The organism is Pantoea leporis, assembly GCF_028048155.1.
In the GTDB taxonomy this organism is placed as follows: Bacteria; Pseudomonadota; Gammaproteobacteria; order Enterobacterales; family Enterobacteriaceae; genus Pantoea; species Pantoea leporis.
The window spans coordinates 804422-918283 of sequence record NZ_JALMEU010000001.1 but is presented as its reverse complement, the minus strand read 5'-3'; the positions used below and the strand labels follow the sequence as shown (position 1 = coordinate 918283).

Below are 113862 nucleotides of genomic sequence, written 5' to 3'. Positions count from 1 at the left end.
CTGCTGGCAGGCTGCAGCAGCACCATTGAAAATACCTATTATCAGCTGCCTGCGGGCAGCAATGTGGCGCGCGTTGAAAGTGCCGCGGGCACTGGCCAACCGATGATTTGGGTTGAGCAAGTAACGGTACCGGATTACATGGCGGGCAACGGCCTGGTCTATCAGACCAGCGATGTGAAGTACGTGATTGCAGCCAATAACCTGTGGGCCAGTCCGCTCGATCAACAGCTGCAGCAAACGTTGATCAGTAATCTCAGTAAAGCGCTACCTGGCCGCCTGGTTGCCGGTGCGCCGCTGGGGGATACGCACGATACGCTGTCGGTAAACGTTACCGGTTTCCAGGGACGCTACGATGGACAAGTGGTGGTGAGTGGCGAATGGTTACTGCAGCATCAAGGACGCCTAATCAAACATGGCTTTAATCTGACGCTGCCGCAAACCGAAGATGGCTATGATGCGCTGGTACGTACTCTGGCTCTCGGCTGGCAGCAAACCGCACAACAAATCGCAAATAGTGTCGTTTCGCTAAATTAAGATTTGTTCGATGCTTATGCTAAGTCCTTGATTTACTGTAGTGTGATCGCAGTCAAATCAGGGGCTTTTTTTATTGCCTAATCAGCCAGATAGACGATCAACTGACAATTCTACATGGCACTTTAACGTCAAAAACATGACATTGGCGTGAATTTTGCGCATTGACCTTTCTTCGGCATCGGGTTAGAACATTACTGTGGTTGAACATTATATCGCCACTCTTTCTTTCCACCCAGATTCCACCAGACCTGAAATGAGGGAAACGAGGCATGAAGAGACAGAAGAGAGACCGCCTGGAACGAGCACATTCACGAGGCTACCAAGCCGGTATTACGGGCCGCTCGAAAGAGATATGCCCTTATCAATTGATCGATGCACGGTCTCACTGGTTGGGAGGTTGGCGTCAAGCCATGGAGGACAGGTCAGCGGTGGCCTAGCACTGCTGGATGTCTAACATTATGGAAGAAACCTCCGCTGCGTGCGGAGGTTTTCATTTGGAAGGATTAGAAAGCTGAGGTGTCTTTGAACAGACCCACTTTCAAATCGGTCGCAGAGTAAATCAGGTTCCCGTCAACGAAGACTTCGCCATCTGCCACGCCCATCACCAGTTTACGGTTAATCACACGTTTGAAGTGAATTTTATAGGTCACTTTTTTGGCGGTAGGCAGGACTTGTCCAGTGAACTTCACTTCACCCACGCCCAACGCGCGGCCTTTACCTTCTGCGCCCAGCCAGCCGAGGTAGAAACCCACCAGCTGCCACATCGCATCGAGGCCGAGGCAACCCGGCATTACCGGATCGCCAATGAAGTGGCAGTCAAAGAACCACAGGTCAGGGCGGATATCCAGTTCGGCTTCGACGAAACCTTTATCGAATTTACCGCCGTCTTCGGTCATTTTGACCACGCGGTCCATCATCAACATGTTGTTGGATGGAAGCGGCGGTCCATTTTCGCCAAACAGTTCGCCGCGACCCGAGGCAATCAGGTCTTCTTTACTATAGGATTCGCGTTTATCTACCATGTTCTCAATATGCCTTCTTTTAGTGAAGCCCGAATATTAGCGAACAGTTGTACGCTGAGCAATGTTATCAGCTGTGGTTGAACCAGTTGAGCCAACGTAGTGGCCACGGACGCAGGCGAGCTTCCTGCTGGTTCAGCTGGGTAATACGTTCCTGAATGGTACTAAGCAGAGATTCGCCGCTTTCACTCTGCCAGGCAATGCCGGTCAGCAGCGGCAACGCTTCATCTACGCTCTCAATGGCCCAAAGATGGAATTGTCCGGCCTTAACCGCTTCCACAACATCCTGATTCAGACTGAGATGGCGCGCGTTACTGGCAGGGAAAATGACACCTTGCTTGCCGGTCAATTCACGTGAATGACAGATTTGGAAGAACCCTTCAATTTTTTCGTTCAGGCCGCCGACGGGCTGCACGTTACCAAACTGATCAACTGAGCCGGTCACCGCAATCTGCTGGTTAACCGGCTGATTAGCCAGCGCACTGATTAACGCACAGAGTTCGGCCAGCGAGGCGCTGTCGCCATCCACTTCGGAATAGGATTGTTCAAACACCAGTGAAGCGGAGAAGGGCAGCTGTTGCTCTAGTTCCAGCTCGGCAATCAGGTAGGCTTGCATAATCATCATGCCTTTCGCATGGATGTTGCCACCTAATTCGGCTTTGCGCTCCACATCGGTGAACTCGCCATCGCCCGGATGTACCACACAGGTAATGCGCGAAGGTTCTCCCCATGGACGCGGATGGCCTGGGAACTCAACCACCGAAAGGCCGTTAATTTGCCCAACCACTTCGCCTTCGGTTTCAATCATGATCTGATTAAGCAGGATTTCATCACGCATGCGATCGGCGAGGAAGCCTTCACGCCATTGGCGCGCTTCCAGCGCTTCTTTCAATGCTTCGCCATTGATGCTGTCGCCATGCAGCGCCGCTTCTTGCAGCTGGCGACGCAGCCAGCGCGGGCAAAGCGGCAACGTGTCTTGATCACCGGTCATGCGTGCTGCTTCGGTGATCAACAATGGCCAGAAATCGGCTTCAGGCTGCGCTAATCCGGCTTGTTCGGCTTGCGTTAGCGTCCACTGGCACCATGACGTCATGTCATCTTCGTCGAGAATTTGTAAGCTCTCTTCGAATTCGCTATACAGCGCCATCTCATGAACTTCGACGTCCATTTCCTGGAAGGCCGCCAGTGCATCACGGTCGCCACACAGTACCAGACGCAGTTGCAACGGTAGCGGGGGAATGGCGACGGGCAATGGTTGACGCTCATCCTGTGAATACCAATCGAAGCGACCTTGCTCAATACACTTACGCAAACGCAGCCACAGCAGCGGCTGTGCCAGTAAAGTGTTGACCGCAAGAATCAACGTACCGCCATTGGCGCGATGCAGTAAGCCCGGTTCAGGCTGCACACGGTCTTTATATTGACGTACGCAACCGAACAACTGTTCAGCTTCAATCCAGTCGGCGAAATGCACGCCGCCCTGGCTGGTGAAGGGGCGATTGATATCGGTTGGCGGTAGAAGACTGACGGTATCGCCCATCACATGATAGTCGCCACCGTAAAGAGAAATCTCATCCGGCTGGAAACGTTGCGCCGCCTCGGCGATGCAGGCCAGGTAATCGCTGTTTTCCTGACTGCGTAACAGCAGCAGCGGAAAACCTAGGGTTTGATGATGCAAATGCGCCAGCGCATTCAGCAGACGCGGCTGAACCGCGGCAAGACTATCGCAATCTTCCAGTGAGACGTTCGAGAAAATGGATTGGTAGCGGTCGCTATCCGGCTGCAGGGCTTGCCACGTAATTTGAGTGCTGGTCAAAATATTCGCATTAGTCTGATTTAGGAAAAGCGCGATTATACAGGAATCAACCTGGTTAATCACGGCGGAGTTCCGGCCCGGATTGTGACGGCTGCAACATGTTTTTCCTTGCTGCATCCAGGAAAAAAGCTGTTATTCTTAGTTTGTTACGTGATCACGATGAGATTCCGATGAAATACCAGCAACTCGAAAATCTTGAAAGTGGATGGAAGTGGAAATACCTGGTGAAAAAGCATCGGGAGGGTGAACTGATCACCCGTCATCTTGAGCTTAGTGCGGCGCAAGCTGCGGTCGATACGTTGTTGTCGATGGAAAACAGCCCGGTTGAGGTTAACGAGTGGATCGCCCAGCACATTCATCCAGATTTGGAGAATCGTCTCAAGCAGACAATACGTGCACGTCGTAAACGTCACTTTAATGCTGAGCATCAGCACACGCGTAAGAAATCGATCGATCTGGAATATCTGGTGTGGCAGCGTCTGGCAGGATTAGCGCAGCGTCGCAGTAATACGCTGTCAGAAACCATAGTTCAGTTAATTGAAGATGCTGAACGCAAAGAGAAGTACGCCAGCCAGATGTCTACGCTGAAGCAAGATCTGCAGGCGATCCTCGGAAATGGTGGCTCGGAAAAAGAGTAGAATCCTTTTCGTTCTCATTACATTCAGCCATAAAAAAACCCCGCCTTAGCGGGGTTTTTTACTGCGTGATAACTTAAGCCTGTGGCTGAGTTACAACGTCTTTGATACCTTTCACGTCGATTTCAACGCGACGGTCTGGCGCCAGGCAGTCGATCAGGGCATTGCGGCCTTTCACGCTGTCACAGGTGTTGCCAGTAACTGGGTTGGATTCGCCCATACCGCGTGCAGAGATCTTGTTAGAAGGGATACCTTTAGATACCAGGTAATCAACTACAGATTGCGCGCGCTTCTCAGACAGTTTCTGGTTGTACTGCTCTGAACCGATGCGATCGGTGAAGCCCAGTACTACAACAGAGCCGTCTTTCGGATCCATTGAGCTCAGCTGGCTGTACAGCTGATCAAGAGCCTGCTGACCTTCTGGCTTCAGAGTAGATTTGTTGAAGGTGAACAGAACGTCAGACTTCAGGGTGAAACGCTTGGTTTCAACAACTGGCGCTGGAGCTGGAGCTGGAGCTACAACTGGCGCTGCATCTTCATCCTGACCGAAACGGTAAGAAACGCCTACGCTCAGCATGCTGTTGTCTGGACGTGCACCAACGGTACCTGCGTCACCGATGTTGTTAACCCACTGGTAGTCCAGGCGAGTTGCCCAGTTTTTGGTCAGTGCGTATTCAACACCAACAGCAGCCAGCGGAGAAACGCCGGTGTCGTGGTCGCTGATGCGAACGCCGTTATTGTTCTGAGTTGAATCAGCACGCCATACCATACCACCCAGACGGGTGTAGACATCGAAGTCTTCAGTAATTGGGTAGCTCAGTTTAGCAGCCAGCTGAACGCCTTGTGCTTTGAACGCGCCGTTGATGGTGTCGCCTTTGTTAGGCATACGGCCCAACCAGTCGTAGCCCAGCTCGAAGCCCAGGTACGGGTTAGCCTGATAACCCAGGAAAGCACCAGCACCCAGCTGAGATTCGTGAGTTGGACCGTCGTTGTTCGCGTAACCGTTACCGTAGTAACCAGTATCGTGATACTGAGACCAGCCCAGTTTAGCACCGGTGTACCAGGTGTTATCTTTAGGTGCGGCCTGCGCTACGGTAGCGAAGCCAGCCAGTGCCACTGCAATTGCGATAGCTGTCTTTTTCATTTTTGCGCCTCGTTATCATCCAAATAGGCAATGAGCAAAAAGGTTGCTCTTTGTGTTAATCCTTCGCCGGGTCTAAACGCTCGCTTTTGACTCTACCGAAAAAACGGAGGTTATTGAGCACCCTGGCGAGCTAAAGTCTACAACGAGATTGGAAACTTACAAGTATGATGTGACGCCGGGCAGCAAAAAAACAGCGATTTATACACACATTTTAACAAATCATATGGCTAAATCTTCGGTATTAGAAAACAAAAAAGCGTCTAAGCCATTGTCATAGCTGGCGGGAAAAGAATCAGTAGCTTAGATGCAACTTTTGCAAAAAAAATGCTGAGAAAATTCCTGGATTTACTTAATGAAACAAATCTGAGGGAATTTTTGACGCATTAGGTTGTCTGGAATGAGCATATTGACGTCCCTGTGGACGCAAAATCAGACCGAGTGCTTCACCTTCCGCCGCTGCTTGTTCCAATTCTAAACGCTCTTCATCACTCAATTCGTACGGAATCCAGGCAAGCACGACGCTGTAGTTACCTGTACGTAATGCCTTCACCATACTTTCAACGGTGTTAAAACGCTCAGATTCGGTGATATGCATACTCTTTTCTAACGGCAATCCCGACTGCTGCATCCAGCTACGATTTAGCTTATGAGCCGGAGTGAGCCACAGCTGCCAGCGCGATTGCTCGCTCAACTGTTTTAGTACCGGAAGCAGCATAAGTTGCATCATTTCAGGTTGTTCGCTGGAGCGCAGTTCAGTGATTCCACCCAGCGAAGGTTGCGCTAAGCCAGGTGAAGCGAAACGATGTGAACGATCAGCAGGGCCAGAGAAATGAGTACGCATAATTTAATCACTCAGTAATGAACTGTATGGATGTACAGTAATGGCTTCCTGAATAAAGATCAACCTCAATTTCTGAAAACGCCTCGCAATTTCTGCACAAGATCCCGCACTCCTGCTTTTATTCATTGAACAGCTAAATCGTTTTTTTTATCTTCTAACCAGATGAATCTGCGAGCTTTTATAGGAAATTTCCCGCGCATGGAATCCATTGGAGGGGGCGTTATGAAGAGATATAACCCGGTAGTTGAGCAATCGAAAGCGCAGTTGGCGGCATTAGGTAAAATTGAATCACGTACGCAATTTGGGGGGTATGCGCTAACTATTGAGAAGGTGATTTTTGCTTATATCAATGAAGATGCGCTTTATCTCCGAGCCAGCGAGGCGCTTCACGTCTATAACGCACAGCGTTCACTCGAACCGCTGATTTACCGCAAGCGTGGCGTGCCGGTGACCTTAAGCTACTTCAAAGTAGATACACAGTTATGGCAAAACCCCGAACAATTATTGCAGTTATCGGCTAGCTCATTGCGCGCCGCACAGGAGGAAGCGGCTACCAGACTTGTCTCGCTGCGATTGAAAGATCTGCCGAATTTAAGCCTGCGACTAGAGCTGATGCTGCATAAGGTGGGGATCAGTTCGGTGCGGTTGCTGTGTGAAACAGGATCGCGACAAAGCTGGCTGAAACTACGCGCGGTGAATAAGCACATTGGGTTAAAAACGCTGCTGGCGCTGGAAGGTGCAATATCAGGACATCATGAGGCGGCGTTACCCAGCGCCATCCGGCAAGAGCTCTATGCCTGGTATTTAAAAATGCTCCGCCAGCATGCGGCGGCGGAGCATCAGCAGCCTTAATCGTTGACGAGGGTGCGGCGTAGACGGGCAATTTCGGGCAGCAGCGCGACCAACAATCCCAATTGCTGAATCACTAATGGTGCGCGTGTATCCGGGCTGTTTTTCATCTCGCTCATGCGCTGCATTAGCGCCTGCTGCATCTCTGTGGCTTGCGTATCCGTAACCTGATCGATCTGCAGCACATCTTCTATGAAGCAGACCGCGTCATCCAGTAAGGTCAGCAAGGTACTATCTGCCAGCTGTTCGCGATGCGCTCCCAGCGCCGAGATATAGCTGAGGAAGGAGTGGTTCAGACACAGCAGTCGAAACGCATTCTCACGTAACGGTTGTTGTAGCTTAAGTTCACCACTGATGTTTGACACCACTGACGCTAGCTCAGCATCGGCGTTATGCGCATCGCGACGTGCCACGCGATAAGCCAGGCGATTGTCCTTGCCTTGATGGTATTGCTCCATAATCGCATCCAGATAGCGGCAGTTGGCATCCAATGTTCGATCGGCAACGGCGGTGATTTTGCGAAAACGCCAGTCAGGCCAGACAAAAGCCACCGCTAGCCATGCCAGGCCACAGCCAAGCAAGGTATCCACCACGCGCGGTAGCGCCACTTCAAAGCCTTCGCCGAGCAAATTGAAGCACAGCAGAACCAGCAAGGTGATAAACAACGTGGCTTGTGCATATTGAATCTGGCGGAATGCGAAGAACAGCACGCCGCTCAGCACAATCAGCACCAGTTGACCTTCAATCGAGGGCACCAGCCACAAGACCGGCAAACCGATGGCGATGCCGGCTAAGGTACCGCCGATACGCAAGGCGAGGCGGCGTCGGGTGGCGTTGTAATTGGGCTGGCAGACGAACAGGCTGGTCAGCAAGATCCAGTAACCGCGATCGACGCCGGTGATTTGAATAAAGGCGTAGCCAACACACAATACCAGCGACATACGCACTGCATGGCGGAACAGGGCAGATTGTGGGCTGAGATGGCGACTCAGGCGTAAGCGGATATCCGCCCAGCCGCTGAGCCCTTCGCGTGACAGATGGTGATCGCTCTGCGGGGACGGTTCGGCCAGCATCTGCTCTGACTCAATCGATGCCAGTTGCGCATCAATGGCACGCAGATTACGCAGCAGCCAGAACAGTGCGTGAATGTGTGGATCCTGCGGCTCGTTCTGCTGAAGGCGTTGCAGCGCGGTTTCCAGCCGTTCAAAGGTGCGTTCAAAATGGCTGTCGTGATGCCACGGCTGACGCAGCAAAATGGTCTCCGCCAGTTGCCGACACGCGCGCGCTTGCATGTTCATCAGGCGCTGGAAACGGAACAGCACTTCGTTGTAACGCCAGTTATCACGCAGCAAATGATATTGCAGATGCGAGGAGCTGGCGCGTTCATGGATATCCTGCGCGACAAAATAGTAGTGCAGGCTGCGACGCGTGCTGCGTGAACCGCGGTCGCCACGCAAACGACTTTGAATAGTGCTTTTAGTGAGATTGAGCTGGGCCACCAACTGGCTGTTGACCATCGCCGTGGCAACCAGCGTAGCGTCATCCTGATCGCCGCCATCGGGATCAAACAGGTTTGCTTTGGCTTCAAGATAGCGCGCCAGCTGGGAAAAACTGCCTGCCAGCTGTTCCTGCACCGGGCGCACCGGAAACATCAAATGACCAACAAAGGTCAGCAAGTTGTACCAAAGGGCACCGATCAACAGCAGCGCTGGCTGCATCCACCACTGCGGGAACAAGCCGATGCCCAGCATGGTATAAACCGCAATCAGCAGCGCACCAAAGGCGATGGTGGCATAACGCTGTCCCAGCGCACCGAGCAAAATAAAGCCCCAGCTGGAAAGCGCCAGACCCAGAGCAAACGCCCACGGATGGGGGAACAGCAGTTCCACCGACACCGAAGCAATACAGAAACACACCAGGGTGATCAAAAGATTGCGTACACGCCCAATCCAGCGATCGTCGAGATCCGCCAGCGCCGCGGCGACCACGCCCAGCGTCAGCGGAATGGTCCACTCGATTTGGTGTAGCCACCACGGCACCGCCGCGCATCCGGTCAAAGCAAAGAAGATGCGCAGCAAATAGCGCAGGCTGCTGTTAAACAGATAACGTCGCCAGCCTGGCAAGGCGTCATGAATCATTGAACGGCCTCAGTAGCGGCGACGCGCATTGGCTTCACGCGCAGCCTGCGCTTCTTCAACGGAGACCACGCGACGGCCAACCGGCCACAGCGCAATTGCGGCAATTTTGAAGTTGGCGATGCCAACAGGAATGCCGATGATGGTCAGACACTGCACGATACCGGCCGAGATATGCGCCAGACACAACCACCAGCCAAACAGTATCAGCCAGAAAATGTTAAGGAAGGTACCGCCGGTATTCATCACATGGCTTTTACTGTCGGGGCGCAGCACATCGACATGCACCGCTTCGTTGCCAAAGGGCAGCAGAGACAGTTTGGTGATTTCCCAGCAGGAACGCGTCAACGGCAGCGTAAAAATCAGCACGATGCTCATCAGGGTGGCAAACAGCCAGCTGAGGGTGGTGAAAAAGCCGCCGAGAATGAAATTAAGAATATTAAGTACGGTACGCATAAACGTGTTTTTCCTTTTGCAATCCGCAATATGTGGCGCCAAGTTTAGCCTGTTTTAAGGCTGGAGCGCCAAGAGTCTGACAGGTAAACTGCGCGATATCGAATTCCACATGACGGTGCGGACATGGAACTGAAAGCAACATCAATGGGTAAACGTCTGGCACAGCATCCCTATAATCGGGTGCGCTTGCTGGCCGCCGGCGTGGAAGTCAGTGGCGATCGCCATGAATATCTGATTCCGTTTAACCAGTTGCTCAACATTGCCTGCAAACGCGGCATGGTATGGGGCGAACTGGAGTTTCTGCTGCCAGATGAGAAAGTGGTGCGCCTTCATGGCACCGAATGGCAGGAAACGCAGCGCTTTTTCCACTATTTGCAGCACGCCTGGCAGCAGTGGAGCCAGGAGATGAGCGAGGTGAGCGCGGAGGTGCTGGTCGCGCTGGAGCAGGAAATTCTCGCCTTCACCCAGCAGGATCGCTGGTTGAAACGCAGTGAGCTGAGCGCGGTAAAAGAGAGCATTACACGCCAGTTTTCTGCCTTGCCGTTGCCTCTCGCGCGTATTGCCGAGTTTGATAACTGTCGTGAGCGCTGGGAATTCTGCCAGCAATGGCTGGAGCAAGGTGAAGCGGCGATCCGCCAACGCAATCGCCAATGGACCAGCAAGATCCTCAGCGACTATCACGAATTCTTCTCCACCGTTGAAACCACGCCGCTCAATCCATCGCAATGCGAAGCTGTAGTGAATGGCGAAGACGCGCTGCTGGTGCTGGCGGGCGCGGGCAGTGGCAAAACCTCGGTGCTGGTGGCGCGCGCCGGTTGGCTACTGAAACGCAAGCTGGCGCAAGCGGATCAAATTCTGTTGCTGGCGTTTGGTCGTCAGGCGGCAGAAGAGATGAATGACCGTATTCAAACGCGCCTTGGTGAAAGCGCGATTCAGGCGCGTACCTTCCATGCATTGGCGCTGCATATCATCCGCGAAGGCAGTAACAAACAACCGGTGATTAGCAAGCTGGAAAGCGACAGCAAGGCGCGGCGTCAGTTGCTGATAGAGACCTGGCGTGAGCAGTGCAACAGCAAGAAAGCGCAGGCCAGCGGCTGGCGTCAGTGGTTGCAGGATGAGCTGGAGTGGGAGATTCCCGAAGGTCCCTTTTGGCAAGATGACAAACTGGCGCAGCGCATCGCATCGCGCATGGAGCGCTGGCTGGGCTTGATGCGCATGCACGGCGGCGCGCAGGCGGCAATGATCGCGGATGTGGCAGAAGCGCAGCGCGATAATTTCAGCAAGCGTGTCAAACTGATGGCGCCACTGTTAAAGGCATGGAAAAGCGCGCTGAAAGAGGAGGGCGCGGTCGATTTCTCCGGGCTGATTCATCAGGCGATTGCCATTCTGGAGAAAGGGCGTTTTATCAGCCCGTGGAAGCATATTCTGGTCGATGAGTTTCAGGACATCTCACCGCAGCGAGCCGCACTGCTGACGGCGCTGCGTCAGCAAAACAAGCGAACCAGCCTGTACGCGGTGGGCGATGACTGGCAGGCAATCTATCGCTTTAGCGGTGCCGAAATGAGTTTGACCACCGCGTTCCATCACTATTTCGGCGATGGCGATCGCTGCGTGCTGGATACCACCTATCGCTTTAACGATCGTATTGGTGAGATAGCCAATCGCTTTGTACAACAGAACCCGCATCAGCTGCGCAAGCCGTTGAACAGCTTGTGCAAAGGTAATAAAAAATCGGTGACTTTGCTGCCGCAGGATCAACTGGAAGCGCTGTTCGATAAACTGAGCGGTTATGCCAAACCCGAAGAGCGCGTACTGCTGCTAGCGCGTTACCACCATTTGCGGCCGGCAATCCTCGATAAAGCTAAAACGCGCTGGCCAAAGTTAAAGCTGGATTTCATGACGATCCATGCCAGCAAAGGACAACAGGCGGATTTTGTTATTGTATTGGGGCTGCATCAGGGACGCGACGGTTTCCCGGCACAAGCGCGGGAATCCATCATGGAAGAGGGTTTGCTGCCGCAGCCGGAAGATTTCCCGGATGCGGAGGAGCGACGGCTGGCGTATGTGGCGATGACGCGTGCGCGCCAGCAGGTGTGGCTGATGTTCGATAAAGATCGGCCTTCGGTATTTGTCGAGCACCTGCGCGAATTAGGTGTGCCACAAAGCCGTAAGGCCTGATGATTAGGGTTTCAGGCGTTCGGCGAGATAACGCTGATAGTCTGGAATCTGAATCTCAATCTGTTGGGCAAACTTCGGTGACTGGATAATAAAATCTGCGGTGGTGCGGTTATTGGCCACCGGGATATTCCACACCGTGGCGAGGCGCAGCAGCGCTTTGACATCTGGATCGTGCGGCACCGCATTCAGCGGATCCCAGAAGAAAATCAGCACATCAATTTTACCTTCCGAAATCAACGCACCCACTTGCTGATCGCCGCCCATCGGGCCGCTCAGCATGGCGTTAACATCCAATCCGGTATGACGATTAATCAGATTGCCGGTGGTGCCGGTAGCGTACAACACATGCTGTTGCAGCGTGCTTTGGTTGGTTTGCACCCACTCCAGCAGCGAGGCTTTACAGTGATCGTGTGCAACGAGGGCGATATGTTTCTGAACCTGAAGGGTACGAACGGTCTGCTCCATAGGACTTCCTGTTTCTTCTCATGCATTATGTGTTAATGCAGGAGTTTACCCCTGGCGTTTCATCACTATCAACTTGTGCGTAAGGTTTTCATCCAGCTAATAAAACGCAGACGTGTGGCGGCATCAAAACGCTTGAACCAGCCATGCAAAGAGGGAAGATCGCTAACGTCCTGCCAGGCGTAATCCAGATTCAACTGCGCCTCGCTGGCGCTCAGCGAATGTAAGGCAAAACGCGGAACCGAAGCGGCGTGGGCATCACGATTATAATTCACCATCGCCTTTTCGAAATCGTTATCACCTGGCTTCGGCAAATGGTCGCGCAGGCTGGTGATTTCTATGCCGCGTTCATCAATCAGTTGAAAGTTGAGGGTTTTGTCGAAGGTGCTACGTTCACGACGATTAGTGAGCGCAGGCAAGCGAATTGCCACCGAATGGGCATTGGCGCTGAAAGTGACAATCATCGGCACGGATTGAAAGTGCGCGGCGTCAGTGCCCGGTTTTTCCACACGAAACAGAAACTGATGCTGCCCACGATCCAGCTCAAGGCTGCCTGCGCCTTTCAGCAGCGAACCAGAAATTTTACGCCCGTCCAGCACCAGCAGTTCGATCTCGGGATCGAGCTTGAGAGTGATGGCCTGGCATGAGGCTGATACGAGCAACAGCAGTAAACCCGTAGCAGTTAAAGACAGCTTCATTTCAACTCCCGGCAGAAGGGGGTAAATCGATTATGTGTAGCAAAGTATTACATTATGGCAGTAAATTTACATTTTTACATATTTATTCGTGCTGCTGCGCAAAGTTCTGGTGACCAACAGTTGCAGCCTGATGCGCAATGCCATCTACACTTAAGCGAATGAACCAGGAGAAAAAAGATGAATGATCAAACGATTCGCGATGTGCTGACTAAAACCAAACGTATCGCGTTAGTGGGCGCCAGCGACCGCCCCGATCGCCCGAGCTATGGCGTGATGAAATATTTACTTGATCAGGGATACGAGGTGATTCCGGTGAGTCCTAAATTGGCGGGACAGCAACTTCTTGGTCAAACCGCCTATGCCACGCTGGCGGATGTACCCGGAAAAGTGGATATGGTAGATGTGTTTCGCAATGCCGAAGCGGCATGGGGCGTAGCGCAGGAAGCGATCGCCATTGGTGCGGATACGTTGTGGTTACAGCTGGGCGTGATTAATGAGCAGGCGGCGGTGCTGGCGCAAGACGCGGGTATGACCGTGATAATGGATCGCTGTCCAAAAATTGAAATTCCTCGGCTGGGGATTAGGCACTAAAACAGAAACGGCGACCTGAGTCGCCGTTTGATTAATGTCTCAGGCTGGGTGCCTGCAGCTGTTGCCGAATTGACGCGGCCAGCTCATCCATTGAAGGTTGTTCGGGATGTTCGAAGGAGGTTTCCCCCGCCAGCTGAACTTCAGCGACATAGGTATGCACCTGATCGCCTTCTTCATCTTCCATCACCACATGATACCAGGGCGCGGCGCGCAGCGTTTCGCTGGCAGCGACATCATCAACTTCTGGCTCATCAAGCGAAAACTCCGGATCGACATCCACGATAACGCCGAGCACCCCGGAGAGACGATGTCGGACCTGCTGTCCAATTCCAAATTTAGTCGTAATCATTGTGACCTCCCAAAAGACTGCCCTGTAACCAATATGGAGGCAGGGACAGCGTTTTCAAGTCACAGCACGCGGCAGGCAAAACCTTTCAGATAAAGCCCTTCAGGATAGCTGGCGATCACTGGATGGTCGGCTGCCTGACGGAACTGCTCTATAAATTGTACATCACGACCGGCATCAACGGCGGCATCAGCGATGATTTTCTGGAACAAATCGGTTGGCATCAGGCCAGAACAGGAGAAGGTCAGCAATACGCCACCGGGATTCAACAGCTGAATGGCCAGCATATTGATATCTTTATAGCCGCGACACGCGCCCATCAACTGGTTCTTGTTCTCTACGAATTTCGGCGGATCCATGACGATCAGGTCGAACTTTTCGCCGCTGTCGCGATAACGACGCAGCAGTTTGAACACATCGTCACGCACAAACTGGGCACGCGACACATCCAGACCATTGAGTTCAACGTTCTGTTTCGCCACGTCGAGTGCGTCTTGCGAAGTATCAACGCTAATCACTTCACGACAGCCGCCCATCAAGGCAGAAACCGCAAAACCACCGGTGTAAGAGAAGCAGTTCAGCACGCGTGCATTATCTGAGTAGCCACGCGTGGCAAAACGGCTGTCACGCTGATCAAGGTAATAGCCGGTTTTATGACCGCCCTGAATATCCACCAGCAGCTTCATACCGTGTTCAGTAATCGGCAGCAGCGGTGGCGGCAGTTCACCCGAAACCGGCCCTTGCGCCAGCTCCAGTCCCTCTTTTTTACGCACTGCCACATCTGAGCGATCGTAAATAGCGCAATCCGGGAAACACTGCTGTAAGGCGGAGACGATGGCCGGACGCTGATACTCGGCACCTGCAGACAACAGCTGCATCACCAGGAAGTTGCCGAAGCGATCGATGGTTACGCCCGGCATGCCATCAGACTCACCGGCAATCAGACGATAGCTGTCCAGCCCATCACGTTTCGCCAGCCAGTCACGCCACAGCTGGGCTTGCTCAAAGCGGCGCACGAAGAAGGTGATGTCGATTGACTCATCCTGTTGCCAACTCCAGACGCGTGCGCGAATTTGTGATTGCGGAGAATACGCGGCGCTAGCCAGCCATTTGCCATTGCAGTCACAGATATCAATGGTTTCACCAGACTGGGCTTTACCTTCCATACGTGCAACGGCACCAGAGAACACCCACGGATGGCGGCGGAGCAGGGATTTTTCACGTCCCTTTGTGAGAATCAATCGAACGGTCATAGTTTGCTATGCTTACCTGAAAAAATGAGGCGCCATTTTCCGGCGGATGGCGGCAAATTGCAACGCAAGACGATGGGAGAACGCAATGGCTACCACATGCTGCAAAATTTGGGTGCACGGCATCGTGCAGGGCGTGGGGTTTCGCTACCACACCCAAGCGCAGGCCAGAGAGTTAAATCTTAACGGTTATGCGCACAATCTGGCGGACGGCAGCGTTGAAGTGCTGGCGTCCGGTGAGGCGCAGCAGGTCGATGCATTGATCAGTTGGCTCAAAGCGGGTGGGCCGCGTAGCGCGCGGGTAGATAAAGTGCTGGTGGAGCCGCATCAGCCCAGGGAGATGCCGACCCGATTCACCACCGGCTGATTACAAGCATTTCGCCGGTTTTGGCAATCCGGCAATTTTGGTCGCCTGCTTCGCCGGGCCTTCCGGGAACAGACGGAACAGATAGCGGCTGTTGCCTTTCTCCTCGCCATACTTTTGCGCCATAGCTTTCACCAGCATGCGCACCGCCGGCGAGGTATTAAATTCCTGGTAAAAGTTGCGCACAAAGTGCACTACTTCCCAATGCGCGTCACTCATCACGATCGCTTCTTGCTCCGCGATGGCAGCAGCCAGCGGTTCGCTCCAGTCCGCGCTATTTTTCAGATAGCCTTCCGCATCGGTGGCAATCTCTTTACCAGCAAAATTCACAGTCATTCCTCATGGCGTTAATCGACACATTGTAAATTCGCCCGGCCATAAAAAGCAAAAACCCCGCCGAAGCGGGGTTTGATAACTCTTGCGGCAGCTTAATCGCGGTTAGCGAAGCCCAGCAGGCTCAACAGGCTAACAAAAATGTTATACAGCGAAACATACAGGCTTACGGTGGCGCGAATATAGTTGGTTTCACCACCGTGAATGATGTTGCTGGTTTCCCACAGGATGGCACCCGCAGAGAACAGGATGAACAGGGCGCTAATCGCCAGATGCAGCGCAGGCAGTTGCAGGAAGATATTAGCAACCACCGCCACCAGCAGCACGACAAAGCCGGCCATCATCATGCCACTCAGGAATGACATATCGCGGCGTGTGGTCAATACGTAGGCCGAGCAACCGAAGAACACCAGCGCGGTGCCGCCCAGCGCCATAGCGATCACATCACCCATGCCTGCAGTGAGGAACGAGCTCAGGATTGGACCAAGGCAGTAACCGAGGAAGCCGGTGAAAGCGAAGGCCGCCAGAATACCTGCCGGGCTGTTAGCCAGTTTATGCGTCAGGAACATCAAGCCATAAAAGCCGACCAGCATCAGAATCAGGCCCGGTGAAGGCAAGGCAAACACGGTGCTGAGTGTGGCGGTGACGGCCGAGAAGGCCAGCGTAAAGCCAAGTAACAGATAAGTATTGCGCAGCACCTTGTGGGTGCTGACTAACGATTGCTGCGACGAGCTAAAAATTCTTTCCATCATGCGCTCCTTAAAGAGAGAAACACCAAATATGGCACGAGGATACGCAGCGCCTGAAAGACAGAAAAGGCGTTTTACCCATCTTTACGCGATAAATTGCTGTTTCGCTGAGCAGAATGGCGAAATTGACGCCGAAAAAATAGAATTTGGCTGTTTTTCAGCCGAACGATTCATTGCAGGCTTTACATCGTTATGGGGGATGTTTATAGTGCGCCTCATTGCGGAGGGGTGGCCGAGTGGCTTAAGGCAACGGTCTTGAAAACCGTCGATGGGAAACCATCCGAGAGTTCGAATCTCTCCTCCTCCGCCATTCACTCTTGCAGAGTGACGCAACAAAAAAATCCCCGGAGGGATGGCCGAGTGGCTTAAGGCAACGGTCTTGAAAACCGTCGATGGGAAACCATCCCAGAGTTCGAATCTCTGTTCCTCCGCCATATTAAAGAAGCCCGCAGAAATGCGGGCTTTTTGCTTTTCTGCGTTCATAAATTCCGAAAAACATCGCGTTGCTTTTCCATCTGCTGCCGTTCCCCGACGCCACGCGCGTTAACTGCTATATTCCATGCACGGTTTTTTGCAAACATCTGGCGATTTTCCGATGCAAGCTGAGTTACACTGTGTGGTAATTCGCTCTTTGGCGGGCTAATCGTTTGAAAGCCAGAGTGTTTCACTGATGAATTATGGAATAGGCACAATGATCAAGAAACTGAGTCTTTGCGCGTTGTCAGTCATCGCTGCGCTCCCGATGGGCATGTCCGCCTATGCTGCGGATGGAGATATGCAACTCCAGCAGGTGCTGATGTTAAGCCGTCATAACCTGCGTGCGCCGCTCGCCAACAACGGCAGCGTACTGGAACAATCCACCAAAAAGAGCTGGCCGCAGTGGGATGTCGCGGGCGGTGAGCTCACCACCAAAGGTGGCGTGCTGGAAGTCTACATGGGGAATTATACCCGTCAGTGGCTGGCACAGCAGGGCTTAGTCCAGAACGGGACTTGCCCGGACAGCAGCAACATCTTTGTCTACGCCAACAGCCTGCAGCGCACCGTGGCGACCGCGCAGTACTTTATCACTGGCGCCTTCCCTGGCTGTGATATCGCGGTCACGCATCAGGATGCGATGGGCACCATGGATCCGATCTTCAATCCGGTCGTCACCGACGGCAGCGATGAATTCAACAAGAAAGCCCTGGCTGCCATGACCGCGGCTAATGAAAAGCTGGCACTGAAGCCTGCCTTCCAGCATCTGGAAAAAATCGTCGACTACAAATCTGCCCCGGCCTGTAACGGCAAAAAGCAGTGTGATTTGAGCAGCGGCGATAACACTTTCAGCGCGGATAACGGTAAAGAGCCGAACGTAAGCGGTCCGCTGAAAATCGGCAACTCGCTGGTGGATGCGTTTACGCTGCAATATTACGAAGGTTTCCCGGCCGATCAGGTTGCCTGGGGCCAGATCAAAACGCCTGAACAGTGGAAAGAGCTGGCGTCGATCAAAAACGGTTATCAGGATGCGCTGTTCGCCTCTCCTGAAGTGGCGCGCGAAGTGGCCGCACCGCTGGTGGATTACATCCGCAGCCAGTTAGTCGATCAGGATAAAGCCAACGCGCCAAAAGTGACGCTGATGGTTGGTCATGATTCCAACATCGCCTCCTTACTCAGCGCACTGCAGGTTAAGCCTTATGAACTGCCGGGCAACGACGAGAAAACACCGATTGGCGGCCAGGTAGTATTCGAACGCTGGCACGATGTGAAGAACAACAAAGATCTGCTGAAAATTGAGTACGTCTATCAAACGGCCGATCAACTGCGCGATGCCGATGTGCTGAGCCTGAAAAATCCACCGAAGCGCGTCACGCTGCAACTGGCGGGCTGCGAAACGGATGCCAACGGCTACTGCAGCTGGGATCAATTCATCGGCGCATTGAATGGCGCTCTGCAAGGTACGCCACTGCAGCCTGCTGCGGCAGAACAGCCAGCACCTGCGGCCGCAGCACCAGCCGCAGATGACGCTAAGCAGAAAGCCGATCAGACTGCTGCGGATAAAGCAGCCGCAGACAAAGCAGCAGCGGATAAAGCCGCAGCACAGAAGGCTGCAGACGCGAAAGCGGCTGAAGAGAAAGTGAAGGCGGATAAAGCGGCCGCGCAGAAAGCGGCAGACGAGAAAGCCAAAGCGGAGAAAGCCACTGCCCAGAAAGCAGCGGATGACAAAGCCAAGGCTGATGCGGCAGCGGCACAGAAAGCGCAAGCCGATGCTACGCCAGCCAAATCAGAAGAACCGGCCAAAGCAGCGACCAGTAACTGAGTTTGCTGCTCAAAGAAAACCCCGCCGCGGCGGGGTTTTTTGTGCCTGTTAACCGGCGACGACCACCAGTTTTTGGTTGGCGAACTCTTTAATCCCCAGATCCGACAACTCACGTCCGTATCCGGAACGTTTCACGCCACCAAACGGCAGCTCTGCGGAGGTATCGCTCTGCGAATTGATAAACACCATGCCGGTTTCAATCTGCGATGCCATCTTACGGCCGCGCGCAATGTCTTTGGTCCAGACTGAACCGCCCAGGCCGTAATTTGAATCATTCGCCAGTGCCACAGCGGCACGATCGTCCGCCACCACATACACCTGTGCTACCGGGCCAAAGAACTCCTGATAGTAAGCAGGATTGTCTGGCGTCAGACCGGTGAGCACCGTTGGCTGGTAATAGCAGCCGACGCCATCAATGGCGCGTCCACCAAACTCCACGCGCGCGCCATTTTGCACCGCTTCCTCAACCTGCTTCACTAAACGATCGCGCGCATCTTTTGAAGAGAGCGGGCCAAGCGTGGTTTTCTCATCAAGCGGATCGCCCGGCGTGGCAGATTGCAGAGCCGCGCTGAATTTGGCCATAAACGTATCGGCAATTTTCTCATGCAAAATAAAGCGCTTGGCGGCGGTACAGACCTGGCCGCAGTTACTGAGACGAGCTTGCGCACCCTGACGTACCGCTTCATCGATATCGGCATCGTCCAGCACCACAAACACATCGTTACCGCCCAGCTCCAGCGTCGATTTCTTCAAGTGTTTACCGGCCTGTTCCGCCACGGCGCTACCGGCGCGTTCGGAACCCGTCAGCGCCACGCCTTGCACGCGCGGATCGGCAATCAAATCCGCGACTTGATCGGTGGAGATAAACAGGTTGGTCCATGCGCCTTTTGGCGCACCGGCTTCTTCTACCAGCTTTTCAAACACATCGGCGCAGTGCGGCACGATATTGGCGTGTTTCGCCAGCACCGGATTGCCGAGCGCCAGGTTTGGCGCCAGCACGCGCATCAGCTGATAGTAAGGGAAGTTCCACGGCTCGACCGCGACGATCACGCCAATCGGATGGTACTCAAGCCAGGCATCGCCCACATCGCTGGCGTAGGGTTGCGGCTGTAAAAATGTCGCAGCATGTTCAGCGTAGTAGCGGGCGATCTGCGAACAGATTTTCACTTCACCACGGCTCTGGCCAATCAGTTTGCCCATCTCTTTACTGGCGATGGTCGCCAGCTCTTCGGCCCGTTGGTCAATCAAATCGGCCAAACGGTGCAGCACCTGCAGACGCGGTTGAATATCGCCTTTACTCCACGCGGAATGATAAAGCGCATCTGCGGTTTCCAGCGCCTGTTGTGCATAGGCATCATCGTGCTCGTTCCACGCTTTTAGCAGTTGGTTATTGGCTGGATTGATACTTTGATAGGCTGACATACAAGGCTCCTTGGTGATGTAAAGGTAACAAAGGCGGGACAATGCCCGCCTGCAATTTAAACGTTTTTGCGCTCGACCGTTTTATCGTCCCAGGTCAGAACATCCTGGTCGGTCTTTTTGAAGGCGCGAATCAGCACTTCATCGCTGCCTTGCTGGCTCCAGATCTGCTCGGCTAAACGTTCGTCGTAGTTGGCTACCTCAAAAATGGCTTCAGCGATTTCGCGTGAAGTGTGGCGCAGTGATGCCCATTCGCCTACGTGATGCTCTTTCGACTGTTCTGTTGTCATGAAGGTCTCCTGTTGTGGATTTTATCCCTGTAGCTTTACCGCCAGTCCGGCGACGTGTTGGCCCTGAAAACGGGCAATATCCAGTTCTTCCGCCGAAGGTTGACGTGATCCATCTCCGCCCGCCAGCGTGGTGGCGCCGTAGGGCGTTCCGCCGCGTACGTGGGAGATGTCGAAGAGTTCTTTAGTGCCATAACCGATGGGAACAATCACCATGCCGTGATGGGCGAGGGTGGTCCAGACGGAAGTGATGGTTTGCTCCTGGCCGCCGCCGGTACCGGTGGAAGCAAAGACGCTGGCGATTTTGCCGTACAGCGCGCCCGAAGCCCACAAGCCGCCAGTGCGATCCCAGAAGTTACGCATCTGCCCCGCCATGTTGCCGAAGCGTGTGGGTGTGCCAACGATGATGGCATCATACTGCGGCAAATCTTCCGGTTTCGCTTCAGGCGCGGCCTGATCCACTTTGCCGCCAACCTGGGCGAAACGCTCGGCATCCATGCTTTCCGGCACGCGCAATATTGTAACTTCCGCGCCGCTCACGCTCTTTGCACCGTCGGCCACGGCTTGCGCCATGGTTTCAATATGTCCGTACATCGAATAATAGAGCACCAAAATCTTTGCCATGGTTTTCATCCTGCGAGGGTGGTGAGTAATCAAAAGTATAGAAGAGCCTGCGCAGGCTGCTGTACAGAGGTTAAGCAGGTGCCAATAAGTGTCGGCTAACTGCTTGTAACGCGGCGGTAAATTTGCTTTTTCGCAGTGAAATGAGTGAATTATCTGTTTCAAATTGTGAATATCAGGCCGATCTCACCGCTACGGTGTCTATTATTTAATCAGGTGTGCGGAATATCCGCCGCCAGGCTTTTCACGGCAGCATCGTGATAAGCCCCTAATCTGGATGCTCAATCCGTGGAGGAAATGATGGCCGAACATCGTGGAGGATCAGGTAATTTCGCAGAGGACCGTGAAAGGGCCGCAGAAGCGGGTCGCAAAGGCGGCAAAAACAGCGGGGGTAATTTTAGAAACGACCCACAGCGCGCGTCTGTAGCCGGTGAAAAAGGGGGACGCAGCCGCGGCAAGAAATAGCGCGACTGACCGTTAATCCCCGGCCGCCGGGTTCGCCCGGCGGTGACAGGCATTGCAATTTCCCCGCTCTCTGAGCAAACTGACCGCCAACTGATTATTCTGGTGCGTTATGTCCGCTTCTTCTTCTCGTCTCAGCCTGCGTATTTCGCGTCAGGAGTTGGTGCTCATATTTATTACCATGGTTTGGGGTGGCACTTTTTTGGTGGTACACCGGGCGATGGCCCATTCCGGTCCGTTCTTTTTTGTGGGATTACGTTTTGCTACGGCATCGCTGCTGCTGGCCTTTTTCTTCCGTCGTTATCTCAAGCAAGTTACTTGGCTGGAAATCAAAGCCGGGGCGCTGATTGGCCTGTCGATTGCCGGCGGCTACGGTCTGCAAACCTGGGGCATGCAAACCATTTCCAGCAGTCAGTCGGCGTTTATCACCGCGCTCTACGTGCCGGTGGTGCCGCTGCTGCAATGGTTATTCCTGCGCCGTCCGCCGGGATTGATGGCGTGGCTGGGCATTTTGCTGGCGTTTACCGGTTTAGTGCTGGTGGCGGGTCCGCAGGATGGCAGTTTGACGCTGAATGCCGGTGAAATCGCCACCTTACTGAGCACGCTGGCAATCGCGGCGGAGATCATCCTGATCAGCCGTTATGCCGGACAGGTCGATGTGCGCCGCGTCACGCTGATTCAGCTGATGGTGGCATCGGCCTGCGCCTTTGTTCTGATGATCCCGAATGGCGAATCGGTTCCTGCCATGTCAACGCCGTTGCTGCTGAGCGCGTTGGGTCTGGGCGCGGCCAGCGCCTTGATTCAGGTGACGATGAACTGGGCGCAACGCAGCGTTTCACCGACGCGTGCCACGGTGATTTACGCCGGTGAACCGGTGTGGGCGGGCGTGGTAGGACGTTTGGCGGGCGAGCGTCTACCTGCTGCTGCGCTGCTGGGCGCGGCCTTGATTGTTTGTGGGGTAATCGTCAGCGAACTGCGTATACGCCGCAAGAAAGCGGTGCCCGATCAGGCACCGCTCGAGCCTTAAGGGTGTTGCCGTGCCGCCTCGTTCGCCAGCGCGGCGCCGCGACGTTGTAAAATCGCGTTCAGGATGATGGCACCAAAGGTGGCGGTGCCGATGCCGCCAAGGGTGAAGCTGCCAATCTTCAGGGCAAAATCACCGGCGCCCAGCACCAGCGTGGTCGCCACCATGATCAAATTGCCATTCTGATTGAAATCCACATGGTTCTGCACCCAAATGCGTGCGCCTGCCACCGCAATCAAACCAAATACTACAATCGATGCGCCACCAATCACCGGACCGGGAATGGTGTGGATTAGCGCGCCAAATTTCGGTGAGAAGCCAAGCACCAAAGCGATCGCCGCGGCGGCCACAAAGGCCAGCGTTGAGTAGACTTTGGTGACCGCCATCACACCGATATTTTCCGCGTAGGTGGTGACACCGCTGCCGCCGATTGAGCCCGACAGCATGGTTGCCAGACCGTCACCGACAAAGGCGCGGCCCATCCAGGGATCGAGATTGCGCCCGGTCATGCCCGCCACGGCTTTAATGTGCCCGAGGTTTTCCGCTACCAGAATGATCGCCACAGGCGCGATCATCACGATGGCCTGCATATCAAAGATCGGTGCGGTGGTGTGCGGCAGGCCAAACCACGGTGCGTTGGCAAGGCCGCTGAAATCCACCGGTTTGCCGAAGCCCATCACGTTGGTTAGCAGTGCATAGATGGCCCACGCGACAATCAGGCCGACCAGAATCAGCAGGCGCTGGATCATCCCGCGCGTGAATACCGCCACCAGACCAATGCACAGCACCGTCATCACCGCCATCCAGCTGTCAAACATCGAGCCGGATACACCGTGCACCGCAATTGGCGCCAGGTTCAGACCAATCGCCATCACCACCGCGCCCGTGACCACCGGCGGCATCAGACGCTCGATCCAGCCGGTGCCGACCTTCATCACGATCAGGCCAATCAGCGTATAGAGCGCGCCGCAGGCAATCACGCCGCCCAGCGCCAGCGCCAGGTTGGGGTTGAGTCCCTGACCGTTAAAGCCGGTTATCGCGATGATTACGCCGACAAACGCCGCGCTGGATCCGAGATAACTGGGTACGCGCCCGCCGGTGACCAGGAAGAACAGCAGCGTACCGATGCCCGAAACCAGAATCGCCAGATTGGGGTCCAGTCCCATCAGCAACGGCATCAGCACCGTTGCGCCAAACATTGCCACAGCATGCTGCAGGCCTAGCACGACCGTCTGCGCAAACGGCAGCGTTTCGTCCGGCGCAATCAGCCCATCATCGGTCATGGCTGACTTTTTCTGCCAGCGGGGGAACCAGGAACTCGCCATCGTCATCTCCAGGGTGTCAGTGAAAGCGGGCCGCACAAGGCGGCGTTAGCGGGCGTCCTGCCGTAAAAGGTGATGATAGCCACGGTCAAACCATGCCAGACCGTGCGTTTCATCATTGCGTACCAGCGCCTGCACTTCGCAAAACAGAATGTCGTGCGTGCCCACGCTGACTACTTGTGCCACTTTGCAATCAAACGACACCAGCGCGCCGTCTAACAGCGGTGAACCGCTGGCCAGCGTGTGCCAGTCAGCGGCGGCAAAGCGTTCCGCCATCGGCGTTTTGCCGCCAAATAGCGTCGAGAGATCTTCATGCCCGGCGGCCAGGGTGTTAACGCACAGATAACCGTTGTCGCGAAAAATCGGCCACACCGACGCTGAGCGATTAAGACAAACCAGCAGCGTGGGCGGCGTATCAGTAACGCTGCACACCGCCGAGGCGGTAAATCCGGCGCGTCCAGCGGGACCGTCGGTGGTGATGATATTCACCGCCGCGCCTAAGCACGCCATCGCGTTACGAAACGCATCGCGTTCTACACCGGGTAAAATTGGCAGTTCATGCACGCTCATTGGCGGCTCCTGTGATTAGCTGGCCGCTCGCTGGGCAGGCGCAGCCGTATCGGCCAGCCAGCGCAGCAGCAGCGCATTAAAGTTGTCGGCATCGGTGACGCTCATCGCGTGTCCGCCCCGGGCCATCTCAATCAGGCTGCCGTTGGGCAGCGCCTGCGCCAGCTGCGGTGAGCAGCTCCACGGCACCAGCAGATCGTCCTGGCTGCAGATCGCTAACACTGGCTGGGAGATGCGCGCCACATGAGCGCGGAAATCCGCGCTTTTCAGCGCATGCAAGCGACGCAGCAGGTTTTCCATGCCCTGGAAATGGGCGACATGGTGCGCATCTTCAGCGTTAATGCGCTCCTGATTGCGCGCCAGCCATTCCGCGGGATAGAGGAACAGCGGCTGCGCACGCACAAAGGCTTCGACGCCGACGTTCATCAGCAGATCCTGACGCACCTGGAAGCAGCGCTGCGTGTGCGCATCCAGCGAAAGCCAGCCGTTGATCACCACCACGCGGCCCACGCGCTGCGGGAAGTCCAGCGCCAGTTGCAGGCCGATTAAGCCGCCCAGCGCATGGCCGATAATGTCGTAATGTTGAATGCCGTGCTGTTCCAGCGTTTCTGCCAGTTCCGCCGCCATCATCGTCATGCTGTAGCCGTCCGGCAGCGTATCGGCGCTGCGGCCAGTACCGCGCTGATCGTACGTCACCACGCGATAATGCGGCGTCAGCGCCGCCAGCTGCGGTTGCCAGAAACCGGCGACGCCGCCTAAACCGGAAGCGAGCACCAGCGTCGGCGCATCTTCAGCGGTTGAACCCTGGATCTCCAGATGCATCACGCCTCCTGTTTGCCGATATGCGCAACGCTGGCGATTTCGATCAGCGCATCCGGTTTCACTAAGCCGCACTGAATGCAGAAGCGCGCCGGTTTATCACCGGGGAAGTATTCGGCGTAGATCTGGTTAATCGCTGCGTAGTTGCTCCAGTCGGTGAGAAAAATCGAGTTGAAGGTCACGTCTTCCATGGTGCCGCCGGCGGTTTCGATCACCTTTTTAATGGTCTCCAGCACGTGACGCGTTTGCGCGGCGGCATCACCGACGTGCACCACGTTGTTGTTGGCATCGAACGGCAAGGTGCCGGAGACGTAGACGACGCCGTCAGCTAAGGTGCCGGGCACGAATGGCGCTATGGGCGTACCGGTGCCGGGCGGAATAATCACACTTTTAGGCATGGCGAAATCCTCTTCTTATCGGTTTGCAGGTGAATCGAGGCGTTAGCTTTTCAGCGTTTCGCAGAAGGTGTCGGTATCGCTGACCCAGCCAAAAAACGTTTCGATATTGAAAATGGCCGCCTGCTGGGCAAACGCCGGGCCCGCCTGATAGGTCGCGTCTTCCAGCACCACGCCGAAATATTCCAGGAAGAAGCCGTCACGCAGCGTCGATTCCACGCAGACGTTGGTGGCGATGCCGGTAAACACCAGATGGCGGATGCCACGGCTGCGCAGCATGCTGTCGAGCGAGGTGTTGAAGAAGCCGCTGTAGCGCGGTTTCGGCAGTACAATATCGCCGGCCTGCGGCACCAGTTCATCGACCAGCGCATAATCCCAACCGCCTTTCGACAGCAGCGTGCCCTGTAACTCCGGGCGCTTGCGCATGGTTTTCAGCGCATTAGATTTGTGGAAGTTGGGGGATCCCGCATCACCGGCTTCAACGTATTGGTCGTCCCAACCGTTCTGAAACCAGATGATCTGCATCCCGGCGGCCCGCGCTGTGGTGACCACCTGATGGATTTTGGCAATCACCGGTTTGGTAGCGGAGACATCAAATCCCGCCAGATCAAGATAGCCGCCTTGCGTGGCGTAGGCGTTCTGCATATCCACCACAATCAGCGCACTTTGCGCGGGCGGCAGCGCGATGGCTTCCGGGCGCGCCGGCAAGGTGACGTTCGGTAAACTTGAGGTGTGGGCGCAAACAACGGTACTCATCAGGCAACCTCCTGCTGGGATGCGATTAAATCGTGGCGACACTGCATTAAGGGTTGGATACGTTCACCGAAATCTTCGATGCCTTGCAGGAAATCATCGAAGGTGAGCAACACGCCTTGCGTGCCATCGACTAAAGCAACCTCATCCAACATTCGTGCCACATTGGCGTAAGAACCCACCAGCGTGCCCATGTTGATGTTAACGGCGGAGGTCGGATCGGCCATCTGGCGCACGTTGGTGTCGCTGCCAGATTTGGTGTCCTGCTGACTTTGCGTGGTGAGCCAGGCGAGCGCCTCTTCATCGGCGCCGGCTTTGTAGTGTTCCCATTTGGCGCGTGCGGCTTCGTCGCTCTCGGCGGCGATGATCATAAACAGCACATAGCTACCGACGTCGCGCCCCGCTTTATCGGCAGCTTGCTTCATACGCGCGGCAGTTGGCGCGAAGGCAGTTGGCGTGTTGACGCCTTTGCCAAAGCAGAAGTTGTAATCGGCGTGCTGCGCCGAGAACGCCATGCCCGCATCGCTCTGACCGGCGCAAATCACTTTCATCGGTTTCTGCGGCTGCGGGCTGACGCGGCAATCGTTCATGGTAAAGAACTCGCCCTTGAAGTCGCTTTGGCCGGTGCCCCACAAATCGCGCAGCACGGTGACGTATTCGGTCAGATATTGGTAGCGGCTGGAGAAGTAAGCATCGCCCGGCCACAAGCCCATCTGCTCGTACTCGGGTTTCTGCCAGCCGGTAACGAGGTTGACGCCGAAGCGGCCATTCGAGATGGAATCAATGGTGGAGGCCATACGCGCCACAATCGCGGGCGGCAAGGTCAGCGTGGCGGCGGTGGCGTAGATTTCGATGCGTGAGGTCACCGCCGCGAGTCCCGCCATCAGCGTGAAGGATTCGAGGTTGTGATCCCAAAACTCGGTTTTGCCGCCAAAGCCGCGCAGTTTGATCATCGAAAGGGCAAAGTCGAAATGATAATGCTCTGCTTTCAGCACGATCTCTTTGTTCAGTTCAAAAGTCGGTTTGTACTGCGGTGCATGGGTGGAGATCAGCCAGCCGTTATTACCAATCGGGATAAAGACGCCAATTTTCATGTGAAACCTCTCTGCATTAGACGGGGACTGCTTCACGCGCTGCGCTGCTTCCTGCACGCATCCTGCGGGCGGCGCTCCATCACAAAATTGCAAAGGCTGTGCCACATTTTTAAAAGAGATAAATAACAATGTGTTAAAAGTAACGCCTGTTCTAAACTGGAGTAATTGGTCCATTTCAGACCGTTTGGTCAAAACGTTCTGCACGTTTTTCATGCGCCGCGTGGTCAAAAAAGGTGCAGGCGGGCGATTAGGCAGGAAAGAAGGCCTTTGTTATGATGCGTTGACGCAGGACGGAAGAGGTAACAGTGTGAAAAGCGATGAAAAAAAACCGGGACGCCGTTCGCGAGCGGTCGCCGCAAAGCGGGCAGCCATTCTGGAAGCGGCGTTAACCTTCTTCTCGCAATACGGTATTCACGGTACCAGCCTGGATAAAGTGGCGGAGCGCGCCGACGTCTCCAAAACCAATTTGCTGTATTACTATCCGTCGAAAGAAGTGCTTTATGTGGCGGTTTTAAAAGAGATTCTTGATGTGTGGCTGGCGCCGCTGCGCGCGCTGCAGCACGATCACGATCCGCTGACCGCGATACGTCAATACATTCGCCTTAAGCTGGAAGTCTCGCGTGATCATCCGCAAGCGTCACGGTTGTTCTGCCTTGAGATGTTGCAGGGCGCGCCGCTGCTGAAAGGTGAACTGGCCGGTGATTTAAAAGCGCTGGTGGATGAGAAAGCGGCGATTATCGAACAGTGGATCGCCGAAGGTCGGTTGGCGGGTGTGCAGCCGCAGCACCTGTTTTTCCTGCTATGGGCGACTACGCAGCACTATGCGGATTTCGCCTCACAGGTGGAAGCGATTACCGGCCAGACGTTGAACGATGCGGCGTTTTTTGAACAGACGCTGGAAAACGTGCAGCGCATGATAATTGAAGGGATCCGCGTGCGCTGATCCCGCGTTTTCAAGGAGAGTGCATGGATTCGTTATCACAACTGACGTTAGGCGCGGCGGTCACCGTTGCGGTGATGGGCAAGCGCGTCCCGCTGTGGCAAGCGGCGCTGGTGGGCGCGGTGGCGGGCACCTTGCCGGATCTCGACGTGTTTATCGATCACGGCGATGCCATCCGCAATATGACGCTGCATCGTACCGAAAGTCATGCGCTGATAATCCTCACCTTAATTGCACCGCTGCTCGGCTGGCTGGTGGCCGGTGCGACACGCAGTCGCGCGCACTGGCGCGGCTGGACGCTGGCGATGTGGCTGGCGCTGGTGACGCATCCGCTGCTGGATCTCACCACCGTTTACGGTACGCAGCTGGGCCTGCCGCTCACCGATTTCCCTTATGCCATTGGCAGCATGTATATCATCGATCCGCTGTATACCTTGCCATTGCTAATTGCGCTGCTCGTCGCCCTGTGGCGACGCGATGCTGTGGGCTTGCGCTGGAATCAGGCGGGATTATTGGTGAGTACGCTTTATCTCGGCTGGAGCATGGTGGCACAGAGCATGGCGACGCAACACATTGAGCAAGCGCTGGCGCAGCAATCAGTGCAACCGGAGCAACTACTGGTGACGCCAACCGCGTTTAATACGCTGGTGTGGCGCACGGTGATCATGACGCCAGAGCGTTATGGCGAAGCCTATTGGTCGCTGTTGTCACCGGGGCGTTCGCTGCAGATAAGCTGGCACGATCGTCAACCCGCGCTGTTTACGCCGTTCAAAGGGCAATGGCACGCCGAGCGTGTAGCGTGGTTTAGTCATGGGTTTTACGCAATGAAGCAGGAGGGCGATCGCACGTTGATCAGCGATTTGCGGATGGGGGAAGAGCCGGATTACACCTTTACCTTCAATCTGGGATCGCCGCAGTCGCCGGAGCTAGCACCGCAGCGTGAACCTTCGGTGCGTCCTGCATTGGGTGAGGCGTGGCATAAGCTGCGGGAGAGATTGTGACTTCGTGGTGAAGCGTGTTTGCTGATGAGGTGCGCTTTCTGTCAAAAAAGAAAAAGGCTGCACTTTCTTTCAAAAGGCAGCCTTAACGTAGCCGTGATAAATCAGGCTTTACGACGACGTAACAACCAGCCCATGGTCAGCATCACAAACCACAGCGGCGTGACCATTAGCGCCTGACGGGTGTCTTCCTGCAGCGTCAGCAGCACCAGCACAAAGGCGAAGAACGCCATGCATACCCAGCACATAAACTTGCCCAGCGGCATTTTGAACTTCGATTCAGCATGACGCTGTGGATGCTGCTTACGATACGCCAGATAGCTGCACAGGATGATGGTCCAGACGAACATAAATAGAATCGCCGACACCGTAGTGACCATGGTGAACACCGTCATCACATCCGGAATCAGGTAGATCAGCGCCACGCCCGCCAGCAGACACAGACAAGAGAAGAACAGGCCGGTGGTTGGCACCGCACGCGCCGAGAGGCGACCAAAGGCTTTATGCGCTACGCCTTGTTCCGCCAGGCCGAACAACATGCGGCTGGTGGAGAAGATACCGCTATTGGCGGACGAGGCGGCGGAGGTCAGCACCACGAAGTTGACGATGCTGGCGGCGGCAGGCAAGCCGATCAGCACAAACATCTCAACGAACGGGCTGCGATTCGCCAGCACCTGATTCCACGGCGTCACCGCCATGATGACCATCAGCGCCAGCACGTAAAACATAATAATGCGCAGCGGAATGGCGTTAATTGCACGCGGCAGAACTTTGTGCGGATCCTTGGTTTCTGCCGCCGCGGTGCCGACCAGCTCAATGCCGACAAAGGCGAAAACCGCAATCTGGAAGCCAGCAAAGAAGCCGCTCAAGCCTTTCGGGAACATGCCGCCGTGATCCCAGATGTTGCTCAGGGACGCGGTGCCACCGTTCGGCGACGGATAATGCATGCTCACCAGCACAATGCCGGTGATGATCAGCGCCACAATGGCGACGATTTTGATAATCGCGAACCAAAACTCCATCTCACCAAACAGCTTCACCGTAGCGATGTTCAAAGCCAGGAAGACAAAGACGCACAGCAGGGCGCTCATCCAGATGGAGAAGTCCGGGAACCACAGCTGGAAATAGGCGCTGATGGCCACCACGTCGGCAATGCCGGTCACCACCCAACAGAACCAGTACGTCCAGCCGGTAAAATAGCCCGCCCACGGACCGAGTAAATCGGCAGCGAAATCGCTAAAGGATTTGTATTCGAGGTTGGACAACAGCAGTTCGCCCATGGCGCGCATGACGAAGAACAGCATAAAGCCAATGATCATGTAGACGAAAATGATCGACGGGCCCGCGAGGCTGATGGTTTTACCCGAGCCCATAAACAACCCCGTGCCGATGGCGCCACCGATAGCAATTAACTGAATGTGACGATTATGCAGGTTACGCTGGAGTTTATCCGGCTGTTCGGCCGTAGCGAGCGCCTCTTTTGATTGATCAACCATAAATTTTTCTTTCCTGTCGAGATGTTGTGTCAGCTCTATTGGCTGTTTTGCCCGTCATACTTCAAGCCGCAGATGCGTTGGCTACGCGTGTTCACCCCAGGAACTGACTAAATTAAGCTCCTAATGATTCACACACTTGCCGCCTTTCTGCGGCTCACATTATTTAGGGCATTCGTTATGAGCCTTTGTCCAGGCAAGTGGCATAAGATAGTGGAAAGCCAACCCGTTTCGGTAATGGTTTTTCCCCCTTTGTGACCTTTTACGTGCTTTGCTCTGTCAGTAATTATTTACAGAGTTTAAAGCGCAGTCATTTTGCGTAAATCTTCAACAATTAAGCGATTTACGTCACTTTCCGCGCACATGACTTCTACACTTGTTAGTTCATTTCATCAGGAAAAGTGAGGCATTGTGCGCGCTCTGTTCGCCGTCGCGTTGTTGGCTGTATGCGGCTGGTTTAGTTTGCCGTGGTTGAAAACGCATCTGCCGCCTCAGTGGAACCCCTTTACACCGCTCAACGTTACCGATCCGCCCGGTTGGATGACGCGTTACAAGCTAAAAAAGCTGAGTGGCGATCCGGCTGCCTGCCTGGCGGTGATGCGGCAAGCCAGTGAACAGCGGCTGGTGCAGTTTCGTGCCGTGCCGCCAATGCAAGGGAATTGCCCGATTGAGCAGCCGCTACGCATCAGCGGCTACGGTGACGTCACGCTGAGCAGCAGTTTTCTCGCCAGCTGTCCGATGGCGGTGGCCAGCACCATGTTTGTGATTAACAGCGACAGCGCATTACGTCAGGCCGGTTTCAACAGTCCGCTGAAACGCATTGCCCATGTTGGCAGCTACGCCTGTCGCAATATTTATCATCGTCAGGAAGGGCGTTTGAGTGAGCACGCCAGCGCCGATGCCTGGGATATTACCGGATTTCAGCTGGCAAATGGGCGTTGGTTGCAGGTAGGAAAAAACTGGCAACAGCCAGAGGATGCGGCGGCTGGACTGCATGCGCTGTGGCGTAACGGCTGTGCGACGTTCGGTAATGCGCTGGGGCCCGATTATAACGCCGCGCATGCCAGCCATTTTCATCTTGGCATGCGCGGTTCGGGTTACTGCCGTTAGCTATACCGCAGGATTAAGCCCACGTTTTATCAGGAAATGATTAGCCGGCCAGGAGAAAATAAAGCCAGTCATTATGGCCAGTTGCAGCATAAACCAGAATACCGCCACCAGCGGGTTGACCTGCTCGTTCAGCACAAACTTTAGGGCCAACGCCATAAAGATAAAAATACCTAATTGAAAAATCAGAAGGGGGAAAATTTCGGTTTTTAACGCCAATAATAATGCGCTGCCAAATGAATGTTTTTCACGTTGGCGAATCGCCAGAAATTGAAAAAGTAATCCCATCAACAATGAAGCGATAACGCAAATAAGGGCCTGCATGCCTATCGTCGGATTAATGGCAAATTGTTTTAGTAAAGTGACTATCGGGATTGTCATTATATCGCCAAATATACAAGCCGCTGCGGATAATGACGTGGAAATAAATATAGTTTGCCAGCTGGCGTTACTGCGTATTTTTTGTGGAACCAACAGCGCAAGTTTTTGCTGTTGTGATGGTTTACGGCCTAAGTACCACCAGACGATCCAGCCAATAAAAGGCATATACAAACCGGTTAATGGCCAAATGATATTCATCACCGCCACCGGATGTGGTTGGCGAAAAAGATCTTTTAAAATCATCAGGGCAGTGCAGACGCCCAGAACAAGGAAAGGTAATGCAAACTGGTTCAACATAGTCAGTTCCGCTAAGTTTCCCACCTACATGCGACAATGCGCCTGAGCCTTACTGCAGCACTGTCTTCCAATGCATCTTTTCACTCCGCTAGCATTAAGCGTAGCCGTTAATCAGCATGAGAGAAATCACATCATTACTTAATGTATTATCTTAACCGCAGAAATAGGTGGGATTAACATTAAGTCAAAACTCATTCACCGTACAAACCCCTTTCACAGCAAAACAATCTGCTTTTTTTGCATCAATAATTTTAGTTAATGACGATGCTAAAAATTTATCAATCTAACGATCATTTTCAATCAACTGGATGATTGAAACTACTTCAGAAAAATCCTATTCTAATCTGCTGAGGAATTAAAGTTGTGAACCTGTTAACAATTAACGTGAACTTACACATCTCCATTACGTTAACGCATTGACAGTAGAAGAGTTATGCTAGCTGCTGGCAAATTTGCTCCTTTTTCAATCAATATTTTTTGTCTGGCTAATTTATTTTTTGCGTTAACACGAACTAATTTCAGAATGTAAAAGCGTGAAACAGCGCTAAGGCAATAATGACGACCGATAATTATTTCGTCTGGCGAGGCGAAATGGAAAATGAATTTCTGGCGCTAACGCAAGTGACGCAATTGAAATCCCTGTTGCAACAGCAGATTGAAAAGCTGGGTTTCGATTACTTCGCTTTTTTGGTTCAGCATCCGGTGCCCTTTACCCGGCCGCGCTTGTTTTTGTTCAGTACATACCCGGAAGGCTGGGTGAAACGCTACGAAAGCGAGAACTATTATAAGGTCGATCCGGTGTTATTACTCTGTCAGCGGCCGGGACGGGGTGTTGAATGGACGCGCGATTTATTTACCGGTGCGGGTAATTTGTGGGCAGAAGCCAACGCTGCGGGATTAATGAGCGGCTTTTCCTGCTCAGCAATGGCACCAAATCGTACCATTGGTATATTATCTATTGCATCGACACTTCACAGTAAGACCCAACACTTGCGCATAGAGCTTGAGGTGAAACTGCATCTTCTGGCGGAACTGAGTTTGCGCGTGTTGGAGCGTTTGAATGACGATTCTATGGTCGTTTTATCTAACGATTTTAGTCAGCGTGAATTAGAAATCTTAAAATGGACGGCGGAAGGAAAAACGTCGGCGGAAATTTCACTTATTTTAGCCATATCTGAACATACGGTGAATTTTCACCAAAAGAATATGCAAAAGCGTTTTAATGTTTCCAATAAAACGCAGATTGCCTGTTATGCCGCTGCGGTTGGCCTGATATAGCGAAAAAGCAACTACTAATTTTAGTAGTTCCTTCTCCCGTGTCAGTTGTCTACCCTGCGCGCAACGTTGCCAGGCTGGCTCAAAGAAATCATTGCATACATGGGGATGTCAGAGGCGCATGATGAAAGTAATTCAAACACAGCTTAAGGATATGCCGTCCTCACTGTTGGCAGAACTGGGAACGTATCGCTATAGCGTGTTTGCGCGCGGCGAAGGGTGGTCGATTCCACCGCGATTGAGTACGCCAGGGCAAGAGTACGATCGTTTTGATCGTTCGGATGTCACCTGGTTGATTGCCTGGAACGCTCGTCAGGGTATTTGCGGCTGCGCACGTCTGTTGCCGTGGCATGAACCTGAGGTGCCGGAAGGTTTTGTTCTGCCTTTCGATCAGGAAAAGGTATGGGAAATGTCGCGCTTCTCGGCGCGCCTTGAGGTGGACGCGGAGCTACCGCTGAGTATTTTGTGGCACTCGGTGCAATTAGCAGAACTGAGCGGCATGGAGTATTTGATCAGTTCGGCGACGCCAATGCTTGAGAAGATGTTCGAACAGCATCAGGTAGTCTACGAGCCGCTCTCACCGGGCTTGATCCAATCTGAAGACAATCTGTTTGCCATTCGCATTCCGGTTGATCAACCGGCGCTGGCGGAGAAATATCGGGGTACACGACGCTTTAGCCCGGAAGAGGTACTGCCGTCGCTGGGTGTTTCAGTAAACTGGCAATCACACAGCTAGATACCCCGCGCATTTCGCGCGGGGCATATCGCTTATTGACGGTAAGCGGTTTTGATCTGACGAATTGTATTATTAAACACTTCCGCCTGCGGCTTATCGCCTAACGAAGCTTGCACATAACGCTCCATGTTGATGATCACCTTACCGGCATCGGCTTGACCCATTCCTTTCAGAATCAGCGTCACCATCATTTTCAGACAGGCGACTTCGTCGGCCAGCGCCTGCGTGTCTCGTGAAGTTGCGAAATCTTCATCACTCATAATTGACTCCTTGGGGGTGTTACTCAATGTTGACACATTCTTCCTGTGCGTAAGAAAGAGAGTATATCATAGGGTTTTCAGATGAATTTTAATGAAGCGAAGCGGTAAAAGTCAGACCGCTTTTTAATTGCGCATTGCGCTATTTATCAGCAACCAGAATTAGCGTTTAGCTGTTATTTACCAGGCGATCGGAATGCGACAATAAAATCGAGCTATAAATTATAACTTAATGATATTAATGACAATTTAACTTATCTCATTTTGCATGTTATTGCCCTGTGCAGTAAAAGCTGCATCAAAGAAATGTTATTGATTTACATCAGTTCATTTGAGATTTATCTGTGACTGTAGATGTTTTTTCCACCTGAAAACCGGTAAGATGACCGTTCTGAAATATATTTCCCTTTCTTAACCTGCGGAGTACGTCCCGTTGATCAGCCTGCTTCTTGTTGATGACCATGAACTGTTACGCGCCGGTATTCGCCGCATTCTGGAAGATATGAAAGGACTCGTTATTGCGGGTGAAGCGGCGTGCGGTGAAGACGCCGTGAAATGGTGCCGCAGCAATCCGGTTGACGTAGTGCTGATGGACATGAACATGCCCGGTATTGGCGGCCTGGAAGCGACACGCAAAATTGTGCGCTTTAACCCGGATATCCGCATCATCATGCTCACCATTCATACCGAAAATCCACTGCCGGCGAAGGTGATGCAGGCGGGCGCAGCGGGTTATCTCAGTAAAGGCGCCGCGCCGCTGGAAGTGGTGAGTGCGATTCGCTCGGTGCATTCAGGGCAACGCTATATCGCTTCGGATATTGCTCAGCAAATGGCACTTAGCCAGATCGAACCGCAAAAAGCCGAATCCCCCTTCAGCTGTTTGTCGGAAAGGGAATTGCAGATTATGCTGATGATCACACGCGGGCAGAAAGTGACGGAAATTTCCGAACAACTCAGTCTCAGCCCGAAAACCGTTAACAGTTACCGCTATCGCATGTTCAGCAAGTTGAATATCAGTGGCGACGTCGAGTTAACGCATTTGGCCATTCGACATGGCCTGTTCAATGCGGAGCCATTAATCAGTAGTGAGTGACGTTTTCGATTCCAAAGCCTTTCTCAGCACCGTGACCAGCCAACCCGGCGTCTACCGTATGTACGATGCGGCCGGTACGGTGATCTATGTTGGTAAAGCCAAAGACCTTAAAAAGCGCCTGACCAGCTACTTCCGTACGCAGGTGGGCAGTCGCAAAACTGAAGTGCTGGTCAGCAACATCCAGAACATCGACGTCACCGTGACGCACACCGAAACGGAAGCGCTGCTGCTGGAGCATAACTACATCAAGCTCTACCAGCCGCGCTATAACGTGCTGCTGCGCGATGACAAATCCTATCCTTACATTTTCCTCAGTGGCGATAGCCATCCGCGTCTGGCGATGCACCGTGGCGCGAAGCACGCCAAAGGCGAATACTTTGGCCCGTTTCCGAACGGCTATGCGGTACGTGAAACCCTCGCGCTGCTGCAAAAGGTATTCCCGATTCGCCAGTGTGAAAACAGCGTGTATCGCAACCGCTCGCGCCCGTGTTTGCAGTATCAAATTGGCCGCTGCCTTGGACCCTGCGTTTCCGGCTTGGTTAGCGAAGAGGAGTATGCGCAGCAAACCGATTACGTGCGTTTGTTCCTCGCGGGAAAAGATGATCAGGTGATCAATCAGCTGGTCAAGCGCATGGAAAATGCCAGTGAGGAACTGCGTTTTGAAGAGGCCGGGATTTTACGCGACCAGATTCAAGCGGTAAGGCGCGTAACCGAGCGGCAGTTTGTCTCCAATCAGGGTGAAGACTTGGATGTGATGGGCGTGGCCTTTGATGCTGGCATGGCTTGCTTGCATGTGCTGTTTATCCGTCAGGGCAAAGTGCTCGGCAGCCGCAGCTACTTCCCGAAAGTACCTGCCGATACCGAACTGACCGAAGTGGTGCAAACCTTTGTCGGCCAGTTCTATCTGCAAGGCAGTGAAGCGCGTACTTTGCCAGCGGAAATTCTGCTGGACTTTACGCTACCGGAACGTGAGCTGCTGGCGGAATCGCTGAGCGCGCTGGCGGGACGTAAAGTGAACATTCAAAGTAAGCCGCGTGGTGACCGTGCACGCTACCTGAAACTGGCGCGCACCAATGCGGCAACGGCACTGACTACCAAGCTGTCGCAGCATTCGACCATTCAGCAGCGTCTGGCGGCGCTGGCGACGTTCCTTGAGCTCGACACCATTCATCGCATGGAGTGCTTCGACATCAGCCACACCATGGGCGAGCAGACCATTGCGTCGTGCGTGGTGTTCAACCGTGATGGTCCGCTGCGTTCGGATTACCGTCGCTACAACATTGAGGGCATCACGCCGGGCGATGATTACGCGGCGATGAATCAGGTGCTGCGCCGTCGTTACGGCAAAGCGCTGGAAGAGGACAAAATCCCCGACGTGATCATCATCGACGGCGGTAAAGGTCAGTTAGCGCAGGCGAAACAGGTTTTCGCCGAGCTGAATGTACCCTGGGATAAAGATCGTCCGATTTTACTCGGCGTGGCGAAGGGTAGCGATCGTAAAGCCGGGCTGGAAACGCTGTTCTTTGAAGCGGAAGGTGAGGGCGTTTCCTTACCGCCGGACTCGCCTGCGCTGCATGTGATTCAGCATATTCGTGATGACTCTCACAATCATGCGATTTCAGGTCACCGGAAAAAACGCGCCAAAGTGAAGAACACCAGCGCGTTGGAAAGTATTGAAGGCGTGGGGCCCAAACGGCGCCAGCAGCTGCTCAAGTATATGGGTGGCCTGCAACCGCTGATGAATGCCAGCGTCGACGAGATTGCTAAAGTGCCGGGAATTTCCACCGCGCTGGCGGAAAAAATCTACTACTCACTGAAACACTAACGTTGAAAGAGGGGGGGCAATGTAGCAACATACATGAAACCCTACTCACACCAGACAGTTACTGGCATATGCAATTTAACATTCCGACGTGTCTTACCCTGTTTCGAGTCGTACTTATTCCCTTTTTTGTCCTGGCGTTTTATCTGCCATTTCAATGGGCTCCCTTTGCTACTGCACTGATCTTCGTGATTGCTGCGGTTACTGACTGGTTTGATGGTTTTTTAGCGCGTCGCTGGAAGCAGACCACGCGTTTTGGCGCGTTCCTCGATCCGGTTGCGGATAAAGTGCTGGTGGCGATTGCACTGGTGCTGGTGGCGGAGCATTTCCACGCGTGGTGGATTACGCTGCCTGCGGCAACGATGATCGCGCGTGAAATCATTATCTCTGCGCTGCGTGAGTGGATGGCGGAGATCGGCAAACGCAGCAGCGTGGCGGTGTCGTGGATCGGCAAGGTGAAAACCACCGCGCAGATGTTCTCGCTGTTTGCCTTGCTGTGGCGTCCAGAAGCCACGGTGGTTGGCGTGGGTGTGGTCGCACTGTACATCGCAGCCGTGCTGACGTTCTGGTCAATGTTCCAGTATTTAAGCGCAGCGCGCGGCGATTTGCTCGATAGCTGATCGATGCGATTTAAAAAGCAGCAAACGGACGCAGTGTGTGGATAATTCTGTTGACTCACTGCGTCAGATAAGTAGAATGCATCGCATCGAACGGCAGCAAGCCTGCAAGAAGCTGAACAAAATCAGCAAGTTCGATGAAGAAATACAGAATCGAGTATTTCAATTTGTAGCAAGGCAGCAACTGAACGAATCACAGAGAGCTTACTTCAGTAAGTGACCTGTGTGAGTTAAGGAAGCTAACGCAGCAACAAATTGAAAGACGAAGATTATGCGGGAATAGCTCAGTTGGTAGAGCACGACCTTGCCAAGGTCGGGGTCGCGAGTTCGAGTCTCGTTTCCCGCTCCAAATTTAGTGGTTCGTATTCAACGAATTACATATCAGATTAAAGGCGCGTTGGCAGAGTGGCCATGCAACGGATTGCAAATCCGTCTACCTCGGTTCGACTCCGGGACGCGCCTCCAATTTACACCCTGCCCGGGTGGTGAAATCGGTAGACACAAGGGATTTAAAATCCCTCGGCTTATGGCTGTGCGGGTTCAAGTCCCGCCCCGGGCACCATATTTGCAGTCGATAAAACGAATAAAATAAAGCAATAAGCAGCAATGTCGTAACCGCCTAAGGGCGGTTTTTTCGTTTTTGTCGTTACTTCATCGCCAATAAAAAACCCGGCTAAGCCGGGCAAGTCATTACGATTGCGGTTGTCCCACCGGACCTGCACCTTCGCTGGCACCCGGCACCGGTTGGTTACTTGGCGCATGTGGGCGCCCATCGTTGCCGACCGCATCACTCTTGTGCATACAACCCGCCAGCGATACCAAGGTTAACGTCACCAATGCTGCTTTTGCTAAAACGTTCATCTGCTGCTCCTTATAATTAAGCGATTGAGTAACCAATCCCAAAGAGATCAAAGGATTGACCATGAGCTAAGCAAAGTCAGTGACAGCAAATTACGCAAGCGAAGCGCGGCAGTAACCATAAAAAACGCCGGATTTCCGGCGTTTTTCGTCTCAATCCTAATATTTCTATCCCAGATTGCCACTCAGCCGCTCGCGGAAATCGCTGCTGCGGTTATCCAGCCCGATAAAGGTGACGTTCGCTCCATGGCGCTGATAGCGATATTCGATAGCATCAAGGGCCGCCACGCTGGAAGCGTCCCAAATTTGCGCATGCGTCAAATCGATGGTGACAGTTTTTGGATCGTGGCCGTAATTGAAGTGTTCAAACAAATCATTGCTGCTACCAAAGAACAGCGGGCCGCGCACGGTGTAATTGACCTGTTGGCCATCCTCGCTCAGCTGGCGTTCAGCGTGAATGACGTGAGCGATGCGGCGTGCGAACAGCATCATCGCCAGAATCACACCAACCAGCACGCCAATCGCCAGGTTGCCGGTCCACACGGTGACAGCAACCGTCAGCACCATCACAAAGGTTTCCGACCACGGCATGCGTTTCAGCGTTGCCGGTTGCAGACTGTGCCAGTTCACGGTTTTCACCGCTACCACCATCATAATGCCCGCCAGTACTACCATCGGGATCTGCGCCATAATCTGGCTCAGTCCGGTCACTAATAACAGCAGCACGATACCCGCCGCGACCGTAGAAACACGCGTACGTGCTTTGCCCAGCTCGACGTTAACGATGGTTTGGCCAATCATCGCGCAACCGGCGATGCCGCCATAGAAGCCCGCAAGAATATTGCCGACGCCCAGCGCCCAGGATTCGCGGCGTTTAGCGGAAGGCGTATCGGTGATGTCATCCACCAGTTTGGCGGTCAGCAACGATTCCATCAAACCCACAAAGGCGATGCTCAAGGCGGTGGGCCAGATGATTTGCAGCGTGTGCAGATTGATTGGGACCAGCAGCGTAGTGAAGCCTGGCAGACCGGCGGTCATTGGCCCTTCGTCGCCCACGTTCGGTACGCGATAGCCAAGCAGCAACGCCACCGCCGTCACCACCACAATCGCCACCAGCGGTGAAGGGACGCTTTTCAGCACTTTCGGTAGCAGCAGCACGATGGCCAGCGTAACGGCGAATAGCACCCACACCAACGCGGATTGTCCCCAAACGTGCGGGACCTGCGCAAAGAAGATCAGGATGCCGAGGGCGTTAACGAAGCCGATCATCACCGAACGTGGGATATAGCGCATCATGCGCGACAACCCAGCGAGCCCAAAGATAATCTGGATAATGCCGCCCATAATCACCGCCGGCAGGATGTATTCAACGCCGTGCGCATGCACCATTGGGCCGATCACCAGCGCCACCGAACCGGCCGCTGCGGTGACCATCGCCGGACGACCGCCCAGAATCGACAGCGTCAGGCACAGCACCACCGAGGCCACAAGGCTGACTTTAGGATCGACACCGGCAATCACGGAGAAGGAGATAACTTCCGGGATCAGCGCCAGCGCGGTAATAATGCCGGCCAGACACTCGCGGGTTAACAGGGCTGGCGAACGTAAAACGCGCCCCACGGTGATATCGCTCTCCACCGCAGTGGTGCGCTCAGTTGGTTGACTCATAAATTGTGCAGGCTCTTTTATTATTGTGCGCATACCGTCGCGGTACGGCAGTAACCAGTTAGGATTTTCCGAGAAGGGATGTTACCGGGCAATAAGGTGAGACGCTAGCGCGTTGGGTCAGGTGAGGGTGATTCCATCCCTGGAATCCGGCTTTAGACCGCGAGATCGTCAGGTGTTTTATTCACAACCAATTCAAGCAGATGGCGATAAATATCCAGCTGAATCACATCGCTTTCCATCTCAAGACGGTTAATCAGCGAAGCAATAATCGCTTTATTAGAAACCGGCATACCGGCTTGCAGGATTTCGGCGATGATCTGCCCGAAAACTTCCATTTCACTGCTGTCGCTGTTACCGGCCAGTTTGAAATAGTCAGCGATGGCAGCGCTACTGTTTGCGGCGTTTTGCATATGTGAAGCCCTTAAGATCGGCCTGATGGCAATGTGCCTTCAGCTCCATGATGAAAAAATTTGCACGCGGACAGGCGCGCAACACCCAACTCATCAACCAACGCAAAAAGACACCTCTGAAGGTGGAAATCCACAACACCTTCAGAGGCGACGCAAAGTGCATCATTCGTTACGGAGCCATCTCCTGGCTCACGGGACGTAAACTTATACAATCCGGCGCAACTTGTACAACCTGGATTTTAAGCAATTTGTGCTAGTCCTTATTTAACAGTTGCTTATGATTTGTAATGTTTTCTAAAAGCTATACAAGAATAAGCCCAAACCGCCAAATTTTCGGTGAGTTGTACAACTGATAAAGAAAGCTGGAGATTTTTTGTGCTGCCAACTACGTTTGCAGGTGTAAGCAAAATTTTCATTGGCGAGCGGCTTACCTTATAATAACGCTCCCGTTTAGTTAGATACCTAACCATTAGGCCACTACGTTTTGAGCGACTATCCCCAACCCTTTTCTCGTTTGCTGCATCTCACCGCGCACGCGTGGCGTTTGGCTGTTGATCGTCGCCTCAAAGAGAGCGGATTGAGCATGAGCAGCTGGATGGCGATTGCCAGCGTTGCCACCGCCGCCGAGCCGCCAACACAAAAAGCGCTGGCGCAGTTGCTTGGTCTGGAAGAGGCCAGCGTCGTGCCGCTGGTGGATCGTCTGGTGAAGCAGCAGCTATTGGCGCGCGTGCAGCCGCCGGAAGATCGCCGCAAACGCCTGCTGATTCTGACGGAGCAGGGCAGCGTGGCTTTTGCCGAAGTGAAAACGCAGGCCGATGCGCTACGTGCACAGTTGCTAGCGGATATCGATCCTGCATCGCTGGCGATAACGGAACAGGTGCTGCAACAGCTGCTCGCGCGTCTGGGAAGCACTTAAAGGTGGCAAAACGTAATCCTTATGCTCCGCGCGAATGGCTGCCGCATGAGAAGCCGATGCTGCCGGGCTCGCCCTCAACGCCGCTGCATTCGCCTTCGAAGCGCATCGCATTTGGCATCATTGGCTTATTGATCTCGATTACCGGCGCGCTGAGTAACGCGCTGGTCTCTGCCAACCTCACCAATCTGCAAGGCACCTTCGGCGCTTACAGCAATGAGATCGCCTGGTTGCCCGCGGTATATGTGATGGGCAACATCTCCATCAACCTGCTGCTGGTGAAGTTCCGCCAGCAGTTTGGTCTGCGGCTGTTCACCGAAGCGTTTCTGGTGCTATATGTGATCGTGGCATTTTTCCACCTGCTGGCTAACGATCTCAGCTCGGCGATCATTGTCCGCACCGCGCACGGCATGGTCGGCGCGGCGCTCAGTTCGCTCGGCATCTATTACCAGATTCAGGCCTGGCCGGCGAAGCATCGGCTTAAAGCCCTGGTGATTGGCATCACCGCATCGCAGCTGGCGATTCCGCTGGCACGATTGTTCTCCACCGAACTGCTGCAGCTGCAAGAGTGGCGCGGTTTATACCTGTTTGAACTCGGTCTGGCGATGATCTCGCTGGGCTGCGTGCTGGTGGTGAAACTGCCGCCCGGCGACCGCATCAAAGCCTTTGAAAAGATGGATTTCCTCACCTTCATGTTGATGGCGCCGGGCATGGCGCTGCTGTGCGCGGTGCTGTCGCTGGGCCGCATCGAATGGTGGTTCAGCACGCCGTGGCTCGGTGTGGCATTAGCGCTGGCGCTGGTGTTGATCGTGGCGGCGATTGTCGTCGAGCACAACCGTAAGAATCCGTTGCTGAATACCCGCTGGCTCAGCAACGGCACGATTGTGCGGCTGGGCATTGTGATGATCATGATGCGTATTCTGCTGGCCGAGCAAAACACCGGCGCGGTGGGTTTCCTGCAGCAGCTTGGCTTACTCAACGATCAGATGCGCGGTCTGGCGTTAGCGATCATTGCCGGGGTGATTTGCGGCATGATCGCCAGCGCACTAACCATCAAACCCACGCATCTGAGCTGGCCAATTGTCGTGTCGTTAGTGGTGATGATCGTCGCCTCGCTGATGGATGCGCAATCCAACCCGCTGACGCGCGCCCACAATCTCTACTTTAGCCAGTTTCTGCTCGGTTTCGGCAGCGCCTTCTTCCTCGGGCCCGCTATGCTGCTGGGGATTGGCGGCGTGGTGACGCAGCCGAAAAACCTGGTCAGCTTCTCGGTGCTGTTCGGTATGAGCCAGAACTTAGGCGGCCTGATTGGCGCGGCCATTCTCGGCACGTTCCAGACGTGGCGCGAAAAATACCACTCCAGCCTGCTGGGCGATCAGCTGTCGCAGCTGGATCCCAACGTGACCGAACGCCTTAGCCATTACAGCTCGCTGTTCAGCAGCCAGTTGCCGGATAGCGTGCTGCTCAGCGCGCAAAGCAGCAGCCAGCTGCAAACGGTGGCGACGCTGCAAGCCAACGTGCTGGCCTATAACGATACTTATCTTCTTACCGCCGCGCTGGCTTTCATCACCTTAATCTGGGTGCTGTATCGCCTGACGCGCTTACGCTATATCAACTGGCGTCAGACTAAAATGAATGCGGCACAACCAGTAACCCCGACGGAGAATTCATGAGCCAACAGGACGACATTCAGGCGGCGGAGCGCGAGCGCACCAACCGCCGACGCATTCTTTCTATCGCCGCTGGCAGCGGCATTGTCATCGTCGGCGTGCTGGTGATCCTCTATGCCTGGCAGCTGTGGCCGTTCACCAGCACCGTTCAGTCCACGGAAAACGCCTACGTGCGTGGCCAGGTAACCTTTATCAGCCCGCAGGTGAATGGCTATCTGACCGAAGTGAACGTGGTGGATTTGCAGCCAGTGACCAAAGGCCAACTGCTGATGACCATCGACGATCGTATCTATCGTCAGCGCGTGCACCAGGCGCAGGCGCAGCTGGATATGAAAATCGCCGCGCAGAACAACAACCAGCAGCAACGTAAAAGTGCCGAAGCCAATATTCTCAGCAATAAAGCGGCGCTGGAAAATGCCAAAGCGCAGGCGCTGAAAAGCAGCCTCGATCTCAAGCGCGTTGAGAATCTGGCGGCTGATGGCTCGCTGTCGGTACGTGAGCGCGACGCCGCGCGCGCAGCGAATGCCCAGGCGCTGGCACAGTTGCGTCAGGCGGATGCGCAGGTGGCCGTTTCACAACAGAATCTGCAAACTGTGGTGGTGAATCGCGCGTCACTGCAAGGCGATGTTGCCAGTGCGCAGGCGGCGCTGGAGTTGGCAAATATCGACCTGGCGAATACGCGCATCATCGCGCCAGACAGCGGCCAGCTCGGTCAGCTGTCGGTGCGCAAAGGCAGCTATGTGACCGCTGGCACGCGTTTGACCTCGGTGGTGCCAGAAAACAAATGGATCATCGCGAATTTCAAGGAAACTCAACTGGCGCGCGTGCGTCCCGGTTTACCGGTGAATATCCGCGTCGATGCGCTGGACGGTAAGCACTACGATGGCCGCGTTGAGTTTATCTCGCCTGCCGCCGGTTCCGAATTCAGCGCTATCTCGCCGGATAACGCCACCGGCAACTTTGTAAAAATTGCCCAGCGCATTCCGGTGCGCATCAAAATTTTGAATGACGATCTGCAAGCACTGCGTCCGGGCATGTCAGTGGAAGTAAGCATTGATACCGCCGCAGAGCCGCACAAGGATACGCCATGAGGCGCTTATTGCTAGCCACCTGTGTGGCATTGATGGTGAGCGGCTGTGCAACGCAAGTGGAAAAAGCGCCCTCATCGTTGCCGATTCCTGATAGTTGGCGTCAGCAGGTGGGCCCGCATGCGCTGCCGGAGGCGCAATGGTGGCAGAACTTCGGCGATGCCAATCTCAATCGCCTCGTCACGCAGGCGTTGCAGCACAACAGCGATGTCCTCACCGCGCGTTCGCGCGTGGATCAATACCGTGCCGAGTTGCGTGCCGCGCAGGGCGATAATTTCCCAACGCTTTCGGCGGGCGTGGCGGCTACGCATCAGCGTGCGCTGTCGGCGGCCACCGGTCAGCCGTATGAAAACGCGGTGTTTCAGGGATTGCTGCAGGCCAACTACGAGGTGGATTTATGGGGCAGCCGCAGCAACAGCATTCGCGCTGCGGAAGCTTCGCTGGATGCGCAGCGTGCTGCCGCTTCTGCCGCTGAGCTCACCGTCGCCAGTTCGGTGGCATCGGGCTACCTCAGCTTGTGCGCGCTGGATGAACAGCTGCGCGTAACCCAGGCAACGCTGGCGACGCGCAAAAACTCGCTCAACCTGGCGCAGCGCCAGTTTGAAACCGGCTACACCTCGCGCCTTGAATGGATGCAGGCCGCCTCGGAATATCAAACCGCCAAAGCGCAGATCCCGCAGTTGCAGCATCAGATCGAGCAGCAGGAGAACGCGCTTAGCGTGCTGGTGGGCATGAACCCGCGCCAAATCGCGCGCAGCAGCCAGTTCGACCACATCAAGCCGCAAACCCTGCCATCGCTGCTGCCGTCGCAGCTGCTGAATCGCCGTCCCGATATTGTGCAGGCGCAGCGCCAGCTGCTGGCCGCCGACGCGTCACTGGCTTCAACCCAGGCCAAACTGTTGCCGTCGCTCAATCTCACCGCCAGCGGCACCTTGCAAAGCAGCGAACTGCATCAGTTGCTGGATAATCCGTTCCGTCTGTGGAGCATTGGCGGCAGCATTCTGGCTCCGCTGTTAAATCGCGAAGCGCTAACTGCTCAGGTGGATGTGGCGATGGCGACGCGTAATCAGGCGCTGTACGGTTATGAAAAAGTGGTGCGTAACGCCTTCTCCGACGTGGATAACGCGCTGGATGCCATTCGCCGTAGCGAGGAGCAGCTGGCGGAGTTGCAGAAACAGGAGAGTTATGTGGCGGAAGCGTATCGCATTGCCCACAACCGTTACCAAAATGGTTACGCCTCTTATCTGGATGAGCTGGACGCCCAGCGCACGCTGTTCAGCACTCAGCTGAATATCGTGTCAGTAAAAAATACGCTGCTGTTAGCGCAAATCGATCTATATCGTTCGCTCGGCGGCGGCTGGCAGGGTTAAACATCATGTCGCAAGGCCATTTTTCGGTAGAAATTCCGCCGTAAAACGGCCTGCGTCTGGTTTTAAATCGGCAGTAAACGATTCTAAAGTCATTCATGCTTCTTTTTACTTGTCTTTACAAATAATGTTATTATCCGCCCGCTTTACACAGTCTGAACGGAACAGTGTTGGTAAGTTTACCAGCGCGGTCGCTCACTTAAGCGGCATGCAAAGACAGGGGAAGAAAAGGAAATGATGAATAAAAAAATCGGTTTTGCGTTGTTAGTTACTGCGGTCCTGTTAACCGGCTGTGCGCCGCGTACCGCGCCGATCCAGAATGTTAGCCAGACCGTGGGTCAGAGCTACTCGGATGAGCAAATGAAGCAAGCTATCGTCCAGGCGGGCGCCGCTAACCATTGGGTGATGACGCCAGCGGGTCCAGGCGTGATGAATGGTCACCTGGCCGAGCGCGGACATACCGCGGATATTCGCGTGAACTACACCGCGAACAGTTATCAAATCCAGTATGTCAGCAGCCAGAATCTGAAAGCAGGCAGCGGTCAGATTCACCGCAACTATAACCGCTGGATTCAGAACCTGAGCCAGGGCATCCAGACGCGACTGGCGGTTGAAGCCGCTAAATAAGCGCGAAGCGTGATTGCTGACATAATGTTGTAAAGTTAGCCGTAACGCTGCCGAAATAGAAACAGGCGGGCCACGTGCCCGCCTTGTTAATCGGCGACATCCGCATGGGATGACGGGTATAGAGAGCAAGGAAGGGATGCCGCGCAGCGAAAACCGGACCATCCCTGAGGCTGAAGAAAGAATACAGGTATGAAACTCGCTTACTCCCTTGTTGACTGGCACGCCATCGCGCCGGGCAACAGCACCGCAGAAGAGTGGCAACGTTGGGCGCAACAGGCACCGGCGTTAGATGCCACGCAACCTATCGCGAAACCCCAATTTTTGCCGATGATGACCGCGCGTCGTCTCAGCGCCGGCAGCCGTGCTGCGGTTGAATGCGGGCTGGCGTTATTGGCGCGGCATAGCGTGGACGCCATCGTCTTCACCAGTCGCCACGGCGAACTGGAGCGTAATCTGCGCATTCTCACCGCGCTGGCGGAACAGCAAGCGCTGTCGCCCACCGATTTCGCCATGTCGGTTCACAACTCAGCGGTGGGCAGTTTGACCATCGCCGCGCGTCAGCCGTTGGTTTCATCCTCGGTTTCGGCCGGTATTGATAGCTTCCAGCAAGGATTGATAGAAGTGGCGGCGCTGCATCAGGCGGGTTACGCGCAGGTGCTGCTGGTGGATTTTGACGGCGTGGTGCCGGATTACTACCGTCCATGGCTACCGGAAATCGATCGCTTTAATGCGCCGTACGCGGTAGCGCTGCTGCTACGCGCAGGCGAGGCGTGGCGTTGCGAAGCGCAGGCCGGCAAACCCGCTGAGCTGCACAACCCTCTGCCGCAAAGTCTGCAATTTCTGGCGGCGATGCTGCACAACACGCCACGTTTTAGCGTGGCCGGCGAGCGCCATCAGTGGCACTGGGAGCGTCTGCATGGTGGATAATTCGCTGACCGAGGCGCGTCCGGGTTTCAACTATTACTGGCGGCTGGTGATGACCGCCGTCAGCTTTACACTGTTCAGCGTGGGCGGCCTGCTACTGTCGCTGATTTGGTTCAATCTGCTGTTACTGGTGCAGCGTGATGGCCTGCGCCGTCGCCATATCGCCCGCAGCAGCATCGCCTGGAGCTTCCGCTGCTTCCTGCGTTTCTGCCGCTTTGTCAGGGTTTACGATTACCAAATCATCGGCGCAGAACAGCTGCGTCAGGATCGCGGCTGCCTGATCGTCGCCAACCATCCGTCACTGATCGATTACGTGATGATCGCGTCGGTGCTGCCGGAGATGGATTGCCTGGTGAAAGCCGAGCTGCAGCACAACATTTTCTTCCGTGGCGTGATTCGCGCCGCCGATTACCTGATTAACAGCGAAGCCGATACGCTGCTGCCAGACAGCCAGCAGCGACTGGCGCGCGGCGATACCATTCTGATTTTCCCGGAAGGCACGCGCACACGTTATGGCGAGCCGCTGAAGCTGCAGCGCGGTGCCGCCAACATTGCGGTGCGCGCGGGCTGCGATTTGCGTGTGGTGCACATCAGCTGCACCGAGCGCATGCTCGATAAGCAAAGCCGCTGGTATCAGATTCCGCTGGTTAAACCGATTTTTACTGTACGCGTACAATCGCGTATTGCCAGCCACGCCTTTAGTGAGGCCGAAGAGGATTCGCAGCCGCTGGCCGCACGTCGTCTGACGCGTCATCTGCAACAGGCGCTGGTGCCTGAAGAGACCAACTAAGTTATGCAAGTACTGATTAACGACATCAAACAGATGATTATCGACACGCTGAATCTGGAAGATATCAGCCCTGACGACATCGAAACCGACGCACCGCTGTTTGGCGAGGGGCTGGGCCTCGATTCAATCGATGCGCTGGAGCTGGGACTGGCGGTGAAAAATCGCTTCGGCGTACAGCTCTCCGCCGAGAGTGAAACGCTGCGCGCGCACTTTTTTTCCGTGGCTACACTGGCCGCGTTTGTTGAACAACAGCAAGCCTGAGAGCAGTCAACATGATGAACAAAAACGAAATTTACCAGGAAGTGGCTTCGCTGCTCACCTCGCTGTTTGAAATTGAGCCGGATGATATTCGTCCGGACGCCCGCCTGTATGAAGACCTCGAGCTGGATAGCATCGATGCGGTCGATATGGTGGTGCATCTGCAAAAGCGTACTGGCCGTAAGATCAAACCGGAAACCTTCCGCGCGGTGCGTACCGTGCAGGATGTGGTGGATGCCGTCGATCAACTGATGCGCGACGAAGCCTAATCGCATGCTGCTGCGGCTGCTAAACGGAGCGGCGCTGCTGGCGTGGCCGTTTCTGGTGTGGTTAACCCTCACCCAGCCACAGTGGCGCGGCGTGACGGGCCTGCTGGCGCTGCTGTTTGTGCTGCGCGTCTGGACGCTGCGCCGCGCCGCCGGGCCGATGGCGCGTGTGATGCTACTGCTGGCGCTGGTGGGCAGCGCGTTATGCCTCGCCAGCCTGCTGCTGCGATCGCAACATCTGCTGCTGTGGTATCCGCTGGTGGTCAATGCATCGATGCTGCTGCTGTTTGGCGCGTCGCTGTGGAGCCCCATGCCGCTGGTAGAGCGGCTGGCACGGCTGCGCGAACCGGATCTGCCACCGCGCGCGGTGCATTATACCCGCCGCGTGACGCAAGTGTGGTGCGGCTTTTTCATCTTCAACGGCAGCGTGGCGTTGCTCACCTGCCTGCTCAATGATGTCACGCTCTGGACACTCTGGAATGGGTGCATCAGCTATCTGCTGATGGGCACGCTGATGGGCGGCGAATGGCTGCTGCGTCAGCGCATAAGGAAACAGGCATGAACTTACATAGCCTTCGCGACTGGTTCAGCGCGCCGGATCGCATGGTGGCCTGGCACGGCCAACAGCAACATACGCTGCACACCTTGCGTCAGCAGGTACGGGCGCTGGCCGATCGGCTGCAAAACCAGCCCGGCCAATATTGGGCGCTGTGCTTTGATAACAGCTATGCGTTTACCGCCGCGCTGCTGGCGCTGTGGCACGCCGGTAAAACGCCGGTGATCCCCGGACACTGTCGCGCGGCCCAGCTGGAAGAGATGGCCGACAGCCTGGATGGCGTGATCAGTGATATGCCGCTGGCAGTCGCGCTGCCGCAGCTGCGCTGGGACGACGCACTGGCGAGCGGTGCGTTACCGCCAATCGCCGCCGACGCCACGCTGGTGTTGTTCACCTCTGGTTCGACCGGCACGCCGCGTCGCGTAGTGAAATCGCTGCGCGCGCTGGATCTTGAAGCCCGCTGGCTCTCCAGCTTGTGGGGCGCACGCTTACGTGATTGCCATGTGATTGCCTCCGTCAGCCATCAACATCTGTATGGCCTGAGTTTTCGCATCGTGCTGCCGATGGCGTTGGGTTTACCCTTCGCCGCGCAGCAAATTTTCTACAGTGAACAGCTGGCCGATCATTCACCCGATCGTCGCTACGCGTTTATCAGCAGCCCAGCGTTTCTGCGGCGTCTCGATCCGGCATTGGCCGGGCCGCGCTGCGAACTGATCGTGTCCGCCGGTGGCGCGTTGCCGTGGACGGCGGCGCAGCATGCGCAACAGGCGCTGAGCTGTACGGTTGATGAAATCTATGGCAGCACCGAAACCGGCGTGATTGGCTGGCGCTCTGCACGTGAGGAGAACGCGCTGTGGCACTGTTTCCCGCAGATTACCCTGCGTGAGCAGGACGCCGGACGCTGGCGGGTGTTTTCCGCCTTGCTGGAAACCGATGACGGTTGCGCGCTCGACGATCGTATCGTGCAGCAACCGTCCGGCCAGTTTCAGCTGGCGGGACGTCAGGATCGCGTGGTGAAGATCGAAGATAAACGCGTATCGCTGAGTGAAATTGAACGCCGCCTGCTGGCGTTGCCCGGCGTGGAAGATGCCGCCGCGCTGGCGATTCAGCGTCACGGTCGTCACGCGATTGGCGTGGTGCTGGCGCTGCCTGAGATGCTGGATGCGGCGACGCTGCATCAGCTAAAAATTGAGTGGAAACGCGCCCTGCAACCCTGGCTGGAGCCGGTGGCGATTCCGCGCTATTGGCGCGTGGTGACGTCGATTCCTGTCACCGCACAAAGTAAACGCGCCTGGCCACAAATTGAGGAGTTATTTGATGCTGCCGGTTGAACTGCATGCCGAACAGCAGGGCGATACACTGACATTGCGCCTGCACGTTGTTGCCGATCTCTTTTGGTTTCGCGGCCATTTCCCGACGCTGCCAATTCTGCCCGGCGTGGCGCAGCTCGACTGGGCGCTGCATTACGGCCTGACGCGTTTAGCCATCGGTAAATCTTTCGCTGCGATTGACAATATCAAGTTCCAGCAGCCGGTGCCGCCGGATGCCGAGCTGGCGTTACAGCTGCAGTGGCAGGCAGAAAAATCGCTGCTCAGTTTCAGCTACAGCCTGATCAACGGCGACGTGGCGACGGTGGCCAGCAGCGGGAAGATCCGCCTGTGTTGAGTTCTCACTTCACGCCTTGTGTGCTGATTCCCTGCTATAACCACGGCGCGATGCTGGCGTCGGTGCTGGCGCGGCTGGCACCGTTCAACTTGCCGGTGATTCTGGTGGATGACGGCAGCGATGCCACCACCAAACAGCTGATTGCGGCGCTGGAGGCACCGCAGTTGCGGGTGCTGACGCTACCCCACAATCAGGGCAAAGGCGCGGCGGTGATTGCCGGGATGCGCGCGGCGGCGGCGGCAGGTTACAGCCACGCGCTGCAACTCGATGCCGATGGCCAGCATCAGGTGGAAGACACGCCGCGTATGCTGGCCGAAGCGCAGCGTTATCCGCACTGTCTGATCTCCGGTCAGCCGCTTTACGACGCCTCGATTCCCAAATCGCGCCTCTATGGCCGCTACATCACCCATTTCTGGGTGTGGGTGGAAACGCTGTCGTTCTCGCTGAAAGACAGCATGTGCGGCTTCCGCGTCTATCCGCTCGCGCCATCGCTGGCGTTGTGCGATCGCCGTCCGATTGGTCAGCGCATGGATTTCGACACCGAAATCATGGTGCGCCTCTATTGGCAGGGCACGCCGAGCCGTTTTATCACCACGCGCGTGACCTATCCGGCCAGCGGCGTATCGCACTTTGATGCGCTGCGGGACAACCTGCGCATCTCATGGATGCACACGCGGCTGTTCTTCGGCATGTTGCCACGCATCCCGCAGTTACTGCGTCAGCGTAGTGATGCGCAACACTGGTCTGCAACGCCGGAACGACGCGGGCAGAGCGGTTTGCGCTTTATGCTGTGGCTCTATCGCCGCGCCGGACGCTTACCTTTTATCTTGCTGCTGTGGCCGGTGGTGGCGGTTTACTGGCTAACCGGACGCACCGCGCGCGCCGCCTCGCAGCAGTGGCTGACGCGAGTGCGGGCGATGGCGCAGCGGCAGAACATCGCGCTGCCTGCGCCGCTCAGCAGCTATCGTCACTTTCTGCGTTTCGGCTACAGCATGCTGGATAAAGTCGCTAGCTGGCGCGGCGATCTGCAATGGGGACGCGACATTGATTTCGCGCCAGGTGCGGAAGCCACCATTCGCGCCGCCGAGGGCAAAGGCCATCTGATCCTGGCCTCGCATCTCGGTGATATCGAAGCCTGCCGCGCGATGGCCAAACAGGTCAGCGGATTGGTGATTAATGCGCTGGTGTTTACTGACAATGCGCAACGCTTCCGCGAAGTGCTGGAGAGCATTGCACCGCAGGCGGGCGTCAATCTGCTGCCGGTCACCGATATCGGTCCGGACACCGCCATTCTGCTGCAGCAAAAACTCGATGCCGGTGAATGGGTGGCGATTGTTGGCGATCGTACTGCCGTGCATCGCCAGCGCGGCGGCGAGCGTCGCGTGGTGTGGAGTGAATTTATGGGCCATCCTGCACCGTTTCCCCAGGGACCGTTTGTGCTGGCGGCGGCGTTGCGCTGTCCAGTGCTGCTGATGTTCGCCCTGCGCGAACAGGGGCGATTGCGGGTGCACTGCGAAGCCTTTGCCGATCCGCTCTCGCTGCCGCGCGCCCAGCGCCAGCAGGCGTTACAGGCCACCGTCGATCGCTACGCCGAACGGTTACAACAGCACGCGCTGATGGCGCCGCTGGATTGGTTTAACTTTTACGATTTCTGGACGTTGCCCGAGGAGAAAAGCCGCGATGAGTGAAAGCAACTACCGCGCTGAGGTGGACATTACCGTGTCGTTTCACGACTGCGATCCGATGGGCGTGGTGTGGCACGGCAACTATTTCCGCTTTTTTGAAGTGGCGCGCGAAGCCTTGCTGCGCAGCGTCAATTACAGCTACGGCGAAATGGCCGCCAGCGGCTACGTCTGGCCGGTGGTCGATACCCATGTGAAATACCGCCAGCCGCTGCGCTGCGAAGAGGTGGTCCGCGTCGCCGCCAGTATCAGCGAATACGAAAACCGTTTACGCATTGATTATGTGATCCGCAACGCGGCGGGGCAGGTGACCACCAAAGCACACACGCTGCAGGTGGCGGTTAATGCAGCGACGCAGGAGATGTGTTTTGTCTCGCCCGATATTCTGTTTGAACGCCTGGGAGTGAAACCGTGATCAGAACCCTTTGTCTGCTGCTGCTGGTGATCTGCGCCAACGCCAGCGCGGTCACGCTCGAGCAGTTGCAACAGCGCTTTGCCAGCCAACCGGTGATCCGCGCCAATTTTGTTCAGGTGCGCACCATTGCCGGGATGGCGCAGCCGCTGGTGTCACGCGGTCAGCTGCTGATCGCCCAGCAGCAGGGTTTGTGGTGGCAGCAAGCCACGCCGTTCCCACTGATGCTGATCCTTGATGATAAGCGCATGGTGCAGAGCATGAGCGGCCAGCCGCCGCAGGTGATCACCGCCGACAGCAATCCGCAGATGTTCCAGTTCAACCATTTGTTACGCGCGCTATTCCAGGCAGATGAAAAGGTGCTGCGTGAGAATTTTGCGCTCGATTTCCACGATCTGGGCAACAACCGCTGGCAACTTGGTTTGACGCCGAAAGCCGCGCCGCTGAATAAGATCTTTAACCGTATCGATCTGCAAGGCGAGGCGTTTCTCAATCGCATCACGCTGGATGATAAGCAGGGCGATAAAACCGAGATCACCCTTAGCGCTACCCGCACCGAACCGAAACAGTTAACCGATGAAGAGCGAGCCCGTTTTGCCCCAGCGCAGTGAAAAAACCGTTGCGCTGCTGTGGCTGGCGGTGTGCCTGACGTTAGCGGTGGCGCTGGCGGTTTTGCTGCCGCGCAGCCAGCTGAATAGCAGCGTGCTGGCGTTATTGCCGCAGCAAAACCTCGGCCAGGCGCCAGCGGAGATCCAGCACGGCTTTATGCAGCGCCTCGATCGTCAGCTGGTGTGGCTGGTAAGTGCCAACGATCACGACGGCGATGCGGTTGCGGCCTGGTGGCAAGCGCAGCTGCAAGCCTTGCCGATGCTGAAACAGGTGAGCGGCGAACTGGATGATGATCAGATGCAGCGCTGGGGTGCCTATGCGTTTCAGCATCGCAACGGCTTGATCGATGCGGCCACGCGCGCGCGCCTGCAGAACGGTGGTGACGCGCAGGCCGACTGGATTCTGGCGCAGCTGTTCTCGGCCTTCGCGGGCGTCGGCAGCCAAGAGATCGGCCACGATCCGCTGCTGCTGGTGCGCGGCGCGCAACTTGCGATGCAGCAGAACGCCAACAAAATGCTGCTGCATAACGGCTGGCTGACGGTCAAGGATGCGCAGCAGCGCCGCTGGTATTTCCTGCACGGCGAGCTGTCGAGCAATGCTTTCAGTATCAAAGAGAGCCATCAGCTGGTGACCGCGCTTAATCAGCTGGAGCAACAGCTGAAAACCCGCTGGCCGGATGCGCAACTGCTGACGCGTGGCACGGTGCTGTTTAGCGATGATGCCAGCCAGCGCGCGCAGCAGGATGTCGAAACCCTCGGCAGCGCAACGTTAGCGGGATTGCTGCTGCTGGTGTGGCTGGTGTTCCGTTCATTACGGCCGCTGGCGCTCTGTGCATTGTCGGTGGCGATGGGCGCGATGGCGGGCACGGTGCTGACGCTGCTCTGTTTTGGTGAGCTGCATCTCACCACCTTAGTGATGAGCCTCAGCATTGTGGGTATCTCGGCCGATTATACGCTCTACTATCTGACGGAACGCATGGTGCACGGCGAGCAAGCCACGCCGTGGCAAAGTTTGCATAAGGTGCGCGGCACGTTGCTGCTGGCGCTCGGCACCACGGCGATTGCCTGGCTGTTGATGCTGCTGGCACCGTTCCCCGGCTTGCGCCAGCTGGCGGTATTTGCCGCCAGCGGATTAAGTGCTTCCTGCCTGACGGTGATCTGTTTTTATCCGTGGCTGGTACGCGGTTTACCGGTGCGGCCGATTCCGGCGATGGTATGGCTGGCGCGCTGGCTGGCCGCGTGGCGACGCAATAACGGGCTGAAGCGCGGCTTACCGGCGCTGGTGGCGATCTATGCGCTAAGCGGCATGCTGCAACTCAAGGTCGATGATGATATTGCCCATCTGCAAAGCGCCCCGGCGCAGCTGTTAGCGCAGGATCGTCAGCTGGCGCAGCTGACCGGTCAGCAGGCCGATCAAACCTGGTTTGTGGTGTGGGGCGATGATGAACAGCAAGCACTGCAACGGCTGAGCGCGCTGGCACCCAAGCTGCAACAGGCGCAGCAGCAAGGCTGGTTCAAAAGTTATCGCGTGCTGCCGCTGAGTTCGCTGGCGCAGCAGCAGCAGGATGTAGCGCTGCTACAGCAGGCTGCACCAACCATTCTGGATCGATTGAAGCAGGCGGGCATTACTGTAGCGAATGCTAATCTCAGCGCCATGCCGGTGACCGCCGCCGACTGGCTGGCGAGCCCGCTGAGTGAAGGCTGGCGGCTGCTGTGGCTGTCGCTGCCGGACGGACGCAGCAGCGTGCTGGTGCCGATCGGCGGCGTTAAAAACAGCGCCGCGTTGCAGCAGCTGGCATCCCAGCAGGCGGGCGTCAGTTGGGTTGATCGCAAGGCGAGCTATGATGAACTGTTCCGCTTCTGGCGCACGCTGCTGAGCGGATTGCTGGCGCTGGCATTATTGCTGATTACCGCCAGCTACATGCTACGGTTGGGCGTGAAAGCCGGGATGCGCAGCGCGCTGCCGTCGTGGCTGTCGCTGGCGGCGGCGCTGGCGACGCTGGGCTGGATCGGCGCGAGCCTCAATCTGTTTGCCTTGCTGGCGCTGATTCTGGTGCTGGGCATCGGCATCAACTACACGCTGTTCTTCAGCAATCCGCGCGGCACGCCGTTAACTTCCATGCTGGCGGTGACGCTGGCGATGATGACCACGCTGTTAACGCTCGGCATGCTGGTGTTCAGCAGCACCGCCGCCATCAGCGGTTTTGGCACCGTGCTGTGCAGCGGGATTTTTTGTGCATTCTTGCTGGCGCCGTTGGCGCTGGCTCCGGGGAAAAGGAAGCAACGATGAAAATGGGCATTTTGCTGCTGTTGAGCCTGCTGGTAAGCGGCTGCGCGCAGCATCAGAACGACCTCAACCGGCCAACCGCGTGGCTGAAACCGGGCGTGCGCGTCACGCTGCCGGCGCCGGGCATCTCGCCCGCGTTTCAGCAGCAGCAGTTGCTGACCGGCCACGTCAAAGGCAAAACCCAGTCGCTGCTGGTGCTGCTGAGCGCGGATTCACAGCAGCTGAGCCTCGCCGGTTTGTCATCGCTTGGCATCCGCCTGTTCCGCGTCACCTATGATAAAAACGGCATTCACACGCAGCAGATGATGGCGCTGCCGGAAATGCCGCCCGCCAGTCAGGTATTGGCGGATGTGATGCTGAGCCACTGGCCGATCAGCGCGTGGCAGCCGCAGTTGCCGCGTGGCTGGACGCTGACCGACATCGACGATCGCCGCGAGCTGCGCGATCCCGCTGGCAAGGTGGTAACGCTGATTCGCTATCTGCAGCGTGGCGAGTTGCGTGAGCCGATCAGCATCGATCAACGCGCTTTTGGCTATCAGATTCAAATCCAACATCTGGATGCCTCATCATGATTTACATCTCCGCCTTTGGCATGGTGAATGCGCTGGGCAACAACCTGGCGCGCATCGCCGCGCAGCTGCAAGCGGGCCACGCGCCCGGCATGCAACCGCGCGACGGCTGGCTGCAAGACGGCAAACATTGCTGGCTGGGTGAAGTGCAGGGCGCATTGCCGCTTATTCCTGCTGCGCTGGCGGCGCATAACACCCGCAACAATCAGCTGCTGCTGGCCGCGCTGGCGCAGATACGCCCGGTAGTGGATGCGGCCATCGCGCAATATGGGCGCGATCGCGTGGCGATTGTGCTTGGCACCAGCACCTCCGGCGTGGATGAAGGCGATCGTCAGGTGGATGACGCCTTGTCGGGCTACGATTACCGCATGCAGGAGCTTGGCGATCCATCACGCTTCCTGGCGCATTTTTTAGCGCTGGACGGTCCGGCTTACACCATTTCGACTGCCTGCTCATCCAGTGCGCGCGCCATAATTAGCGGCCAACGTTTGATTGATGCTGGTTTAGCGGACGTGGCGCTGGTGGGCGGCGCGGATTCGCTAAGTCGTATGCCGATTAACGGCTTCGCCAGCCTGGATTCACTCTCTGAACGTCACTGCGCGCCGTTTAGCGCCGATCGCGACGGCATTTCGATTGGTGAAGCTGCCGCGCTGCTGCTGCTGACGCGCGAAAAGCAGCCGCTGGCGCTGCTCGGCTGCGGTGAATCGTCGGACGCGTGGCACATGTCGGCACCGCATCCTGAAGGCGTCGGCGCCGAGCGCGCTATGCTGATGGCGCTGCAACAGGCGGGTTTACAGCCGCAGGATGTTGGTTACATCAACCTGCACGGTACCGCCACGCCGCTGAACGATCAGGTGGAATCTGCGGTGATTCATCGCCTGTTTGGTGAACGCGTGCCGTGCAGTTCAACCAAACACCTGACCGGCCACACGCTGGGCGCGGCGGGCGCGACCGAAGCGGCTTTAGCCGCACTGATTCTGCAGCAGCAGCTGCCGCTGCCGCCGCAGGATTTCTCGCTGGCGGCACACGATACTTCGCTGCCGGCGTGCGGTTTGATCACCACGCCGCAGCCTTTGGCGCGCCCGGTGATTGCCTCAAATTCGTTTGCTTTTGGCGGGAACAATACCTGCCTGATTGTAGGAAAGCCTTATGAGTGATTTTCTGCCGGTTGATGCTTATCTGCCGCATCGCGCGCCGATGCTGCTGCTAGATCGCGTCATCCAGGTCACCGACGACAGCGTGATCTGCGAAGTCAGTATCAACGCGACAGGCGTGCTGGCCCCTTTTCTCACCGCACAGGGCGATTTACCGGCGTGGTACGGCGTGGAGATCATGGCGCAGACCGTTGGCGTCTGGTCGGGCTTTCATGCGCGTCAGCGCGGCGGCGATGAGATTCGTCCCGGCATGCTGCTTGGCGGACGCGGTTATCGTGCCAGCAGCGCCGCTTTCGCCGCCAACAGCACGCTGCGCGTTGAGATGCGCCTGCTGATGCGTGACGATCGATTGGGCAGCTTTGAAGGGGAGATCCGCTGCGGCGAGGCGATCATCGCCAGCGGGCGGCTGAATACCTATCAGCCCAATGAACACGAGTTAATTCAATTGCAACAAGGAGTTCAGCCATGACACGCAGCGTTTTAGTGACCGGCGCAAGTAAAGGTATTGGCCGCGCCATCGCATTGCGTCTGGCGCAGGATGGCTTTGAGATAGTGGTGCATTATCACCGCGACAGCGCCGGTGCCGCGCAGACGCTGGCTGAGATTGAGGCGGCAGGCGGATGTGGGCGCACCTTGCAGTTTGACGTGGCGCAGCGCGATGCCACACGCAGCGCACTGGAACAGGATATCGCCACGCATGGTGCCTACTACGGCGTGGTGAGCAATGCGGGCATCACGCGCGATGCGGCGTTTCCGGCGCTGACCGATGACGAGTGGGACAGCGTGATCCACACCAATCTCGACAGCTTCTACAACGTGATTCATCCGTGCGTGATGCCGATGATTGGCCTGCGCAAGGGCGGACGCATTATTACGCTCTCCTCGGTCTCGGGGATCATGGGCAATCGCGGCCAGGTCAACTACAGCGCGGCCAAAGCCGGCATTATCGGTGCCACCAAAGCGCTGGCGATTGAGCTGGCGAAACGCAAAATTACCGTTAACTGCATCGCACCCGGCTTGATTGATACCGGTATGACCGATCTCGAGCCGCTGGTGATTGACGAGGCGATGAAGCTGATCCCGATGAAGCGCATGGGCGCGGCGGATGAAGTCGCCGGACTGGCCAGCTACTTAATGTCGGACATCGCGGGCTACGTCACGCGTCAGGTGATTTCAATCAATGGAGGTATGCTGTGATTCAGCGCGTAGTGGTAACCGGCATGGGCGGCGTAAGCGCTTTTGGTGAGCGCTGGAGCGCGGTGGCTGAGCGGATCAAACAGGGCAAAAATGCGGTGCGCCATATGCCGGAATGGCAAGTGTACGACGGCTTGCACACGCTGCTCGGCGCGCCGGTGGACGACTTTACGCCGCCAGCGCATTACACGCGCAAACGCATTCGTTCGATGGGGCGCGTCTCACTGATGGCAACGCGCGCCACCGAACTCGCGCTGGAGCAGGCCGGTTTGATCGATCATCCGGTGCTGACCAGCGGTGAAACCGGCATTGCTTACGGCTCCTCAACCGGCAGCACCGGACCGGTGAGTGAATTTGCCACTATGCTGACGGAAAAGCACACCAACAACATTACCGGCACCACTTACGTGCAGATGATGCCGCACACCACCGCCGTTAACGCGGGCCTGTTCTTTGGCCTGCGCGGCCGGGTAATCCCGACGTCCAGCGCCTGTACGTCGGGCAGCCAGGCGATCGGCTATGCGTGGGAAGCGATTCGTCACGGTTATCAAACCGTGATGGTGGCGGGTGGGGCGGAAGAGCTGTGTCCATCCGAAGCGGCGGTGTTTGACACGCTGTTCGCCACCAGCCAGCGTAACGACGCGCCGCACACGTCGCCCGCGCCGTTCGACCAGCAGCGCGACGGATTAGTGATTGGCGAAGGTGCAGGCACCTTGATCCTCGAATCGCTTGAACATGCGCAGGCGCGCGGAGCCACCATTTATGCCGAGCTGGTGGGTTTCCACACCAACTGCGATGCCGCGCATATCACCCAGCCGCAGCGTGAAACCATGCAGATTTGTATCGAGCGCGCGCTGAAAACCGCCGGCGTCACAGCGGAGCAGATTGGCTATATCAATGCCCACGGCACCGCCACCGATCGCGGCGATATCGCCGAGAGTCAGGCCACCGCAGCGATCTATGGCAACAGCACGCCAATCTCTTCGCTGAAAAGCTACTTTGGCCATACGCTGGGCGCGTGCGGGGCGCTGGAAGCCTGGATGAGCATTGAGATGATGCGTGAAGGCTGGTTTGCGCCGACGCTGAACCTGTCGCAACCGGCCGCTGAATGCGGTGAACTTGATTACATCATCGGTGAAGCGCGCCAGATTGAGACAGATTACATCCAATCCAATAACTTCGCCTTTGGCGGGATTAACACTTCGCTGGTGTTTAAACGCTGGCGCGAAGGCTGATAGCAGGTCGCCATGAATGGCGCTTGTTAGTTAAGTCCGCGACGAACGCATGCCGGATGCTTCGGTACATGTTGTTGAAAAGGGCACAGTTGCCAGAGGCGCTGGCGCGTCTGCTGCGGCAAAAGGGCTATTCGCAGCGCTGAGGCTTTTACGTTGGGCCAGGAGCCTCACGTATGGATGCGTGAGGCAGTTCGGGGTCGGCCAGGGAAGGCCGATCCGCGAACGGTCCGTTGGCACGACGTTGAAGCCGAAGGCACCGCGCTAGCGGCGCGAGGACGGCCCGTGACGCAGCAGATGTGTCAGAGCCCGCTACCTAGTCAAAGCAAAACCCTTTCTTCAGTGATAAGCATTGGTCGCCATGAATGAATGGCGACCCTACAAGACCGGGCAGGGTACCTATTGCACCACTCCTCCATGATATGAACGCAAAAAGTGGGATTTTTCTTGCTTTCGCACAACGACTGCGCATAATCGCAAACCGCAATAATAATGATTATCACTTCGTTTGCATTAGGGGATCCCATGCGCACTATGCCTTTCAATCCCGGACTGAAACCGACGCTGTTGGCCGTAATGGTCAGCGCCGGTTGTTTGCCAGTGATGGCTGCTACCACCAACACCACAACCTCAACTGACGCGAAAAACGAGCAGCAGACGCTGACCGTGACCGCGACACCGCAAACCGATTTCAAACCAGGCGGCAACGATCTGGTACCGGCTTTCCTCGATGGCCAGGTTGCACACGGCGGCCGCCTTGGCATGCTGGGTGAGCAAAACGCCATGGACGTGCCGTTTAACGTCATTGGTTTTACCTCGAAAATGATTCAGGATCAGCAGGCGCAAACCATCGGTGACGTGGTGCGCAACGATGCTGGCGTGCAGAATCTGAAAGGCTACGGCAACTTTGCCGAGAGCTATCGCATTCGTGGCTTCAAGCTGGACGGCGATGCCATGACCTACGGCGGCCTGGCGGGTATCGTGCCGCGTCAGGTGATGGATGCCTCGCTGATTGATCGCGTGGAGATCTTTAAAGGGGCTAACGCCTTGCTGAACGGTTCGGCGGAGAGCGGCGTCGGCGGCATGATTAACCTCGAGCCGAAGCACGCTGATGATACGCCGCTGACGCGCATCGGGGTGGATTACACGTCCGGTTCCCAGGTGGGCGGCACCGCCGATATTGGTCGTCGTTTTGGCGACGATAATCAGTTTGGCGTGCGTCTGAATGCGGTTAACCGCGAAGGCGGCACCGAGGTAGATGGCGAGAAAAAACGCACCACCGCTGCGTCACTCGGCCTGGATTATCGTGGCGATCGTCTGCGTACGTCGCTCGACGTTGGCTACCAGAAAAAGACCTTCCACGATGCGCGTAACGGCGTCAACATCAGCGGCATCGATTTCATTCCTGATGTGCCGTCCAACGCGAAAAACTACAGCCAGAAGTGGGTGTTCAGCGATATCGAGTCGGAGTTTGGTCTGGCGAAAGCCGAATACGATCTGACCGATCAGTGGACCGCCTATGCGGGCCTCGGCGCGCAGCACACACATGAAGTGGGCAACTACGGCATTCCGAAGATCCTCGACAGCGCCGGCAACGCCACCATTGGTCGCTTCCGCACCAATCGCGTGCAGGACAACATGAGCGGCATGGTTGGCCTGCGTGGTGATTTCACCACCGGTCCGGTGACGCATAAAGTGAATTTCGGTTATTCGGCGATGACCACGAATGCGAAAAACAGCTATCGCATGTCGTCGGGCAACGATGCCAACGTAAATATTTATCACCCGCAGGATGTGGCTGAACCGGATAGCGTGTTCGCCGGTGGCGCTAAATTCAGCGATCCTCTGACCACTTACCGTTCACGTTCGCAGGGCTACCTGCTGAGCGATACGCTGGGCTTCTTTGATGACACCTTGCTGGCAACCGTCGGCGCGCGTCATCAAAAAGTGGTGGTGCGTAACTACGGTTATGACGGCGTTGAAGATACCGCGACACGTTTCGACAGCAGCCGTTGGTTGCCGGCGTACGGTTTGCTGTATAAAGCCACACAAAATATCTCGCTGTATGCCAACCATACCGAATCGCTGACGCCAGGCACCGCCGCGCCGTTTACCGCCACCAACTACGGTAGCGTGACCGGCATCGTACATGCTAAGCAGAACGAAGTGGGTGTCAAAGCGGACTTTGGTCGCGTCGGCGGATCGCTGGCGCTGTTTGAAATCAAACAGCCGGTTGGCGTGCTGAACAATTCGGTCTACCAGCTGAATGGCGAGCAGCGCAACCGTGGCGTGGAGTTGAACGTATTCGGTGAGCCGGTGCTGGGCCTGCGTCTTAACAGCAGCGCCACCTGGATCGATCCGGATATGACCAAAACCGGTGACAGCGATCAGGATGGCAAAAACGCCATCGGCGTACCGCGCTTCACTGCGGCGCTGGGTGCGGAGTATGACATCAAGCCGGTGGACGGTTTGACCGCCACAGCATTGCTGAACTACACCGGTTCACAATATGCCGACCTGGCAAACAACATGAAGCTGGATGATTACACCACGCTGGATTTGGGTCTGCGTTACCGCATGAAGGTTAACCAGAACGATATGGTGTGGCGCGTGGGCGTGGATAACGTCACGAATGAGAAATATTGGGCCAATGTTGATGACAGCGGCACCTATTTGTCGCAGGGTGAACCACGCACGGTGAAGGTTTCACTCAGCTACGATTTCTAATCTGCTCTCCAATGGGGCGCGCCTGCGCCCCATTATTTCTCCGCCAGAAATTTTCCTGTAACTTAGGGCGCATTGCATTACACTCTGTGCGGCAATCCTGCGCGAAAACTCGCCTTTATTTTTGAGTCATCATGAGTTCACCTGCACCACCAGACGACCACGACGAACCTTATCGGCAGCCGCTCGACGACGCGCTCTTCGCCATTGTGGTGCTTGCAGTCACTTCGGTTACGCTTATAATCTTCGTCCTGATGATTACGCTGTGGATGAGTTAAGGTCAGCACCGGGAAAAGGAAGCCTGCAAGGAGATGTCTATGGAATCCAGCGATGACAAACTGATCGCCATAATTGGCCTGCTCTCCGCCTGTTTAATTGGCGTGGTGTTTCTCTTCACCATGACCTGGCTCACCGACGTGCGCCACCCCGCGGATCCTTCACTCGATGTGCAAACCTGCCCGCAAAAACCCGCCACTACGCAACAGTCTTAGCTTTTTGTCTGCCAGTTCTGCCACTTAATCTGTTGACTGCGCAACTCCAGCGCCAGCGCCTCATGCAGGGTGCGATTGCCATTGGGATCGCCGAGGCCAAACAGCGCACCCGGTGAACGCCGATCGTCGGCCCACGCCGGATACTCCACCACCGGATAGAGCGAAATCCCTTCCAGCGCCACGCCGTGATCCAGCGCCAGACGCGCTTCTTCACTGATCTGCCGCAGCCAGGGCGCTCGCGCATCACCTTCGGCTCCGGTTTCGGCCAGAATCATCGGGCGCTGATAACGTTGCCAGCACTGCGTTAACAAACGGTGCAGCGGTTGGCGCGTCGGATGGTCGATTGGCATGGTTTCGCCTGAGAAAAACCAGTGATTGTCGGGATAGTAATTAAGACCCAGAATATCGAGGAAATCCGCGCGGCCACCCAGTTCCGGCGCATCGCGTCCGCCAATCCAATCCCAGGCTTCAAACTGCGCCTGATGCTGCGCGTCGGCATAAGGTTTGCTGTCAGGGTTATCGGGATCGGTCGCCACCTGCACCAGCGGATCGGTCAGCACAAAGCGGGCATCGGGATAAACCTCGCGAATGGCGTGCATCGCCGCCAGCGAGGCGCGCACTAATTGGCGCTTCAGCTCACGACCGCGATCGCTGGCGTAGGGATCGAGCCAGGAAACATCCGCGCCGGCCCACGACCAGAATGAGATCTGATTGATCGGCGTGAAAAAGGGCTTTTCGATGCCTTCATCGCGCATCAGTTGAGCCATGGCGCGGGCGAAGCGTTCAAAGTGATCGATAAAGCTGGCTTTCCAGATATCCAGGTGATCGGGATAGCCAAAGTGCGCCAGCTCCCAGATAATCTGCATATCGTGACGCGCCGCGGCGTGCACCATCGGCAGAAAGGTGCGCCAGTCATATTCGTTGGGCACGGCTTCAATCAGATGCCAGCGAGCGCCATCGCGCGCGGTGTGCAAACCTTCCTGCGCCAGTGCGGCATAATCTTTCTCCAGCAGCATGTCGTGGCCGCTGCTGATCACCATATCGAGCCGACGTCCGCCTGCGCGTCGGGCGGTTGAACAGGGAAAACTGCCCTGAAAGAAACTGCGGAACAGCTGAGGGTGATGGCGCAGGGATTGCTGAGTCATAATCCTCTCCTCACATTGAGCGCCGGATGCAGAATGCAGAACGCCTGGCTAAGTCTAGACTAAATTGACGGTGCACCATTGGGCAGAAAAGGAAGCCTCCGATTGCTTCTTAGCGCATTGATACCAACAATAATAGGTCCACAGCTTTCAGGGATTCACTATGAGTGAAGCAGCAACCTCTTTGCCGCCTGAGGAACATTCGGGCAACCGGCTGAAACCGAGTGTTAAGGCGCGTTGTGCACGACATCCGGGCATGAGCGGCATCCATCCGCTTAACGATGGATTGGACGCTTTTGCTGCGCGCTATCAGTTGATGAGCATGGCGCAGCACACCATTGATGTGCAGTACTACATTTGGCACAACGACATGTCCGGCCGCTTGCTGTTCAGCGCGCTGCTGGACGCCGCCGAGCGCGGGGTGAAAGTGCGATTGCTGCTGGATGACAATAACACGCCGGGTTTGGATGAGACGCTGGCGGAACTCGATCGCCACGCCAATATCGCGGTGCGCCTGTTTAATCCGTTCTCGTTCCGCACGCTGCGCGCGCTCGGTTATCTCACCGATTTTTCCCGCCTCAATCGACGTATGCACAATAAGAGCCTGACAGTGGATGGCGCAGCGACGCTGGTGGGCGGGCGCAATATCGGCGACGAATATTTTGGCACCGGCGATGAACCGCTGTTTACCGATCTCGATGTCCTGGCGATTGGTCCGGTGGTCGACGAAGTGACGCAGGATTTCGAACGCTACTGGCGCAGTAAAGCGGTATCGCCGCTGCGCAAGGTGGTTGATGTGAGCGGCGATGCGCATCAGGCGGTGCGCTTGCCACAAGAGTGGCAGCAGAGTGAAGCGGTGGAGCGCTATCTGGCACGGTTGGAGCACTCGTCGTTTATCAGCCAGATGGAGCAGGGCGAGTTGGAGATGACGTGGGCGGAATCGCGCCTGCTGAGTGATGATCCGCGTAAAGGGCTCGGCAAAGCAAAACGCCGCAGTTTACTGCCGCAGCGCATGCTAGAGGTCATCGGCACGCCGCAGCAGCAGTTCGATATTATCTCGGCCTATTTTGTCCCGACGCGATCTGGCGTGGCGCAGCTGCTGGCATTGAAGCGGCGCGGGGTGAAGATTGCCATCCTTACCAATTCGCTGGCGGCCAATGACGTCACGGTGGTGCACGCCGGTTATGCGCGCTGGCGCAAAAAACTGCTGCGCCACGGCATCGCGCTGTATGAACTGAAGCCGCAGGACAATCCGCAAACCGCGCCACACGATCGCGGTATCACCGGTAATTCAGGTTCCAGTTTGCATGCCAAAACCTTCACCGTGGACAATCGAAAAGTGTTTATCGGCTCGTTCAATTTCGATCCGCGTTCCGCCATGCTGAACACCGAAATGGGGTTGGTGATTGAGAGTGAAGCCCTGGCGCAGCAAACGCATCAGCGCTTTATTGCCGGGATGCGCGATCGCGCCTGGACGCTACGTCTGGATAAGTGGGGACGCGTCAATTGGGTCGAGTTTGCTAACGAGCAGGGCGAAGTGGTGCACAAACATGAACCGCAATGCACGCTGCTGCAGCGCTTGCTGGTGCGACTGGTGTGGCGCTTGCCGGTTGAGTGGTTGCTTTAGATAAAAAGGGCCAGCTTAGCGGGCCCTTTTTTCATTTGCGTTGCGGCTTACCGGAGAACAGGAAGCGCAGCAGCGGAATGCGCAGATGGATTTCATACAGCGTAAACGCCACGCCAAATACCATCAGTAAGCCGACGAAGAAGCCGAGCGTGTTGTTGCCGATGTGCGGCGTGATGTAGATGCCGTACAAAATGGTCAGCGGATGGTGTACCAGATAGATAAACAGCGAGGCATTCACCAGATACATGATGCGCGGCGAATGGCTGTTCAGCAGCTTATGGCCGAAGCTAAAACAGACGTTTAGCATGCACAATCCCATCAGCGTCGAAATGATCATATCGATTTCATACAGCCAACCTTCACCACTGCTATAGCGCTGATTCAGGCTATAGGCGATGAATACCGCGATAGCGCCAAAGCACATCACCGGATTAAAGCGCACAAACAACGCTTTCAGCGCCTGATGCTTCCAGCTCAACGCACCCAGCATAAAGAACGGCAGGAACATCAACGTTTGCATCACGGCAATGCTGAACAGGCCATCGGCAAACACGGCCGGAACGAAATAAAACAGCACGCGGCGGAACGCACACCAAATTAAGGCATAAGTCAGTAGTGCCAGCGTCAATTTACCCCAGCCAATTTGCTGATAATCGATGCTGCGCTGCTGCTTATTCAGCCAGCGAAACGCCACCATACCGAACGTGGTCAGAATCACCAGTACCAATAAAAACCACAGATGAGATATCAGCTCCCACGCCAGCGTGTTGTACTTGTCGTACAGCGAGAAACTGTTCCAGTCGCCGATTTTATCGGTGAGATTTTTGGTGATGAAAAACTGCGGCAAGGTAATCAGCGGCACGGCAGTCAACATCGGGATGCCGACACGCTCCAGACGCACTTTCAACCAGCGCTGCGGCTGGTAGCGTAAGTAGAGCATGTAGGAAAAATAGCCTGAAATAACAAAGAACACCTGCATGCGGAAGGCGTGAATAAAGTCGTTTAGCACCGTCAACCACATTGAGGCGTCATGGCTGTTCACGGCCCATTTCTGCGTGGAGTAAATCAGAGAGACGTGAAAAGGCACGCCTAATAACATTAAATACGCGCGAATCGAATCGAGGAAATATTCACGTTCGGGTTTAGCTGAACTCATAATCTTCCAATAGTCAGTTTACTTGCCGGTTTCGCCCTGAAACCGGATTATGCCGAAGGAAAATTCTACCGGCTGTAAACAGGGTATACTATCAGGTGAATCTGTATGTGATTTTGCGGGGTTTAATTATCCTAAAAGCACATTTTCAGCTTACAAATCAGCGGAACAATCTATTACATACGCTGTCGGAAAACCGAATAATCCTTTAAGATAATCGGGTTTGATCTAAGCACACGAAAGGGGGGGATGTGCTGAATAATGTGAATAATAAAGTGGGACTGGTAAAGATGCGCTGGGTAGGCGCGGCAGTTCTGCTGGCTATGTATGCCAACAATAGTTGGGCGTTTAACATTGATGATGTTGCAAAACAAGCCAAGGCGTTGGCAGGGAAAAGTTTCGAAGCGCCAAAAAGCAATTTACCCTCTCAGTTTCGTGAAATGAAGTTTGCTGACTATCAGCAGATCCAGTTTAACCACGACAAAGCTTATTGGGGCAAACTGCGCACGCCGTTTAAGCTTGAGTTCTATCATCAGGGCATGTATTTCGATACGCCGGTGAAAATCAATGAAGTGACGGCGTCTTCAGTACGTGAAATTAAATATAACCCTGACTACTTCAATTTCGGCAACGTAAAACACGATGCTGATGCAGTCAAAAACCTCGGCTTTGCTGGGTTTAAGGTGTTGTATCCTCTGAATAAAAAGGGCAAAGACGACGAGATCACCAGCTTCCTCGGCGCCAGCTATTTCCGTGTGATTGGCGAGGGCCAGGTGTACGGTCTTTCGGCACGTGGACTGGCGATTGATACCGCCTTGCCGTCGGGCGAAGAGTTCCCGCGCTTTAAAGAGTTCTGGATTGAGCGTCCAAAACCGCAGGACAAACAGCTGGTGATCTATGCGCTGCTGGATTCGCCACGCGCGTCCGGTGCCTATCGTTTCATCATCAAACCGGGCAAAGAATCGACGGTTGATGTGCAATCCAAAGTTTATCTGCGTGATAACGTCGGCAAACTGGGCGTTGCGCCACTGACCAGTATGTTCCTGTTTGGTGCAAACCAGCCTTCGCCAGTGACCAACTTCCGTTCAGAGCTGCACGATTCGAATGGTCTTTCGATTCATGCCGGTAACGGTGAGTGGATTTGGCGTCCGCTAAATAACCCGAAACATCTGGCGGTCAGCACCTTTACCGTAGAGAACCCGAAAGGTTTTGGTCTGCTGCAGCGCACGCGTGATTTCAGCCGTTTCCAGGATCTCGACGATCGCTATGACCTGCGCCCTAGTGGCTGGGTTGAGCCGCAGGGTGATTGGGGTAAAGGCCGTGTTGAACTGGTCGAGATTCCAACTGCCGATGAAACCAACGACAACATCGTTGCGTTCTGGACGCCGGAAAAACTGCCAGAGCCGGGCAAAGAGATGAACTTCCAGTATCGTCTGCACTTCACCCGTGACGAGAATCAGCTGCACACAGACGATATCGCCTGGGTAAAAGACACGCTGCGCTCTGCCGGTGATGTGAAGCAGTCGAATCTGGTGCGTCAGCCGGATGGTTCAATCGCCTTCACCATTGATTTCGTTGGCAAAGCGATGAGCAAGCTGCCGGAAGATACGCAAGTGGCGCCGCAGGTGAGCGTGGGTAACAACGCTGACGTGGTTGAGCAGAGTGTGCGCTACAACCCGGTGACCAAAGGCTGGCGTCTGGTGTTGCGTCTGCGAGTGAAAGATAACAAGCAGCCGACTGAGATGCGTGCGGCGCTGGTGAGCGGCGACAAGACATTGACGGAAACCTGGAGCTATCAGCTACCTGCCAATGAATAAATCGATATTTCTACCTCAATCTTACGTGGAGGCTCTGCCGCTTGATGCGGCAGGGCGCGCCCGTCTCAGCGATTCGCTGCAGAATGCGCAGGCGTTCCACGCTATTCATACGTCGCTGGGGCAAGATAACGCCGCCAGCGAGCGCCCGGATGATGCACCGCTGAAATCGGTGTCATCCCGTGTGCAAATGGCCTGGCCGGACTCACTGGCGGATGGTCAGCAGCTCAGCAAGGATTATCTCGATCGCACCACACTGAAGGCGATGCCGAAAGTGAAGCGTTCGCTGATGTTCCCGGAGATCTGGCGTACCAACCCGATTGCGCGCGCCTGGGATTCCCTGCGCGGCCAGAAATCCACTCCACGCTATGCCACCGTTGAAGAGCAGAAAAACGAGGACAAGTGGCGCCACGTTGGCTCCATGCGTCGTTACGTACTGCTGATTCTGACGATTCTGCAGACCGTGGTGGCAACCTGGTACATGAAAACCATTCTGCCGTATCAGGGCTGGACGCTGATCGATCCTATCGAGATGTTCAACCAGAACTGGCTGCAGTCGGTTGAGCTGATCCTGCCGTACATCCTGCAGACTGGGATTCTGTTCCTGTTCGCCATCCTGTTCTGCTGGGTTTCTGCCGGTTTCTGGACTGCGCTGATGGGCTTCCTGCAGCTGCTGATCGGTCGCGATAAATACAGTATTTCGTATTCGACAACCGGCGATGAGCCACTGAATCCGGAACACCGTACTGCGCTGATCATGCCGATCTGTAATGAAGATGTAGAACGCGTGTTTGCTGGCCTGCGTGCGACCTGGGAATCGGTCAAACGAACTGGCAATGCCGAACACTTCGACGTCTACATTCTGAGCGACAGCTACGATGCCGATATTGCCATCGCCGAGCAAAAAGCCTGGATGGAGCTGGTGCGTGATGTCGGTGGCGCCGGCAAGATTTTCTATCGTCGTCGTCGTCGTCGTGTGAAGCGTAAAAGCGGCAACATCGATGACTTCTGCCGTCGCTGGGGCAGCAACTACAGCTACATGGTGGTGCTGGACGCCGACAGCGTAATGAGCGGTGAGTGTCTTACCGGTTTAGTGCGCATGATGGATGCTAACCCGAACGCCGGTATTATCCAGTCTTCGCCGAAAGCGTCAGGCATGGATACGCTGTATGCGCGTTGCCAGCAGTTTGCTACCCGTGTGTACGGTCCGCTGTTCACCGCTGGTTTGCACTTCTGGCAGTTGGGTGAATCACACTATTGGGGCCATAACGCCATCATTCGTGTGCAACCGTTTATCGAGCACTGTGCGCTGGCACCGCTGCCGGGTGAAGGTTCCTTCGCGGGTTCGATCCTGTCGCATGACTTCGTTGAAGCCGCGCTGATGCGTCGTGCCGGTTGGGGGGTGTGGATCGCCTACGATCTGCCAGGCTCCTATGAAGAACTGCCGCCGAACCTGCTGGATGAGCTGAAGCGTGACCGTCGCTGGTGCCACGGTAACCTGATGAACTTCCGTCTGTTCCTGGTAAAAGGGATGCATCCGGTTCACCGTGCGGTGTTCCTGACGGGCGTAATGTCCTATCTTTCTGCGCCGTTGTGGTTCATGTTCCTCGCGCTTTCTACTGCCTTGCAGGTGGTGCACACGCTGATGGAACCGACTTACTTCCTGCAACCACGCCAGCTGTTCCCGGTGTGGCCGCAGTGGCGTCCCGACTTGGCGATAGCCTTGTTCTCAACTACGCTGGTGCTGCTGTTCCTGCCGAAACTGTTGAGCGTGGTGCTGATTTGGTTCAAGGGAGCGAAACCTTATGGTGGCGCCATCCGCTTGTTCTTCTCGCTGATTCTGGAGATGCTGTTCTCAGTGCTGCTGGCGCCGGTGCGCATGCTGTTCCACACCGTGTTTGTGGTCAGCGCGTTCCTTGGCTGGGAAGTGGTGTGGAACTCGCCGCAGCGTGATGATGATGCGACGCCGTGGAGCGAAGCTTTCCGTCGTCATGGTTCACAGATGCTGTTGGGTCTGGTGTGGGCGGGCGGTATGGGCTTCCTCGATCTGAACTTCCTGTGGTGGCTGTCGCCGATCGTCGTCTCGCTGATCCTGTCGCCGTTTGTATCGGTGATGTCGAGCCGTGCAACGGTAGGGCAGAAGAGTAAGAACGCCAAACTGTTCCTGATCCCGGAAGAGTATGAGCCACCTAAAGAGCTGGTTGATACCGATCACTATCTGCAGATCAATCGTCAACGCGCGCTGAAAAATGGCTTTATGCATGCACTGTTTAACCCGGCGTTTAACGCGCTGGCGACGGCGATGGCAACATCGCGTCATAAGCAGAGCGATTTACTGGATCATGCGCGTGACCGTCGTGTCGATCAGGCACTGAGCGATGCGCCAGAGAAACTGAATCGCGAGCAGCGTTTGCAGCTGATTAGCGATCCGGTGGTGCTGGCTCGTGTGCACTCACGCCTGTGGGAAAGCGCGGACAAATATCATCAGTGGGTGGAAAGCTATCAGAAGCTGAAGCTCAATCCAGAGGCGCTGCCACAGCGCTGAGGATGAGAAAGTAGAAAGCGGCAGAAATGCCGCTTTTTTTTCGCCAGAAATATGACGCAATCTTTACGTGTTAAGGAGTGGTCATCGTCCCTGCGAGATGGTTAAACTAACGCCAGTTCATTGTGAGTAAATGTTGTGAATTATTTCCTGAAAATAACCGCGCTCAGCGCCGCCATTCTTCTGCTTACCGGTTGTGGCAGTATCATCAGCCGCACCTTTCCCGGACAAGGTCACGGCAACCAATATTATCCCGGCGTGCAGTGGGACGTTCGTGACGGACCGTGGCGCGTGCTAACCATTATCGATTTGCCGCTGTCGCTGGTGATGGACACGCTGTTACTGCCCGTCGATGCCAGTCACGGTCCGTACGAATAAACGTTATTACAGGTTGTCAGAAGGGCTGTTGTCGTCTTCCCACTCTTGTGCCGCCGCTTCGCCCTCTTCAAGGTCACGCGGTGGTTCCAGCTGGAACTCGCCGTCATCCCATTCGTGCAGCGTATTTTCCGCCTGCCACTCCTGACGCAGTTCGACTTCATCAAAATTGCCATCAAAGATGGCTTGTGCGGCGTCTCCACTGGAGATCGGCAGGCATTCACCCTGACCATCCTCTTCAGCGAAAAATTCGGCCTGCCACATAATGTCGCCATCTTGCATCACGTACTTCTGCAGGGCGAACTGGCTTACGCTGGCATCTTCTTCAGCGATCTCTGGTTGGCTGGCGAGGAACTCTTCACGAGCGGCTTCAATGGCTTCTTCAAGGGTGGTAAACAGGCTCATCATCAACTCCATGTCTGTAAAAAAGGGATTTCACAGAAGGATAGACGAAAAATCGTGAAGTGCAGGGCGGAGAGGAAATATCAGTTGGGCGGTTGCGTGAAATTCAACCGCCCAACCGGTCAGGCTATTTTCTGCGGGAAATGCAATACCGGGCGTACTGATTCGTGAATAATTGGAGCAGAGTAACGAATACAACATTTAATACAGGGCTTAACCTTTTTAAAATTAATACGCGCGGTTGATAATGCCTGATTTAAATTATATAGAGTGCCAATAAATACCATGTCCTCCTTTACGGGTAAGCGTTTGCACTCTTTCCGATGCAGAAGATGATAACCTTCCTGATCGGTACTGATCGTCACGTAGTAGTAGATACCTTTATTCATATTATATTGTCCTGAGATATATTTGCTGTGTGTAATCTTTTTATATTTTTTAAAAGTGAACGGGTGAAGCTAAGTGCTGTAATCGAAATTAACTGGATTCGATTTTACGAACCAATTCCATAAAGTTATAAGCGAAGCGATTATTTTAACGAAAAGGAATATGGGGTTTTTTAATCAGACAATACCTTGTTTAGTAAGTTAATTTTACTTCATTGATAAGTGATGCCGAAGGATTTAGCAATATTAAATAGGAATAGCCCTAGAAGTCGTAGAAATCAGGTCCGAAACGCTAAACTTTGGTGAATAAATATTAATGGGTGACAATTCCGCGAATCCTGCATCAACGAAGAATTTGGCTGCTGCGGCGCAAGGAAAGGTTAATTTTACGTCAACATTGCGTGCTGAAGAAAAGTGATGTCTGATTAAATGCGGCGCTAAGCCAACTATCAGCCTAAGTTCAGGCTGGCACGGCTCACTAATAAATTACCGCATGTGATCGCGCCAAAAGGCAAATTAGTGCATATAAACAGCGGAGCACACAGGGTGCCCCGACCAATATTAATAAACCGATGGTTCGCCTTGCGGACGCGTTTTAAAGCGGCGATGCAGCCACATGTATTGCTCTGGAGCCAGTAGCACCGTCTCTTCCACCACTTTATTCATCACCACAGCGGTATCAAGTTCAGATTCCAGCGTAAATTTGTCGCGGATATCTGGCATCATTTTCAGCTCATAGCCGCGCGCGTTCGGCAGACGTCGCGCCAGGAACGGCACCACGCTTGGGTTTGCCAGACGAATCAGCATATGGGTGCCGGTGGTGGTCGCCGCATCCTGAACCGCGAAGAATGGCGCAAACACGCTGCTGCGCGGGCCATAATCATGATCCGGTGCATACCAGATAATGTCGTTGTTCTTCATGGCGCGAATCATGCCTTTCAGATCTTTGCGGTCCAGCATGCTTTTATTAGAGCGCATCCGGCCCCAGGTTTGCAGCCAGTCGATCAACTTGTTGTCGTTGGGACGATACACGCCAATGCCTGGGTTGTGCATACCAAATACCCGCGCTCCCAACTCCAGAGTCAGAAAGTGCATACCAATTAATAATATGCCGCGCTTCTCTGCCAGCGCGTTAGTCACGTGCTCCAGTCCGCTGGTGGTGACCCATTTACGAATACGCCAGTCCGGCCAGAACCACGCCATCCCGGTTTCAATCAGCCCCATGCCTACCGATTCGAAGTTGTGCTTTACCATCGCGTCGCGTTCATTGGTCGGCATAGTGGGGAAGCACACTTCAAGATTACGCTGCGCCACTTCAACGCGCCGCTTCATAAAGCGCATGGCAACGCGACCCAATCCGCAGCCAATTGCATGCAGTACCGGATAGGGCAACAGCACCAGCAGATAAAGAAAGCCAATGCCGAGCCAGGTCAGCCAATAGCGTGGATAGAAGAGTTCACGGGTGAGTTGGGGGAGTTGAGTCATGGAAATGTCAGTATCCTGCGTCTTATGCCAGAGAGTCCGGTTTCTGTAATTTTTTGTCATTATGCCATTTTTTCATTCTGGCTGAAATCAAGCATAGACCGAGGACGGCTTTCCGACAGCAGGTATGCGCACGAAAACGCAATTGTGGCGCACAAATGCGTGTGTAATTTCAGCTGGCAGGCTTATCAAACCAAAATTTTTGTATCAGGCAGAATTCGGGTATCATACGCGCGCTAAATTTCTCTGATTGCTAACAGGACGAACACCATGCCAGTGTTACATAACCTTGTTTCCAATAAAGAGCTGAAGGAACGTATGTTGGCGGAAACCGAACCACGTACCACAGTCTCTTTTTATAAATACTTCCAGATTGCCGATCCTAAAGCCTTCCGTGATGCCCTCTACGTTGAGTTAACCAAACTCAAGGTGTTTGGTCGCGTCTATGTTGCGCATGAAGGCATCAACGCACAAATCAGTGTGCCCGCCAGCCGCTACGAAAAGATGAAGGCCGCTTTGTATGCCTTTGATGCGGCGCTAAATAACTTGCGCATGAACATTGCGCTGGATGATGACGGTAAATCTTTTTGGGTGCTGCGCCTGAAAGTGCGTGAACGCATTGTAGCGGATGGGATTGAAGACAATAGCTTTGATGCCAGCGATGTGGGTGCTTACCTGAAAGCCGCGGACGTTAATGCAATGCTCGACGATCCGGATGCGCTGTTTGTGGATATGCGTAACCACTACGAATATGAAGTGGGGCGCTTCGATAACGCCATGGAAGTGCCGGCCGATACCTTCCGCGATCAACTGCCGATGGCCGTTGATATGCTGCAGGATCAGAAAGACAAAAAGATTGTCATGTACTGTACCGGTGGCATTCGTTGTGAAAAGGCCAGCGCCTGGATGAAGCACAACGGCTTCAAAGATGTTTATCACATCGAAGGCGGGATTATTGAATACACCCGTCGGGCGCGCGAACAGGGCTTACCGGTGCGTTTCAAGGGCAAAAACTTTGTCTTTGACGAGCGCATGGGCGAGCGTATTTCCGACGATATTCTTTCCAGCTGTCATCAGTGCGGCACGCCTTGCGATAGCCACACCAACTGCATCAATGATGGCTGTCATTTGCTGTTTATTCAGTGCCCAAGCTGCGCTGAAAAGTACAACAACTGCTGCAGCCCAATCTGCATGGAAGAGTCAACGTTGTCGCCAGAGGAGCAGCGCGCACGCCGTGCGGGCCGTGAAAATGGCAACAAAGTGTTCAACAAATCACGTGGTTTGCTGAACATGACGATGGCGATTCCGGCGCCAGATAAAAAATAAGCGTCAAACAGCCTTAGGTCAGCGGACTTCAGGCTGTATTTCGTTTACTTACGCACGCCTTCCACTGAAATAATCAGTTCAGCTTTCTGCGATGCCGGGCCAAGATCTTTGCTGATGTTGAACTCTTTGAGCACGATCTCACCGCTGGCTTCAAATCCTGCACGGTAGCCGCCCCACGGATCTTTGCCTTCACCGATCAATTTTGCATCCAGCGTGACGGGCTTGGTCACGCCATTCAGCGTCAGGTCACCGGTGATCTTGTAATCTTTACCCTCTTTCTTCACGGCGGTAGAAGCAAAGGTTGCCTGCGGGAACTTACCGGTGTTGAGGAAATCCGCGCTGCGCAGGTGTTTATCGCGCTCAGCATGGTTGGTATCGAGGCTGTTGGTGTTGATGGTCACGTCGACTTTATCTGCCGCAGGATTGGCTTCATCAAAAGTGAAGCTGCCATCAAAGTCTTTAAAGGTGCCGTACAACCAGCTGTAGCCCAGGTGCTGAATGCGGAACTGCACAAACGCGTGCTGGCCTTCCTTATCAAATTTGTAATCAGCCGCGCTGGCCGTCAGGCTGGCGCTCAATAATCCGGCCGCTGCTACTGCCAATAATGTCTTCTTTAGCATGTTACTTTTCCTTTTCAGAGATTAACGGGATGCGGTAACCCAACATCCTTTTCAGTGTCACATCACGGTCGATAAAATGGTGTTTCAGGGCTGCCAGCGCGTGCAGTGCTGAGATCAGCACCAAACCCCACGCCAGCCAAAGATGAATGTCACCCGCCAGATCCGCTTGTTGCGCGGCACCGCTGAACAGGGCGGGAACCGCGAACCAGCCAAATACGGAGATCGGTTTGCCATCGGCGGTGGAGATGAGATAACCGGTGAACAGCAGCACCAACAGTAAGCCGTATAACAGCCAGTGCGCGGCGGTAGCGCTGCGTCGTACGGCGGGCGAATAACTCGCCAACGGTTTGGGCGGCGGTGAAATAAAACGCCAGCCGAGGCGCAGCAGCAGCGCAGCGAACAGCAGAATGCCGATGCCTTTATGAATTTCGGGCGCATCGTGATACCAGCCATCGTAATAGCCCAATCCGACCATCCACAAACCCAGCGCGAACATGCCGTAAATAACCAGCGCCATAAGCCAATGCAATAAAATCGAGACAGCGCCGAAATGCTGTGTGGAATTACGCCACATTAAAATCACCTGGAATGAAATAAGTGGTAATGAGCATCTACATTTTGCAATGAAAGATCAATTAACCTTACTTTTCTATAAAGTTGAAAATCATCTTCGGAATAAATGAGGATTTAATTAAAACTCAGTCAGAATAATTGAAGGGACAGCTTAAAAGGCGGGTCTTATTGCGAAGTATTGCATATTCACTACACCAAATGCGGCATAGCGCTGCGCTGAATGTTGATATAGGTAATTAACTGTCAGTTTGTGTCAATTTCGCCGGCACAGGATTAGTACCGGCAAGTATGGTTTAGTTAAATCGCGCGAGCGAGAAAGGCGCAATATCGAAAGAGAACGGTTTGTTCTGCGCAAATTCACTGGCAAGTTCACCCAGCACGCTGGCGAATTTGAAACCGTGTCCGCTTAAGCCGGTGATGATCAGACGATTAGGTTCGCCCGGTAGCGTATCGATAATGAAATCTTCGTCCGGCGTATTGTCGTAGCTGCAGGCTTCGCCATGCAAACAGACGCCCACGCCCGGCAGGAATTTACGCAGGAAGCTAAAAGATTCGTTGCCGTCTACCGCGATGCTGCCAAAAGGTTTGCGATCGGCTGGCGTTTGCATCAGCTGCCCGCCATCGTGACGTCCCACTTTCAGCGCGTTGTTATCCGCCGGGAAGCCGTAAAAGTGGCTGCCATCGCTCATCTCCACGGTAAAGCCAGGGAATTTATTGTTCTCGCTGTAGCGACCATCTGCCTGATACCAGGCGAAAACTTTGCGCACGGGCGCAACCGGCAGATCGGCGACCAACTGGCTCACCCAGGTACCGGCGCTGACCAACAGTTTACGCGCGCGGAAAATGCCATCGCTGGTGGTGACTTGCTGCAGATCGCCGTCGCGCCCTATCTCTGTCACCGGACAGTTAAACAGCTGCGCGCAACCGGCCTGTTCCGCCAGCTGCACCCAGCTGCGCACCGCTTGCTCACATTTGAGGAAGCCGGAGTTGGGTTCGTACACGCCGATGTAGCCATCCGGCACCGTGAACTGCGGCCAGCGCGCGCGCACTTCATCGGCTTGCAGGATTTTCACATCCAGCTGCCACGCTCTCGCGCTATCGATAACATTTTGAATAAAGGAGGAGGTGATGGGCGCTAAGTTGAGGATGCCGCTGCGATGCATGATGCGCTCGCCGCTCTGGCGTTCCAGCTCATCCCAGAGTGTCTGTGCGCGTAGCACCAGCGGCACGTAGCGTTCACCTTCACCATACGCATGGCGAATCAGGCGGGTTTCCCCATGATGTGTGCCCTGGCTGTGCGGCGGATGGGCGCTATCAATCATCAGCACCGATAAGCCAGCCTGCGTGGCGTAAAACCCGGCTGCTGCGCCGACCGAACCGCTTCCCACCACAATCAGATCATAAACCATAACGACATCACTCCAGCAAAACGGTTAAATTTTTCAACAGCATATCAAAAGAGAGCGCCCATGAAAAAGGCACCCTGTTGGGTGCCCTTTCACGCGATAGTAGAAATTAATGCTTTTGATTGTCGCGTAGGTACTGCTCGGTAGACTCTATTTTTGCAATGCCAGCTTCGAGTAGAGAGATGAACTGTCTGGCTACGTCGGTAGTCAGCCAGTAGGTCGGACCCACGTCAGCTTCTTCTTCTTTCTGCCCCTGCGAGGAGAGCGAGTGCAGGCGAATCATCATGGCGTCATAACTGTCTACGGTGCTGATGTCCCATCCTACCAACGGATGAGTCTGGATGACGTCTTTATTTCTGTCCATTATAACCTCCGTATTACTCGTTAAACGAAGTGCTTCTTGAGGTTCAATGCGGCTGTATCGTGCACTAGCGAAACAATTATAACATGAAATAGCGGGTACAATAGTTAAAAGGTATGACGAACCTAAACAGAGTAAAAATAAACGCGGTTAATATTGCCGTTTAATCGAATAATAAAATGCCCACAGCATCAGGCATTTTATTGGAATTATTACTGGCAACACTGACGAAGTTATCGGCTTTTATAAGGAAAAACTTTAGGCTGAAAAAGGGGGCACGTTTATGAGTGTGGCTCGACCGGCAGCAGGCCGTGACGTTTCTGAATCTCTTCCGCCAGCCGGGTAAAATGCTGCTGTAACTGCTCGTCATGGTTCTGGTTTTGCGCTTCCAGCGTCAGGTTGTGGACCAGCAACTGATTGGCGCGATCGTCGAGACAGAAGGTCAAGGTGGCAAACGCATTTTCTAATACGGTTAAGCGGCGCTGTTGCTCAGCAATAAATGCCAGCAATTCTCCGAAGGTCATCGCCTCTTCTGGTTTTTCAGTAGTCATGTAAAACACCTCCTGTAAGCATGACGAGGCAAGAATAGGGGATCGTTTAACATGAGTCTAGATGCAGGAAGTTTTTCTGGCGAGAGGGAAATAAAAACAAAAAAGCCGGATAGCGATACCCGGCAAAAACGGCACAGTGGCAGTTAATCGTTATTGAACCAGTCGTCAGCGCTTTCCCAGGTTTCTTGTAACAGTTCGCTAATGCGTTCGCGTGACTCTTTACAGCCACCAAACACGCTGAGTTGGTTGCCGCCGGCATAACGCACTTTGACGTGATGATCGTCGTCGGGGAAATCCTGCGTAATGCGACGAACCAGTTCGACGCTGAGTGCATCCAGTGCACCCGCAGGAAGGGGCGAAGTTTTTGCTACGGTAATTTCAACACGCATAGAAGCCTCCGGGATAATATACTGTTTATTTGTACAGTATAAATTTCCCGAAGGCAAGCAGCAGATCATTATTCTTTGATGCGCCAGTTCAGCGTTTCACCAGCAAGGAAAGGCACCAGCGTGTCATCTGCCAGCGCAATGCTCTCTTCAACCTGCCAGGATTCTCGCACCAGCGTCAGCGTGCCTTCATTCAGCGGCAGACCGTAGAAGTTCGCGCCGTTCTCCGAGCAGAAGGCTTCGAAATGTTCCAGCGCATTCAGCTCCTCAAACACTGTGGCGTACGCCGGCAATGAGGTCGGCGCATTAAACACGCCGGCGCAGCCACAGCTGGCTTCCTTGAGGTGACGCAGATGTGGCGCGGTATCGGTACCGAGGAATACGCGACGATTCCCGCTGGCAACCAGCTTGCGCAGCGCTTCCTGATGGATATTGCGCTTCAGAATCGGCAGGCAGTAAAGATGCGGACGCACGCCGCCCACCAGCATGTGGTTACGGTTGAACATCAGGTGCTGTGGCGTAATGGTGGCGCCCAGCAGATCATTACCGGCTGCCAGATACTCCGCCGCTTCTTTCGTGGTGATGTGCTCCATCACCACTTTCAGCGCCGGGAACTGTTTACGCAGCGGTTCCAACACGGTTTCAATAAAGCGCGCTTCGCGATCAAAAATATCGATGTGAGAATCGGTCACTTCGCCGTGCACCAGCATTGGCATGCCGATCTGCTGCATGCGATCCAGCACCTTAGCGATGGCGGCGATGTTGGTCACGCCGTGGCTGGAGTTGGTGGTGGCGTGCGCAGGATAGAGTTTGGCGGCGGTAAAAGTGCCGTCACGGAAGCCGCGCTCGATCTCATCGGGATCAAGTGAATCGGTGAGATAGCAGGTCATCAGCGGAGTAAAAGCGTGCTCAGCAGGTAACGCAGCCATGATGCGCTCGCGATACGCCACGGCAGCGGCCACGCTGATAACCGGTGGAACCAGGTTTGGCATGACAATCGCACGACCATTTACTGCGCTGGTATAAGGCAGTACGGCGTTGAGCATCGCGCCATCGCGCAGATGGATGTGCCAGTCGTCAGGGCGGCGGATGGTAATGTGCTGAGGTTGGGCTGTCATTCAAAAAGACTCCGGCTGAGAAGAAAACGAGAGGCACGTTTAGGCCGGGGAGTAATCATAAGGATGTGGGCAACCGTTTGCACGGGATTTTATTGTGACAAACAAAAACCGCACCGGAAGGTGCGGTTGCGCGGATTAATCTGTAAACGGAATCACCAATTGGCCCGGTTTCACTTCAATTCCTTTAGCAAGTTTCTTCGCCAGCGCTTCGCCTTTGCTGCGGTCTGCACTCAGCACATAAGCAGGTCTCTCATTAAAGTAGCGCTTCAGCGACTCATTGAGATATGGCGTGAGAGTTTTCATGATCGATGCCATTTTCTCCGGCTGCACCTGCGCATTGACAATCTCCATGTCATGCAGATAAATCGCGCCTTCCTGTGCGTTGTAAACCGGCTGCGCCTTCATCTTCAGCAGCATTTCGGCCTGCTGCGGACCAAACAGCGAGCTGACATTGATATTGGCTTTACCCGAGAGCGTTATTTTGCCGGGTTCTTCACGGCCAATCTGGCTGTTGAGATCGCTCAGCACAATGTGCGCATTCACCAGCCCGGAAACGCCGATATCTTTTTCGAAGTTATTGCGCTTTTGCAGCGCCTGATTCACTTCCTGTTCGCTGATGGTGTATTGCGTCAATTGGTTACAGCCGCTGAGTAGCACGGCAAAAAGCAGAGCGAAAAGCCCGGTAAACGCCTTTTTCATATTGTCCTCATCCTGATCGAAACGGCAAAACAGCGATAGCCTGCCTGAATCAGCGGCATGTGTCACCAGGAGAGAGATGAGAAGCGCCGCAGCGCCTCTCAGGGATGAAGATTATGCGGCGATGGAGGAGAGCAGATTAACCTGGGTTTGTTTCGCCATGTTGTCGCGATAATCGGCAACGCGGCTTGGCCATTCAATGCCGTTGACCAGCGTTAAGGAGCGCAGCAGCGGGAAAAGATGAATATCATCTTCCGACAGTTCGCCATTTACCGCATTGGGTTTGACGATCAGCTTGTCGAGCTGACGCAGATCGTCGCTGATGTTTTTGATTAAGCCCGGCGCGTGTTTACGCAACTCGCTGAAATCGCCCACGCTGGCCTGCTTCTTCTCGCTGAAGTAGCTACGCGCTTCCGGCGTAGCGAATTCGGCGAAGGAGGCATCGGCGATGCGCGGCAGCAGCAGCTTATTGACGTAGCCATTCACGTGGCGCAGCCAGTCGCTGATCGCAGGATTGCTTTTGCCATTGAGCAGCGGTTGGTGATCGTATTTATCTACCAGGCGCACAATATCCATACTTTCCGGTACAGCGCTGCCGTCGGCCTGTTGCAGAATCGGCGCCATTTTCTGGCCGATCAATTTTTTCGGCGTTTGCTCGTCGTCATTTAGCATAACGATGAGTTCTAATGGCAGATTTTTTAAGCCGAAAATCATGCGTGCTTTGACGCAGAAAGGGCAGTGATCGTAGATGTAGAGTTTCATCCCGTTTCTCCTGTGGTTCTAAGGGTGACGGAGGTCACCCTTTTTTCGGACGTGCGGGAAGTATGGAAGAGATCTTTGGCGGGGGCAAATTAGCTGCTGAAAATCGCTGGCGCCACCGAACGCGGCTGGAACTGCCACCAAAGCGCCAAAAGGGTAATCATGCCAACGCTGCTCAGCAGCATCCACGGCAGTTCCGGCAGCGCCCATTGCTGGCCCATATCGAACATCCAGCCGCCGCCGGAGTAGCCGATCAAGCCGCCAATCGCGAGGCCGAGTCGGCTGAAGCCCATATAGCTGCCGCGCGCACGTGAACTGGCCAGCGAAGCGCTGAGCGTTTCTCGCGCCGGTTCCGCGATGATTGAGCCCAGATAAAAGAGGGCGATCAGCATAAACAGCGACGGCAGCGAATCGGTCATGCCAACCGGCAGCAGGCTGAACGTCATCAGGAACAAGCCGGCCATCAAACGCGTTTCGAGGCGGAAGCGTTTTTCGCTCCAGCGCGCCAGCGGATAGAGCAGGCTTAATGACAGCAGCGCTTCAATCGCGTACATCCACTTCACCGCAGCAGGCGCCCCGGCCACCTGATTCACCATCACCGGCAGCATCAACATCACCTGCACGGCGAGAATGTAGTAGCCGGTCAATGTCAGCACGTACAGGCGAAAAGGCTTGTCCTGCCAGACGCGTTGCATCCCTTCACGCATCGCAATGCGTTCGGTTGAGATGCGCCACGCCGGTAACCAAACGGCGTTAAACAGCGCAGCAGTGACAAATACCGCCGCGCCAACCCAGCACACCAGACGGAAATCCCACGCCAGCAGCCAGCTACCAATCAGCGCACCCAGCACCGCACCGGCGCTGTCTTGCATCATCAGCAGGGAGAAGAAGCGGCCGCGATCGCGTGCGCGCACCAGTTTCATCACCAGCGCGCTGCGTGGCGGATCAAACAGCGTGCCGCCAAGACCGGAAAGCAAACAGGCAAACCACAGCAGCCAGGGTTCATGCGCCAGCGCCATGCAGGCAAAACCCGCCGCGCGCATCAGCATGCCGGTGACGATCAGCGGACGCGCGCCAAAACGGTCGGCAATCGCACCGCCGAAGATGCCGAATCCCTGCTGGACGAACTGGCGCAAGCCAAGCGCAATACCGACCATCAACGCGGCCCAGCCCAGCTGTTCGACAAAATGGATGGAAATGAGGGGAAACACCACGAAAAAGCCCATCACAACCAGCATGTTATCCACTAAAAGAAATGTTTTACCGAGGCGTCGTGCCCGCGCAACCCGAGACATGCCAATTCCTGAGCAAATGAGAGGAGATAAGAGACCAATTGGTCTATCTTCCGCCTGCTCAGCGGCGAAAAACAGCTTTCTCAGGATGATATTTTTTCATCGATTCCACAGAAATATTAATCCTAAATCAGGATGAATCCTGAGGAACGCGTTCAAGGGTTTTACCGCAAGCGGGGTGACGGTTATAGTGAGAAGTATCGCCGCTGGCGTACATCTTTCTTAAGTTATGGATTTCAGGAGTCATGATGTTTGGCTATCGTTCTGCTGGCCCACGCGTGCGCCTCACTACCGATCGCTTAGTGGTGCGTTTAGTACACGAACGCGATGCCTGGCGATTAGCGGATTATTACGCTGAAAATCGTGCGTTTCTCAAGCCGTGGGAACCGGTGCGCGACGAGAGCCATTGTTATCCTTCGGGCTGGCAAGCGCGCCTCGGACTGATCGCCGACATGCATAAACAGGGCTCAGCCTACTATTTTGTGCTGATGGACCCGGAAGAGACCGAAGTGCGTGGTGTGGCGAATTACAGCAACGTGCTGCGCGGATCGTTTCACGCCTGCTATCTCGGCTATTCACTGGGCGAGAAGTGGCAAGGTCAGGGACTGATGTTTGAAGCGCTCACTACCACCCTTCGCTATATGCAACGCCAGCAACGTATTCACCGCATAATGGCTAATTATATGCCGCACAATCAGCGCAGTGGCGATCTGCTGGCGCGTCTTGGTTTTGAAAAAGAGGGTTACGCCAAAGATTACTTGCTGATCGATGGGCGCTGGCAGGATCATGTACTCACCGCGTTGACCTGCCGGGAGTGGACCCCGGATCGTCGTGGACAATAATAAGGGATCACCTCAATGAAAATGGCCTTATCCGCGCAGGCATTGCGCGTGATTGGATGCCTGCTGGAGAAGCAGGTCACCACGCCGGATCAATATCCGCTCTCACTTAATGGCGTTGTCACCGCCTGTAATCAGAAATCCAACCGCGAACCGGTGCTCAATCTCAGCGAGATGGAGGTGCAAGCGCAGCTTGATGAGCTGGTGAAAAAGCATCTGGTGACCGCCAATAACGGCTCCGGTCAACGCGTCAGCAAGTATGAACAGCGCTTCTGCAATTCCGCTTTCGGCAATCTGCAGTTGAATAGCGCTGAAGTCGCCGTGCTGACGCTGCTGTCCCTGCGCGGTGCACAGACGCCGGGCGAACTGCGCACCCGCAGCGGTCGTCTGCATGAATTCAGCGATATGAATGAAGTCGAGCAGACGCTTATCGGTTTAAGCACGCGCGAGGATGGCCCAATGGTGGTGCGACTGGCGCGCGAACCGGGCAAACGTGAAAGCCGCTATATGCATCTTTTTGGTGGCGAAGTAGAGGAAGACGCGGCCAGCGCAGAAAGTGTCAGTGACAACGGCGATTTAACCGCGCGTGTCGCGCAACGTGAAGAAACGGTTGCTGAGTTGCAGTCGCAACTGCAACAGCTGCTGCAAAAGGAGCACTAATATGACGCTGCGTATTGGCATTGTAGGATTGGGCGGTATCGCGCAGAAAGCATGGCTGCCGGTTTTATCGCAAGCCAGCGGCTGGCAATTAGCGGGTGCGTTTTCGCCCAATCAGGCAAAGGCGCAACCGATCTGCGATAGCTATCGCATACCTTATTTTGGTCAACTGGATGCGCTGGCCGCCGCCAGTGATGCGGTGTTTGTTCACAGCAGCACCGCCAGCCATTACGAAGTGGTTAAAGCGCTGCTGCAGGCGGGCAAAGATGTGTGCGTCGATAAACCGTTAGCCGAAACGCTGCAACAGGCCGAAGCGCTGGTGGCGCTGGCGGACAAGCAGAAGCGCAAGCTGATGGTGGCATTTAACCGCCGCTTTGCGCCGCGTTATCAGCAGCTGAAAAGTGACATGTCACGCGCCGCCTCGCTGCGCATTGAAAAGCACCGCGCGGATAGCGTGGGTCCACAGGATTTGCGTTTTACCCTGCTGGACGATTATCTGCACGTGGTGGACACCGCGCTGTGGCTGGCGGGCGGCAGCCTGACGCGCGAGCTGGGACATATCGAGACCAATGATGATGGCGCGATGCTGTACGCCGAACACCATTTCTCCGCTGGATCGCTGCAAATCACCACCAGCATGCATCGTCGCGCCGGGACGCAACGCGAAGTCGTCAGCGCCATCTGCGACGGTGATTACATCGAAATTAACGAGATGCGCGACTGGCAGCAGGAAAACCGCGGCGGCATGGTGCGTGATGTGCCGCCCGCGTGGCAAAGCCACCTTACTCAGCGCGGTTTCAGCGGCGCAGCGCACCATTTCATTCAGTGTGTTGAAAATCAGACGATGCCTGAAACCAGTGGCGAACAGGCGCTGGCGGCGCAGCGTCTGGTGGAAAAATTGTGGCGCGATGCCGAACGTGAATAATTCCTTGTAACACTCAATGCTGGTCATTTCCCGCCGTGGCAGTAGACTATCGCCGGACATCACGGGATGTCCGCGCTAAGTCGCTCATTTCTCCGACACTTTTCAGGATGCGCCACTCAATATGAATTTGTTGAAATCGCTGGCTGCGGTCAGTTCGATGACCTTGTTTTCCCGCGTACTGGGCTTTGCCCGCGATGCCATTGTGGCGCGCGTTTTCGGCGCAGGAATGGCAACCGATGCCTTCTTTGTTGCCTTCAAACTGCCGAACCTGCTGCGCCGTATCTTCGCTGAAGGCGCGTTTTCTCAGGCGTTCGTGCCGATCCTCGCGGAATATAAAAGCAAGCAGGGTGAAGATGCCACGCGCGTGTTTGTCGCTTACGTCTCCGGATTACTGACGCTGGTGCTGGCGGTGGTGACCGTGTTAGGGATGATCGCTGCGCCCTGGGTTATTGTGGTGACGGCGCCAGGCTTTGCCGATACCGCCGATAAATTTGCCTTAACCAGCGCGCTGCTGCGCGTCACCTTTCCCTATATTTTGCTGATCTCGCTGGCCTCGCTGGCGGGCGCGATCCTCAATACCTGGAACCGGTTTTCCGTGCCGGCGTTTGCGCCGACGCTGCTGAACATCAGCATGATTGGTTTTGCTGTCTTCGCTGCGCCGCATTTTAATCCGCCGGTGATGGCGCTGGCGTGGGCCGTGGTGGTCGGCGGCGTGTTGCAGCTGTTCTATCAGCTGCCGCACCTGAAGAAGATTGGCATGCTGGTTTTACCGCGTTTGAATCTGCGCGATGCGGGCGTGTGGCGCGTAATGCGTCAAATGGGGCCGGCGATCCTCGGCGTGTCGGTGAGCCAGATTTCACTGATCATCAACACCATTTTCGCCTCCTTTTTGGTTTCCGGTTCGGTTTCGTGGATGTACTACGCCGATCGCCTGATGGAGTTTCCTTCCGGCGTGCTGGGCGTGGCTCTGGGCACCATTTTGCTGCCCTCGCTGGCGAAGAGTTTTGCCAGCGGTAATCAGGAAGAGTATTCACGGTTGATGGATTGGGGCCTGCGTCTATGCTTCCTGCTGGCGTTGCCGAGCGCAGTGGCGTTGGGCATTTTGTCCGGGCCGCTGACGGTCGCGCTGTTCCAGTACGGCAAGTTCACCGCGTTTGATGCCCTGATGACGCAGCGCGCGCTGATTGCCTATTCAGTGGGTTTGATGGGGCTGATCGTGGTGAAAGTGCTGGCACCCGGCTTCTATTCTCGTCAGGACATTAAAACTCCGGTGAAAATTGCCATCGTGACACTGATTGTGACGCAGCTGATGAACCTGGCGTTTATCGGCCCGCTCAAACATGCCGGTTTGTCGCTGTCGATCGGTCTGGCCGCTTGCCTGAATGCGGCGCTGCTGTACTGGCAACTGCGTAAGCAGGATATCTTCCAGCCGCAGCCTGGCTGGTTCAGTTTCCTGACCCGTTTGCTGATTGCCGTAGTGGTAATGGCCGCAGCACTGTTTGGCATTCTGCAGGTGATGCCGGCTTGGGAAGAGGGGCAGATGTGGTGGCGCCTGATTCGTCTGGCGGCGGTTTGCGCCATTGGCGGCGGCGCATACTTTGTGATGCTTGGTCTGCTCGGCTTCCGCCCGCGCGACTTCGCGCGCCGCACGCTGGTTTAAAGTCCGCACTCTCTTAATGGACATGCAGCGTCTGCCGCTGCGTAAGGGCAATCCGCAGCGCTGAAGCGTAAACGGTGGGCCAGGAGAGACCCGCATGGATGCGGGGCTCAGTTCGGGCCGGGCAGGAAGCCCGATCCCGAACGGTCCGTCGGCACAACGTTGAAGCTGAAGGTACCGCGTAAGCGGCGCGAGGACCGCCCGGCAGCGGCAGATGCTGTAGGTCCCGCACACAACAAAAAGGCCGCCATCCCAAAAGATAGCAGCCTCTTCAAACCCACATTTTCTACCCTTTACGACTTAGCGTCGCCTGACCTTTACCCAAACCATCCGGGCCATAAAACGCCTGGGTTTGGTGGGGTCGCAACACCGCCAATGCTTCATTGGTGTAGCCAATTTGATGCTGCAACAAAATCCCGTTATGCGTATTGGCATCGCGCAAGCGGCGCGTGTGCTGCTGAATACGCATCCAGCGGCTTTCGCGATCGCTGTGATCACCATAGGGCGCCTGCGTGCCGAGTGTTTTCTCGGTGGTGCGGCGCATCTCGTCCAGATAATTCAACGTCGTCAGCAGCGCGCTTTTATCTTCAGAAATACGCTGCAGCAGGTTGCCATTGATCTGGCCGGCAGAAAGTTGCTGTTGTTCTTCATCCATTACCACCGCAAGGGATGTCAGCACGTCCTGCATTTTGTCTAAGGTGATCAGCAGATGGTCCATTGGGATTAGTTACCCTCTAAATACGCCTTGGTATCGGCGATCAGCGCGTCGGCGATCTTACCGGTATCCATTTTCAATTCGCCATTACGAATGGCCGTCTTCAGCTGCTCAACGCGCGCTGTATTGATATCTTTGCTGCCAGGCTGCATCAGTTGCGCCTGCGCGGTACTTAACTTCACTTCCGCACCGCTTTCGCTGGTGGTGCTGGCTGCGGGCGTCGCGCTCTGACGCACTTTGCTGCTGTTATCGTTATTGTCGCGTGTTTGAACAGTGCTAACCGGATTCGTAGGCTGCGTTCTGTCGATGCTCATGGTAAGGCTCCTGTAAGGTCAGTTGGGGGTCAGCCAACTGAGTCAGCATAGGGTAATGTCTTTGTTGATATCTCTATCGGCAGAACAACAGGGTTCTTTAACGCTTTATAGCGATATCAGAATATTCCCATCCGCGTCGACGCGACCACTGACAACCTGACCATTTCCCATCCTCACGCGCACCATTTGTGCCGCGCTGGCGTTGTTCAGCGCACGTCCTTCGCTGCTGGCATTAAACCCGTTTCCACTGGCGACTACCATCACATTTTGACCGGCTTTCACGCGCCACGGCTGACGTACCATGGTGGCGGTGACCGGCTGTCCTGGCGGGATATCGCGTAGTGCGATCGCATCGATGACGCCGCTGCTGTCCATCAATGCGCGTGCTGGCAGTTCATCGAGACGTCCGGTTGCCAGACGCACGTCCGTCGGGCTGAGATTGCTGCCGCGCGCCACCTGACGGCTCGCCACTAGATATTGCCCGGTGACCTGCACCTGAACCTGCAGGAAACGACGATTTTGGTCGCAGTTGGCGGCGATGCTGATGTTGCCCCACTGACGGCTATTGCCCGGTAGCTGCAGTTCAGGGGTTTCGCAGTTTGGCCACTGCGCCTGTGGCGTACGCACCACCACCGTCATGCCCGCGGCATGTTGTGGGTCGCGCGCTTTAAAAAATTGGGTCAACTGCGCGGTAAGGTCCGCAGCAGAGCTGGGTAGCGCCAGTGCCAGCAAAAGTGTGGCTAGCAAGGTGGAATATCTGCGCATAACGCCTCCTGACGAGAAGATGGCACTGAGTCTACGCCTCGCGCAAAAAAATCAATGTCAAAAATAGCCGTCATTTTTGCTGCTATTCAGACGATCACCCTTGCATTTGTCCACTTAAGCTGTCAGCTCGAAATTCTCATTCGCGGAGGAAGCATGCTCGACAAACTCGATGCCGCGCTGCGATTTGGTACTGAAGCGTTAAACCTACGTGCTCAGCGTCAGGAAATCCTGGCGTCAAACATTGCCAACGCCGATACCCCGGGCTACCAGGCGCGGGATATCGACTTTGCCAGCCAGCTGAGCAAGGTAATGCAAAACGGTCGCGCCGAAGGCAGCAGTCTGGCGCTGAATGTGACGTCCTCACGCCACATTGAAGCGCAAACCAACTCTCAGCCGTCACTGGATCTGCTGTACCGCATTCCCGATCAACCCGCCGCGGATGGCAACACCGTGGATATGGATCGCGAACGTACGCAGTTTGCTGATAACAGCCTGAAATACCAAACCGATCTCACCCTCATCAGTAGCCAGATCAAAGGCATGATGAGCGTTCTGCAGGGGCAATAAGCATGGCATTGCTGAATATCTTTGATATCGCCGGTTCTGCGATGACAGCGCAATCACAGCGCCTCAACGTCAGCGCCAGTAACCTGGCCAACGCCGACAGCGTGACCGGCCCAGATGGCCAGCCTTACGTGGCGAAGCAGGTGATTTTCCAGACCGACGCCGCACAAGGTGCAGCCACCGGCGGCGTGAAGGTCGCTGGCGTGGTGAACGATCCTACCCCGGCAAAACTGGTGTACGACCCGGGCAATCCGCTGGCGGATCAGAAGGGCTACGTCAAGATGCCAAACGTTGATGTGGTGTCCGAAACCGTTAACACCATGTCCGCGTCGCGCAGCTACCAGGCCAACGTTGAAGTGCTGAACACGGTGAAGTCAATGATGATGAAAACTCTCACTATCGGTCAGTAACGGAGAACGAATATGAGCGTAGCAGTAGGAATTAAAGACAGTCTGGACCCAACGGTACTGACCTCCAGTAGCGCTTCGAGCGGTAACTCTTCCGCCGACCTGCAGAATCAGTTCCTGAACATGCTGGTGGCGCAGCTGAAAAACCAGGATCCCACTAATCCTATGGATAACAGCCAGCTCACCACGCAGTTGGCACAGATCAACACCCTGAGCGGTATTGAAAAGCTGAATACCACGCTGGGATCTATCTCCGGCCAGATCACTACCAGCCAGTCGCTGCAGAGTTCAACGCTGATTGGTCACGGTGTGATGGTCAATGGTTCGCAGGTATTGGTGGGCAGCGGTACGACTACGCCGTTTGGCATTGAGCTGGCGACAGCGTCCACGGCCACCAGTGTCACGATTAAAGACAGTAACGGCGCCACGGTCCGCACCATTGACCTCGGCAAACTGAGCTCTGGCGTCCACACCTTCTCGTGGGACGGCAAGCTGGATGACGGTTCTACCGCCGCGGATGGCAAATATTCTGTTTCGCTGGCCGCCAGCAATGGCAGCACGCAACTGGTGGCGCAGCCGCTGAACTATGCCTACGTCAATGGCGTCAGCACCACTGATGGCACCACAAAACTGGATCTCGGCACCATGGGCTCCGCAACCCTCGATGAAATTCGTCAGATTCTCTGATTAACCTTTTAGCAGGAGAGATTACATGTCTTTTTCACAAGCGGTGAGCGGCCTCAATGCTGCCTCCAGCAATCTGGATGTGATTGGTAACAACATCGCCAACTCCGCCACAGCCGGTTTTAAATCCAGCACCATTGCTTTTGCCGATATGTTTGCCGGCTCTAACGTGGGTTTAGGTACCAAAGTTGCCGCCGTCATTCAGGACTTTGGTGATGGAAGTACAACGTCAACCAGTCGTGGACTGGATGTGGCACTGAGCGGCAACGGTTTCTTCCGCATGACCGACGCCAGCGGCGGCGTGTTCTATTCCCGTAACGGCCAGTTCACGCTGGATGCCAACCGTAACCTGGTTAACACCCAGGGTCTGAATGTCACCGGCTATCCGGCCAGCGGCACACCGCCAACCATTCAGACCGGTGCCAACCCAGTGGCGCTGAGTATTCCAACCACGCAGATGGGGGCACGTGCAACAACAACAGCTACCCAGGTTGCCAACCTGAACTCCACCAGCACCACCCCGACCGTCACCCCGTTTGATAAGTCCAACGTTGATAGCTACAACGCGAAAACCACCATGACGGTGTACGACACGCAGGGTAACGATCACCAGTTAGACATGTACTACATCAAAACGGCGGATAACACCTGGACCGTGCATATGGTTGACTCCACCACCGGTAATGAAGTTGGTAATACTGCGGGCGGTGACAACCTGGGTTATCAGATGCAATTTGATGCTAACGGTAAACTGACGCAGGTGGGGAAAATCACTGCAGCGGGTGTTGCTGACACCAGCGCTTCCCTGGCAAACCTGGTTGTGGACGGCACCAACGGGGCGAATGGCATGAACATCAGCCTGAGCATGTTGGGTAGCCTGCAGCAAAACACCGGTGCGACCACTTTTGGTAACCCAACGCAAGACGGTTATCAGCCTGGCGATCTCACCAGCTACACCATCAATGATGACGGCACCATTACTGGCACCTACTCCAACCAGAAAACCCAACTTCTGGGACAAATTGTCTTGTCGAGTTTCTCTAACCCGGAAGGTCTGAAGTCTGAAGGTGACAACGTCTGGTCTGCCACCAGCTCATCAGGTCAGGCCGCCACTGGTCTGGCAGGCACCGGTACTTACGGCAACCTGACTTCAGGTGCGCTGGAAGCGTCCAACGTCGATATGAGCAAAGAGCTGGTGAACATGATCGTTGCGCAGCGTAACTATCAGGCCAACAGCCAGACCATCAAAACTCAGGACCAGATTCTTAACACCCTGGTTAACTTACGTTAATTCGCTAACGGGATTGCTTTATGGATCACGCAATATATACCGCCATGGGCGCGGCCAGTCAGACGTTGGATCAGCAGTCGGTAACGGCCAGCAACCTCGCCAACGCCTCAACGCCGGGCTTTCGTGCTCAGCTCAACGCGTTGCGCGCGGTGCCGGTCAGCGGCTGGTCGCTGCCGACGCGTACGCTGGTTGCCGCTTCCACGCCGGGCGCCGATATGTCACCGGGCTCGATGGACAACACCGGCCGCACGCTGGATGTGGGGGTCGCGCAGGACGGCTGGTTGGCGGTGCGTGCCGCTGACGGTACTGAAGCTTATACCCGCAACGGCAACATGCAGATCAGCGCGACCGGTATTTTGACTATTCAGGGCAATCCCGTAATGGGCGATGGGGGTCCGATCGCCATCCCGCAAGGCGCTGAATTGACCATCGCGGCAGACGGGACCATCACCTCGCGTAACGCCGGTGATGCACCCAATGCCACGGTGCAGATTGGTCGCCTGAAGCTGGTGCGCGCCACCGGTAAAGAGATGCAACGCGGTGATGACGGCATGTTCCGTCCTAATCAGCAAACCCAGGCGACGCGCGGCGCTGCGCTGGCAAATGATGCCACCATGACGGTGATGCCCGGCGTGCTGGAAGGCAGTAACGTCAAGCCGGTGGAAACCATGGTCGATATGATCGCCAACGCCCGACGTTTTGAGATGCAGATGAAAGTGATCTCCAACGTCGATGAAAACGAACAAAAAGCTAACAGCTTGCTCAACATGAGCAGCTAAGGCGTAAGGAAAACACCATGATTCGTTCTTTATGGATCGCCAAAACCGGTCTTGACGCTCAGCAAACCAACATGGACGTCATCTCCAACAACCTCGCGAACGTAAGCACCAACGGCTTTAAACGTTCGCGCGCGGTATTCGAAGATTTGATGTACCAAACCCTGCGTCAGCCGGGCACGCAGTCGTCAGAGCAAACCACGCTGCCGTCTGGTTTGCAGATCGGTACCGGTGTGCGTCCTGTCACCACCGAACGTCTGCATCAGCAGGGTAACCTGTCGCAGACCAGCAACTCGAAAGACGTGGCGATTAACGGCCAGGGTTATTTCGAAGTGCAGATGCCGGACGGCACCTCGGCGTATACCCGTGATGGTTCATTCCAGGTTGACCAGAACGGTCAGCTGGTGACTAACGCCGGTTATCCGGTACAGCCAGGCATCACTATTCCGGCCAACGCCACCAGCATCACGATCTCGCGCGATGGCGTGGTGAGCGTGACGCAGCAGGGCCAGACCAATCCGGCGCAGGTCGGTCAGCTGACGCTGAGCACCTTCATGAACGATGCGGGCCTGAACAGCCAGGGTGAAAACCTCTATCAGGAGACGCAGGCATCCGGTGCGGCGACGCAGAGTACGCCAGGCCAGAACGGCGCGGGTCTGCTGTATCAGGGTTATGTCGAAACCTCGAACGTCAACGTGGCGGAAGAGCTGGTCACCATGATTCAGACGCAGCGCGCCTACGAGATCAACAGTAAAGCGATCAGCACCTCCGATCAGATGCTGGCGAAGTTAACCCAGCTGTAATGCTGGTGTCGTTGGGCCAGCTCTGCTGGCCTGATTAAGCAACATGAAGAAGGTCAAAAAGTGGCGAAGCAAGTGATTCTCAAGCCTGGTCATTGGTTGGTAGCCACGCTGCTACTCACGCTTAACGGTTGTGCGCTGGTTCCGCGCACTCCACTGGTACAGGGATCGACTACGGCAGAGCCGACGCCATCCGCACCGCCGGTGGTGAACGGTTCCATTTTTCAGGGCGTCGCACCGCTGAACTACGGCTATCAGCCGCTGTTTGAGGATCGTCGTCCACGCAACATTGGCGATACATTGACGATCACCTTGCAGGAAAACGTCAGCGCCAGCAAAAGTTCTTCGGCCAATGCCAGCCGCGATGGCAGCAACAGCTTTGGTGTGACGGGTGTACCAACCGGCCTGAGCGGTCTGGTGGGTGCCGGTGGCGAAAAAGCCACGCTGGATGCCAATGGCAAAAATGACTTCGCCGGTAAAGGTGGCGCGACAGCCAACAACACCTTTACGGGCACCATCACCGTCACCGTCAATCAGGTGTTGTCGAACGGCAACCTGCGCGTGGTGGGTGAGAAACAGATCGAAATTAACCAGGGCACCGAATTTATCCGGTTCTCGGGCGTGGTTAACCCACGCACCATCAGCGCCAGCAACGCGGTGCTGTCAACGCAGGTGGCCGATGCACGTATTGAGTACGTCGGAAATGGTTATATCAATGAAGCGCAGACGATGGGCTGGTTCCAGCGTTTCTTCCTGAACGTCTCGCCGATGTAAGAGGTAGTAACAATGAATATGACGACTCTGCTCCGCCTGAGCCTTGGCATGCTGCTCGGTTTCAGCTTACTGGCGCATGCTGACCGCATCCGCGATTTGACCTCCGTGCAGGGCGTGCGCGACAACCAGCTGATCGGTTACGGTTTGGTGGTGGGCCTTGATGGTACCGGTGACCAGACCACGCAAACGCCGTTCACCACCCAAACCGTGAGCAACATGCTTTCCCAGCTCGGCATTACTGTGCCGGCTGGCACTAATATGCAGCTGAAAAACGTAGCGGCCGTGATGGTGACCGCCAAGCTGCCAACCTTTGCGCGTCAGGGGCAAACCGTTGATGTGGTGGTTTCCTCGCTGGGTAATGCCAAGAGTTTACGCGGCGGTACGCTGCTGATGACGCCGATGAAAGGCGTCGATAACCAGGTTTATGCGCTGGCGCAGGGTAACATTCTGGTCGGCGGTGCTGGCGCTTCAGCCGGTGGCAGCAGCGTGCAGGTTAACCAGCTGAACGGTGGCCGCATTACCGGCGGCGCCACGGTAGAGCGTGAACTGCAGAGCAACTTTGGTAGCCAGAACACCATTAACCTGCAGCTAAATAATGAAGACTTCAGCATGGCACAGCGCATTGCCGACGCCATCAACAGCCGTGGGATTGGTTCGGCGCAGCCGCTGGATGCCCGTACTGTGCAGATTCGCGTATCGCCGAATAACAGTTCTCAGGTGCGTCTGCTGGCCGAAATTCAGAACCTTGATGTTGCGGTGCCGCTCGAAGATGCCAAGGTGATTATTAACTCACGTACCGGTTCGGTGGTGATGAACCGCGAAGTGACGCTCAACACCTGTGCGGTGGCGCAGGGCAATCTGTCGGTTACCGTCAATCAGCAGCAGAACGTCAGTCAGCCGGATACGCCGTTGGCGGGTGGGCAGACTGTGACCACCAACAATACCCAGATCGATCTGCGTCAGAGTGGCGGCGCGCTGCAACGGGTTAACGCCAGCGCCAACCTCAATAACGTGGTGCGTGCGCTGAATGCGCTGGGTGCATCACCGATTGAGCTGATGTCGATTTTGCAATCGATGGAAAGCGCAGGCTGCTTGCGCGCCAAACTGGAAATTATCTGATGAACGATACGCAATCGCTGGTGAATGCGGCGTACGACAGCCGCTCGCTGAACGACCTGAAACGCGAAGCCGCCGCCGACCCGAAAGGGAAGGCGATGCAGGTGGCCAAACAGGTGGAAGGGATGTTCGTGCAGATGATGATGAAAAGCATGCGTGCAGCGCTGCCGCAGGATGGCCTGCTGAGCAACGATCAGACGCGGCTTTTCACCTCGATGTACGATCAGCAGATTGCGCAGGACATCGGCAAACGTGGTCTCGGCATGGCCGATATCATTGTTAAGCAGATGCAGCCCGCTCAGGAGCCGGACGAAACCGCCGGTACGGTGCCGATGAAGCTGGATAACAGCTTCATCTATAGCAACCTGCCGTCGAATCAGCTGGAGCAGATGGTGCGTAAAGCGGTGCCGCGTTTGCCGGTCTCGCCCAGCAGTTTGCCGAGCGACAGCAACGACTTTATCGCGCAGCTGGCGCAGCCGGCGCAGGTCGCCAGCCAGCAGAGCGGTATTCCGCATCACCTGATTCTGGCGCAGGCCGCGCTGGAATCTGGCTGGGGCCAGCGACAGATTCTGACGCGCGACGGCAAGCCGAGTTACAACGTGTTTGGCATCAAGGCGAGCGGCGACTGGAAGGGTGAAACCACCGATATCATGACCACCGAATATGAAGGCGGGGCAGCGAAGAAAGTGCGCGCCAGTTTCCGTGTGTATGGTTCCTATATGGAAGCGCTCAGCGATTACGTCAAACTGCTGTCCAATAATCCTCGTTATGCCGCCGTTGCCAACGCACCGAGTGCCGAGCAGGGCGCGCGTGCCTTGCAGGCCGCCGGTTACGCCACCGATCCAAAGTATGCGCAGAAACTGGTGGGAATGATCCAGCAATTCAAAAACATGGGCGAAAAAGTGGTGAAGGCGTATAGCAACGACATCACCGATTTGTTCTGATTTTTGCTCTCAAGTTTCACTTAAGCACGCCGATAACAATCACATGCCGCGGGCGTTCTCGTCCGCGCAATCGCACTGATGACTGCCAGCCCGGTTAACGGGAAATTAAGGAACCGAGATGTCCAGCATAATTAACTCAGCGATGAGTGGGCTGAGCGCCGCACAGGCTGCATTAAGCACCACCAGTAACAACATCAGTAATTACACGGTAGCGGGCTATTCGCGTCAGACGGCGATTTTGTCGCAGTCGAACAGCACCTTGCAGGGCAACAGCTATTACGGCAACGGTGTAACGCTCTCCGGCGTACAGCGTGAGTATGACGAGTTCATCACCGCCCAACTGCGTGGCTCCAGCGCCAACTACAGCGCGGTGAACACGCAATACAACCAAATTTCCAACATTGACGATCTGCTGTCGACGTCGACCACCAGCTTGTCGACCTCAATCCAAAGCTTCTTCACCAACGTGCAGAACGTGGTGAGTAACGCCAACGACCCGTCGGCGCGTCAGTCAATGCTGAGCTACGCCCAAGGCCTGGTGAACCAATTCCAGACCACCGCGCAATATCTCAACAATATGCAAAATAGCGTTAACACGGATATTGCCTCGAACGTCGATCAGATCAACACCTTCACCAGCCAGATTGCCGACCTGAACAGCCAGATCGCCAAGCTGACCACCGGCGGTGGCGCGGCGCCGAACAATTTGCTGGATCAGCGCGATCAGCTGGTGAATAGCCTGAACAATGTGGTGGGCGTGAACGTATCCCAGCAGGACGGCAGCTATATTGTCTCGATGGGCAGTGTGACGTTGGTGAATGGTAAAAACTCCACCAGCTTAGTGGCGATGCCGTCCAGCAGCGATTCAACACGTACCACTGTCGGTTATGTCGATAAGCAGGCGGGTAACGTTGAGATCCCTGAAAAGACGCTAACCACCGGTTCACTCGGCGGTTTGCTGGCGTTCCGCACCCAGGATCTGGATACCGCGCAAAATCAGCTCGGCCAGTTAGCGGCAGCGTTCACCACCAGCTTCAATACCGTGCACAGCGAAGGTTATGACAGCAACGGCGACCAGGGGGGCAACTTCTTTAATATCGGTTCGCCAACCGTAGTGGGTAACAGCAAAAATACCTCAGCGGCTACCGTTACGGCGGCATGGTCAGACACCAGCGCGATGAAAGCCTCTAACTACACCGTAAGTTATGATGGCAGCAATTGGTCGGTGACCCGCATGTCTGACAACGTGAAGTTTAGCGTTACGCCAGACGCGACCGACGGCACCCTCAACTTTGATGGCCTGAAACTGACGGTGAGCACCTCACCCGCGCCTAACGCGAAAGACAGTTTCCTGGTCAAACCGGTCCAGAACGTCATTGCGGGCATGTCGGTCGCGATCACCGATGAGTCGCAAATTGCTGCGGCATCCAGCGCAACCAGCGGTGAAAGCGATAACCGTAACGTGCAGAAATTGTTGGATCTGCAGGATAGCAAGCTGGTGAATGGTAATGCGACCATCGCCCAGGCTTACGCCAGCATTGTCAGCACCGTCGGTAATAAAACCAGTACATTAAAAACCGCCAGCACCACCCAGGAGAACGTGGTGACACAGCTCAGCGATCGCCAGCAGTCAGTATCCGGGGTCAACCTTGATGAAGAGTATTCGAATCTGACTAAGTATCAGCAGTTCTATATGGCGAACGCGCAAGTGCTGCAAACAGCGAGTACCATTTTTAATGCGCTGATGGGCATCCGCGGCTAAGCATAGAGGATAAATACCATGCGTCTTAGTACCAATATGATTTTCAACCAGCAGGTGCGCGGGATCACCGATTCGCAAGCTTCCTGGTTAAAAGTAGGTGAGCAACTCTCTAGCGGACTGCGCGTCAGCAATCCTTCAGATGATCCTATCGCCGCCTCACGTGCCGTCGTGCTTTCGCAATCGCAGGCGAAAAGTACCCAATATGCCACGGCACGCAGCTTTGCCGATCAGAGCTTGTCGATGGAAGAGAACGCACTCTCCAGCGTGACCAGCAGCATCCAGGATGCGCAAACCATGATTGTGTATGGTTCTACCGGTACGCTGAGCGACGATGACCGTGCTTCTATTGCCACCAAATTAGAAGGCATTCGCTCACAATTACTTAACCAGGCCAATAGCCGTGATGGTAATGGACGATACATTTTTGCGGGCTATCAGACTGATGTCGCACCTTTCAGCGATGCCGGTGCGCCGGCCGGTGTCACTTATGTGGGTGGCGCGGATGCCATTACGCAGAAAGTCGATGATGGTCGCACGATGGCGGTGAGTAGCACAGGATCGTCAGTATTTATGTCGATAACCAGCAACGCGAAAGCCGAGCCGGACGGCAGTGTCAGCGAGACCAATCTGTTTAACATGCTCGATAGTGCAATTGCAGCGTTAAAAACGCCGCAGGATGATGCTGATGATGCAACCAAGCAGGTTTTCCAGGATGCCATGGATAAAACCAACCGTGGCTTGAGCAACTCCTTGAACAACGTGCTGGCAGTGCGTTCAGCCGTGGGCTCACAGCTGGCTGAACTCGATACGCTGGACGCGCAGGGTGATGACCGTGACACCATTATGGCATCGCAAATGACGGATCTGGTGCAGGTTGATTACACCCAAGCCATTTCAAGCTACACCATGCAACAAACCGCCTTGCAAGCTTCGTATAAGACCTTCACCGATATGTCGAAGCTGTCACTGTTCCAGCTTAATTCGTAATTGACCTGAACCTTTGAGCGTACTTTAACCGGGTGCGCTTAGTTTCTCCCACCGCCTTTCGGGGCTGTGGGATTTTTTTTGCCTGTTATTCAGGTCGCCATAAATGCCGCCCGCAGGCAATAAAAAACCCCGGACTGGCCGGGGTTTGATGTTGACTGACTTACCAGAGCTTACGCGCTTTCCGGACGGGTTGCCGGTGCGGTTGCCTGATGCGTCGCGCTGTGACCACCGGCTGAGCCGCGGCCCTCAAAGCCAAAGGCTGGACGGACCCAGTCGCTGTTGCGAACCGGTTCTGGTTCCCACGCCGGTGCTGGTGCTTTAGTCATCGGTGCAGTCGCGTGATGCTTGAAGCGCGTCTCAACCATGGTCACTGCGGTATCACGTGCCGCAACCGGCGCATGAGGTTCAGTGACTGGCGTGACTTCGGCTTCAGCCGCGACTGGCGCAGCCAGCACGTCTTCAACCTGAGCTTCAACGGCTGGCGATACATCCACCGGCGCCTGTTCAGCAACTGCAGCCACTTCGCTTACTTCAGGCTTCGCTTCTTCAGCCACGGCAGCCGGTTCCGCTTCAGCCGCGGTTTCCTGTGCAACCTGTTCGTCAGCAGCAGAGATCACTGATGGCTCTTCGTTAACGGGCGCGGCAATCGGCGTGACGTCATCCGTATTCACCACGGGCACATCGGTGTGCGCCTGCGGTTCAACCTGATGTACGGCTTCTTCAGCGGCAACCTGCTCAACGGCCGGTTCAACAGCGTCAGCGGGTTGAGTCTCGGCATCCGGTGTTTGCTGGTAACCGTAATCCGACACTTCATGCATCGCATCTTGCGTGCTGTACTCTTCCTGCGCTTGCGCAACCGGGTAAGAGATCCACACTTTGCCTGACGCCATTTCTGGTGAAGCAGCAGCAGATTCCAGCGGCATTGCAGACTGCGTTGGGTAACGCTCGTCACGATAGCGACGACGACGCTGACCGCTTACGCGCAGGTGACGCGGTGAACGACGTGAACGGCGCGGCATATTGGCGCTATCACGGTTATCGCTATCATCTTGCTCGTCATTGCTGGCTTCAGGATGCTCTTTGTACTGAGCACGCGGCGCAGTTTCAACGGCAGCATCATGAACCACCGGCGCTTCGACAGTGATGTCAGGCGTTTCGCCAACACGCACGCGCTGTGACAGCTGACGCTGCTTACGACGCGGCATGACCTGAACGCGTTCTTCTTCGTGCTCAACGTTTTCGTCAACCGCAGGCGCCTGAACAACCGGTTCAGCGGCTTTCTGATCCTGCTGCTGAGCACGTTTTTCTTCCTGACGACGACGCTGGCGATCGGCACGCTGTTCGCGGCGCTGTTGCTGCTGCTCATCACGTTGCTCAAGCGCTTCATCGCTCAGCACTGGACGCGCTTCACGCGGCTCGTTCTGACGCTTGTTACGACGGTTGTCCTGATTATCACGCGGTTCGCGGGCTTCACGTGGCTCACGTGCTTCACGCGGCTCGCGCGGTTCACGACCTTCGCGCACCTGACCGTTCTCGCCATTACGCGGCGTACGTTCACGACGGTTGTTGCGACGGTTGTTATTGTTACGACGTTCGCCACGCTGCTGGGTGTTTTCAGATTCAGCAGCAACAACGGCTGGGGTTTCCTGCTTAGTTTCAGCAGGCGCCGCAGCAGGCGCATCACCGGCAAACAGTTTCTTCAAGCCACTCAGCAGGCGAGCTACGAAACCCGTGTTGGTTACTGCAGGCGCAGCAACTGCTGGTTTGGTTTTCACTTCTGCCGCTGGCTGAGTTTCTTTCACCACTTCAACCGGCGCAGGCGGCGCATCAGGCATCGCGAAGGCGGCCAGTGCTGGCTGCTCCGGACGACGACGCTCAGCGTGCTCTTCTTCAGAAGGCAGCGCCATTTCCGCTTCGTGCAGTTTCGGTAAGTGATAGCTCAGCGTTTGCGTCTCTTCGCCAGTACGAACACGCAGTACCGAGTAGTGTGGCGTTTCCATCTGATCGTTTGGCACGATGATGGCACGCACACCGCCCTGGCGTTTTTCGATGGCGCTAACGGCATCACGCTTTTCGTTCAGCAGGTAAGAGGCGACCTGAACCGGAACAATGGCATGCACTTCTTTAGTGTTGTCTTTCAGCGCTTCTTCTTCAATCAGACGCAGAATAGACAGCGACAGCGATTCGTTATCACGGATGGTGCCGGTTCCGCTGCAGCGTGGGCAGACGTGATGGCTGGATTCACCCAGTGACGGGCTCAGACGCTGACGCGACATCTCCAGCAAGCCGAAGCGTGAAATGTGGCTGATCTGAATACGCGCACGATCCTGACGTACCGCTTCACGCAGGCGGTTTTCCACCGCGCGCTGGTGGCGTACTGGCGTCATGTCGATGAAGTCAATAACGATCAGGCCGCCGAGATCGCGCAGACGCAATTGGCGAGCAATCTCATCGGCCGCTTCCAGGTTGGTGTTGTACGCGGTTTCTTCGATATCACCGCCGCGAGTAGCGCGTGCGGAGTTGATATCAATCGCCGTCAGGGCTTCGGTGCTATCGATAACAATCGATCCGCCTGATGGCAGACGCACTTCACGCTGAAAGGCGGATTCAATCTGCGATTCGATTTGGTAGTGGCTGAACAGCGGGATTTCACCGGTGTAGAGTTTGATTTTGCTGCTGAAGTCCGGACGACCCAGTGCAGCAATGTGCTGACGGGCCAGTTCCAGTACTTTTGGATTATCGATAAGGATTTCACCGATATCCTGACGCAGATAGTCGCGGAAGGCGCGCACGATAACGTTGCTTTCCTGATGGATCAGGAAAGGCGCTGGGCGGCTGTCTGCGGCTTTCTTAATGGCTTCCCAGTGCTTCATACGGAAGCTGAGATCCCACTGCAGTGATTCGGCAGATTTACCCACGCCCGCAGTACGGACGATCAATCCCATGCCGTCTGGAAGTTCCAGTGCGGAAAGTGCTTCTTTTAATTCGGTACGGTCGTCGCCCTCAATGCGGCGTGAAATACCACCGGCACGTGGGTTGTTCGGCATCAATACCAGATAGCTACCGGCCAGGGAAATAAAGGTGGTGAGTGCTGCACCTTTATTACCGCGTTCCTCTTTATCAATTTGAACGATAACTTCCTGACCTTCACGCAGCACATCTTTGATATTCGGACGACCATGTGCGTTGTAATTGGCGGGGAAGTATTCGCGGGAAATTTCTTTCAGAGGGAGGAAACCGTGACGTTCTGCACCATAATCGACAAATGCAGCTTCAAGGCTGGGTTCAACGCGGGTGATTTTACCTTTGTATATGTTGGCTTTTTTCTGTTCGTGTCCAGGACTTTCAATATCCAGATCGTACAGACGTTGTCCATCAACCAGGGCAACGCGCAACTCCTCCTGCTGAGTTGCGTTAATTAACATTCTTTTCATCGTGACTTACTCGTTATTCTCACATGAGTGATCTAGCTGCGGGCATCGTTACCCTGGACGAGAATCAACCGATGGCCCCGTGTCTTAATGCACTGACGTCAACCTCACGGTTGTCGGCGGCTAAAGGGGCGCAAATCTTGTCGGTGGCCTGTTTTTCATAAGGAAATCCAGCGCCTGAAGGTGGAAATGTTACAGAGTATTCAAAAATCCACACATCCTGGTCTATCGTCCAGGCCGCAACCCGCAGCCCGCTAAGTGCCTGATTTAACATTACGTCTTACGCCATTGCTGCGTGTCCGTTAAATCCGGCAAAATGACTTATTTCGCTCTTTTTCCTGCCTGAATCTTTCCAGGGCAGAAACCCCTGCATTATTCCATTGCTAACTCACATTAAGCAAGGCGACTTTTGCCAAGCTGAGAAGTTTATTCATCCATAACCTGTTCATTTGCAGGGCTAATCATCGCATCGTTGAAAATGTCGCCATTTTCACCGTTTCAATACGCGACAAAGAGAGAGTTAAGCACAGAAAAAGGGGTGGCGCTATCCAGGTACACTAATTAGAATCGCCGCCATGAAAACTGAGAATCCCGGCGTACAGTATGTCGCCATCACGGCTGAAAATGCCGGACAACGAATTGATAACTTTTTGCGCACCCAGCTCAAGGGCGTGCCGAAAAGCATGATTTACCGCATTTTGCGTAAAGGCGAAGTACGGGTAAATAAAAAGCGCGTGAAACCGGAATATAAGCTGGAGGATGGCGACGAGCTGCGTATTCCGCCGGTGCGGGTTGCCGAACGCGAAGAGAACACGGTTTCACCGAAACTGGATAAAGTTGCGGCGCTCACCAATGCCATTCTGTATGAAGATGATTACCTGATGGTGCTGAATAAACCGTCGGGCACTGCGGTGCACGGTGGCAGCGGATTAAGTTTTGGCGTGATTGAAGGGCTGCGTGCGCTGCGTCCGGAAGCGCGTTTCCTTGAGTTAGTCCATCGTCTGGATCGTGATACTTCTGGCATTCTGCTGGTGGCGAAGAAGCGTTCTGCTTTGCGCTCGCTGCATGAGCAACTGCGCGAAAAGGGCATGCAGAAGGATTACCTGGCGCTGGTGCGCGGTGACTGGCCGTCGCATCTGAAAGTGGTGCAGGCTCCGCTGCTAAAGAACATTTTGCAGAGCGGCGAACGCGTGGTGCGCGTGAGTGCGGAGGGCAAACCTTCCGAGACGCGCTTTAAAGTAGAAGAGCGTTTTGGTTTCGCGACCTTAGTGAAAGCCAGCCCGGTAACGGGCCGTACCCATCAGATTCGTGTGCATACGCTGCACGGTGGCCACCCGATCGCTTTTGACGATCGTTACGGTGACCGTGACTTTGATGCACAGCTGGGTTCGACGGGCTTGTCGCGTCTGTTCCTGCATGCGGCTGCGTTGACCTTTACCCATCCCAACACCGGAGAAGTGCTGCGCATAGAAGCGCCACTGGATGGCGCACTGAAACACTGTCTTGCACAGCTGCGTCAGAAGAAAGACTGATTGTAGGGGCATCAACACAATGCGTTGATGCCCACCGCTCTTAACATCTCATTTAGCGCGATCAGCGGTAAGCCAATCAAGGTATTAGGATCGCGACCTTCTAGCCTGTCAAATAAACAAATCCCCAATCCTTCGCTTTTGAAACTGCCGGCGCATTGTAGCGGTTGTTCCTTTTCGACGTAGCCGCGAATCTCTTCGGCACTCAACTCGCGGAAATGCACGGTAAAGGGTTCGCAAATAACCGATTGTGTGTCGCTCTGCGGTTGCAGAAGCGCCAGGCCGGTATAAAAGGTGATGGCGTTACCGCTGGCGGCCGCGAGTTGCTGGCAGGCCTGCTCCACGGTATGCGGTTTACCGGTTATCTCGCCATTCAATACACAAACCTGATCGGAACCGATAATCCAGCGGTCCGGGTAACGTGCAGCCAGCGCCTGCGCTTTGGCTAATGCCAGCCGCTGCACCAGCTCGGAGGCTGATTCATGCGGCAGCGGGGATTCGTCGCAATCGGGAGCGGCGGTAATAAAAGGCAGGCCCAGTTTGCTTAGCAGCGCCTGACGAAAAGGGGAGGTAGAAGCTAAAACCAAAGGTGTCGTCATTTTTTTTCAGAATAGATAGCGTAAAGATGACAGTCATTTTAAACTATGCGCCGCACTGGATGCGACTAACGGGTGAAAGATGCCGTAAACCGGCCTTTTTCTTTGACTCTATGACGTTACAAAGTTAATATGCGCGCCCTATGCAAAAGGTAAAATTACCCCTGACGCTCGATCCGGTCCGCGCCGCGCAAAAACGCCTTGATTATCATGGCGTTTATGCACCTGAATTGGTGGCGCGCTTGGCCGAAACGGTCGTGAGTGTGGACAGTGAAGTTGAATGCGATATGTCGTTTGCGGTTGATAACCAGCGCCTCGCCGTTCTGCAAGGAACAGCCGAAGTGCAGGTGACTCTGTCATGTCAACGCTGCAACCAGTCGTTTCCACGTCATGTTCACGTAAGCTATTGCTTCAGTCCTGTCTCTTCTGATGAACAGGCCGAAGCACTACCGGAAGCCTACGAGCCAGTTGATGTCAATGATTTTGGTGAGATCGACTTGCTGGCAGTGATCGAAGATGAGCTCATCCTCGCGCTGCCCGTGGTTCCGGTGCATGATTCTGAACACTGTGAAGTGTCCGACGCGGACATGGTATTTGGTCAATTGCCTCCAGAGGCAGAAAAACCAAATCCCTTTGCCGTATTAGCCAGTTTAAAGCGTAAGTAATAGGAGTAAGGTCCATGGCCGTACAACAGAATAAACCAACCCGTTCTAAGCGTGGTATGCGTCGTTCACACGATGCGCTGACCACTGCTGCTCTGTCAGTAGATAAAGTTTCTGGCGAAACTCATCTGCGTCACCATATCACTGCGGATGGTTACTACCGCGGTCGCAAGGTTATCACCAAGTAATCCTCGCGATTACACAAGGCGATACCTTGACACGTTTGACCCTGGCAGTTGATGCCATGGGCGGGGACTTCGGTCCTTGCGTGACAGTGCCTGCAGCCTTGCAGGCACTGGCCTCTCATTCGGAGCTGGTTCTTCTTCTGGTCGGCGATCCCGACATCATCTCGTCATTTCTTGCCAAAGCGGATTCCTCGTTACAGAGGCGTGTGCAGGTCATTCCTGCCGAATCGGTTATTGCAAGTGATGCCAAACCTTCTCAGGCGATTCGTAACAGCCGCGGCAGTTCCATGCGTGTGGCGTTAGAGTTGGTCAAAGAGGGGAAAGCACAAGCCTGTGTCAGTGCGGGAAATACCGGCGCACTGATGGGCCTGGCGAAAATGCTATTAAAACCGCTGGATGGCATTGAGCGTCCGGCGTTGATGACGGTGTTGCCGCATCAGCAGCATGGCAAAACGGTGGTGCTGGATCTCGGCGCTAACGTTGAATCCGACAGCGCCATGCTGGTGCAGTTTGCGATCATGGGCGCAGTGATGGCCGAAGAAGTATTGGAGATCGCCCAGCCGCGTGTTGCGCTGCTGAATATTGGTCAGGAAGAGACCAAAGGATTGGAAACAATCCGCGCCGCATCTGCGGTGCTGCGGGCGTCACCGCAAATCAACTATATTGGATATCTTGAGGGGAACGATCTCCTCACCGGCAAGACGGATGTGCTGGTTTGTGATGGCTTCGTTGGTAACGTCACGTTGAAGACCATGGAAGGCGTGGTAAGAATGTTCCTCTCTCTGATTAAATCGTCAGAGGAAGGAAAAAAACGGGCCTGGTGGCTAACATTGCTGGGACGCTGGATTCAAAAGCGTCTGGCGAAGCGTTTCGGCCATCTCAACCCCGACCAGTACAATGGCGCTTGTCTGGTAGGATTGCGCGGGACAGTGATCAAAAGCCACGGTGCGGCGAATCAACGTGCATTTGCCGTGGCGATAGAGCAGGCAGAGCAGACGGTGCGAAAGCAAGTCCCTGAAAGGATTGCGGCGCGCCTTGACACTGTATTAGCCAGGAGTGACAAAGCGTAGATGTTTACCAAAATTATCGGTACGGGCAGCTATTTGCCTGAGCAGATTCGCGCCAATGCGGATCTGGAAAAAATGGTCGAGACGACGGACGAGTGGATTGTCACCCGTACCGGCATCCGTGAGCGTCGTATTGCCGCTCCGGAAGAAACCGTTGCTACTATGGGCTTCACCGCAGCACAGCGCGCGTTGGAAATGGCGGGTGTGAATGCGAGCGAAATTGGCCTGATCATTGTGGCGACCACCTCTTCCAGCCATGCCTTCCCAAGTTCAGCATGCATGATCCAGCAAATGCTGGAGATTAACGATTGCGCTGCCTTCGATTTGGCCGCTGCTTGTGCGGGCTTCACCTATGCACTGAGCGTTGCCGATCAATACATTAAAAATGGTGCGGTAAAACATGCGCTGGTGATCGGTGCAGACGTGCTGGCACGTACGCTCGATCCTAACGATCGCGGCACCATCATTCTGTTTGGTGATGGCGCGGGCGCGGTGGTGCTGAGTCAAAGCGAAGAGCCAGGCATCCTTTCTACCCATCTGCACGCCGACGGCCGTTACAGCAAACTGCTGACGCTGCCGTATCAGGATCGTGCCCATCAGGATGAGCCTGCTTATCTGACGATGGCGGGGAATGAAGTCTTCAAAGTGGCCGTGACTGAACTGGCGCACATTGTGGATGAAACTCTGCAAGCCAACAATCTTGATCGTGAAATGCTCGACTGGCTGGTGCCGCATCAGGCGAATCTGCGCATTATTAGCGCAACCGCCAAAAAGCTCGGTATGGGCATGGAGAAAGTTGTGGTCACGTTGGATCGTCACGGTAATACCTCGGCCGCGTCAGTGCCAAGTGCACTTGACGAAGCGGTGCGCGATGGCCGTATCAAGCCGGGACAACTGATTCTGCTGGAAGCCTTTGGTGGCGGTTTCACCTGGGGTTCTGCGCTGGTTCGCTTTTGATTGACAGGAACGAAAGATGACGCAATTTGCTTATGTTTTCCCAGGACAGGGATCGCAGACCGTCGGCATGTTAGCCGAGCTGGCCGCTGAAAACCCGCAGGTTGAAGCCACTTTCCGTGAAGCTTCTGATGCACTGGGTTATGACTTATGGCAGCTGGTCCAGCAGGGACCAGCTGAAGAATTGAATAAAACCTGGCAGACACAGCCTGCGCTGCTGGCGGCTTCTGTTGCCATCTATCGCGTATTGCAGAGCAAAAATGCGGTGCAGCCAAGCATGATGGCCGGTCACAGCCTTGGTGAATACTCGGCGCTGGTTTGTGCCGGTGTGCTGAATTTCGCTGACGCCATTAAATTGGTTGAGCTGCGCGGCAAACTGATGCAGGAAGCGGTACCGGAAGGTACTGGCGCTATGCAGGCGATTATCGGCCTGGATGATGCATCCATCCGTAAAGCCTGTGAAGAGAGCGCTCAAGGCCAGGTGGTTTCACCGGTTAACTTCAACTCGCCGGGCCAGGTGGTTATCGCGGGCAACAAAGAAGCGGTTGAACGTGCGGGTGCAGCCTGTAAAGCTGCCGGTGCCAAACGTGCATTGCCGCTGCCAGTCAGCGTGCCATCGCACTGTGCGTTGATGAAACCTGCTGCCGATAAGCTGGCAGTAGCGCTCGAAGCGATCACCTTTAGTGCGCCTTCGGTGCCGGTGGTGAATAACGTCGACGTGAAGTGTGAAACTGAAGGTGCTGCGATTCGAAGTGCGCTGGTCCGTCAGCTGTATAGCCCCGTGCGCTGGACAGAATCGGTCGAATTTATTGCTGCGCAGGGCGTTGAGCAGCTGCTGGAAGTCGGTCCAGGTAAAGTTCTGACCGGTCTGACCAAACGTATTGTGGATAGCCTGAGTGCCGCTGCGGTGAACGATTCTGCTTCACTGAGCGCTGCACTTACCCAGGAATAAGAGGAAAAACATGAGCTTTGAAGGTAAAGTAGCGCTGGTTACCGGTGCAAGCCGCGGAATTGGTCGCGCCATTGCGGAAACGCTGGCTGCGCGCGGTGCCAAAGTGGTGGGAACCGCCACCAGTGCAAGCGGTGCGGAAGCAATCAGTGCTTACCTCGGCGACAAGGGCAAAGGCCTGCTGCTGAACGTTACTGATGCCGCCTCAATTGAGAGCGTCCTCGAACAAGTTCGCGCCGAATTTGGCGAAGTGGACATTTTAGTCAATAATGCAGGCATTACGCGTGACAATCTGTTGATGCGCATGAAAGACGATGAGTGGGCGGATATCCTTGATACCAACCTGACATCTGTCTTCCGTCTTTCTAAGGCGGTTATGCGTGCCATGATGAAAAAACGCGTGGGCCGTATCATTACCATCGGTTCTGTAGTTGGGACCATGGGTAACGCGGGTCAGGCAAACTATGCGGCTGCAAAAGCAGGTTTGATTGGCTTTAGCAAATCACTGGCGCGAGAAATTGCGTCACGTGGCATTACTGTAAACGTCGTGGCTCCGGGCTTTATCGAGACGGACATGACGCGTGCACTGAACGAAGATCAACGTTCGGGTATTTTGGCAGAAGTTCCCGCAGGTCGTTTAGGTGACCCGCAGGAGATTGCCAATGCTGTTGCATTCTTAGCCTCTGACGAAGCAGCCTATATCACGGGTGAAACGCTTCATGTCAATGGCGGCATGTACATGGTCTGATAATCACGAAAACATTTGCTTTATCTACGGTAAACACCGCAGAATAACGCAAAATCGTGGTTCGACCAGCCGGGATTTTGTTGCATCTTTTTCAACATTTTATACACTACGAAAACCATCGCGAAAGCGAGTTTTGATAGGAAATTAAATAGTATGAGCGATATCGAACAACGCGTTAAGAAAATCGTAGCTGAGCAGCTGGGTGTTAAAGAAGACGAAGTGATTAACACTGCTTCTTTCGTTGAAGACCTTGGTGCAGATTCTCTTGACACCGTTGAGCTGGTAATGGCTCTGGAAGAAGAGTTTGATACTGAAATTCCAGACGAAGAAGCTGAGAAAATCACTACCGTTCAGGCAGCGATCGACTACATCACTAGCCATCAAGGTTAATGAATATCTTCAGGCGGTCACCTCGACCGCCTGAGTTTTATGTTTGCCCCACATAGCGTTATTTTTTCCCTCCCTGGAGGACGTGCGTGTCTAAGCGTCGTGTAGTTGTGACTGGTCTTGGCATGTTGTCTCCTGTCGGCAATACCGTAGAGTCTACCTGGAGTGCTCTCCTTGCCGGTCAGAGCGGCATTAGCCTGATCGACCATTTTGATACTAGTGCCTACGCAACGCGTTTTGCGGGCTTAGTAAGAGATTTTAATTGCGATGATTTCATCTCGCGCAAAGATCAGCGCAAGATGGATGACTTCATCCAATACGGCATCGTTGCTGGTATTCAGGCTATGGCAGACTCCGGTCTGGTCGTAACCGATGAGAATGCTGGTCGCATTGGTGCGGCAATCGGTTCTGGTATTGGCGGACTGGGTTTAATCGAAGATAACCACAGCTCGCTGGTCAACGGTGGACCGCGCAAAATCAGCCCATTCTTCGTGCCTTCAACCATCGTCAACATGGTTGCTGGTCATCTCACCATCATGTACGGCCTGAAAGGTCCAAGCATCTCTATCGCAACTGCCTGTACGTCTGGTGTGCACAACATTGGTCATGCAGCGCGTATCATTGCGTATAACGATGCTGATGTGATGTTGGCCGGTGGTGCGGAGAAAGCCAGTACGCCACTTGGTGTCGGTGGTTTTGGTGCTGCTCGTGCGCTCTCCACGCGTAATGACAATCCTCAGGCGGCAAGCCGTCCGTGGGATAAAGATCGTGACGGTTTCGTGTTGGGTGACGGTGCTGGCATTGTCGTACTGGAAGAGTACGAACACGCTAAGAAACGTGGTGCGAAGATTTATGCTGAGATCATTGGTTTCGGCATGAGCAGCGATGCTTACCACATGACGTCACCTCCGGAAGACGGTTCAGGTGCAGCCGCGGCGATGGTTAACGCGCTACGTGACGCGCAGCTGAACGCTGAGCAGATCGGTTATGTCAACGCGCATGGCACCTCGACGCCAGCCGGTGACAAAGCGGAAGCGCAGGCGGTGAAATCGGTGTTTGGTGCGGCAGCTCACAGTGTGATGGTCAGCTCTACCAAGTCGATGACTGGCCACCTGTTGGGTGCGGCGGGTGCAGTAGAAGCGATTTATTCGATTCTGGCGCTGCGCGACCAGGCGATTCCACCGACCATCAACCTCGACAATCCTGACGAAGGTTGCGATCTGGACTTCGTGCCGCATACGGCGCGCCAGGTCAGCGGACTGGAGTACACCTTGTGTAACTCCTTCGGATTTGGCGGCACTAACGGCTCGCTGATCTTCCGCAAGGTTTAATCGCTCCTCAGCCATACAGAGGCCCGCAATGCGGGCCTTTTTTATATTTTCTACCGGGCTAATCAAGGCGGCCAGCATGTGGATAAACGGCATACCGCAAACCGAGCTTTCAGCACGCGATCGCGCAGTGCAATTTGGTGATGGCTGCTTTACCACCGCCGCGGTGATTAACGGCCATGTTGTGATGCTGGATGCGCATCTGCAGCGGCTCAAAGAGGGCTGTGCAAGGCTAATGATGGATGCGCCGGATTTAGTTCAGCTCGCTACAGAAATGCATAATGCCGCTGCGGGACACACACAGGCGGTGCTGAAGGTGATCGTGACGCCGGGCGCAGGCGGACGCGGTTACAGCCGTGCAGGCTGCCACTCACCTACGCGCATTCTTTCGCTCTCGCCGTGGCCGCAGCATTACGCCACGTTGCAACAGCAGGGCGCTGTGCTCCACACCAGCCCAATACGTCTGGCGCGCAATCCGTTGCTGGCCGGCGTAAAACACCTAAATCGCCTTGAGCAAGTGCTGATTCGCCAGCATCTTGACCAGACGGGCGGTGACGAGGCGCTGGTGCTTGACACTGGCGGGACGGTGGTGGAATGCTGTGCGGCCAATTTGTTCTGGCGTAAGGGCAACAATGTTTTTACGCCGCAGCTTGAGCAGGCTGGCGTGGATGGCATTATGCGTCGTTATCTGATGGCGCAGATGGCCGCAAATGGCCAGACTTGTCAGCTGATTGATGGCAGCAGGGACGACGTATTGAACGCCGATGAAGTGGTGATATGTAACGCCCTGATGCCCGTTTTACCCGTGCGACAAATTGACGACGTTTCATTTACCGCACGCTCGCTGTATCAGCAACTGCGCGCCAGTTGCCCGACGATGGAAGTATCATGACTCGAATGAAAAAAATTCTCGCAGGCGTTGTAATTGTCGCAGGACTCACCGCCGCCTTTGGCTATTGGCAGATTGAACGTTTAGCTGATACGCCCTTAACACTGCAGCAAGAAACCATTTACACCTTGCCCGCTGGCAGCGGTCGCGTGGTACTGGAAGCGCAACTGGAAAATCAGAAGATCATTCCGCAAAGTATCTGGTTTGGGCCGCTGCTGAAACTGGAACCGGAACTGGCACGTTTCAAAGCCGGTACCTATCGCCTGGAAACCGGCATGACGGTGCGCCAGCTACTGCAACTGTTGGCCAGCGGTAAAGAAGCGCAGTTCCCGGTGCGTTTTATTGAAGGTTCGCGTCTTACCGAGTGGTTAGCCGAGCTGCGCAAAGCGCCATACCTGAAACACACGCTGAGCGACGATCAATTTGCCACCGTGGCCGCCGCGCTTAAGCTTGATGTTAGCCAGCTGGAAGGCAGTTTCTATCCGGATACCTATCTCTATACCGCCAATACCAGCGATGTGGCGCTGCTGGAGCGTGCCCACGCGCGTATGAACAAATTGGTTGATGAGATTTGGCAGGGACGCATGGAAAATCTGCCTTATAAGAAAGAGCAGGACATGGTCACCATGGCGTCGATCATTGAGAAAGAGACCGGCGTGAGCGAAGAGCGCGCGCGCGTGGCGTCGGTGTTCATCAATCGACTGCGGACCGGAATGAAGCTGCAGACCGATCCCACAGTGATTTACGGCATGGGCGACAGCTTCACCGGCACGCTAACGCGTAAAAATCTGGAAACGCCGACCGACTATAACACTTACACCATTAGCGGTTTACCGCCGGGGCCGATCGCGATGCCGGGCCGTGCTTCACTGGAAGCGGCTGCGCATCCGGAAAAAACCAATTACCTCTATTTTGTCGCGGATGGCAAAGGTGGACACACCTTTACCACCAATCTGGCCAGCCACAACAAAGCGGTGCAGGTTTACCGGCTGGCAATGAAGGAAAAAAATGAAAAGTAAGTTTATCGTCATTGAAGGTCTGGAAGGTGCAGGCAAAACCACCGCACGCGATGCGCTGGTTGCCGTGCTGCATGAGCACGGCATTAATGATGTCGTCTTCACGCGCGAGCCCGGCGGTACGCCGCTGGCGGAACAATTGCGTATATTGGTCAAGCAGGGCATAGACGGCGAGCAGGTGACCGATAAAGCCGAGCTGCTGATGCTGTACGCGGCACGCGTGCAGCTGGTAGAGAACGTCATCA

121 protein-coding genes and 5 tRNA genes (2 of these 126 only partly in view) are annotated in these 113862 nt (G+C 55.2%); 78 read left to right on the top strand and 48 right to left on the bottom strand.

All coding sequences use genetic code 11. The features are described 5' to 3' along the window. Positions 1–534: the 3' portion of a membrane integrity-associated transporter subunit PqiC gene (gene pqiC / locus MWH02_RS04395; protein ID WP_101760925.1), read on the top strand. 33 nt of this gene lie to the left of the window's left edge; 534 of the gene's 567 nt are visible here — the last part of the coding sequence; its start codon lies beyond the left edge, outside the window; its stop codon occupies positions 532–534. 269 nt (positions 535–803) lie between these two features. Further along, the gene (gene rmf / locus MWH02_RS04390) at positions 804–971 is read left to right on the top strand and encodes a ribosome modulation factor (protein ID WP_071531634.1); all 168 of its coding nucleotides are present in this window, start codon (positions 804–806) and stop codon (positions 969–971) included. Positions 972–1037: 66 nt separating this feature from the next. On the opposite strand, the gene fabA is transcribed toward rmf, so the two are convergent. Both fabA and MWH02_RS04380 read right to left on the bottom strand, forming a co-directional pair. Continuing rightward, the gene (gene fabA / locus MWH02_RS04385) at positions 1038–1556 is read right to left on the bottom strand and encodes a bifunctional 3-hydroxydecanoyl-ACP dehydratase/trans-2-decenoyl-ACP isomerase (RefSeq protein ID WP_101760924.1); all 519 of its coding nucleotides are present in this window, start codon (positions 1554–1556) and stop codon (positions 1038–1040) included. A gap of 67 nt (positions 1557–1623) precedes the next feature. Further along, entirely contained in the window at positions 1624–3486 is a 1863-nt protein-coding gene (locus MWH02_RS04380; RefSeq protein ID WP_271459963.1) for an AAA family ATPase, read from the bottom strand. A 53-nt stretch (positions 3487–3539) separates the two neighbouring features. On the opposite strand from MWH02_RS04380, the gene matP reads away from it, so the two are divergent. Next, positions 3540–4007, top strand: coding sequence for a macrodomain Ter protein MatP (matP, locus tag MWH02_RS04375; RefSeq protein ID WP_008101445.1), 468 nt, complete (start codon positions 3540–3542; stop codon positions 4005–4007). Between the two features lie 73 nt (positions 4008–4080). On the opposite strand, the gene ompA is transcribed toward matP, so the two are convergent. Continuing rightward, positions 4081–5148, bottom strand: coding sequence for a porin OmpA (gene ompA, locus MWH02_RS04370; protein ID WP_192413827.1), 1068 nt, complete (start codon positions 5146–5148; stop codon positions 4081–4083). A 349-nt stretch (positions 5149–5497) separates the two neighbouring features. Continuing rightward, positions 5498–5989, bottom strand: coding sequence for an SOS-induced cell division inhibitor SulA (gene sulA, locus MWH02_RS04365; protein WP_101760921.1), 492 nt, complete (start codon positions 5987–5989; stop codon positions 5498–5500). 222 nt (positions 5990–6211) lie between these two features. Between sulA and MWH02_RS04360 the strand changes: the two genes are divergently transcribed. After that, on the top strand, positions 6212–6841 hold the full coding sequence (locus MWH02_RS04360; RefSeq protein WP_101760920.1) for a TfoX/Sxy family DNA transformation protein: 630 nt from the start codon (positions 6212–6214) through the stop codon (positions 6839–6841). On the opposite strand, the gene yccS is transcribed toward MWH02_RS04360, so the two are convergent. Together yccS and MWH02_RS04350 are read right to left on the bottom strand one after the other, a co-directional pair. Then, the gene (gene yccS / locus MWH02_RS04355) at positions 6838–8976 is read right to left on the bottom strand and encodes a YccS family putative transporter (protein ID WP_110865869.1); all 2139 of its coding nucleotides are present in this window, start codon (positions 8974–8976) and stop codon (positions 6838–6840) included. The genes MWH02_RS04360 and yccS overlap by 4 nt on opposite strands. 9 nt (positions 8977–8985) lie before the next feature. Further along, positions 8986–9429 (bottom strand): YccF domain-containing protein, encoded by a 444-nt coding sequence (locus MWH02_RS04350; RefSeq protein ID WP_137385518.1) that lies wholly within the window; start codon positions 9427–9429, stop codon positions 8986–8988. A gap of 123 nt (positions 9430–9552) precedes the next feature. Between MWH02_RS04350 and helD the strand changes: the two genes are divergently transcribed. Continuing rightward, the gene (gene helD / locus MWH02_RS04345) at positions 9553–11607 is read left to right on the top strand and encodes a DNA helicase IV (protein WP_192413825.1); all 2055 of its coding nucleotides are present in this window, start codon (positions 9553–9555) and stop codon (positions 11605–11607) included. Positions 11608–11610: 3 nt separating this feature from the next. Here the strand turns inward: helD and MWH02_RS04340 are convergent, their stop codons facing one another. Both MWH02_RS04340 and MWH02_RS04335 read right to left on the bottom strand, forming a co-directional pair. Further along, a complete protein-coding gene (locus MWH02_RS04340; protein WP_101760917.1) occupies positions 11611–12072 on the bottom strand; it encodes a methylglyoxal synthase in 462 nt (153 codons plus the stop codon). Positions 12073–12140: 68 nt separating this feature from the next. Then, positions 12141–12767 carry a YccT family protein gene (locus MWH02_RS04335; protein WP_271459962.1) on the bottom strand — a complete coding sequence of 209 codons (627 nt, stop codon included), beginning with the start codon at positions 12765–12767 and terminating at the stop codon, positions 12141–12143. Between the two features lie 177 nt (positions 12768–12944). On the opposite strand from MWH02_RS04335, the gene MWH02_RS04330 reads away from it, so the two are divergent. Further along, on the top strand, positions 12945–13358 hold the full coding sequence (locus MWH02_RS04330) for a CoA-binding protein (RefSeq protein ID WP_101760915.1): 414 nt from the start codon (positions 12945–12947) through the stop codon (positions 13356–13358). Between the two features lie 31 nt (positions 13359–13389). On the opposite strand, the gene hspQ is transcribed toward MWH02_RS04330, so the two are convergent. Then, on the bottom strand, positions 13390–13707 hold the full coding sequence (gene hspQ / locus MWH02_RS04325) for a heat shock protein HspQ (protein ID WP_008101422.1): 318 nt from the start codon (positions 13705–13707) through the stop codon (positions 13390–13392). Positions 13708–13766: 59 nt separating this feature from the next. Further along, entirely contained in the window at positions 13767–14957 is a 1191-nt protein-coding gene (gene rlmI, locus MWH02_RS04320) for a 23S rRNA (cytosine(1962)-C(5))-methyltransferase RlmI (RefSeq protein WP_271459961.1), read from the bottom strand. Positions 14958–15042: 85 nt separating this feature from the next. Here rlmI and yccX point away from each other — a divergent pair, with 85 nt between their 5' ends. Beyond that, complete coding sequence (gene yccX, locus MWH02_RS04315) at positions 15043–15321, top strand: acylphosphatase (RefSeq protein ID WP_101760913.1); 279 nt, start codon at positions 15043–15045, stop codon at positions 15319–15321. Here yccX and tusE read toward each other — a convergent pair whose 3' ends face one another. Next, positions 15322–15648, bottom strand: coding sequence for a sulfurtransferase TusE (gene tusE, locus MWH02_RS04310; protein ID WP_101761038.1), 327 nt, complete (start codon positions 15646–15648; stop codon positions 15322–15324). 98 nt (positions 15649–15746) lie between these two features. Next, the gene (gene yccA / locus MWH02_RS04305) at positions 15747–16400 is read right to left on the bottom strand and encodes an FtsH protease modulator YccA (RefSeq protein ID WP_007887332.1); all 654 of its coding nucleotides are present in this window, start codon (positions 16398–16400) and stop codon (positions 15747–15749) included. A 222-nt stretch (positions 16401–16622) separates the two neighbouring features. On the opposite strand from yccA, the gene MWH02_RS04300 reads away from it, so the two are divergent. The 3 genes from MWH02_RS04300 (at position 16623) to agp (ending at position 18696) form a co-directional block, all read left to right on the top strand. Beyond that, positions 16623–16710 (top strand) — tRNA-Ser (locus tag MWH02_RS04300). Positions 16711–16746: 36 nt separating this feature from the next. Then, positions 16747–16834 (top strand) — tRNA-Ser (locus MWH02_RS04295). Positions 16835–17091: 257 nt separating this feature from the next. Further along, positions 17092–18696 (top strand): bifunctional glucose-1-phosphatase/inositol phosphatase, encoded by a 1605-nt coding sequence (gene agp / locus MWH02_RS04290; protein ID WP_271459960.1) that lies wholly within the window; start codon positions 17092–17094, stop codon positions 18694–18696. A 48-nt stretch (positions 18697–18744) separates the two neighbouring features. On the opposite strand, the gene MWH02_RS04285 is transcribed toward agp, so the two are convergent. From MWH02_RS04285 to wrbA, 3 genes are read right to left on the bottom strand one after another with little or no spacing between them, the layout of a single operon-like run. After that, the gene (locus tag MWH02_RS04285) at positions 18745–20118 is read right to left on the bottom strand and encodes an NAD-dependent succinate-semialdehyde dehydrogenase (protein WP_101760910.1); all 1374 of its coding nucleotides are present in this window, start codon (positions 20116–20118) and stop codon (positions 18745–18747) included. A gap of 56 nt (positions 20119–20174) precedes the next feature. Continuing rightward, positions 20175–20405 carry a YccJ family protein gene (locus MWH02_RS04280; protein ID WP_007887329.1) on the bottom strand — a complete coding sequence of 77 codons (231 nt, stop codon included), beginning with the start codon at positions 20403–20405 and terminating at the stop codon, positions 20175–20177. Between the two features lie 21 nt (positions 20406–20426). Then, positions 20427–21026, bottom strand: coding sequence for an NAD(P)H:quinone oxidoreductase (gene wrbA / locus MWH02_RS04275; RefSeq protein WP_101760909.1), 600 nt, complete (start codon positions 21024–21026; stop codon positions 20427–20429). A 297-nt stretch (positions 21027–21323) separates the two neighbouring features. Between wrbA and MWH02_RS04270 the strand changes: the two genes are divergently transcribed. Both MWH02_RS04270 and MWH02_RS04265 read left to right on the top strand, forming a co-directional pair. Then, positions 21324–21488, top strand: a complete 165-nt coding sequence (locus MWH02_RS04270; RefSeq protein WP_061717065.1) for a con-10 family general stress protein — start codon at positions 21324–21326, stop codon at positions 21486–21488. Positions 21489–21597: 109 nt separating this feature from the next. Further along, positions 21598–22512: a DMT family transporter gene (locus MWH02_RS04265; RefSeq protein WP_008109428.1), complete on the top strand. Its 915-nt coding sequence runs from the start codon at positions 21598–21600 to the stop codon at positions 22510–22512. Here the strand turns inward: MWH02_RS04265 and rutG are convergent. The 6 genes from rutG to rutA are packed head-to-tail and all read right to left on the bottom strand — an operon-like array spanning position 22509 to position 27459. After that, complete coding sequence (gene rutG, locus MWH02_RS04260; protein ID WP_271459959.1) at positions 22509–23834, bottom strand: pyrimidine utilization transport protein G; 1326 nt, start codon at positions 23832–23834, stop codon at positions 22509–22511. The two genes, MWH02_RS04265 and rutG, sit on opposite strands and share 4 nt — an antisense overlap. Before the next feature lie 45 nt (positions 23835–23879). Further along, positions 23880–24401, bottom strand: coding sequence for an NADH-dependent FMN reductase RutF (gene rutF / locus MWH02_RS04255; protein ID WP_110865878.1), 522 nt, complete (start codon positions 24399–24401; stop codon positions 23880–23882). A 15-nt stretch (positions 24402–24416) separates the two neighbouring features. Further along, positions 24417–25220, bottom strand: a complete 804-nt coding sequence (gene rutD / locus MWH02_RS04250) for a pyrimidine utilization protein D (RefSeq protein WP_271459958.1) — start codon at positions 25218–25220, stop codon at positions 24417–24419. Next, positions 25220–25615 carry a pyrimidine utilization protein C gene (gene rutC, locus MWH02_RS04245; protein WP_271459957.1) on the bottom strand — a complete coding sequence of 132 codons (396 nt, stop codon included), beginning with the start codon at positions 25613–25615 and terminating at the stop codon, positions 25220–25222. Before rutC ends, rutD begins: the two co-directional genes overlap by 1 nt. Before the next feature lie 42 nt (positions 25616–25657). Then, the gene (rutB, locus tag MWH02_RS04240; protein ID WP_271459956.1) at positions 25658–26368 is read right to left on the bottom strand and encodes a pyrimidine utilization protein B; all 711 of its coding nucleotides are present in this window, start codon (positions 26366–26368) and stop codon (positions 25658–25660) included. Then, on the bottom strand, positions 26368–27459 hold the full coding sequence (gene rutA / locus MWH02_RS04235; RefSeq protein ID WP_049851054.1) for a pyrimidine utilization protein A: 1092 nt from the start codon (positions 27457–27459) through the stop codon (positions 26368–26370). The genes rutB and rutA overlap by 1 nt, the downstream gene beginning before the upstream one ends. Positions 27460–27766: 307 nt before the next feature. Between rutA and rutR the strand changes: the two genes are divergently transcribed. Beyond that, positions 27767–28402: an HTH-type transcriptional regulator RutR gene (rutR, locus tag MWH02_RS04230; protein ID WP_110865882.1), complete on the top strand. Its 636-nt coding sequence runs from the start codon at positions 27767–27769 to the stop codon at positions 28400–28402. Positions 28403–28425: 23 nt separating this feature from the next. Beyond that, entirely contained in the window at positions 28426–29400 is a 975-nt protein-coding gene (locus MWH02_RS04225) for a metal-dependent hydrolase (protein ID WP_101760902.1), read from the top strand. A 101-nt stretch (positions 29401–29501) separates the two neighbouring features. Here MWH02_RS04225 and cycA read toward each other — a convergent pair whose 3' ends face one another. Next, a complete protein-coding gene (gene cycA / locus MWH02_RS04220) occupies positions 29502–30893 on the bottom strand; it encodes a D-serine/D-alanine/glycine transporter (RefSeq protein ID WP_101760901.1) in 1392 nt (463 codons plus the stop codon). A gap of 408 nt (positions 30894–31301) precedes the next feature. Between cycA and MWH02_RS04215 the strand changes: the two genes are divergently transcribed. After that, positions 31302–32000 carry an extensin-like domain-containing protein gene (locus tag MWH02_RS04215; protein ID WP_101760900.1) on the top strand — a complete coding sequence of 233 codons (699 nt, stop codon included), beginning with the start codon at positions 31302–31304 and terminating at the stop codon, positions 31998–32000. Here MWH02_RS04215 and MWH02_RS04210 read toward each other — a convergent pair whose 3' ends face one another. After that, positions 32001–32675, bottom strand: coding sequence for a DUF4396 domain-containing protein (locus tag MWH02_RS04210; protein ID WP_271459955.1), 675 nt, complete (start codon positions 32673–32675; stop codon positions 32001–32003). A gap of 555 nt (positions 32676–33230) precedes the next feature. Here MWH02_RS04210 and MWH02_RS04205 point away from each other — a divergent pair. Both MWH02_RS04205 and MWH02_RS04200 read left to right on the top strand, forming a co-directional pair. Then, a complete protein-coding gene (locus MWH02_RS04205; RefSeq protein ID WP_101760898.1) occupies positions 33231–33953 on the top strand; it encodes an autoinducer binding domain-containing protein in 723 nt (240 codons plus the stop codon). Between the two features lie 121 nt (positions 33954–34074). Continuing rightward, positions 34075–34686, top strand: a complete 612-nt coding sequence (locus MWH02_RS04200) for an acyl-homoserine-lactone synthase (RefSeq protein ID WP_008102322.1) — start codon at positions 34075–34077, stop codon at positions 34684–34686. A 32-nt stretch (positions 34687–34718) separates the two neighbouring features. Here MWH02_RS04200 and MWH02_RS04195 read toward each other — a convergent pair whose 3' ends face one another. Continuing rightward, entirely contained in the window at positions 34719–34946 is a 228-nt protein-coding gene (locus MWH02_RS04195; protein ID WP_007887303.1) for a DUF2594 family protein, read from the bottom strand. A gap of 430 nt (positions 34947–35376) precedes the next feature. On the opposite strand from MWH02_RS04195, the gene uvrY reads away from it, so the two are divergent. From uvrY to MWH02_RS04165, 6 genes are all read left to right on the top strand, one after another. Then, on the top strand, positions 35377–36036 hold the full coding sequence (gene uvrY / locus MWH02_RS04190) for a UvrY/SirA/GacA family response regulator transcription factor (RefSeq protein WP_271459954.1): 660 nt from the start codon (positions 35377–35379) through the stop codon (positions 36034–36036). Then, positions 36029–37861, top strand: a complete 1833-nt coding sequence (uvrC, locus tag MWH02_RS04185) for an excinuclease ABC subunit UvrC (RefSeq protein WP_110865886.1) — start codon at positions 36029–36031, stop codon at positions 37859–37861. The genes uvrY and uvrC overlap by 8 nt, the downstream gene beginning before the upstream one ends. Before the next feature lie 68 nt (positions 37862–37929). Continuing rightward, positions 37930–38478: a CDP-diacylglycerol--glycerol-3-phosphate 3-phosphatidyltransferase gene (pgsA, locus tag MWH02_RS04180; protein WP_008102316.1), complete on the top strand. Its 549-nt coding sequence runs from the start codon at positions 37930–37932 to the stop codon at positions 38476–38478. 270 nt (positions 38479–38748) lie between these two features. Continuing rightward, a tRNA-Gly gene (locus MWH02_RS04175) sits at positions 38749–38824 on the top strand. A 42-nt stretch (positions 38825–38866) separates the two neighbouring features. Beyond that, positions 38867–38940 (top strand) — tRNA-Cys (locus MWH02_RS04170). 11 nt (positions 38941–38951) lie between these two features. Then, positions 38952–39037: transfer RNA gene (locus MWH02_RS04165), tRNA-Leu, on the top strand. 128 nt (positions 39038–39165) lie between these two features. Here MWH02_RS04165 and MWH02_RS04160 read toward each other — a convergent pair. From MWH02_RS04160 to MWH02_RS04150, 3 genes are all read right to left on the bottom strand, one after another. Next, on the bottom strand, positions 39166–39336 hold the full coding sequence (locus MWH02_RS04160; protein ID WP_167391169.1) for a hypothetical protein: 171 nt from the start codon (positions 39334–39336) through the stop codon (positions 39166–39168). A gap of 165 nt (positions 39337–39501) precedes the next feature. After that, complete coding sequence (locus tag MWH02_RS04155) at positions 39502–41001, bottom strand: SulP family inorganic anion transporter (RefSeq protein WP_271459953.1); 1500 nt, start codon at positions 40999–41001, stop codon at positions 39502–39504. A 152-nt stretch (positions 41002–41153) separates the two neighbouring features. Beyond that, positions 41154–41411: a biofilm/acid-resistance regulator YmgB/AriR gene (locus MWH02_RS04150; RefSeq protein ID WP_008102310.1), complete on the bottom strand. Its 258-nt coding sequence runs from the start codon at positions 41409–41411 to the stop codon at positions 41154–41156. Positions 41412–41895: 484 nt separating this feature from the next. Between MWH02_RS04150 and MWH02_RS04145 the strand changes: the two genes are divergently transcribed. The 23 genes from MWH02_RS04145 (at position 41896) to MWH02_RS04035 (ending at position 63888) form a co-directional block, all read left to right on the top strand. Beyond that, positions 41896–42327 (top strand): MarR family winged helix-turn-helix transcriptional regulator, encoded by a 432-nt coding sequence (locus MWH02_RS04145; RefSeq protein WP_271459952.1) that lies wholly within the window; start codon positions 41896–41898, stop codon positions 42325–42327. A 2-nt stretch (positions 42328–42329) separates the two neighbouring features. Next, positions 42330–43997, top strand: a complete 1668-nt coding sequence (locus tag MWH02_RS04140) for an MFS transporter (protein WP_271459951.1) — start codon at positions 42330–42332, stop codon at positions 43995–43997. Beyond that, entirely contained in the window at positions 43994–45085 is a 1092-nt protein-coding gene (locus MWH02_RS04135) for an HlyD family secretion protein (RefSeq protein WP_271459950.1), read from the top strand. The genes MWH02_RS04140 and MWH02_RS04135 overlap by 4 nt, the downstream gene beginning before the upstream one ends. Next, the gene (locus MWH02_RS04130; protein WP_271459949.1) at positions 45082–46452 is read left to right on the top strand and encodes an efflux transporter outer membrane subunit; all 1371 of its coding nucleotides are present in this window, start codon (positions 45082–45084) and stop codon (positions 46450–46452) included. Before MWH02_RS04135 ends, MWH02_RS04130 begins: the two co-directional genes overlap by 4 nt. 234 nt (positions 46453–46686) lie before the next feature. Next, a complete protein-coding gene (locus MWH02_RS04125; protein ID WP_167391170.1) occupies positions 46687–47076 on the top strand; it encodes a hypothetical protein in 390 nt (129 codons plus the stop codon). A gap of 189 nt (positions 47077–47265) precedes the next feature. Further along, the gene (locus MWH02_RS04120; RefSeq protein ID WP_137385538.1) at positions 47266–48003 is read left to right on the top strand and encodes a beta-ketoacyl synthase chain length factor; all 738 of its coding nucleotides are present in this window, start codon (positions 47266–47268) and stop codon (positions 48001–48003) included. After that, positions 47993–48790: a lysophospholipid acyltransferase family protein gene (locus tag MWH02_RS04115; protein ID WP_271459948.1), complete on the top strand. Its 798-nt coding sequence runs from the start codon at positions 47993–47995 to the stop codon at positions 48788–48790. Before MWH02_RS04120 ends, MWH02_RS04115 begins: the two co-directional genes overlap by 11 nt. 3 nt (positions 48791–48793) lie before the next feature. Further along, the gene (locus MWH02_RS04110) at positions 48794–49051 is read left to right on the top strand and encodes a phosphopantetheine-binding protein (protein ID WP_007887282.1); all 258 of its coding nucleotides are present in this window, start codon (positions 48794–48796) and stop codon (positions 49049–49051) included. Between the two features lie 11 nt (positions 49052–49062). Continuing rightward, positions 49063–49317, top strand: a complete 255-nt coding sequence (locus MWH02_RS04105) for an acyl carrier protein (protein WP_101760886.1) — start codon at positions 49063–49065, stop codon at positions 49315–49317. A gap of 4 nt (positions 49318–49321) precedes the next feature. Beyond that, on the top strand, positions 49322–49876 hold the full coding sequence (locus MWH02_RS04100; RefSeq protein ID WP_271459947.1) for a COG4648 family protein: 555 nt from the start codon (positions 49322–49324) through the stop codon (positions 49874–49876). Then, entirely contained in the window at positions 49873–51201 is a 1329-nt protein-coding gene (locus MWH02_RS04095; protein WP_271459946.1) for an AMP-binding protein, read from the top strand. The genes MWH02_RS04100 and MWH02_RS04095 overlap by 4 nt, the downstream gene beginning before the upstream one ends. Then, positions 51188–51535: an ApeI family dehydratase gene (locus tag MWH02_RS04090; RefSeq protein WP_217547008.1), complete on the top strand. Its 348-nt coding sequence runs from the start codon at positions 51188–51190 to the stop codon at positions 51533–51535. The genes MWH02_RS04095 and MWH02_RS04090 overlap by 14 nt, the downstream gene beginning before the upstream one ends. After that, entirely contained in the window at positions 51529–53223 is a 1695-nt protein-coding gene (locus MWH02_RS04085) for a glycosyltransferase family 2 protein (RefSeq protein ID WP_271459945.1), read from the top strand. The genes MWH02_RS04090 and MWH02_RS04085 overlap by 7 nt, the downstream gene beginning before the upstream one ends. Continuing rightward, a complete protein-coding gene (locus tag MWH02_RS04080; protein WP_271459944.1) occupies positions 53216–53632 on the top strand; it encodes an acyl-CoA thioesterase in 417 nt (138 codons plus the stop codon). The genes MWH02_RS04085 and MWH02_RS04080 overlap by 8 nt, the downstream gene beginning before the upstream one ends. Next, on the top strand, positions 53632–54240 hold the full coding sequence (locus MWH02_RS04075; protein ID WP_370445552.1) for an outer membrane lipoprotein carrier protein LolA: 609 nt from the start codon (positions 53632–53634) through the stop codon (positions 54238–54240). The genes MWH02_RS04080 and MWH02_RS04075 overlap by 1 nt, the downstream gene beginning before the upstream one ends. Then, a complete protein-coding gene (locus MWH02_RS04070; protein ID WP_271459943.1) occupies positions 54206–56527 on the top strand; it encodes an MMPL family transporter in 2322 nt (773 codons plus the stop codon). The genes MWH02_RS04075 and MWH02_RS04070 overlap by 35 nt, the downstream gene beginning before the upstream one ends. Further along, positions 56524–57096, top strand: coding sequence for a DUF3261 domain-containing protein (locus tag MWH02_RS04065; protein WP_110865898.1), 573 nt, complete (start codon positions 56524–56526; stop codon positions 57094–57096). Before MWH02_RS04070 ends, MWH02_RS04065 begins: the two co-directional genes overlap by 4 nt. Further along, positions 57093–58250 carry a beta-ketoacyl-[acyl-carrier-protein] synthase family protein gene (locus MWH02_RS04060; RefSeq protein ID WP_271459942.1) on the top strand — a complete coding sequence of 386 codons (1158 nt, stop codon included), beginning with the start codon at positions 57093–57095 and terminating at the stop codon, positions 58248–58250. The genes MWH02_RS04065 and MWH02_RS04060 overlap by 4 nt, the downstream gene beginning before the upstream one ends. Next, entirely contained in the window at positions 58243–58716 is a 474-nt protein-coding gene (locus tag MWH02_RS04055) for a hotdog family protein (RefSeq protein WP_271459941.1), read from the top strand. Before MWH02_RS04060 ends, MWH02_RS04055 begins: the two co-directional genes overlap by 8 nt. Further along, the gene (locus tag MWH02_RS04050) at positions 58713–59444 is read left to right on the top strand and encodes a 3-ketoacyl-ACP reductase FabG2 (RefSeq protein WP_110865901.1); all 732 of its coding nucleotides are present in this window, start codon (positions 58713–58715) and stop codon (positions 59442–59444) included. Before MWH02_RS04055 ends, MWH02_RS04050 begins: the two co-directional genes overlap by 4 nt. Beyond that, entirely contained in the window at positions 59441–60676 is a 1236-nt protein-coding gene (locus MWH02_RS04045; RefSeq protein WP_271459940.1) for a beta-ketoacyl-ACP synthase, read from the top strand. Before MWH02_RS04050 ends, MWH02_RS04045 begins: the two co-directional genes overlap by 4 nt. Before the next feature lie 522 nt (positions 60677–61198). Next, on the top strand, positions 61199–63400 hold the full coding sequence (locus MWH02_RS04040; protein ID WP_110865903.1) for a TonB-dependent receptor: 2202 nt from the start codon (positions 61199–61201) through the stop codon (positions 63398–63400). A 314-nt stretch (positions 63401–63714) separates the two neighbouring features. Further along, positions 63715–63888: a hypothetical protein gene (locus MWH02_RS04035; protein ID WP_167391168.1), complete on the top strand. Its 174-nt coding sequence runs from the start codon at positions 63715–63717 to the stop codon at positions 63886–63888. On the opposite strand, the gene MWH02_RS04030 is transcribed toward MWH02_RS04035, so the two are convergent. Next, positions 63885–65033, bottom strand: coding sequence for a beta-glucosidase (locus tag MWH02_RS04030; protein WP_271459939.1), 1149 nt, complete (start codon positions 65031–65033; stop codon positions 63885–63887). The two genes, MWH02_RS04035 and MWH02_RS04030, sit on opposite strands and share 4 nt — an antisense overlap. 160 nt (positions 65034–65193) lie before the next feature. On the opposite strand from MWH02_RS04030, the gene MWH02_RS04025 reads away from it, so the two are divergent. Continuing rightward, positions 65194–66657 (top strand): phospholipase D-like domain-containing protein, encoded by a 1464-nt coding sequence (locus MWH02_RS04025; protein WP_271459938.1) that lies wholly within the window; start codon positions 65194–65196, stop codon positions 66655–66657. 31 nt (positions 66658–66688) lie between these two features. On the opposite strand, the gene mdoC is transcribed toward MWH02_RS04025, so the two are convergent. After that, the gene (mdoC, locus tag MWH02_RS04020) at positions 66689–67813 is read right to left on the bottom strand and encodes a glucans biosynthesis protein MdoC (RefSeq protein WP_101760871.1); all 1125 of its coding nucleotides are present in this window, start codon (positions 67811–67813) and stop codon (positions 66689–66691) included. A gap of 278 nt (positions 67814–68091) precedes the next feature. Here mdoC and MWH02_RS04015 point away from each other — a divergent pair, with 278 nt between their 5' ends. From MWH02_RS04015 to MWH02_RS04005, 3 genes are all read left to right on the top strand, one after another. Next, positions 68092–69627: a glucan biosynthesis protein G gene (locus tag MWH02_RS04015; protein ID WP_206098190.1), complete on the top strand. Its 1536-nt coding sequence runs from the start codon at positions 68092–68094 to the stop codon at positions 69625–69627. After that, positions 69620–72169 (top strand): glucans biosynthesis glucosyltransferase MdoH, encoded by a 2550-nt coding sequence (mdoH, locus tag MWH02_RS04010; RefSeq protein WP_101760869.1) that lies wholly within the window; start codon positions 69620–69622, stop codon positions 72167–72169. The genes MWH02_RS04015 and mdoH overlap by 8 nt, the downstream gene beginning before the upstream one ends. A gap of 135 nt (positions 72170–72304) precedes the next feature. Continuing rightward, complete coding sequence (locus MWH02_RS04005; RefSeq protein ID WP_110865906.1) at positions 72305–72544, top strand: YceK/YidQ family lipoprotein; 240 nt, start codon at positions 72305–72307, stop codon at positions 72542–72544. A gap of 6 nt (positions 72545–72550) precedes the next feature. Here MWH02_RS04005 and MWH02_RS04000 read toward each other — a convergent pair whose 3' ends face one another. From MWH02_RS04000 to MWH02_RS03995, 3 genes are all read right to left on the bottom strand, one after another. Then, positions 72551–72946 (bottom strand): MysB family protein, encoded by a 396-nt coding sequence (locus MWH02_RS04000; protein WP_271460177.1) that lies wholly within the window; start codon positions 72944–72946, stop codon positions 72551–72553. 119 nt (positions 72947–73065) lie between these two features. After that, positions 73066–73332, bottom strand: coding sequence for a hypothetical protein (locus MWH02_RS23085; RefSeq protein ID WP_008103132.1), 267 nt, complete (start codon positions 73330–73332; stop codon positions 73066–73068). A 558-nt stretch (positions 73333–73890) separates the two neighbouring features. Beyond that, positions 73891–74814, bottom strand: coding sequence for a Kdo(2)-lipid IV(A) acyltransferase (locus MWH02_RS03995; protein WP_101760866.1), 924 nt, complete (start codon positions 74812–74814; stop codon positions 73891–73893). Positions 74815–75081: 267 nt separating this feature from the next. Here MWH02_RS03995 and trhO point away from each other — a divergent pair, with 267 nt between their 5' ends. Next, positions 75082–76137, top strand: coding sequence for an oxygen-dependent tRNA uridine(34) hydroxylase TrhO (gene trhO / locus MWH02_RS03990; protein ID WP_101760865.1), 1056 nt, complete (start codon positions 75082–75084; stop codon positions 76135–76137). Between the two features lie 44 nt (positions 76138–76181). Here the strand turns inward: trhO and MWH02_RS03985 are convergent, their stop codons facing one another. From MWH02_RS03985 to mdtH, 10 genes are all read right to left on the bottom strand, one after another. Then, complete coding sequence (locus MWH02_RS03985; protein ID WP_271459937.1) at positions 76182–76757, bottom strand: YceI family protein; 576 nt, start codon at positions 76755–76757, stop codon at positions 76182–76184. Position 76758: 1 nt separating this feature from the next. Beyond that, positions 76759–77331 (bottom strand): cytochrome b, encoded by a 573-nt coding sequence (locus tag MWH02_RS03980; protein ID WP_110865908.1) that lies wholly within the window; start codon positions 77329–77331, stop codon positions 76759–76761. Between the two features lie 292 nt (positions 77332–77623). Next, positions 77624–78739, bottom strand: a complete 1116-nt coding sequence (gene solA, locus MWH02_RS03975; protein WP_271459936.1) for an N-methyl-L-tryptophan oxidase — start codon at positions 78737–78739, stop codon at positions 77624–77626. Positions 78740–78845: 106 nt separating this feature from the next. Beyond that, positions 78846–79100 carry a biofilm formation regulator BssS gene (bssS, locus tag MWH02_RS03970; RefSeq protein ID WP_008103119.1) on the bottom strand — a complete coding sequence of 85 codons (255 nt, stop codon included), beginning with the start codon at positions 79098–79100 and terminating at the stop codon, positions 78846–78848. Positions 79101–79378: 278 nt separating this feature from the next. After that, positions 79379–79648 (bottom strand): hypothetical protein, encoded by a 270-nt coding sequence (locus MWH02_RS03965; protein ID WP_101760862.1) that lies wholly within the window; start codon positions 79646–79648, stop codon positions 79379–79381. Positions 79649–79791: 143 nt separating this feature from the next. Further along, entirely contained in the window at positions 79792–80037 is a 246-nt protein-coding gene (dinI, locus tag MWH02_RS03960) for a DNA damage-inducible protein I (protein ID WP_101760861.1), read from the bottom strand. Between the two features lie 68 nt (positions 80038–80105). Next, the gene (gene pyrC / locus MWH02_RS03955; protein WP_101760860.1) at positions 80106–81152 is read right to left on the bottom strand and encodes a dihydroorotase; all 1047 of its coding nucleotides are present in this window, start codon (positions 81150–81152) and stop codon (positions 80106–80108) included. A 135-nt stretch (positions 81153–81287) separates the two neighbouring features. Then, entirely contained in the window at positions 81288–81851 is a 564-nt protein-coding gene (locus MWH02_RS03950) for a lipoprotein (RefSeq protein ID WP_176970323.1), read from the bottom strand. Between the two features lie 111 nt (positions 81852–81962). Next, positions 81963–82610, bottom strand: coding sequence for a glutaredoxin 2 (grxB, locus tag MWH02_RS03945; RefSeq protein ID WP_101760858.1), 648 nt, complete (start codon positions 82608–82610; stop codon positions 81963–81965). An 89-nt stretch (positions 82611–82699) separates the two neighbouring features. Next, positions 82700–83902, bottom strand: a complete 1203-nt coding sequence (mdtH, locus tag MWH02_RS03940; protein ID WP_271459935.1) for a multidrug efflux MFS transporter MdtH — start codon at positions 83900–83902, stop codon at positions 82700–82702. A gap of 245 nt (positions 83903–84147) precedes the next feature. On the opposite strand from mdtH, the gene rimJ reads away from it, so the two are divergent. From rimJ to murJ, 4 genes are all read left to right on the top strand, one after another. Further along, positions 84148–84741, top strand: a complete 594-nt coding sequence (rimJ, locus tag MWH02_RS03935) for a ribosomal protein S5-alanine N-acetyltransferase (RefSeq protein WP_101760856.1) — start codon at positions 84148–84150, stop codon at positions 84739–84741. A 15-nt stretch (positions 84742–84756) separates the two neighbouring features. Beyond that, positions 84757–85398 (top strand): DUF480 domain-containing protein, encoded by a 642-nt coding sequence (locus tag MWH02_RS03930; RefSeq protein WP_271459934.1) that lies wholly within the window; start codon positions 84757–84759, stop codon positions 85396–85398. A 1-nt stretch (position 85399) separates the two neighbouring features. Further along, a complete protein-coding gene (locus MWH02_RS03925; protein ID WP_271459933.1) occupies positions 85400–86320 on the top strand; it encodes a Gfo/Idh/MocA family protein in 921 nt (306 codons plus the stop codon). A 121-nt stretch (positions 86321–86441) separates the two neighbouring features. Further along, positions 86442–87980, top strand: coding sequence for a murein biosynthesis integral membrane protein MurJ (murJ, locus tag MWH02_RS03920; RefSeq protein ID WP_101760853.1), 1539 nt, complete (start codon positions 86442–86444; stop codon positions 87978–87980). 283 nt (positions 87981–88263) lie between these two features. On the opposite strand, the gene flgN is transcribed toward murJ, so the two are convergent. The 3 genes from flgN to flgA form a co-directional block, all read right to left on the bottom strand. Further along, the gene (gene flgN, locus MWH02_RS03915; RefSeq protein WP_101760852.1) at positions 88264–88695 is read right to left on the bottom strand and encodes a flagellar export chaperone FlgN; all 432 of its coding nucleotides are present in this window, start codon (positions 88693–88695) and stop codon (positions 88264–88266) included. A gap of 5 nt (positions 88696–88700) precedes the next feature. After that, positions 88701–89006 (bottom strand): flagellar biosynthesis anti-sigma factor FlgM, encoded by a 306-nt coding sequence (gene flgM / locus MWH02_RS03910; protein WP_101760851.1) that lies wholly within the window; start codon positions 89004–89006, stop codon positions 88701–88703. Positions 89007–89111: 105 nt separating this feature from the next. After that, complete coding sequence (gene flgA, locus MWH02_RS03905; protein WP_101760850.1) at positions 89112–89771, bottom strand: flagellar basal body P-ring formation chaperone FlgA; 660 nt, start codon at positions 89769–89771, stop codon at positions 89112–89114. 153 nt (positions 89772–89924) lie between these two features. On the opposite strand from flgA, the gene flgB reads away from it, so the two are divergent. From flgB to flgL, 11 genes are all read left to right on the top strand, one after another. Further along, entirely contained in the window at positions 89925–90338 is a 414-nt protein-coding gene (gene flgB, locus MWH02_RS03900; RefSeq protein WP_008103091.1) for a flagellar basal body rod protein FlgB, read from the top strand. A 2-nt stretch (positions 90339–90340) separates the two neighbouring features. Next, positions 90341–90745 carry a flagellar basal body rod protein FlgC gene (gene flgC / locus MWH02_RS03895; RefSeq protein WP_064740862.1) on the top strand — a complete coding sequence of 135 codons (405 nt, stop codon included), beginning with the start codon at positions 90341–90343 and terminating at the stop codon, positions 90743–90745. Between the two features lie 12 nt (positions 90746–90757). Further along, positions 90758–91429, top strand: coding sequence for a flagellar hook assembly protein FlgD (gene flgD / locus MWH02_RS03890; protein WP_110865917.1), 672 nt, complete (start codon positions 90758–90760; stop codon positions 91427–91429). A 25-nt stretch (positions 91430–91454) separates the two neighbouring features. After that, positions 91455–92717: a flagellar hook protein FlgE gene (gene flgE, locus MWH02_RS03885; RefSeq protein WP_137385553.1), complete on the top strand. Its 1263-nt coding sequence runs from the start codon at positions 91455–91457 to the stop codon at positions 92715–92717. Between the two features lie 20 nt (positions 92718–92737). Then, positions 92738–93496: a flagellar basal body rod protein FlgF gene (locus MWH02_RS03880; RefSeq protein WP_101760847.1), complete on the top strand. Its 759-nt coding sequence runs from the start codon at positions 92738–92740 to the stop codon at positions 93494–93496. 17 nt (positions 93497–93513) lie between these two features. Continuing rightward, a complete protein-coding gene (gene flgG / locus MWH02_RS03875; protein WP_007885801.1) occupies positions 93514–94296 on the top strand; it encodes a flagellar basal-body rod protein FlgG in 783 nt (260 codons plus the stop codon). 60 nt (positions 94297–94356) lie between these two features. Continuing rightward, entirely contained in the window at positions 94357–95067 is a 711-nt protein-coding gene (locus MWH02_RS03870) for a flagellar basal body L-ring protein FlgH (RefSeq protein WP_097094260.1), read from the top strand. 12 nt (positions 95068–95079) lie between these two features. Next, positions 95080–96186, top strand: coding sequence for a flagellar basal body P-ring protein FlgI (locus MWH02_RS03865; RefSeq protein ID WP_101760846.1), 1107 nt, complete (start codon positions 95080–95082; stop codon positions 96184–96186). Then, the gene (flgJ, locus tag MWH02_RS03860; RefSeq protein WP_192413667.1) at positions 96186–97127 is read left to right on the top strand and encodes a flagellar assembly peptidoglycan hydrolase FlgJ; all 942 of its coding nucleotides are present in this window, start codon (positions 96186–96188) and stop codon (positions 97125–97127) included. The genes MWH02_RS03865 and flgJ overlap by 1 nt, the downstream gene beginning before the upstream one ends. A gap of 118 nt (positions 97128–97245) precedes the next feature. Further along, positions 97246–98889 (top strand): flagellar hook-associated protein FlgK, encoded by a 1644-nt coding sequence (flgK, locus tag MWH02_RS03855; protein WP_271459932.1) that lies wholly within the window; start codon positions 97246–97248, stop codon positions 98887–98889. 18 nt (positions 98890–98907) lie between these two features. After that, positions 98908–99876: a flagellar hook-associated protein FlgL gene (gene flgL, locus MWH02_RS03850; protein ID WP_271459931.1), complete on the top strand. Its 969-nt coding sequence runs from the start codon at positions 98908–98910 to the stop codon at positions 99874–99876. Positions 99877–100046: 170 nt separating this feature from the next. On the opposite strand, the gene rne is transcribed toward flgL, so the two are convergent. Together rne and MWH02_RS03840 are read right to left on the bottom strand one after the other, a co-directional pair. After that, positions 100047–103310 (bottom strand): ribonuclease E, encoded by a 3264-nt coding sequence (rne, locus tag MWH02_RS03845; RefSeq protein ID WP_271459930.1) that lies wholly within the window; start codon positions 103308–103310, stop codon positions 100047–100049. A gap of 64 nt (positions 103311–103374) precedes the next feature. Continuing rightward, positions 103375–103581: a hypothetical protein gene (locus MWH02_RS03840; RefSeq protein WP_271459929.1), complete on the bottom strand. Its 207-nt coding sequence runs from the start codon at positions 103579–103581 to the stop codon at positions 103375–103377. A gap of 301 nt (positions 103582–103882) precedes the next feature. On the opposite strand from MWH02_RS03840, the gene rluC reads away from it, so the two are divergent. Further along, the gene (gene rluC / locus MWH02_RS03835) at positions 103883–104839 is read left to right on the top strand and encodes a 23S rRNA pseudouridine(955/2504/2580) synthase RluC (protein ID WP_271459928.1); all 957 of its coding nucleotides are present in this window, start codon (positions 103883–103885) and stop codon (positions 104837–104839) included. An 11-nt stretch (positions 104840–104850) separates the two neighbouring features. Here the strand turns inward: rluC and MWH02_RS03830 are convergent, their stop codons facing one another. Then, a complete protein-coding gene (locus MWH02_RS03830) occupies positions 104851–105435 on the bottom strand; it encodes a Maf family protein (protein ID WP_271459927.1) in 585 nt (194 codons plus the stop codon). 140 nt (positions 105436–105575) lie between these two features. Here MWH02_RS03830 and yceD point away from each other — a divergent pair, with 140 nt between their 5' ends. From yceD to tmk, 11 genes are all read left to right on the top strand, one after another. Then, positions 105576–106097 (top strand): 23S rRNA accumulation protein YceD, encoded by a 522-nt coding sequence (gene yceD / locus MWH02_RS03825; protein WP_007885785.1) that lies wholly within the window; start codon positions 105576–105578, stop codon positions 106095–106097. Between the two features lie 14 nt (positions 106098–106111). Further along, positions 106112–106282, top strand: a complete 171-nt coding sequence (rpmF, locus tag MWH02_RS03820) for a 50S ribosomal protein L32 (protein WP_007885783.1) — start codon at positions 106112–106114, stop codon at positions 106280–106282. A 26-nt stretch (positions 106283–106308) separates the two neighbouring features. Then, on the top strand, positions 106309–107349 hold the full coding sequence (gene plsX, locus MWH02_RS03815; protein WP_271459926.1) for a phosphate acyltransferase PlsX: 1041 nt from the start codon (positions 106309–106311) through the stop codon (positions 107347–107349). Next, positions 107350–108303 carry a beta-ketoacyl-ACP synthase III gene (locus tag MWH02_RS03810; protein ID WP_271459925.1) on the top strand — a complete coding sequence of 318 codons (954 nt, stop codon included), beginning with the start codon at positions 107350–107352 and terminating at the stop codon, positions 108301–108303. It begins immediately after the preceding gene. A gap of 16 nt (positions 108304–108319) precedes the next feature. After that, positions 108320–109252 carry an ACP S-malonyltransferase gene (fabD, locus tag MWH02_RS03805; protein WP_110865926.1) on the top strand — a complete coding sequence of 311 codons (933 nt, stop codon included), beginning with the start codon at positions 108320–108322 and terminating at the stop codon, positions 109250–109252. Positions 109253–109262: 10 nt separating this feature from the next. Next, complete coding sequence (gene fabG, locus MWH02_RS03800) at positions 109263–109997, top strand: 3-oxoacyl-ACP reductase FabG (RefSeq protein WP_007885776.1); 735 nt, start codon at positions 109263–109265, stop codon at positions 109995–109997. A gap of 153 nt (positions 109998–110150) precedes the next feature. Further along, the gene (gene acpP / locus MWH02_RS03795; RefSeq protein ID WP_101760835.1) at positions 110151–110387 is read left to right on the top strand and encodes an acyl carrier protein; all 237 of its coding nucleotides are present in this window, start codon (positions 110151–110153) and stop codon (positions 110385–110387) included. An 86-nt stretch (positions 110388–110473) separates the two neighbouring features. After that, positions 110474–111715: a beta-ketoacyl-ACP synthase II gene (gene fabF, locus MWH02_RS03790; RefSeq protein ID WP_101760834.1), complete on the top strand. Its 1242-nt coding sequence runs from the start codon at positions 110474–110476 to the stop codon at positions 111713–111715. Positions 111716–111791: 76 nt separating this feature from the next. Continuing rightward, a complete protein-coding gene (pabC, locus tag MWH02_RS03785; protein ID WP_192413662.1) occupies positions 111792–112604 on the top strand; it encodes an aminodeoxychorismate lyase in 813 nt (270 codons plus the stop codon). Further along, positions 112601–113620 carry an endolytic transglycosylase MltG gene (gene mltG / locus MWH02_RS03780; RefSeq protein WP_271459924.1) on the top strand — a complete coding sequence of 340 codons (1020 nt, stop codon included), beginning with the start codon at positions 112601–112603 and terminating at the stop codon, positions 113618–113620. The genes pabC and mltG overlap by 4 nt, the downstream gene beginning before the upstream one ends. Then, on the top strand, positions 113610–113862 hold the beginning of the coding sequence (gene tmk, locus MWH02_RS03775) for a dTMP kinase (RefSeq protein WP_271459923.1). The gene runs 383 nt beyond the window's last position; the window shows 253 of its 636 coding nt (coding positions 1–253); the start codon lies at positions 113610–113612; its stop codon lies off the right edge, out of view. Before mltG ends, tmk begins: the two co-directional genes overlap by 11 nt.

Coding starts and splice junctions, on each gene's coding strand:
- rmf (WP_071531634.1), top strand. CDS start 804: ATGAAGAGACAGAAGAGAGACCGCCTGGAACGAGCACATTCACGAGGC.
- fabA (WP_101760924.1), bottom strand. CDS start 1,556: ATGGTAGATAAACGCGAATCCTATAGTAAAGAAGACCTGATTGCCTCG.
- MWH02_RS04380 (WP_271459963.1), bottom strand. CDS start 3,486: ATGCAGCAAGGAAAAACATGTTGCAGCCGTCACAATCCGGGCCGGAAC.
- matP (WP_008101445.1), top strand. CDS start 3,540: ATGAAATACCAGCAACTCGAAAATCTTGAAAGTGGATGGAAGTGGAAA.
- ompA (WP_192413827.1), bottom strand. CDS start 5,148: ATGAAAAAGACAGCTATCGCAATTGCAGTGGCACTGGCTGGCTTCGCT.
- sulA (WP_101760921.1), bottom strand. CDS start 5,989: ATGCGTACTCATTTCTCTGGCCCTGCTGATCGTTCACATCGTTTCGCT.
- MWH02_RS04360 (WP_101760920.1), top strand. CDS start 6,212: ATGAAGAGATATAACCCGGTAGTTGAGCAATCGAAAGCGCAGTTGGCG.
- yccS (WP_110865869.1), bottom strand. CDS start 8,976: ATGATTCATGACGCCTTGCCAGGCTGGCGACGTTATCTGTTTAACAGC.
- MWH02_RS04350 (WP_137385518.1), bottom strand. CDS start 9,429: ATGCGTACCGTACTTAATATTCTTAATTTCATTCTCGGCGGCTTTTTC.
- helD (WP_192413825.1), top strand. CDS start 9,553: ATGGAACTGAAAGCAACATCAATGGGTAAACGTCTGGCACAGCATCCC.
- MWH02_RS04340 (WP_101760917.1), bottom strand. CDS start 12,072: ATGGAGCAGACCGTTCGTACCCTTCAGGTTCAGAAACATATCGCCCTC.
- MWH02_RS04335 (WP_271459962.1), bottom strand. CDS start 12,767: ATGAAGCTGTCTTTAACTGCTACGGGTTTACTGCTGTTGCTCGTATCA.
- MWH02_RS04330 (WP_101760915.1), top strand. CDS start 12,945: ATGAATGATCAAACGATTCGCGATGTGCTGACTAAAACCAAACGTATC.
- hspQ (WP_008101422.1), bottom strand. CDS start 13,707: ATGATTACGACTAAATTTGGAATTGGACAGCAGGTCCGACATCGTCTC.
- rlmI (WP_271459961.1), bottom strand. CDS start 14,957: ATGACCGTTCGATTGATTCTCACAAAGGGACGTGAAAAATCCCTGCTC.
- yccX (WP_101760913.1), top strand. CDS start 15,043: ATGGCTACCACATGCTGCAAAATTTGGGTGCACGGCATCGTGCAGGGC.
- yccA (WP_007887332.1), bottom strand. CDS start 16,400: ATGGAAAGAATTTTTAGCTCGTCGCAGCAATCGTTAGTCAGCACCCAC.
- agp (WP_271459960.1), top strand. CDS start 17,092: ATGATCAAGAAACTGAGTCTTTGCGCGTTGTCAGTCATCGCTGCGCTC.
- MWH02_RS04285 (WP_101760910.1), bottom strand. CDS start 20,118: ATGTCAGCCTATCAAAGTATCAATCCAGCCAATAACCAACTGCTAAAA.
- MWH02_RS04280 (WP_007887329.1), bottom strand. CDS start 20,405: ATGACAACAGAACAGTCGAAAGAGCATCACGTAGGCGAATGGGCATCA.
- wrbA (WP_101760909.1), bottom strand. CDS start 21,026: ATGGCAAAGATTTTGGTGCTCTATTATTCGATGTACGGACATATTGAA.
- MWH02_RS04270 (WP_061717065.1), top strand. CDS start 21,324: ATGGCCGAACATCGTGGAGGATCAGGTAATTTCGCAGAGGACCGTGAA.
- MWH02_RS04265 (WP_008109428.1), top strand. CDS start 21,598: ATGTCCGCTTCTTCTTCTCGTCTCAGCCTGCGTATTTCGCGTCAGGAG.
- rutG (WP_271459959.1), bottom strand. CDS start 23,834: ATGGCGAGTTCCTGGTTCCCCCGCTGGCAGAAAAAGTCAGCCATGACC.
- rutF (WP_110865878.1), bottom strand. CDS start 24,401: ATGAGCGTGCATGAACTGCCAATTTTACCCGGTGTAGAACGCGATGCG.
- rutD (WP_271459958.1), bottom strand. CDS start 25,220: ATGCATCTGGAGATCCAGGGTTCAACCGCTGAAGATGCGCCGACGCTG.
- rutC (WP_271459957.1), bottom strand. CDS start 25,615: ATGCCTAAAAGTGTGATTATTCCGCCCGGCACCGGTACGCCCATAGCG.
- rutB (WP_271459956.1), bottom strand. CDS start 26,368: ATGAGTACCGTTGTTTGCGCCCACACCTCAAGTTTACCGAACGTCACC.
- rutA (WP_049851054.1), bottom strand. CDS start 27,459: ATGAAAATTGGCGTCTTTATCCCGATTGGTAATAACGGCTGGCTGATC.
- MWH02_RS04225 (WP_101760902.1), top strand. CDS start 28,426: ATGGATTCGTTATCACAACTGACGTTAGGCGCGGCGGTCACCGTTGCG.
- cycA (WP_101760901.1), bottom strand. CDS start 30,893: ATGGTTGATCAATCAAAAGAGGCGCTCGCTACGGCCGAACAGCCGGAT.
- MWH02_RS04210 (WP_271459955.1), bottom strand. CDS start 32,675: ATGTTGAACCAGTTTGCATTACCTTTCCTTGTTCTGGGCGTCTGCACT.
- MWH02_RS04205 (WP_101760898.1), top strand. CDS start 33,231: ATGACGACCGATAATTATTTCGTCTGGCGAGGCGAAATGGAAAATGAA.
- MWH02_RS04200 (WP_008102322.1), top strand. CDS start 34,075: ATGAAAGTAATTCAAACACAGCTTAAGGATATGCCGTCCTCACTGTTG.
- MWH02_RS04195 (WP_007887303.1), bottom strand. CDS start 34,946: ATGAGTGATGAAGATTTCGCAACTTCACGAGACACGCAGGCGCTGGCC.
- pgsA (WP_008102316.1), top strand. CDS start 37,930: ATGCAATTTAACATTCCGACGTGTCTTACCCTGTTTCGAGTCGTACTT.
- MWH02_RS04160 (WP_167391169.1), bottom strand. CDS start 39,336: ATGAACGTTTTAGCAAAAGCAGCATTGGTGACGTTAACCTTGGTATCG.
- MWH02_RS04155 (WP_271459953.1), bottom strand. CDS start 41,001: ATGAGTCAACCAACTGAGCGCACCACTGCGGTGGAGAGCGATATCACC.
- MWH02_RS04150 (WP_008102310.1), bottom strand. CDS start 41,411: ATGCAAAACGCCGCAAACAGTAGCGCTGCCATCGCTGACTATTTCAAA.
- MWH02_RS04135 (WP_271459950.1), top strand. CDS start 43,994: ATGAGCCAACAGGACGACATTCAGGCGGCGGAGCGCGAGCGCACCAAC.
- MWH02_RS04130 (WP_271459949.1), top strand. CDS start 45,082: ATGAGGCGCTTATTGCTAGCCACCTGTGTGGCATTGATGGTGAGCGGC.
- MWH02_RS04125 (WP_167391170.1), top strand. CDS start 46,687: ATGAATAAAAAAATCGGTTTTGCGTTGTTAGTTACTGCGGTCCTGTTA.
- MWH02_RS04120 (WP_137385538.1), top strand. CDS start 47,266: ATGAAACTCGCTTACTCCCTTGTTGACTGGCACGCCATCGCGCCGGGC.
- MWH02_RS04115 (WP_271459948.1), top strand. CDS start 47,993: ATGGTGGATAATTCGCTGACCGAGGCGCGTCCGGGTTTCAACTATTAC.
- MWH02_RS04110 (WP_007887282.1), top strand. CDS start 48,794: ATGCAAGTACTGATTAACGACATCAAACAGATGATTATCGACACGCTG.
- MWH02_RS04105 (WP_101760886.1), top strand. CDS start 49,063: ATGATGAACAAAAACGAAATTTACCAGGAAGTGGCTTCGCTGCTCACC.
- MWH02_RS04100 (WP_271459947.1), top strand. CDS start 49,322: ATGCTGCTGCGGCTGCTAAACGGAGCGGCGCTGCTGGCGTGGCCGTTT.
- MWH02_RS04095 (WP_271459946.1), top strand. CDS start 49,873: ATGAACTTACATAGCCTTCGCGACTGGTTCAGCGCGCCGGATCGCATG.
- MWH02_RS04090 (WP_217547008.1), top strand. CDS start 51,188: ATGCTGCCGGTTGAACTGCATGCCGAACAGCAGGGCGATACACTGACA.
- MWH02_RS04080 (WP_271459944.1), top strand. CDS start 53,216: ATGAGTGAAAGCAACTACCGCGCTGAGGTGGACATTACCGTGTCGTTT.
- MWH02_RS04070 (WP_271459943.1), top strand. CDS start 54,206: ATGAAGAGCGAGCCCGTTTTGCCCCAGCGCAGTGAAAAAACCGTTGCG.
- MWH02_RS04065 (WP_110865898.1), top strand. CDS start 56,524: ATGAAAATGGGCATTTTGCTGCTGTTGAGCCTGCTGGTAAGCGGCTGC.
- MWH02_RS04060 (WP_271459942.1), top strand. CDS start 57,093: ATGATTTACATCTCCGCCTTTGGCATGGTGAATGCGCTGGGCAACAAC.
- MWH02_RS04055 (WP_271459941.1), top strand. CDS start 58,243: ATGAGTGATTTTCTGCCGGTTGATGCTTATCTGCCGCATCGCGCGCCG.
- MWH02_RS04050 (WP_110865901.1), top strand. CDS start 58,713: ATGACACGCAGCGTTTTAGTGACCGGCGCAAGTAAAGGTATTGGCCGC.
- MWH02_RS04040 (WP_110865903.1), top strand. CDS start 61,199: ATGCGCACTATGCCTTTCAATCCCGGACTGAAACCGACGCTGTTGGCC.
- MWH02_RS04035 (WP_167391168.1), top strand. CDS start 63,715: ATGGAATCCAGCGATGACAAACTGATCGCCATAATTGGCCTGCTCTCC.
- MWH02_RS04030 (WP_271459939.1), bottom strand. CDS start 65,033: ATGACTCAGCAATCCCTGCGCCATCACCCTCAGCTGTTCCGCAGTTTC.
- MWH02_RS04025 (WP_271459938.1), top strand. CDS start 65,194: ATGAGTGAAGCAGCAACCTCTTTGCCGCCTGAGGAACATTCGGGCAAC.
- mdoC (WP_101760871.1), bottom strand. CDS start 67,813: ATGAGTTCAGCTAAACCCGAACGTGAATATTTCCTCGATTCGATTCGC.
- mdoH (WP_101760869.1), top strand. CDS start 69,620: ATGAATAAATCGATATTTCTACCTCAATCTTACGTGGAGGCTCTGCCG.
- MWH02_RS04000 (WP_271460177.1), bottom strand. CDS start 72,946: ATGAGCCTGTTTACCACCCTTGAAGAAGCCATTGAAGCCGCTCGTGAA.
- MWH02_RS23085 (WP_008103132.1), bottom strand. CDS start 73,332: ATGAATAAAGGTATCTACTACTACGTGACGATCAGTACCGATCAGGAA.
- MWH02_RS03995 (WP_101760866.1), bottom strand. CDS start 74,814: ATGACTCAACTCCCCCAACTCACCCGTGAACTCTTCTATCCACGCTAT.
- trhO (WP_101760865.1), top strand. CDS start 75,082: ATGCCAGTGTTACATAACCTTGTTTCCAATAAAGAGCTGAAGGAACGT.
- MWH02_RS03985 (WP_271459937.1), bottom strand. CDS start 76,757: ATGCTAAAGAAGACATTATTGGCAGTAGCAGCGGCCGGATTATTGAGC.
- MWH02_RS03980 (WP_110865908.1), bottom strand. CDS start 77,331: ATGTGGCGTAATTCCACACAGCATTTCGGCGCTGTCTCGATTTTATTG.
- solA (WP_271459936.1), bottom strand. CDS start 78,739: ATGGTTTATGATCTGATTGTGGTGGGAAGCGGTTCGGTCGGCGCAGCA.
- bssS (WP_008103119.1), bottom strand. CDS start 79,100: ATGGACAGAAATAAAGACGTCATCCAGACTCATCCGTTGGTAGGATGG.
- MWH02_RS03965 (WP_101760862.1), bottom strand. CDS start 79,648: ATGACTACTGAAAAACCAGAAGAGGCGATGACCTTCGGAGAATTGCTG.
- dinI (WP_101760861.1), bottom strand. CDS start 80,037: ATGCGTGTTGAAATTACCGTAGCAAAAACTTCGCCCCTTCCTGCGGGT.
- pyrC (WP_101760860.1), bottom strand. CDS start 81,152: ATGACAGCCCAACCTCAGCACATTACCATCCGCCGCCCTGACGACTGG.
- MWH02_RS03950 (WP_176970323.1), bottom strand. CDS start 81,851: ATGAAAAAGGCGTTTACCGGGCTTTTCGCTCTGCTTTTTGCCGTGCTA.
- grxB (WP_101760858.1), bottom strand. CDS start 82,610: ATGAAACTCTACATCTACGATCACTGCCCTTTCTGCGTCAAAGCACGC.
- mdtH (WP_271459935.1), bottom strand. CDS start 83,902: ATGTCTCGGGTTGCGCGGGCACGACGCCTCGGTAAAACATTTCTTTTA.
- rimJ (WP_101760856.1), top strand. CDS start 84,148: ATGTTTGGCTATCGTTCTGCTGGCCCACGCGTGCGCCTCACTACCGAT.
- MWH02_RS03930 (WP_271459934.1), top strand. CDS start 84,757: ATGAAAATGGCCTTATCCGCGCAGGCATTGCGCGTGATTGGATGCCTG.
- MWH02_RS03925 (WP_271459933.1), top strand. CDS start 85,400: ATGACGCTGCGTATTGGCATTGTAGGATTGGGCGGTATCGCGCAGAAA.
- murJ (WP_101760853.1), top strand. CDS start 86,442: ATGAATTTGTTGAAATCGCTGGCTGCGGTCAGTTCGATGACCTTGTTT.
- flgN (WP_101760852.1), bottom strand. CDS start 88,695: ATGGACCATCTGCTGATCACCTTAGACAAAATGCAGGACGTGCTGACA.
- flgM (WP_101760851.1), bottom strand. CDS start 89,006: ATGAGCATCGACAGAACGCAGCCTACGAATCCGGTTAGCACTGTTCAA.
- flgA (WP_101760850.1), bottom strand. CDS start 89,771: ATGCGCAGATATTCCACCTTGCTAGCCACACTTTTGCTGGCACTGGCG.
- flgB (WP_008103091.1), top strand. CDS start 89,925: ATGCTCGACAAACTCGATGCCGCGCTGCGATTTGGTACTGAAGCGTTA.
- flgC (WP_064740862.1), top strand. CDS start 90,341: ATGGCATTGCTGAATATCTTTGATATCGCCGGTTCTGCGATGACAGCG.
- flgD (WP_110865917.1), top strand. CDS start 90,758: ATGAGCGTAGCAGTAGGAATTAAAGACAGTCTGGACCCAACGGTACTG.
- flgE (WP_137385553.1), top strand. CDS start 91,455: ATGTCTTTTTCACAAGCGGTGAGCGGCCTCAATGCTGCCTCCAGCAAT.
- MWH02_RS03880 (WP_101760847.1), top strand. CDS start 92,738: ATGGATCACGCAATATATACCGCCATGGGCGCGGCCAGTCAGACGTTG.
- flgG (WP_007885801.1), top strand. CDS start 93,514: ATGATTCGTTCTTTATGGATCGCCAAAACCGGTCTTGACGCTCAGCAA.
- MWH02_RS03865 (WP_101760846.1), top strand. CDS start 95,080: ATGAATATGACGACTCTGCTCCGCCTGAGCCTTGGCATGCTGCTCGGT.
- flgJ (WP_192413667.1), top strand. CDS start 96,186: ATGAACGATACGCAATCGCTGGTGAATGCGGCGTACGACAGCCGCTCG.
- flgK (WP_271459932.1), top strand. CDS start 97,246: ATGTCCAGCATAATTAACTCAGCGATGAGTGGGCTGAGCGCCGCACAG.
- flgL (WP_271459931.1), top strand. CDS start 98,908: ATGCGTCTTAGTACCAATATGATTTTCAACCAGCAGGTGCGCGGGATC.
- rne (WP_271459930.1), bottom strand. CDS start 103,310: ATGAAAAGAATGTTAATTAACGCAACTCAGCAGGAGGAGTTGCGCGTT.
- MWH02_RS03840 (WP_271459929.1), bottom strand. CDS start 103,581: ATGTTAAATCAGGCACTTAGCGGGCTGCGGGTTGCGGCCTGGACGATA.
- rluC (WP_271459928.1), top strand. CDS start 103,883: ATGAAAACTGAGAATCCCGGCGTACAGTATGTCGCCATCACGGCTGAA.
- MWH02_RS03830 (WP_271459927.1), bottom strand. CDS start 105,435: ATGACGACACCTTTGGTTTTAGCTTCTACCTCCCCTTTTCGTCAGGCG.
- yceD (WP_007885785.1), top strand. CDS start 105,576: ATGCAAAAGGTAAAATTACCCCTGACGCTCGATCCGGTCCGCGCCGCG.
- rpmF (WP_007885783.1), top strand. CDS start 106,112: ATGGCCGTACAACAGAATAAACCAACCCGTTCTAAGCGTGGTATGCGT.
- MWH02_RS03810 (WP_271459925.1), top strand. CDS start 107,350: ATGTTTACCAAAATTATCGGTACGGGCAGCTATTTGCCTGAGCAGATT.
- fabD (WP_110865926.1), top strand. CDS start 108,320: ATGACGCAATTTGCTTATGTTTTCCCAGGACAGGGATCGCAGACCGTC.
- fabG (WP_007885776.1), top strand. CDS start 109,263: ATGAGCTTTGAAGGTAAAGTAGCGCTGGTTACCGGTGCAAGCCGCGGA.
- acpP (WP_101760835.1), top strand. CDS start 110,151: ATGAGCGATATCGAACAACGCGTTAAGAAAATCGTAGCTGAGCAGCTG.
- pabC (WP_192413662.1), top strand. CDS start 111,792: ATGTGGATAAACGGCATACCGCAAACCGAGCTTTCAGCACGCGATCGC.
- mltG (WP_271459924.1), top strand. CDS start 112,601: ATGACTCGAATGAAAAAAATTCTCGCAGGCGTTGTAATTGTCGCAGGA.